104 protein-coding genes, 1 tRNA gene and 1 pseudogene (1 of these 106 cut by a window edge) are annotated in these 113434 nt (G+C 69.6%); 40 read left to right on the top strand and 66 right to left on the bottom strand.

The genetic code is table 11. The annotated features are described in order from the left end of the window. The 3 genes from treS to glgB form a co-directional block, all read left to right on the top strand. Window positions 1-1271, top strand: a 1271-nt coding sequence (treS, locus tag ACFY5C_RS29990) for a maltose alpha-D-glucosyltransferase (RefSeq protein ID WP_389449767.1), incomplete at its 5' end; no start/stop codon positions are given. Between the two features lie 86 nt (window positions 1272-1357). Then, window positions 1358-2857, top strand: coding sequence for a maltokinase (locus ACFY5C_RS29995; RefSeq protein ID WP_389449770.1), 1500 nt, complete (start codon window positions 1358-1360; stop codon window positions 2855-2857). After that, window positions 2854-5529, top strand: coding sequence for a 1,4-alpha-glucan branching enzyme (gene glgB / locus ACFY5C_RS30000; protein ID WP_389449773.1), 2676 nt, complete (start codon window positions 2854-2856; stop codon window positions 5527-5529). The genes ACFY5C_RS29995 and glgB overlap by 4 nt, the downstream gene beginning before the upstream one ends. Before the next feature lie 100 nt (window positions 5530-5629). On the opposite strand, the gene ACFY5C_RS30005 is transcribed toward glgB, so the two are convergent. From ACFY5C_RS30005 to ACFY5C_RS30020, 4 genes are all read right to left on the bottom strand, one after another. Beyond that, window positions 5630-7861 (bottom strand): HelD family protein, encoded by a 2232-nt coding sequence (locus ACFY5C_RS30005; protein WP_389449776.1) that lies wholly within the window; start codon window positions 7859-7861, stop codon window positions 5630-5632. 166 nt (window positions 7862-8027) lie between these two features. Next, window positions 8028-8369: a thioredoxin family protein gene (locus tag ACFY5C_RS30010; RefSeq protein ID WP_389449779.1), complete on the bottom strand. Its 342-nt coding sequence runs from the start codon at window positions 8367-8369 to the stop codon at window positions 8028-8030. Beyond that, a complete protein-coding gene (locus tag ACFY5C_RS30015; RefSeq protein WP_389449781.1) occupies window positions 8366-8752 on the bottom strand; it encodes a MerR family transcriptional regulator in 387 nt (128 codons plus the stop codon). The genes ACFY5C_RS30010 and ACFY5C_RS30015 overlap by 4 nt, the downstream gene beginning before the upstream one ends. 263 nt (window positions 8753-9015) lie before the next feature. Beyond that, window positions 9016-10422: a cation:dicarboxylate symporter family transporter gene (locus ACFY5C_RS30020; protein ID WP_389449784.1), complete on the bottom strand. Its 1407-nt coding sequence runs from the start codon at window positions 10420-10422 to the stop codon at window positions 9016-9018. 707 nt (window positions 10423-11129) lie between these two features. Here ACFY5C_RS30020 and ACFY5C_RS30025 point away from each other — a divergent pair. The 6 genes and pseudogenes from ACFY5C_RS30025 to ACFY5C_RS30050 form a co-directional block, all read left to right on the top strand. Continuing rightward, window positions 11130-12761: pseudogene (locus tag ACFY5C_RS30025) on the top strand (ATP-binding protein); the annotation flags it as partial. 467 nt (window positions 12762-13228) lie between these two features. After that, window positions 13229-13933 carry a response regulator gene (locus tag ACFY5C_RS30030; RefSeq protein ID WP_389449786.1) on the top strand — a complete coding sequence of 235 codons (705 nt, stop codon included), beginning with the start codon at window positions 13229-13231 and terminating at the stop codon, window positions 13931-13933. Between the two features lie 136 nt (window positions 13934-14069). Next, entirely contained in the window at window positions 14070-15488 is a 1419-nt protein-coding gene (locus ACFY5C_RS30035) for an extracellular solute-binding protein (RefSeq protein ID WP_389449789.1), read from the top strand. 10 nt (window positions 15489-15498) lie between these two features. After that, window positions 15499-16434, top strand: coding sequence for a carbohydrate ABC transporter permease (locus tag ACFY5C_RS30040; protein ID WP_389449792.1), 936 nt, complete (start codon window positions 15499-15501; stop codon window positions 16432-16434). A gap of 6 nt (window positions 16435-16440) precedes the next feature. Then, a complete protein-coding gene (locus ACFY5C_RS30045; protein WP_389449795.1) occupies window positions 16441-17280 on the top strand; it encodes a carbohydrate ABC transporter permease in 840 nt (279 codons plus the stop codon). 375 nt (window positions 17281-17655) lie between these two features. Then, complete coding sequence (locus ACFY5C_RS30050) at window positions 17656-18393, top strand: helix-turn-helix domain-containing protein (RefSeq protein ID WP_389449798.1); 738 nt, start codon at window positions 17656-17658, stop codon at window positions 18391-18393. Between the two features lie 4 nt (window positions 18394-18397). On the opposite strand, the gene ACFY5C_RS30055 is transcribed toward ACFY5C_RS30050, so the two are convergent. Both ACFY5C_RS30055 and ACFY5C_RS30060 read right to left on the bottom strand, forming a co-directional pair. Then, the gene (locus ACFY5C_RS30055; RefSeq protein WP_389449801.1) at window positions 18398-19756 is read right to left on the bottom strand and encodes a DUF3500 domain-containing protein; all 1359 of its coding nucleotides are present in this window, start codon (window positions 19754-19756) and stop codon (window positions 18398-18400) included. A 140-nt stretch (window positions 19757-19896) separates the two neighbouring features. Further along, the gene (locus ACFY5C_RS30060; protein WP_369273476.1) at window positions 19897-20922 is read right to left on the bottom strand and encodes an ATP-dependent 6-phosphofructokinase; all 1026 of its coding nucleotides are present in this window, start codon (window positions 20920-20922) and stop codon (window positions 19897-19899) included. Window positions 20923-21187: 265 nt separating this feature from the next. Here ACFY5C_RS30060 and pta point away from each other — a divergent pair, with 265 nt between their 5' ends. The 3 genes from pta to pyk all read left to right on the top strand — a co-directional run bounded on the left by pta (window position 21188) and on the right by pyk (window position 26041). After that, the gene (gene pta, locus ACFY5C_RS30065) at window positions 21188-23290 is read left to right on the top strand and encodes a phosphate acetyltransferase (protein WP_389449804.1); all 2103 of its coding nucleotides are present in this window, start codon (window positions 21188-21190) and stop codon (window positions 23288-23290) included. Next, window positions 23287-24528, top strand: a complete 1242-nt coding sequence (locus ACFY5C_RS30070; protein ID WP_389449807.1) for an acetate kinase — start codon at window positions 23287-23289, stop codon at window positions 24526-24528. Before pta ends, ACFY5C_RS30070 begins: the two co-directional genes overlap by 4 nt. Window positions 24529-24610: 82 nt before the next feature. Beyond that, a complete protein-coding gene (gene pyk, locus ACFY5C_RS30075; protein WP_389449810.1) occupies window positions 24611-26041 on the top strand; it encodes a pyruvate kinase in 1431 nt (476 codons plus the stop codon). A 243-nt stretch (window positions 26042-26284) separates the two neighbouring features. Here pyk and ACFY5C_RS30080 read toward each other — a convergent pair whose 3' ends face one another. The 4 genes from ACFY5C_RS30080 to ACFY5C_RS30095 all read right to left on the bottom strand — a co-directional run bounded on the left by ACFY5C_RS30080 (window position 26285) and on the right by ACFY5C_RS30095 (window position 30648). Then, window positions 26285-27673 (bottom strand): hypothetical protein, encoded by a 1389-nt coding sequence (locus ACFY5C_RS30080; protein ID WP_389449813.1) that lies wholly within the window; start codon window positions 27671-27673, stop codon window positions 26285-26287. Beyond that, complete coding sequence (locus tag ACFY5C_RS30085; protein ID WP_389449816.1) at window positions 27663-28232, bottom strand: DUF6114 domain-containing protein; 570 nt, start codon at window positions 28230-28232, stop codon at window positions 27663-27665. Before ACFY5C_RS30085 ends, ACFY5C_RS30080 begins: the two co-directional genes overlap by 11 nt. A gap of 141 nt (window positions 28233-28373) precedes the next feature. Beyond that, window positions 28374-29012 (bottom strand): DUF6230 family protein, encoded by a 639-nt coding sequence (locus ACFY5C_RS30090; RefSeq protein WP_389449819.1) that lies wholly within the window; start codon window positions 29010-29012, stop codon window positions 28374-28376. Between the two features lie 661 nt (window positions 29013-29673). Further along, window positions 29674-30648: a tetratricopeptide repeat protein gene (locus tag ACFY5C_RS30095; RefSeq protein ID WP_389449822.1), complete on the bottom strand. Its 975-nt coding sequence runs from the start codon at window positions 30646-30648 to the stop codon at window positions 29674-29676. Window positions 30649-30858: 210 nt separating this feature from the next. Between ACFY5C_RS30095 and ACFY5C_RS30100 the strand changes: the two genes are divergently transcribed. Beyond that, a complete protein-coding gene (locus ACFY5C_RS30100) occupies window positions 30859-31479 on the top strand; it encodes a TetR/AcrR family transcriptional regulator (RefSeq protein ID WP_389449825.1) in 621 nt (206 codons plus the stop codon). A 12-nt stretch (window positions 31480-31491) separates the two neighbouring features. Here the strand turns inward: ACFY5C_RS30100 and ACFY5C_RS30105 are convergent, their stop codons facing one another. The 5 genes from ACFY5C_RS30105 to ACFY5C_RS30125 form a co-directional block, all read right to left on the bottom strand. Next, entirely contained in the window at window positions 31492-33192 is a 1701-nt protein-coding gene (locus ACFY5C_RS30105; protein WP_389449828.1) for a methylmalonyl-CoA mutase, read from the bottom strand. A gap of 71 nt (window positions 33193-33263) precedes the next feature. Beyond that, window positions 33264-33596 carry a DUF3817 domain-containing protein gene (locus tag ACFY5C_RS30110; protein WP_328879251.1) on the bottom strand — a complete coding sequence of 111 codons (333 nt, stop codon included), beginning with the start codon at window positions 33594-33596 and terminating at the stop codon, window positions 33264-33266. A 43-nt stretch (window positions 33597-33639) separates the two neighbouring features. Continuing rightward, the gene (locus tag ACFY5C_RS30115; RefSeq protein WP_389449831.1) at window positions 33640-34149 is read right to left on the bottom strand and encodes a MarR family winged helix-turn-helix transcriptional regulator; all 510 of its coding nucleotides are present in this window, start codon (window positions 34147-34149) and stop codon (window positions 33640-33642) included. A gap of 74 nt (window positions 34150-34223) precedes the next feature. After that, entirely contained in the window at window positions 34224-34529 is a 306-nt protein-coding gene (locus ACFY5C_RS30120) for an antibiotic biosynthesis monooxygenase family protein (protein WP_389449833.1), read from the bottom strand. 10 nt (window positions 34530-34539) lie between these two features. Continuing rightward, entirely contained in the window at window positions 34540-35808 is a 1269-nt protein-coding gene (locus ACFY5C_RS30125) for a cytochrome P450 (protein WP_389449836.1), read from the bottom strand. Between the two features lie 157 nt (window positions 35809-35965). Here ACFY5C_RS30125 and ACFY5C_RS30130 point away from each other — a divergent pair, with 157 nt between their 5' ends. Further along, window positions 35966-37597: an FAD-dependent oxidoreductase gene (locus tag ACFY5C_RS30130; protein ID WP_389449839.1), complete on the top strand. Its 1632-nt coding sequence runs from the start codon at window positions 35966-35968 to the stop codon at window positions 37595-37597. Between the two features lie 41 nt (window positions 37598-37638). Continuing rightward, a complete protein-coding gene (locus ACFY5C_RS30135; protein WP_389449842.1) occupies window positions 37639-38604 on the top strand; it encodes an amidohydrolase family protein in 966 nt (321 codons plus the stop codon). A gap of 90 nt (window positions 38605-38694) precedes the next feature. On the opposite strand, the gene ACFY5C_RS30140 is transcribed toward ACFY5C_RS30135, so the two are convergent. The 9 genes from ACFY5C_RS30140 to ACFY5C_RS30180 form a co-directional block, all read right to left on the bottom strand. Next, on the bottom strand, window positions 38695-39018 hold the full coding sequence (locus ACFY5C_RS30140) for a TcmI family type II polyketide cyclase (protein ID WP_389449845.1): 324 nt from the start codon (window positions 39016-39018) through the stop codon (window positions 38695-38697). Beyond that, complete coding sequence (locus tag ACFY5C_RS30145) at window positions 39003-39458, bottom strand: SRPBCC family protein (protein ID WP_328423314.1); 456 nt, start codon at window positions 39456-39458, stop codon at window positions 39003-39005. The genes ACFY5C_RS30140 and ACFY5C_RS30145 overlap by 16 nt, the downstream gene beginning before the upstream one ends. 1 nt (window position 39459) lies before the next feature. Beyond that, window positions 39460-39726, bottom strand: coding sequence for an acyl carrier protein (locus tag ACFY5C_RS30150; RefSeq protein ID WP_389449848.1), 267 nt, complete (start codon window positions 39724-39726; stop codon window positions 39460-39462). A gap of 18 nt (window positions 39727-39744) precedes the next feature. Beyond that, complete coding sequence (locus tag ACFY5C_RS30155) at window positions 39745-40992, bottom strand: ketosynthase chain-length factor (RefSeq protein WP_389449851.1); 1248 nt, start codon at window positions 40990-40992, stop codon at window positions 39745-39747. After that, window positions 40989-42260 carry a beta-ketoacyl-[acyl-carrier-protein] synthase family protein gene (locus ACFY5C_RS30160; RefSeq protein ID WP_389449854.1) on the bottom strand — a complete coding sequence of 424 codons (1272 nt, stop codon included), beginning with the start codon at window positions 42258-42260 and terminating at the stop codon, window positions 40989-40991. Before ACFY5C_RS30160 ends, ACFY5C_RS30155 begins: the two co-directional genes overlap by 4 nt. Further along, complete coding sequence (locus tag ACFY5C_RS30165; RefSeq protein WP_389449857.1) at window positions 42257-42721, bottom strand: cupin domain-containing protein; 465 nt, start codon at window positions 42719-42721, stop codon at window positions 42257-42259. The genes ACFY5C_RS30160 and ACFY5C_RS30165 overlap by 4 nt, the downstream gene beginning before the upstream one ends. A 44-nt stretch (window positions 42722-42765) precedes the next feature. Next, complete coding sequence (locus ACFY5C_RS30170) at window positions 42766-43878, bottom strand: SchA/CurD-like domain-containing protein (RefSeq protein ID WP_389449860.1); 1113 nt, start codon at window positions 43876-43878, stop codon at window positions 42766-42768. A gap of 482 nt (window positions 43879-44360) precedes the next feature. Next, window positions 44361-44654 (bottom strand): MTH1187 family thiamine-binding protein, encoded by a 294-nt coding sequence (locus ACFY5C_RS30175; RefSeq protein ID WP_389449863.1) that lies wholly within the window; start codon window positions 44652-44654, stop codon window positions 44361-44363. Further along, window positions 44651-44995, bottom strand: a complete 345-nt coding sequence (locus ACFY5C_RS30180) for a DUF3817 domain-containing protein (RefSeq protein WP_389449866.1) — start codon at window positions 44993-44995, stop codon at window positions 44651-44653. Before ACFY5C_RS30180 ends, ACFY5C_RS30175 begins: the two co-directional genes overlap by 4 nt. Before the next feature lie 254 nt (window positions 44996-45249). On the opposite strand from ACFY5C_RS30180, the gene ACFY5C_RS30185 reads away from it, so the two are divergent. The 4 genes from ACFY5C_RS30185 (at window position 45250) to ACFY5C_RS30200 (ending at window position 47913) form a co-directional block, all read left to right on the top strand. Beyond that, on the top strand, window positions 45250-45882 hold the full coding sequence (locus tag ACFY5C_RS30185) for an AIM24 family protein (protein WP_389450252.1): 633 nt from the start codon (window positions 45250-45252) through the stop codon (window positions 45880-45882). Window position 45883: 1 nt separating this feature from the next. Beyond that, window positions 45884-46534, top strand: a complete 651-nt coding sequence (locus tag ACFY5C_RS30190; RefSeq protein WP_389450255.1) for an AIM24 family protein — start codon at window positions 45884-45886, stop codon at window positions 46532-46534. 44 nt (window positions 46535-46578) lie between these two features. Beyond that, window positions 46579-47334, top strand: coding sequence for an AIM24 family protein (locus ACFY5C_RS30195; RefSeq protein WP_389450258.1), 756 nt, complete (start codon window positions 46579-46581; stop codon window positions 47332-47334). A gap of 102 nt (window positions 47335-47436) precedes the next feature. Continuing rightward, window positions 47437-47913 carry a MarR family winged helix-turn-helix transcriptional regulator gene (locus ACFY5C_RS30200; RefSeq protein WP_389449869.1) on the top strand — a complete coding sequence of 159 codons (477 nt, stop codon included), beginning with the start codon at window positions 47437-47439 and terminating at the stop codon, window positions 47911-47913. Between the two features lie 27 nt (window positions 47914-47940). On the opposite strand, the gene ACFY5C_RS30205 is transcribed toward ACFY5C_RS30200, so the two are convergent. Both ACFY5C_RS30205 and ACFY5C_RS30210 read right to left on the bottom strand, forming a co-directional pair. Further along, entirely contained in the window at window positions 47941-49407 is a 1467-nt protein-coding gene (locus tag ACFY5C_RS30205; RefSeq protein WP_389449872.1) for an ATP-binding protein, read from the bottom strand. After that, window positions 49404-50072, bottom strand: coding sequence for a response regulator transcription factor (locus ACFY5C_RS30210; RefSeq protein WP_389449875.1), 669 nt, complete (start codon window positions 50070-50072; stop codon window positions 49404-49406). Before ACFY5C_RS30210 ends, ACFY5C_RS30205 begins: the two co-directional genes overlap by 4 nt. A 160-nt stretch (window positions 50073-50232) precedes the next feature. Here ACFY5C_RS30210 and ACFY5C_RS30215 point away from each other — a divergent pair, with 160 nt between their 5' ends. Then, the gene (locus ACFY5C_RS30215; RefSeq protein WP_389449877.1) at window positions 50233-50892 is read left to right on the top strand and encodes a PepSY domain-containing protein; all 660 of its coding nucleotides are present in this window, start codon (window positions 50233-50235) and stop codon (window positions 50890-50892) included. A gap of 18 nt (window positions 50893-50910) precedes the next feature. On the opposite strand, the gene ACFY5C_RS30220 is transcribed toward ACFY5C_RS30215, so the two are convergent. The 3 genes from ACFY5C_RS30220 to ACFY5C_RS30230 form a co-directional block, all read right to left on the bottom strand. Next, window positions 50911-52161 carry an MFS transporter gene (locus ACFY5C_RS30220; protein WP_389449880.1) on the bottom strand — a complete coding sequence of 417 codons (1251 nt, stop codon included), beginning with the start codon at window positions 52159-52161 and terminating at the stop codon, window positions 50911-50913. 202 nt (window positions 52162-52363) lie between these two features. After that, complete coding sequence (gene meaB / locus ACFY5C_RS30225; protein ID WP_363046224.1) at window positions 52364-53320, bottom strand: methylmalonyl Co-A mutase-associated GTPase MeaB; 957 nt, start codon at window positions 53318-53320, stop codon at window positions 52364-52366. A 34-nt stretch (window positions 53321-53354) separates the two neighbouring features. Then, the gene (locus ACFY5C_RS30230) at window positions 53355-54557 is read right to left on the bottom strand and encodes an acetyl-CoA C-acetyltransferase (RefSeq protein ID WP_389449882.1); all 1203 of its coding nucleotides are present in this window, start codon (window positions 54555-54557) and stop codon (window positions 53355-53357) included. Between the two features lie 147 nt (window positions 54558-54704). Between ACFY5C_RS30230 and mce the strand changes: the two genes are divergently transcribed. The 7 genes from mce to ACFY5C_RS30265 all read left to right on the top strand — a co-directional run bounded on the left by mce (window position 54705) and on the right by ACFY5C_RS30265 (window position 64508). After that, on the top strand, window positions 54705-55145 hold the full coding sequence (gene mce / locus ACFY5C_RS30235) for a methylmalonyl-CoA epimerase (protein ID WP_048582912.1): 441 nt from the start codon (window positions 54705-54707) through the stop codon (window positions 55143-55145). A gap of 233 nt (window positions 55146-55378) precedes the next feature. Continuing rightward, on the top strand, window positions 55379-59227 hold the full coding sequence (gene scy, locus ACFY5C_RS30240; protein ID WP_389449885.1) for a polarized growth protein Scy: 3849 nt from the start codon (window positions 55379-55381) through the stop codon (window positions 59225-59227). A 183-nt stretch (window positions 59228-59410) separates the two neighbouring features. Next, on the top strand, window positions 59411-60346 hold the full coding sequence (locus ACFY5C_RS30245; RefSeq protein ID WP_328423347.1) for a cellulose-binding protein: 936 nt from the start codon (window positions 59411-59413) through the stop codon (window positions 60344-60346). An 86-nt stretch (window positions 60347-60432) separates the two neighbouring features. Further along, window positions 60433-61395 carry an ATP-binding cassette domain-containing protein gene (locus ACFY5C_RS30250; RefSeq protein WP_389449888.1) on the top strand — a complete coding sequence of 321 codons (963 nt, stop codon included), beginning with the start codon at window positions 60433-60435 and terminating at the stop codon, window positions 61393-61395. A gap of 2 nt (window positions 61396-61397) precedes the next feature. Continuing rightward, a complete protein-coding gene (locus tag ACFY5C_RS30255) occupies window positions 61398-62168 on the top strand; it encodes an ABC transporter permease (protein WP_389449890.1) in 771 nt (256 codons plus the stop codon). 154 nt (window positions 62169-62322) lie between these two features. Next, window positions 62323-63642 carry an ATP-binding cassette domain-containing protein gene (locus ACFY5C_RS30260; protein WP_389449893.1) on the top strand — a complete coding sequence of 440 codons (1320 nt, stop codon included), beginning with the start codon at window positions 62323-62325 and terminating at the stop codon, window positions 63640-63642. Then, window positions 63639-64508, top strand: a complete 870-nt coding sequence (locus tag ACFY5C_RS30265; protein ID WP_389449896.1) for an ABC transporter permease subunit — start codon at window positions 63639-63641, stop codon at window positions 64506-64508. Before ACFY5C_RS30260 ends, ACFY5C_RS30265 begins: the two co-directional genes overlap by 4 nt. A 7-nt stretch (window positions 64509-64515) precedes the next feature. On the opposite strand, the gene ACFY5C_RS30270 is transcribed toward ACFY5C_RS30265, so the two are convergent. Continuing rightward, on the bottom strand, window positions 64516-64863 hold the full coding sequence (locus ACFY5C_RS30270) for an ATP/GTP-binding protein (protein WP_389449899.1): 348 nt from the start codon (window positions 64861-64863) through the stop codon (window positions 64516-64518). 222 nt (window positions 64864-65085) lie between these two features. Between ACFY5C_RS30270 and ACFY5C_RS30275 the strand changes: the two genes are divergently transcribed. Continuing rightward, window positions 65086-66117, top strand: coding sequence for an LLM class flavin-dependent oxidoreductase (locus ACFY5C_RS30275; protein WP_389449902.1), 1032 nt, complete (start codon window positions 65086-65088; stop codon window positions 66115-66117). 101 nt (window positions 66118-66218) lie between these two features. Here the strand turns inward: ACFY5C_RS30275 and ACFY5C_RS30280 are convergent, their stop codons facing one another. Next, complete coding sequence (locus tag ACFY5C_RS30280) at window positions 66219-66611, bottom strand: SCO5389 family protein (RefSeq protein WP_328879279.1); 393 nt, start codon at window positions 66609-66611, stop codon at window positions 66219-66221. 265 nt (window positions 66612-66876) lie between these two features. Here ACFY5C_RS30280 and nucS point away from each other — a divergent pair, with 265 nt between their 5' ends. Further along, window positions 66877-67548 carry an endonuclease NucS gene (gene nucS / locus ACFY5C_RS30285; RefSeq protein ID WP_389449905.1) on the top strand — a complete coding sequence of 224 codons (672 nt, stop codon included), beginning with the start codon at window positions 66877-66879 and terminating at the stop codon, window positions 67546-67548. 79 nt (window positions 67549-67627) lie between these two features. On the opposite strand, the gene ACFY5C_RS30290 is transcribed toward nucS, so the two are convergent. From ACFY5C_RS30290 to ACFY5C_RS30305, 4 genes are all read right to left on the bottom strand, one after another. Then, complete coding sequence (locus ACFY5C_RS30290) at window positions 67628-70207, bottom strand: ATP-binding protein (protein ID WP_389449907.1); 2580 nt, start codon at window positions 70205-70207, stop codon at window positions 67628-67630. 259 nt (window positions 70208-70466) lie between these two features. Then, window positions 70467-70790, bottom strand: coding sequence for an STAS domain-containing protein (locus ACFY5C_RS30295; RefSeq protein WP_389449910.1), 324 nt, complete (start codon window positions 70788-70790; stop codon window positions 70467-70469). Between the two features lie 213 nt (window positions 70791-71003). After that, window positions 71004-71852, bottom strand: a complete 849-nt coding sequence (locus tag ACFY5C_RS30300; protein ID WP_369273430.1) for a 3-hydroxyacyl-CoA dehydrogenase family protein — start codon at window positions 71850-71852, stop codon at window positions 71004-71006. Window positions 71853-71991: 139 nt separating this feature from the next. Then, on the bottom strand, window positions 71992-72630 hold the full coding sequence (locus ACFY5C_RS30305) for a TetR/AcrR family transcriptional regulator (RefSeq protein WP_389449913.1): 639 nt from the start codon (window positions 72628-72630) through the stop codon (window positions 71992-71994). Window positions 72631-72709: 79 nt separating this feature from the next. Here ACFY5C_RS30305 and ACFY5C_RS30310 point away from each other — a divergent pair, with 79 nt between their 5' ends. Genes ACFY5C_RS30310 through ACFY5C_RS30320 form a run of 3 tightly spaced genes read left to right on the top strand, consistent with a single transcriptional unit; the run spans window position 72710 to window position 74847 of the window. Further along, window positions 72710-73492 (top strand): ABC transporter ATP-binding protein, encoded by a 783-nt coding sequence (locus ACFY5C_RS30310; protein WP_389449916.1) that lies wholly within the window; start codon window positions 72710-72712, stop codon window positions 73490-73492. 19 nt (window positions 73493-73511) lie between these two features. Then, window positions 73512-74261 (top strand): ABC transporter permease, encoded by a 750-nt coding sequence (locus ACFY5C_RS30315; RefSeq protein WP_389449919.1) that lies wholly within the window; start codon window positions 73512-73514, stop codon window positions 74259-74261. A 13-nt stretch (window positions 74262-74274) separates the two neighbouring features. Then, complete coding sequence (locus ACFY5C_RS30320) at window positions 74275-74847, top strand: cob(I)yrinic acid a,c-diamide adenosyltransferase (protein WP_389449922.1); 573 nt, start codon at window positions 74275-74277, stop codon at window positions 74845-74847. Here ACFY5C_RS30320 and ACFY5C_RS30325 read toward each other — a convergent pair. Together ACFY5C_RS30325 and ACFY5C_RS30330 are read right to left on the bottom strand one after the other, a co-directional pair. After that, the gene (locus ACFY5C_RS30325) at window positions 74844-75032 is read right to left on the bottom strand and encodes a DUF5708 family protein (protein WP_389449925.1); all 189 of its coding nucleotides are present in this window, start codon (window positions 75030-75032) and stop codon (window positions 74844-74846) included. The two genes, ACFY5C_RS30320 and ACFY5C_RS30325, sit on opposite strands and share 4 nt — an antisense overlap. Next, window positions 75029-75628, bottom strand: coding sequence for a hypothetical protein (locus ACFY5C_RS30330; protein WP_389449927.1), 600 nt, complete (start codon window positions 75626-75628; stop codon window positions 75029-75031). The genes ACFY5C_RS30325 and ACFY5C_RS30330 overlap by 4 nt, the downstream gene beginning before the upstream one ends. 89 nt (window positions 75629-75717) lie before the next feature. On the opposite strand from ACFY5C_RS30330, the gene ACFY5C_RS30335 reads away from it, so the two are divergent. From ACFY5C_RS30335 to ACFY5C_RS30345, 3 genes are all read left to right on the top strand, one after another. Then, on the top strand, window positions 75718-76968 hold the full coding sequence (locus ACFY5C_RS30335; protein ID WP_389449930.1) for a sensor histidine kinase: 1251 nt from the start codon (window positions 75718-75720) through the stop codon (window positions 76966-76968). Then, the gene (locus ACFY5C_RS30340; protein ID WP_389449933.1) at window positions 76965-77606 is read left to right on the top strand and encodes a response regulator; all 642 of its coding nucleotides are present in this window, start codon (window positions 76965-76967) and stop codon (window positions 77604-77606) included. Before ACFY5C_RS30335 ends, ACFY5C_RS30340 begins: the two co-directional genes overlap by 4 nt. 124 nt (window positions 77607-77730) lie before the next feature. After that, window positions 77731-79551: a glycosyl hydrolase family 18 protein gene (locus ACFY5C_RS30345; RefSeq protein WP_389449936.1), complete on the top strand. Its 1821-nt coding sequence runs from the start codon at window positions 77731-77733 to the stop codon at window positions 79549-79551. 68 nt (window positions 79552-79619) lie between these two features. Here the strand turns inward: ACFY5C_RS30345 and ACFY5C_RS30350 are convergent, their stop codons facing one another. The 26 genes from ACFY5C_RS30350 to ACFY5C_RS30475 form a co-directional block, all read right to left on the bottom strand. Beyond that, window positions 79620-80066 (bottom strand): DUF2550 domain-containing protein, encoded by a 447-nt coding sequence (locus tag ACFY5C_RS30350; RefSeq protein WP_190069676.1) that lies wholly within the window; start codon window positions 80064-80066, stop codon window positions 79620-79622. Between the two features lie 163 nt (window positions 80067-80229). Next, entirely contained in the window at window positions 80230-80604 is a 375-nt protein-coding gene (locus ACFY5C_RS30355) for a F0F1 ATP synthase subunit epsilon (RefSeq protein ID WP_328879293.1), read from the bottom strand. 129 nt (window positions 80605-80733) lie between these two features. After that, window positions 80734-82170, bottom strand: a complete 1437-nt coding sequence (atpD, locus tag ACFY5C_RS30360) for a F0F1 ATP synthase subunit beta (protein WP_389449939.1) — start codon at window positions 82168-82170, stop codon at window positions 80734-80736. Beyond that, entirely contained in the window at window positions 82170-83087 is a 918-nt protein-coding gene (locus ACFY5C_RS30365; RefSeq protein ID WP_383414791.1) for a F0F1 ATP synthase subunit gamma, read from the bottom strand. Before ACFY5C_RS30365 ends, atpD begins: the two co-directional genes overlap by 1 nt. A gap of 21 nt (window positions 83088-83108) precedes the next feature. Beyond that, window positions 83109-84710: a F0F1 ATP synthase subunit alpha gene (atpA, locus tag ACFY5C_RS30370; protein ID WP_389449943.1), complete on the bottom strand. Its 1602-nt coding sequence runs from the start codon at window positions 84708-84710 to the stop codon at window positions 83109-83111. A 139-nt stretch (window positions 84711-84849) separates the two neighbouring features. After that, a complete protein-coding gene (locus ACFY5C_RS30375; RefSeq protein ID WP_389449946.1) occupies window positions 84850-85665 on the bottom strand; it encodes a F0F1 ATP synthase subunit delta in 816 nt (271 codons plus the stop codon). After that, the gene (locus ACFY5C_RS30380; RefSeq protein WP_328884321.1) at window positions 85662-86198 is read right to left on the bottom strand and encodes a F0F1 ATP synthase subunit B; all 537 of its coding nucleotides are present in this window, start codon (window positions 86196-86198) and stop codon (window positions 85662-85664) included. The genes ACFY5C_RS30375 and ACFY5C_RS30380 overlap by 4 nt, the downstream gene beginning before the upstream one ends. Window positions 86199-86251: 53 nt before the next feature. Next, on the bottom strand, window positions 86252-86476 hold the full coding sequence (gene atpE / locus ACFY5C_RS30385) for an ATP synthase F0 subunit C (protein WP_030860414.1): 225 nt from the start codon (window positions 86474-86476) through the stop codon (window positions 86252-86254). A gap of 79 nt (window positions 86477-86555) precedes the next feature. Continuing rightward, window positions 86556-87401, bottom strand: coding sequence for a F0F1 ATP synthase subunit A (atpB, locus tag ACFY5C_RS30390; RefSeq protein WP_389449949.1), 846 nt, complete (start codon window positions 87399-87401; stop codon window positions 86556-86558). 210 nt (window positions 87402-87611) lie between these two features. Further along, a complete protein-coding gene (locus ACFY5C_RS30395) occupies window positions 87612-88058 on the bottom strand; it encodes a hypothetical protein (RefSeq protein ID WP_389449952.1) in 447 nt (148 codons plus the stop codon). A 327-nt stretch (window positions 88059-88385) separates the two neighbouring features. Next, window positions 88386-89732: an MraY family glycosyltransferase gene (locus tag ACFY5C_RS30400; protein WP_389449955.1), complete on the bottom strand. Its 1347-nt coding sequence runs from the start codon at window positions 89730-89732 to the stop codon at window positions 88386-88388. A gap of 140 nt (window positions 89733-89872) precedes the next feature. Further along, a complete protein-coding gene (glyA, locus tag ACFY5C_RS30405; protein WP_389449958.1) occupies window positions 89873-91111 on the bottom strand; it encodes a serine hydroxymethyltransferase in 1239 nt (412 codons plus the stop codon). 74 nt (window positions 91112-91185) lie between these two features. Continuing rightward, the gene (locus tag ACFY5C_RS30410; RefSeq protein ID WP_328879302.1) at window positions 91186-91866 is read right to left on the bottom strand and encodes a protein-tyrosine-phosphatase; all 681 of its coding nucleotides are present in this window, start codon (window positions 91864-91866) and stop codon (window positions 91186-91188) included. Further along, window positions 91863-92510 (bottom strand): L-threonylcarbamoyladenylate synthase, encoded by a 648-nt coding sequence (locus ACFY5C_RS30415; protein ID WP_389449961.1) that lies wholly within the window; start codon window positions 92508-92510, stop codon window positions 91863-91865. Before ACFY5C_RS30415 ends, ACFY5C_RS30410 begins: the two co-directional genes overlap by 4 nt. A gap of 61 nt (window positions 92511-92571) precedes the next feature. Next, window positions 92572-93411, bottom strand: a complete 840-nt coding sequence (gene prmC, locus ACFY5C_RS30420) for a peptide chain release factor N(5)-glutamine methyltransferase (protein ID WP_062717692.1) — start codon at window positions 93409-93411, stop codon at window positions 92572-92574. 89 nt (window positions 93412-93500) lie between these two features. After that, entirely contained in the window at window positions 93501-94577 is a 1077-nt protein-coding gene (prfA, locus tag ACFY5C_RS30425) for a peptide chain release factor 1 (RefSeq protein WP_389449963.1), read from the bottom strand. Window positions 94578-94681: 104 nt separating this feature from the next. Then, complete coding sequence (gene rpmE / locus ACFY5C_RS30430; protein WP_362380527.1) at window positions 94682-94906, bottom strand: 50S ribosomal protein L31; 225 nt, start codon at window positions 94904-94906, stop codon at window positions 94682-94684. 163 nt (window positions 94907-95069) lie between these two features. Beyond that, window positions 95070-96203 (bottom strand): LCP family protein, encoded by a 1134-nt coding sequence (locus ACFY5C_RS30435; RefSeq protein WP_389449966.1) that lies wholly within the window; start codon window positions 96201-96203, stop codon window positions 95070-95072. Window positions 96204-96409: 206 nt separating this feature from the next. Continuing rightward, window positions 96410-98224, bottom strand: coding sequence for a trypsin-like serine protease (locus ACFY5C_RS30440; protein ID WP_389450261.1), 1815 nt, complete (start codon window positions 98222-98224; stop codon window positions 96410-96412). Between the two features lie 242 nt (window positions 98225-98466). Further along, window positions 98467-100467: a transcription termination factor Rho gene (gene rho, locus ACFY5C_RS30445; RefSeq protein WP_389449969.1), complete on the bottom strand. Its 2001-nt coding sequence runs from the start codon at window positions 100465-100467 to the stop codon at window positions 98467-98469. 408 nt (window positions 100468-100875) lie between these two features. Then, on the bottom strand, window positions 100876-101793 hold the full coding sequence (gene thrB, locus ACFY5C_RS30450) for a homoserine kinase (protein ID WP_389449971.1): 918 nt from the start codon (window positions 101791-101793) through the stop codon (window positions 100876-100878). A gap of 306 nt (window positions 101794-102099) precedes the next feature. Next, on the bottom strand, window positions 102100-103158 hold the full coding sequence (thrC, locus tag ACFY5C_RS30455) for a threonine synthase (RefSeq protein WP_389449974.1): 1059 nt from the start codon (window positions 103156-103158) through the stop codon (window positions 102100-102102). 6 nt (window positions 103159-103164) lie between these two features. After that, entirely contained in the window at window positions 103165-104454 is a 1290-nt protein-coding gene (locus tag ACFY5C_RS30460) for a homoserine dehydrogenase (protein ID WP_328430417.1), read from the bottom strand. 148 nt (window positions 104455-104602) lie between these two features. After that, entirely contained in the window at window positions 104603-105994 is a 1392-nt protein-coding gene (gene lysA, locus ACFY5C_RS30465; RefSeq protein ID WP_389449977.1) for a diaminopimelate decarboxylase, read from the bottom strand. Between the two features lie 17 nt (window positions 105995-106011). Next, on the bottom strand, window positions 106012-107052 hold the full coding sequence (nrtL, locus tag ACFY5C_RS30470; RefSeq protein WP_389449980.1) for an ArgS-related anticodon-binding protein NrtL: 1041 nt from the start codon (window positions 107050-107052) through the stop codon (window positions 106012-106014). A 266-nt stretch (window positions 107053-107318) separates the two neighbouring features. After that, the gene (locus ACFY5C_RS30475) at window positions 107319-107804 is read right to left on the bottom strand and encodes a response regulator (protein ID WP_389450264.1); all 486 of its coding nucleotides are present in this window, start codon (window positions 107802-107804) and stop codon (window positions 107319-107321) included. A gap of 195 nt (window positions 107805-107999) precedes the next feature. On the opposite strand from ACFY5C_RS30475, the gene ACFY5C_RS30480 reads away from it, so the two are divergent. Together ACFY5C_RS30480 and ACFY5C_RS30485 are read left to right on the top strand one after the other, a co-directional pair. Then, window positions 108000-108071 (top strand) — tRNA-Arg (locus ACFY5C_RS30480). Between the two features lie 197 nt (window positions 108072-108268). Beyond that, a complete protein-coding gene (locus ACFY5C_RS30485; protein WP_389449983.1) occupies window positions 108269-109126 on the top strand; it encodes a hypothetical protein in 858 nt (285 codons plus the stop codon). 412 nt (window positions 109127-109538) lie between these two features. Here ACFY5C_RS30485 and ACFY5C_RS30490 read toward each other — a convergent pair whose 3' ends face one another. Continuing rightward, window positions 109539-109706, bottom strand: coding sequence for a hypothetical protein (locus ACFY5C_RS30490; protein WP_389449986.1), 168 nt, complete (start codon window positions 109704-109706; stop codon window positions 109539-109541). Window positions 109707-109794: 88 nt separating this feature from the next. On the opposite strand from ACFY5C_RS30490, the gene ACFY5C_RS30495 reads away from it, so the two are divergent. After that, complete coding sequence (locus tag ACFY5C_RS30495; RefSeq protein WP_389449988.1) at window positions 109795-110400, top strand: dihydrofolate reductase family protein; 606 nt, start codon at window positions 109795-109797, stop codon at window positions 110398-110400. 453 nt (window positions 110401-110853) lie between these two features. Here the strand turns inward: ACFY5C_RS30495 and ACFY5C_RS30500 are convergent, their stop codons facing one another. Together ACFY5C_RS30500 and ACFY5C_RS30505 are read right to left on the bottom strand one after the other, a co-directional pair. Then, complete coding sequence (locus ACFY5C_RS30500; protein ID WP_389449991.1) at window positions 110854-111204, bottom strand: hypothetical protein; 351 nt, start codon at window positions 111202-111204, stop codon at window positions 110854-110856. A 255-nt stretch (window positions 111205-111459) separates the two neighbouring features. Continuing rightward, a complete protein-coding gene (locus tag ACFY5C_RS30505; RefSeq protein WP_389449994.1) occupies window positions 111460-112026 on the bottom strand; it encodes an ATP-binding protein in 567 nt (188 codons plus the stop codon). A gap of 197 nt (window positions 112027-112223) precedes the next feature. Here ACFY5C_RS30505 and ACFY5C_RS30510 point away from each other — a divergent pair, with 197 nt between their 5' ends. Further along, window positions 112224-112454, top strand: a complete 231-nt coding sequence (locus ACFY5C_RS30510; protein WP_389449997.1) for a DUF397 domain-containing protein — start codon at window positions 112224-112226, stop codon at window positions 112452-112454. 139 nt (window positions 112455-112593) lie between these two features. Then, window positions 112594-113434, top strand: the 5' portion of a protein-coding gene (locus tag ACFY5C_RS30515) for a helix-turn-helix domain-containing protein (protein ID WP_389450000.1). The gene runs 80 nt beyond the window's last position; 841 of the gene's 921 nt are visible here — the first part of the coding sequence; the start codon lies at window positions 112594-112596; its stop codon lies beyond the right edge, outside the window.

Raw genomic sequence — 113434 nt, forward strand, 5'->3', positions numbered from 1 at the left:
ACTACATGTGGGCCGACGACGACAAGCAGTACGCCGACGCCCGCATCATCTTCGTCGACACCGAGGCCTCCAACTGGACCTTCGACCCGGTCCGCAAGCAGTACTTCTTCCACCGCTTCTTCTCCCACCAGCCGGACCTGAACTACGAGAACCCGGCAGTGCAGGAGGAGATTCTCTCAGCGCTGAAATTCTGGCTGGACCTGGGCATCGACGGCTTCCGGCTGGACGCGGTGCCGTATCTGTACGCGCAGGAGGGCACGAACTGCGAGAACCTCCCCGCGACGCACGAGCTCCTCAAGCGGGTACGGAAGGAGATCGACGCCCACTACCCGGACACGGTGCTGCTCGCGGAGGCGAACCAGTGGCCGGAGGACGTCGTCGACTATTTCGGCGACTACGCCGGCGGTGGCGACGAGTGCCACATGGCCTTCCACTTCCCCGTCATGCCACGGATCTTCATGGCGGTGCGACGGGAGTCGAGGTACCCGGTCTCGGAAATCCTCGCCAAGACCCCCGCCATCCCCTCCGGCTGCCAGTGGGGCATCTTCCTGCGCAACCACGACGAGCTGACCCTGGAAATGGTCACCGACGAGGAACGCGACTACATGTGGGCGGAATACGCCAAGGACCCCCGCATGCGCGCCAACATCGGAATCCGACGCCGGCTGGCGCCGCTGCTGGACAACGACCGCAACCAGATCGAGCTGTTCACCGCCCTGCTGCTGTCGCTCCCCGGCTCGCCGATCCTCTATTACGGCGACGAGATCGGCATGGGCGACAACATCTGGCTCGGCGACCGCGACGCCGTACGAACTCCGATGCAGTGGACACCGGACCGCAATGCGGGATTCTCGTCGTGCGACCCGGGACGGCTGTATCTGCCGACCATCATGGATCCCGTCCACGGCTACCAGGTGACGAACGTCGAGGCGTCCATGTCCTCGCCGTCCTCTCTCCTGCACTGGACCCGCCGCATGATCGAGATCCGCAAGCAGAATCCTGCCTTCGGACTCGGCTCCTACACGGAACTCCAGTCCTCCAACCCGGCCGTGATCGCCTTCCTGCGCGAATACGAGGACGATCTCGTGCTGTGCGTGAACAACTTCTCGCGGTTCGCGCAGCCGACGGAGCTGGATCTGCGCAGGTTCAACGGACGGCATCCGGTCGAGCTGTTCGGCGGGGTGCGATTCCCGGCCATCGGTGAACTGCCGTACTTGCTGACCCTCGGAGGCCACGGCTTCTACTGGTTCCGGTTGCGCAAGGACGCCTGAGAGCCCGGGCGGGGCGGTTTCTCCCGCCCCGCCCGGGGCACGCATCAGTAACCACCCCGCCCGGCCCGGGGAAAGGACGTGACGCCATGTCGAAAGCCGTCACCCGCACCCTCACGACCTCACCAGGTCTTCTCGCCTCGCTGGACCCCCTCCTGCGGGAATGGCTGCCACGGCAGCGCTGGTTCGCGGGCAAGGGCCGCCCGGTCACCGGGTTCTCGCTGGTGGCGGCCACCGAACTGCTGCCGCCCGGCGGCAAGCTGGGCCTGTACCACCTGCTCGTGCGCGCGCATCAGGCCGTCGCGCCGGTGCCGGGCGCACCCGAGCAGCCCGCCGACTGCTACCAGCTGTTGATAGGCGAGCGCGAGGCCCTGCCGCCCCGGCTGGCGCCCGCGCTGATCGGACACGTGGCCGACGGCCCGCTCGCCGGACGCACGGTGTACGACGCCCTGTACGACACCCGTCCGACCGAACTGCTCCTCGAGGCGCTGCGCACCGGAGCCCGGATCGGCGGACTGCGTTTCGAGCGGGACGACAGCCAGGAGATCCGGTCCGGTCTGGTGCCGCGCCTGGTCACCTCCGAACAGTCGAACTCGTCGGTCGTCTACGGCGATACGTTCATCCTGAAGCTGCTGCGCCGGGTCGTGCCCGGCGTCAACCCCGACCTGGAGCTTCCTCTGGCGCTGGCCCGCGAGGGCTGTGACCGGGTGCCCGCCCCGACGGCGTGGATCCGGGCGGAGCTGGCACCCGTGGGGGCGACGGCGGACGAGGCGTATGTGCTGGGCGTGCTGCAGCCGTTCGTGCAGGGCGCCGCGGACGGCTGGGAGCTGGCGTTGCGCGAGCTGGCCAAGGGCGAGGACTTCGCGTCCGCGGCACGGGCGCTCGGGCGCGCGACCGCCGAGGTGCACACCGCGCTGGCCCGCACACTGCCGACCGTCACCCTCGGGCACACGCAGGTGCAGCAGCTGGTCGACGGCATGGTCGAGCGGCTCGACGCGGCCGCGCAGGCGGTGCCGGCGCTGCGGCCGTACGCGCCCGGCCTGCGCTCCGCCTTCGAGGCGCTGGCCGGCCTCGCCGCCGAGGGCTGCACCTGGACCGCCCAGCGCATCCACGGCGACCTGCACCTCGGGCAGTGCCTGCGCTCGCCCACCGGGCAGTGGTGGCTGATCGACTTCGAGGGTGAGCCGTCGAAGCCGCTGACCGAACGGCGGATGCCGCAGCCGCCGGTGCGCGACGTCGCGGGCATGCTGCGTTCCTTCGACTACGCGGCCCACTCGGCCGACCCGCCGGTACCGGGCTGGGCCGACACCTGCCGAGCCGCCTACTGCTCCGGATACGCACAGGTCAGCGGCGCCGATCCGCGGACCGATCCGGTGCTGCTGCGTGCGTACGAGACCGACAAGGCGATCTACGAGGTCGTCTACGAGGCCCGCCACCGCCCCGACTGGCTCCCGGTACCGCTGTCCGCCATAAGCCGGCTGGCCGCGGGCGCGGACACCTCGCCTTCCGCCATCCCCGCGGCCCCCGCCACCCCCTCCATCTCCTCCATCCCCTCTTCCCCACCTTCGCCTAGGAGGCCCCGCCCGTGACCCCCCGCACCACTCCCTCCAGCGGTTCGGATTCAAAGAAGACGGCTGAGAAGCCGGCCGTGGAGAAGGCCCAGGAGCAGGCCGCCGAGAAGACGAGCGTCGCGAAGAAGGCGACCGCGAAGACGGCCAATGCCGCCGAGAAGGCCGCGGACGCCATGAGGAAGGGGACGACGAAGAAGGCCACCGCAGCCAAGGCGGACGCCACGAAGAAGGCGACTGCCAAGAAGACGACGGCGAAGAAGACGGCCGCGAAGAAGGCCCCGGCAAAGAAGGCCACCGCGAAGAAAGCCGCGGCCAAGAAAGCCGTGGCCAAGAAGGCGGGAGCGAAGACCACCGCCGCGAAGAGCACGACCACGTCGAAGAGCACGGCGGGGAAGAAGGCCTCCGCCAAGAGGATTCCCGCGCAGAAGACGGCGCCCAAGAAGATCCCCGCCCAAAAGGCGGTCCCCGTCGAACTACCGGCCGTCCCCGCGGACGTCGCCGTGTCCCCCGCCCTCGACGCAGCCGACCGCGACCGCCTCCTCAACGGCACCCACCACGCCCCGCACGCCGTCCTCGGCGCGCATCCGGTGCCCGGCGGTGTCGCCTTCCGGGCCTTCAAGCCGTACGCCCTGTCGGTGACGGTCGTCGTGGGCAGCCTGCGCGCCGAGCTGCACGACGACGGGGAGGGGTTCTTCTCGGGGCTGCTGCCGCTGCTGGAGGTGCCCGCGGGCTACCAGTTCCTGGTGGGGTACGAGGGCTCGGTGCAGGAGACCGAGGACGCGTACCGTTTCCTGCCCGCGCTGGGCGAGCTCGACCTGCATCTGATCGGCGAGGGCCGGCACGAGGAGCTGTGGAAGGCGCTCGGCGCCGAGCCGATGACCCACCAGGGCGTCACCGGCACCCGCTTCACGGTGTGGGCGCCGAACGCGCGGGGTGTGTCGCTGGCCGGCACCTTCAACTTCTGGGACGGCACGGGATATCCCATGCGCTCGCTCGGCGGTACGGGCGTGTGGGAACTGTTCGTGCCGGGCATCGGCGAGGGCGAGCTGTACAAGTTCGAGATCACCCGGCCCGACGGCTCGAAGACGCTGCGCGCCGACCCCATGGCCCGCCGGACACAGGCCCCGCCCGACACGTCGTCCATCGTGTACGCCTCGCAGCACGAGTGGGGCGACGCTCAGTGGCTGGAGCGGCGCGGGTCGGTGCCGACGCACGAGGCGCCGTTCTCGGTCTACGAGGTCCATCTGGCGTCCTGGCGGCCGGGGCTGACCTACCGGCAACTCGCCGAGCAGCTGCCCGCGTACGTCAAGGACCTGGGCTTCACCCACGTCGAGCTGATGCCGGTCGCCGAGCACCCCTTCGGCGGCTCCTGGGGCTACCAGGTCACCGGCCTCTACGCGCCCACGGCCCGGCTCGGCACCCCCGACGACTTCAAGTATCTGGTGGACTGCCTGCACCAGGCAGGCATCGGCGTCCTGATGGACTGGGTGCCGGCGCACTTCCCGCGCGATGACTGGGCGCTCGCCGAGTTCGACGGGCGTCCGCTGTACGAGCACGAGGATCCGCTGCGCTCCGCCCACCCGGACTGGGGCACCCTTGAGTTCGACTTCGGCCGGCGCGAGGTGCGCAACTTCCTGGTCGCCAACGCCATCTACTGGTGCGAGGAGTTCCACATCGACGGGCTCCGGGTGGACGCGGTGGCGTCCATGCTCTACCTGGACTACTCGCGCGAGCCGGGCCAGTGGGTGCCCAACGAGCACGGCGGGCGGGAGAACCTGGACGCGGTGGCGTTCCTGCAGGAGATGAACGCGACGGTGTACCGGCGGGTGCCCGGGGTCGTGACGATCGCGGAGGAGTCCACGGCCTGGGACGGCGTGACGCGCCCGACGCACGTGGCGGGCCCGGGTGGGTTCGGGGGTCTCGGCTTCGGGCTGAAGTGGAACATGGGCTGGATGCACGACTCGCTGGAGTACATGACGAAGGAGCCCGTCCACCGCAAGTACCACCACAACGAGATGACGTTCTCGATGGTGTACGCCTACAGCGAGAACTACGTCCTGCCCATCTCCCACGACGAGGTCGTGCACGGCAAGCGGTCGCTGGTGTCGAAGATGCCGGGCGACTGGTGGCAGCAGCGGGCCAACCATCGCGCCTATCTGGGGTTCATGTGGGCCCACCCGGGCAAGCAACTGCTCTTCATGGGACAGGAGTTCGCCCAGGGGGCTGAGTGGTCGGAGGCGCACGGCCCGGACTGGTGGCTGCTGGATCCGGCGTACGGGGCGGAGCCGGACCACCGCGGGGTGCGGGACCTGGTCCGCGACCTGAACACGGTGTACCGGCACACGCCGGCACTGTGGCAGCGGGACACCGACCCGGCCGGGTTCCAGTGGGTGGTGGGGGACGCCGCCGACGACAACGTGCTCGCGTTCCTGCGCTACGACGCGGAGGGGGCTCCGCTGCTGGCGGTGTCGAACCTGTCGCCTGTCGTGCGGCACGAGTACAGGCTGGGGGTGCCGGACGATGTGCCTGCGTGGCACGAGGCGCTGAACACGGACGCGGCTCGATACGGCGGTGGCGATGTCATCAACCCTGATCCGGTCAAGCCCGAGCCGCAGGGCTGGCACGGGCGGTCGGCCAGCATCCGGCTGACGCTGCCGCCGCTGGCGACGGTCTGGCTGCGGCCGGCCTAGACGGCAGCGCCCCGCAGGGGCGCGGGGAACTGCGCGACCAGCCCGCGGCGGCGGTTGGTCGCGCAGTCCACCCCGGCGGCCACGGCGCGAGCGAGCGCCGTCACCCCGACGCCGACAAGCCCTCGGCCAGGCCCAGCGGCAGCGAACCCGTGTGCAGCACCCCCAACCGCTGCGTGGCCCGGGTGAGCGCCACGTACAGGTCGCTCGTGCCGTACAGCCCCGGCTCCACCACCAGTACCGAGTCGAACTCCAGGCCCTTGGACTGACGCGGGTCGAGGAGGACGACGGTCTGCGTGAGATCGGGCTCCGCGCCGGCCGTCACCCCCTCCAGGCGGGCCGCGAGTCTGCGGTGCAGATGGCTCGGGGCGATGACCGCGAGCCGGCCCTCGTCGGGGGTCAGTTCCCCGACCGCCTTCGCGACGGCGTCCGGCAGGTCGTCGGTCGCGCGCACCCAGGGCCGTACGCCTGTGGAACGGACCGAACTCGGCGGCTCGAAGCCGGGGTCCTGGGCACGGACCACGGCCGCCGCCAGGTCCATGATCTCGGCGGGCGTGCGGTAGTTGACGCCGAGGCGGGTGTGCTCCCAGCGGTCCTCGACATACGGCTGGAGGATCTTCTGCCACGAGCCGACGCCCGCCGCCTCCGCCGTCTGGGCCGGGTCGCCGACCAGGGTCATCGAGCGGGTCGGGCTGCGCCGCATCAGCAGCCGCCAGGCCATCGGCGACAGCTCCTGCGCCTCGTCGACGATGATGTGGCCGAACGCCCAGGTCCGGTCGGCCGCCGCGCGCTCGGCGGCGCTGCGGTGATCGTCCTCCTCGTGGCGCTCGGCGAACCGCTCGGCGTCGATGATGTCGTGCGCGGACAGGACCTCGGAGTCCTCTACGTCCTTGTCCTCGAACTCGTAGGTACGCGAGGCGTACGAGACGTCCAGCACGCCCTGTGCGTAGGCGACCTGCGTCTCCCGCTCCCGCTCGGCCAGCGCCCGCTTCACCCGGTCGTCCTCGCCGAGCAGTTCGGCGGCCTCGTCCAGCAGCGGCACGTCCGCCACCGTCCACGCCCGTGTCACGGGCCTGCGGATCGCGGCCACGTCGTCGTCGGGCAGGTGGCCGACAGGGTCGGCGAGGAAGTCCGCGACCACTCGCTGCGGCGTCAGCCGCGGCCACAGCTGGTCGATGGCGGCCCAGACTTCGGGGTTCTCGGCGATCTCGTCACGGATCTGTGTGATGTCGCTCGGGTCCAGCAGATTCGTGCCGTCGAAGGGGTCCGTCCCGACCCGCTCGGCATACAGCTCGGTGAGGGTGTTGAGGATGTGTCCCTCGAAATGCTCCCGCGCCGCGTTGTGCGGCAGCCGCGCCGCACGGGCCTTCTCCCGCGCCACCTTCACCAGGCCGTCGTCGAGCATCAGGATCTCGCGGTCGTGCTCGATCGCGATCACCGGGTCGGGCAGCGCCTGCCAGCCCCGTACGACCTCGGCGAGCACGTCCGCCATGCCGGCGCGTCCCTTCACCGCGGCCGCCTCCCGCGTGTCGGCCGCCGTCGCCTTCACGCCGGGGAACAGCTCACCGACGGTGGCCAGCAGGACGCCCGTCTCACCCAGCGAGGGCAGGACCTCGCCGATGTAGCCGAGGAACGCGGGGTTGGGGCCGACGATCAGCACCGCGCGCTTGGCGAGCAGCTCGCGGTGCTCGTAGAGGAGATAGGCGGCGCGGTGCAGGGCGACCGCCGTCTTGCCCGTGCCCGGACCGCCCTCCACCACCAGCACACCGCGGTGCGGCGCCCGGATGATCTCGTCCTGTTCGGCCTGGATGGTCTGCACGATGTCGTTCATGCGGCCGGTGCGCGCGGTGTTGAGCGCGGCGAGCAGGACGGCGTCGCCGGTCGGGTCCTCGTGGCCGGTCCGCTCCTGGTCCCCGAGGTCCAGGATCTCGTCGTGCAGGGCGGATACCGTACGGCCGCTGGTGGTGATGTGCCGCCGGCGCCTGAGCCCCATCGGGGTGTGGCCGGTGGCCAGGTAGAAGGGGCGGGCGACGTCGGCCCGCCAGTCGATGAGGATCGGGGTGCGCTCGGCGTCGTCGGTGCGCAGGCCGATTCGGCCGATGTGATGGGTGGTGCCCGAGGCCATGTCGATCCGGCCGAAGCAGAGCGAACCGTCCACGGCGTTCAGCGCGGCGAGCAGCCCCGAGCGCTCGGCGACGAGGATGTCCCGCTCCAGGCGGGCCTGCATCGGCGTGTTGCCCTGGCCGAGCGCGTCCGTGACGGAGCCCTCGGTGTCGCCGCGCAGCAGGTCCACGCGCGCGTACAGGCCGTCGATGAATTCCTGCTCCCGCCGCATTTCACCGTCTTGAAATTCGGTGTTTGACAATTCAGCTCCCGCCCGGATATACTGTGCTCACTGAACTTCTCCGCGACTCAATTTCACTGAAGTCGCGAACCATTGAATATACGAAAGAAATCCCCCGAGCGCAATTGCTCGGGGGATTTCTTCGTATTGCGTGAGGTCAGTCCGCGTCGAACACCTCGGACAGTTCCTCCAGCAGCCGTCGCTTGGGCCGGGCGCCCACCATCGCCTTCACGGGCTCGCCGCCCCGGAAGACCATGAAGGTCGGCATCGACAGCACCTTGTACGCGTTGGTGGTCTCGGGGTTGGTGTCCACGTCCAGCTGGACCACCTTCAGCCGGGCGCCCTCCTCGCGGGCGAGGGCCGTGAGCACCGGCCCCATCTGCCGGCACGGCGGGCACCAGTCCGCGGTGAACTCCACCAGCACCGGCAGCTCCGCCCCGATCACCTCCGCCTCGAAGTCCGCGTCCGTCACCTCGGCCACGCCCGCCGCCTTGATCACAGCTCCTGCCCTCCCAGTTCGCACAACGGTGGTTCCCCCTCGGCCATCGCCAGCCGCAGCCCGATCTTGGCCCGCACGGCCTGCAACTCGCCGATCAGCGCGTCGAGTTCGTCCAGCTTGCGCCGGTAGACCGCGAGCGAGGCGGGACACGAGTCGCCCTCCGGGTGCCCGGCCCGCAGACACTCCACGAACGGCCGCGTCTCCTCCAGGTCGAACCCGAAGTCCTGCAACGTCCTGATCTGCCGCAGCAGCTTCAGGTCGTGCTCGTCGTACGTCCGATACCCGTTGCCGCCCCGTCGCGCGGGCAGCAGCCCCCGCGACTCGTAGTAGCGCAACGTGCGCGTCGTGGTCCCGGCCCGCGCGGCCAGCTCGCCGATTCGCATGCGTACGAACGTAATCCTTGACGCCGACGTCAGGGCAACCATGGCAGGAGAGACCGGGCGGCTGAGAGACGGGGGCATCTCAGCCGCCCGGCGCACATGCCGGACGCCCGGCCCCGGTTCAGGCGGGGCCGGGCGTCCGGAGAGCGGAGGCCCTCAAGGGGCGCGGGGAACTGCGCGAGAAGCCACAGACGAGCTGCAGCCCGCGACATCAGCTCCCCCCGAGCTCGGATCGGGCTCTCCCACGGGAGCGCCCAGCGGAGCGCTTACGCCTTGGCGAGCTCCTTCTCCCCGCCCTGCCCCGGCACGGCATCGGCATCGGCGTCCGCCGACCCCTCGTGCCCGTCATCCAGGAGCGTCTTCTCGTCGAACGGGATGTGACCGGCGAGCACCTCGTCGACCCGCCCCCGGTCGATCTCCTTCGTCCACGTCCCGATCAGCACCGTCGCCACCGCGTTGCCCGCGAAGTTCGTCAGGGCGCGGGCCTCGCTCATGAAGCGGTCGATGCCGACGATGAGGCCGATGCCGTCCACCAGGGCCGGCTTGTGCGACTGGAGGCCACCGGCCAGCGTGGCCAGACCCGCACCGGTGACACCGGCGGCGCCCTTGGAGGCGACCAGCAGGAAGAGCAGCAGCGGGATCTGCTCCCCGACCGCCATCGGCGTACCCATGGCGTCGGCGATGAACAGGGACGCCATGGTCATGTAGATCATGGTGCCGTCGAGGTTGAAGGAGTAGCCGGTCGGGACGGTGATACCGACGACGGGCTTGCTGACGCCCAGGTGCTCCATCTTCGCGATGAGGCGCGGCAGCGCGGACTCGGAGGAGGAGGTGGACAGGATCAGCAGGAACTCGCGGCCGAGGTACTTGAACAGGGTGAAGATGTTCAGGCCGGAGACGATCCGCAGCAGCGCGCCGAGCACGATGAAGACGAACAGGAAGCAGGTGACGTAGAAGCCGAGCATCAGCACGGCGAGGCTCTTCAGCGCGTCCACACCGGCGGAACCGGTGACGGCGGCGATGGCGCCGAAGGCACCGATCGGCGCGGCCCACATCACCATGGCGAGGATGCGGAAGACGAGCCGCTGGATGTGCTCGATGCCCCGCAGGATCGGCGTCCCGGCCGAGCCCATGGCCTGGAGCGCGAAGCCGGCGAGCAGGGCGATGAGCAGGGTCTGCAGGACGCTCTCGCTGGTGAAGGCGGAGACGATCGTGGTCGGGATGATGCCGAGGAGGAACTCGGTGGTGCCCTTGGCCTCGGCGTCGACCTGCGCATGACCGGCGTCCTTGATGGCGTCGGTGACGGCGAGTCCGGTGCCGGGCTCGAGGATGTTGCCGACGACGAGACCGATGGCGAGGGCGACCAGCGACATCGCCAGGAAGTAGACCAGCGCGATACCGCCGACGGCGCCGACCTTGGCCGCCTTGCGTACCGAGCCGATGCCCAGGACGATCGTGCAGAAGATGATCGGCGAGATCATCATCTTGATGAGGGCGACGAAGCCCGTACCGATGGGCTTCAGTTCGACCGCGAAGTCGGGCGCGGCCAGACCCACGGCGATACCGAGGGCCACCGCGATGATCACCGCGATGTAGAGGTAGTGCGTGCGGTCCCGTTTGGTTTTGGCGACGGGTGCGGCAGGTGCCTTGTCGGGGGAACTGGCGGCGGCCACGGCTGCCCTCCTTGACGTCTTCGTCGGTATCACCGGCGTGCGGCTCACGTCCGGGGTGGGGGTTCGCTGATCGGCTGGCGAGCCCCAGGGGGACGGGGTCGTACGCAGCGATGCGGTGACTATCTCCCGTCGTGTGAGGGCGGTCACCCTTCCGTTCATTTAGTTCACCGGGACCGGTCCCGGTGACGCGCGGCCAGGTTCCGCGCGTCAGACGACAGCGGTCGGATACGGGTGGACGGAGAGACGCGATGGCCGGCATCAAGGTACGAACCGGGTCGGGACGACGTCCGGTGACAGCGCGAGCGGGCCACCGTCGAGCCCCGGCTCCTTGTAGACCCTCACCGTCCACACCTGCCACCCCGACCGTCACCGCCGTCCTGCCTGCCCTCCCCGTCGCGGCCGCAGGTCTGGCAGTCGACCGCGCGCAGCTGCTCGCGGAGAGCGTCGAAAAGGGTGGTGGCACATTCGATGATCGAGCCGCGCGAACGCGCGAGCCTCTCCGTCTGCGGGGACAGCGGAATGTCCGGCCAATGATGGTGGACGGTGCCGCTGCGAAAGGCCGGCAAGGGCGGGCGCCGACGGAGGCAGTGATCCGAGGACCGGACCATGAAGTGACGTGACTCACAGCGGGTCACGTCATACGGGCAGCAGGAACCAGTTATCCACAGGCCCGTCGGCCAAAATCGGCCATGGGGCAAACTGACGACATGCGCTTCCCCGTCCCGCGACCCCGCAGCCTGGCCGGCCAGCTCTTCGCCATGCAGGCCGTGCTGATAGCGGTGCTCGTCGCCGGGTACGCGGTGTTCACGTACGTCAGCGACCGCGGGCAGGCCGAGGACGCGGCGGGCCGGCAGGCCATGGCGGTGGCGCAGTCGATAGCCGACGCCCCGTCCGTGGGGGAGGCGATCCGCACGGCCGATCCGACGGCCGAGCTCCAGCCGTACGCGCTCCGTGTCCAGCGCGACGCCGAGGTCGACTTCGTCACGATCATGAATCCCGAGGGCATCCGCTGGACGCACCCCGACGAGAAGCAGATCGGGCAGCACTTCCGCGGCCACACGCAGCGCGCCCTGCGCGGCGAGCCGTTCACGGAGACGTACACCGGCACGCTCGGCCCGTCCGTCCGGGCGGTCGTTCCGATCTACGACGGGGGGAACCGGTCCGCACAGATCGTCGGGCTGGTGAGCGCGGGCATCCGGGTCGAGGAGATCAGCAAGCGGGTGCAGGACCAGCTGACGGCCTTGCTCGGAGTGGCCGCGGGCGCCCTCGCGCTGGGGGCGATCGGCACGTACGTCATCAACGCGCGCCTGCGCCGGCACACCCACGGCATGAACGCCGCCGAGCTGAGCCGTATGCACGACTACCACCAAGCCGCCCTGCATGCGGTGCGGGAGGGGCTGCTGATGCTGGACGGGCAGTACCGGGTGGCGCTGATCAATGACGGCGGGCGCGAGCTGCTCGGCGTGGCCGGTGATGTGGTGGGGCAGTCGGTCGCGGAGCTCGGCCTGCCGGCCCCGCTGACCGGGGCGCTGCTGGCGTCCGAGCCGCGGGTGGACGAGGTGCACCTCGCGGCGGAACGGGTGCTGGTGGTGAACACGTCACCGGTGTCCGGCGGTGAACGCCGCGGCGCGGTGGTGACCCTGCGTGATGTCACCGAACTCCAGTCCCTGATGGGAGAGTTGGACTCCGAGCGGGGTTTCACCCAGGCGCTGCGGTCACAGGCGCACGAGGCGGCGAACCGCCTGCACACGGTGGTGTCGCTGATCGAGCTCGGCCGCGCCGAGGAGGCGGTTGAGTTCGCGACGGCCGAGCTGGAGCTGGCACAGGCGCTGACGGACCAGGTCGTCGCGGCGGTCAGCGAGCCGGTGCTGGCGGCGCTCCTGCTGGGCAAGACAGCACAGGCCAACGAGCGGGGCGTCGAGCTCGTCGTCTCGCAGGACAGCCGACTGGACGACCGCCTGCTGCCGCCGTCCCTGCCGGCCCGGGATCTCGTGACGATGCTCGGCAATCTGATCGACAACGCGGTGGATGCCGCGCAGGGCAGTGTGGGGGCGCGCGTGACCGTGACGGCGTACACGCAGGGCGGGGAGCTGGTCCTGCGGGTGTCCGACACGGGGGCCGGGGTGGATCCCGCCCACGCGGAGGCGGTGTTCGAGCGCGGCTTCTCGACCAAGCCGGCGGGGCCGGGCGGACGCGGGCTGGGGCTGGCGCTGGTGCGGCAGGCGGTACACCGGCACGACGGAGACCTGTCGGTGGCGGAGGCGGCCGGGGGTGGGGCGGAGTTCGAGGCGCGGTTGCCGCTGGGCGAGGGGCACTTGCGGAAGGGGGCGCCGGGAGCAGGGGCGGAGCATCTGTCGGATGCCGAGCCGCTGCCGCGTGCTGAGCCCACGCCGGACACGGAGCCACTCCCGGACACCGAGCACCTGCCGGACGCCGAGCCACTCCCGGACACCAAGCACCTGCCGGACACCAAGCACCTGCCGGACACCGAGCCCCTGCCGGACACCGAGCCGTTCCCGGACACCAAGCACCTCCCGGACGCCAAGCCGCTGCCAGACGCCAAGCCGCTCCCGGACACCAAGCCCCTGCCAGACGCCAAGCCGCTCCCGGACACCAAGCACCTGCCGGACACCGAGCCGCTCCCGGACGCCGAGAACCGACCGGGCAGTGAGCCCCGACCGGATGCCGGACCCCAACCGAACGGCAAGCCCCGGTCAGGCGCCGAGCCCGCGCAGCTGTCCCAGCGATCTGAGCAGTCCGAGCCCGGGCCGGGTTCCGACCATGCGGTGGTTTCGAGAGGTGACGTATGACAGCGGCGGCCGAGCAGCCGATTCGCGTCCTGGTCGTGGAGGACGATCCGGTCGCGGCGGACGCACACATGATGTACGTCGGCCGGGTACCGGGCTTCGTCGCGGTCGGCAAGGCGCACACCGGTGCGGAGGCGCGGCGCGCGCTGGAGCGTACGCCGGTGGATCTGCTGCTGCTGGACCTGCATCTGCCGGATGTGCACGGGCTGCAGCTGGCGCGGTCGCTGCGCGCGGCCGGGCTCCACGCCGACGTGATCGCGGTGACGTCGGCTCGGGATCTCGCCGTGGTGCGGGAGGGCGTGTCGCTGGGAGTCGTGCAGTACGTGCTGAAGCCCTTCACGTTCGCCACGCTTCGGGACCGCCTGGTGCGCTATGCCGAGTTCCATGCGGCGGCCGGAGAGGCGAGCGGACAGGACGAGGTGGACCGGGCCCTGGCGACACTGCGGGCGCCGGGACCGGCGGCGTTGCCGAAGGGTTTGAGCGGGCCGACGTTGGAGCGGGTCACCGGGGCTGTGCGGGAGGCCGAGGAGGGGCTTACCGCGGCGGGGGTGGCCGAGGCCGTGGGGATCTCCCGGATCACGGCTCGGCGGTATCTGGAGCACCTGGTGGAGGCGGGGAGGGCTGAGCGGGCGCCGGTCTACGGGCAGGTGGGTAGGCCGGAGTTGGTCTATCGGTGGGTGCCGGGGGCGAGAGCGGGCCGGTAGCGACGCGACCGCGGCTCGGGCAGCTTTCCGAACCACCACCCAATCCCACGCACACTCATTGACCTGACTAGACCACTCCTCTTAGGTTCACCGGGCAGACAACCCCAGGCCACAACGACGTAGGCCCCAGGAGGTCATGCCCGTGCGCCCCACCGCCCGCCCCGTCCGAGCCGCCCGAACCCCCCGCCCGACTCGCCCCGCCTCCGCCGCACTCCTCGCCCTCACCCTCGCCGCCGCAGGCACGCTCACCGCCTGCGGCGGGGGATCCGGCAGCGACCCCGACACCCTCAAGGTCTCCTTCAAGCAGTCCACGGACAACTCCATCAAGGTGATGGACACCTACCTCGCGGACATCAAGAAGCAGTTCGAGAAGGCGAACCCGGGCAAGAAGGTCGAGTTCGTGCCGATCAAGGCCCCGGACTCCGAGTACTACACCAAGCTCCAGCAGATGCTCCGCTCCCCCAAGACCGCCCCGGACCTGGTCTACGAGGACACGTTCCTCATCAACTCGGACATCACCAGCGGGTACTTGAAGCCGCTCGACCCCTATCTCGCCAAGTGGAAGGACTGGGGCCAGTTCATCGACACGGCGAAGGCGGCGGCCAAGGGGGAGGACGGGAAGACGTACGGCGTCCCGGACGGGACGGACACACGGGGCCTGTGGTTCAGCAAGGACATCTTCAAGAAGGCCGGTCTGCCCGCCGACTGGCAGCCGAAGACCTGGGACGACGTCCTCGAAGCCGCCCGAGCGATCAAGAAGAAGGTCCCGGGTGTCACCCCCCTCAACGTCTACACCGGCAAGCCCGCCGGTGAGGCGGCGACCATGCAGGGCTTCGAGATGCTGCTCTACGGCACGAACGACGGCACCACGGACCCGCTCTATGACAAGGCGTCCAAGAAGTGGATCGCCGGCAGCCAGGGGTTCAAGGACGCCCTCGGGTTTGTGGAGACGGTCTACAAGGAGAAGCTGGGCCCGGACGTCTCGGACGCCCTCGACCCCAACTTCGGTACCCGTGTGCGCGGTGAACTGCTCCCCGAGGGCAAGCTCGGCATCGACCTCGACGGCTCCTGGCTCCCGCAGGACTGGCTGGAGGGCAGCGGCCACGAATGGCCCGAGTGGTCGCAGAAGCTGGGTCTCGCCCACATGCCCACCCAGAACGGCCAGGCCCCCGGCAAGGTGAGTATGTCCGGCGGCTGGACCTGGTCGATCCCGGCCAAGGCGGGCAACCCCGACCTGGCCTTCGAGTTCGTCAAGACGATGCAGACCAAGGCGAACGCCCAGAAGTGGTACATCGCCAACTCGGGCATCGCGGTGCGCAAGGACGTCGCGGCCGATCCCGCGTACATCGACGCCCAGCCCGGCATCAAGTTCTTCACCGACCTCGTCGCGTCGACGCACTACCGGCCCGCCTACCCGGCGTACCCGAAGGTGTCCACCGCGATCCAGGAGGCGATGGAGGGCGTGACGACGGGTGACGCCTCGGTCGAGGACGCGGCCAAGTCGTACGACGAGGAGCTGAAATCGGCGACGGACGGCAAGGTGATCGAGAAGTGAGTCACCCCTCATGAAGACCGCCACCGGCCCCGGCCTCGCGAGGAGGCCGGGCCGGGCCCCCGCACCGGCCACGCCGGGCGCCCGCCCTCGTCACGTCCCGTTCCTACGGGCCCTGCCCGTCACGCCCGCCGTCGTCCTCCTGGTCCTCTTCCTCGCCGGCCCCATCGCCTACTGCGCCTACATCGCCTTCACCGACCTCCAGCTCACCGGCCAGGCCGAGGACTCCTTCGTCGGTTTCGACAACTTCCGTACGGCGTTCGACGACGAGGCGTTCCGCAACGCGGTCTGGCTGACCCTCGTCTTCACCGTCATCTCCGCCCTGGTCGGCCAGAACACCCTGGGCCTGGCCCTGGCCGCGCTGATGCAGCGCGCGTCCAAGCCCGTTCGCACCCTGGTGGGTGCCATCGTCATCACGGCATGGGTCCTGCCGGAGGTCGTCGCGGGCTTTCTCCTCTACGCCTTCTTCCGCCGCGAGGGCACCCTGAACGCGATCCTGGACTGGCTCCATCTCCCCACCCAGAACTGGCTGTTCACGCTCCCGATCCTGGCGGTGTCGTTCGCGAACGTCTGGCGCGGCACCGCCTTCTCGATGCTGGTCTACTCCGCCGCGCTGAACGAGATCCCCAAGGAGATCACCGAGGCGGCCGAGGTCGACGGCGCCGGCGGCTGGCGCCGTATGTGGCACATCACCCTCCCGATGATCCGCCGCTCCATCGGCACCAACCTCATGCTGATCACCCTGCAGACCCTGTCCGTCTTCGGCCTGATCTGGGTGATGACGAGGGGCGGCCCGGGCGGCAAGAGCCAGACGCTGCCGCTGTTCATGTACGAGGAGGCGTTCCAGAAGAGCATGATCGGTTACGGCACGGCGGTCGCCCTCCTGCTCCTGGTGGTGGGCTCGTTGTTCTCCGTGGTCTACCTGCGTCTGCTGCGAACGGAGGTGTGACGCCGTATGCCTCGCACTCTCTCGTCACGGCGCACCTCTCACCGGCTGGCCGCCGACGCCGGCCTCCTGGTGGTGGCCGCGGCGTTCGTGCTCCCGCTGGCGTGGGTGATCCTCTCCTCGCTGGACACGGACGCCAACCTCCAGGTGAAGGTCCCGGACGGCGTCACGCTGGACAACTTCGATGCGGTCCTCACCCCGGAGATCACCTTCACACCGCTGCTCAACAGCCTGCTGCTGTGCGGTGGGGGCACGGCACTGACGGTCGCGTGCGCGGCGCTCGCCGCCTACCCCCTGTCACGGTTCCGGTCCCGCTTCAACCGCCCGTTCCTGCTCACGATCCTCTTCGCCACGAGCCTGCCGATCACGGCGATCATGGTGCCGGTGTACGCCCTGTTCGTGCAGGTGAACCTCATCGACACCATGGAGGGGACGATCTTCTTCTTCGCCGCCTCCCAACTGCCGTTCGCCATCTGGCTGATGAAGAACTTCATGGACGGGGTGCCGAAGGAACTGGAGGAGGCCGCCTGGACGGACGGGGCGTCGTCGCTCCAGTCGCTGGTGCGCGTCGTGCTGCCGCTGATGGGGCCCGGGGTGGCGGTGGTGACGGTGTTCTCGTTCGTGATGATGTGGGGAAACTTCTTCGTCCCCTTCATGCTGCTGCTCACGCCGGACCAGATGCCGGCCGCGGTGAGCATCAACGAGTTCTTCGGGAATCGGGGGACGGTGGTGTACGGGCAGCTGGCGGCGTTCTCGATCATCTACTCGACGCCGGTGATTCTGCTCTATGTGCTGGTGGCGAGGCGGCTGGGCGGAGGGTTCGCCTTGGGCGGGGCGGTCAAGGGGTAGGTGGGCCTCCCCCGCGTGGCGAGCGTCGGGATTGAGCCGCCTGCCGCCCCTCGCCACGCGGCCGGCCCCCGCACCGGCAGGCGTACTCACCTTCGAAGCCCGGCCGCACGGCCGACACCCACAGCAGGCCCTCCAGTCGCACCGCCACCGGGCGTGTGGAGATCGGCACCGCACGGTGCCTGCGAATATGCCCACCGAGGTTGCCATTCGTGGATTGCCACCACCCGCCCGAGCCCTCACCTGCCCGGTACCCGCCCACCCCCGGAGAGCCCGCGCCCGGCGCCGAACCCGCCAGTAGCCGTAGCTTCCTACAATCCGTAATCCTGGCCGAACAGACCGTAGTCACCCCACTCCGTCCGCCCTACGTTGTGCCCCGTGCGCCGACCCCAAGCCCAACCGAACCAGCCCCCCAACCGCTCCAGCCGCCGTACCCCGCCCACTCCCCCCTTCAACGCCCCCGCCGCCCGCAGACTGCGTGCCGCCCTGAACATGCGGCCCGAGCACGTCGCCTACGGCATGCGAACCTCGTACGGACTCCCCTACGTCACCGAGGACCTCGTCATCGCCTGGGAACGTGAGATCGCGTCCCCGGACAACAGCGAGCTGACCGCGCTGGCGGGCGTGCTGTGGTGCTCGCCCAGCGAACTGCTCGGCAAGCCCCGGACACTGCGCGAACACCGCATCGCCCGTGGCCTCGCCCCCGAGGACGTGGCCCGTACCGTCGGGCACGACCTCGGCACGTACCTGCGCATGGAGGAGAGCGACGACTGGCAGGGCACCGACCGTCAGTCCGCCGCGCTCGCCGACGTCCTCGGCCTGACGGTCCCGGACTTCATCACCGTCACCGGCCGGGACGGGAAACTCGCCGACCTGCTGCGCAGTGCCGTGACGACGCGCTGGCAGGCGTACGTACGCCCGGTCGGGAAGATGGTGCCCCTGGACCGGCGGCTCCTGGAGGACGCCCTCCAGGAGCTGCACCAGAACTACCAGGGGCAGATGACCGCCACGCTCAGCTGGGGCGGCGGCGGCAGCGACTCCAGCGCGGCCGGCCGTGAGTTCCTGGACCGGATCGTGGAGCACTTCTGGAGGACCGTCCAGGGGGATGCCCCCTGACCACTCAGTGGTCGTTCTCCAGGTGCAGCTTCAGCAGATCGATCCCGTAGTCGTTGCCGTTCGGCGTCCGGACGATGGTGTGAATGTGCTGCTGCGTCGGCGTGCCCCCAGGCCCGCCCATACCGCCTCCACCACCACCGCCACCGCCACCGCCCGCACTGCTCCCGCCGCTCGACCTGTTGCCGTACGCCAGCGGCGACTGCGCGTCGTACTCGATCAGTACGACCGGGCTGTGGACCCGGTAGTAGAAGGCCGAGGTGTCCTTCGCCTCGCCGATCCAGAAGAAGTACGTGTCGTCGAGGTGCTCCTCGACCTCCTTCATCCGCACCTCGGCATGCGCGTCGGCCATGTTCCCGACATACACCCGGACCAGCTCCAGCAGGGCCGACCGCTGCGCCTCGGTGAACCCGGAGGCGGCGAGACCCTGCGGGGCGAGCTGGAGGTTGTCCTGGCCGGCCCCGGCCTTCAGGTTGTCCCCTGCCTTCTGGTCCGCGGAGATCACCTTCTTGCGCTGGGCGTCGGTCAGTGAGCGCAGCAGCGTCAGGCCGGCCGTCGTCTCCTTCTCGAAGAGGGTGATCTTCTCGCCCTGGTAGGTCGCCGATGTCGGCTCCGAGCCCATGAACGTCGGTGTCATGACGACCTGGTCGCCCAGGACGAAGTAGTTGATCGCCAGGTGGTGGCCCTCGTACTGGAAGCCCCAGGGCGCGGTCGTCGAGGGCGTGCCCATGAAGGTGAAGTAGTAGTGGCCCTCGGTGAGGGTCTCCCGGCCACCGCCGTTGTACTCGCCCAGGTACGCGTTCAGCTTCATGATGTTGCGGGACTGGGTGAGCCCTTCGGCGGACAGGGCCGCGCCGAGCAGCGCGAAGCCGAGGTCACGCTGCTGGTCGGTGAGGTCGCCCATCCGGACGCCCTTGCGTTCGTAGCCGTCGATGTTGCTCCAGGCCAGCCATTCGTCGTCCCGCACGTCGTACTGCGCCGACCGCTTCTCGGTGCTGGAGAGGCCGTCCAGGAAGGCCTGCGCGGCCTTGACGAGCGCGTCGGTGGAGACGCCGGTGGAGTGGATGGCGTACAGGTCGTCCTGGGCCTTGCCGTTCGTCGTCACGCCCACGAAGTCGTCGTACGCGACCGCGGAGGCGCCGGGTCCCATGCCGCCGCCGGGCACTTCGGAGGGGGCGCCCGAGGGCGCGGCGCTCGACGACGTGCTCGCCGTACCGGCTGAGGAGCCGTTGGAGCACGCGGTCACGCCGCTCATGGTCGCCACCGCGGCCGCCCCGCCGAGCAGCAGCGACCTGTTCATGAACCAGCGGCGGCCGCGCTCCGCCTCGGGGGTGCGTGGTCTGTGGTGATGTCCGTGTCCGTCCATGGACACCAACGTCCCGGGCGGACCTGAAGCGCCCCTGGGCGCTGCCTGTGACTCGCGGCCGGCGGCACCTGTGACGCGTGGCAGGCGCCGACACCCCGGTGCCGGACCCCAGTGCCGGACCCCAGTGCCGGACCCCAGTGCTAGAAGACCGACTCCGCCTCGTCCATGCGGTCCTTCGGCACCGTCTTCAGCTCGGTCACGGCCTCCGCCAGCGGGACCATCACGATGTCGGTCCCGCGCAGCGCGGTCATCCTGCCGAAATGGCCCTGGTGGGCCGCCTCCACCGCGTGCCAGCCGAAGCGGGTCGCGAGGACGCGGTCGTACGCCGTGGGCACGCCGCCGCGCTGGACGTGGCCGAGGATGACCGGCTTGGCCTCCTTGCCGAGGCGGCGCTCCAGTTCGAAGGCCAGTGCCGTGCCGATGCCCTGGAAGCGCTCGTGGCCGAACTGGTCGATCTCGCCCTTGCCGTAGTCCATGCTGCCGTCGGCCGGGTGGGCACCCTCGGCGACGCAGATCACCGCGAACTTCTTGCCGCGGGCGAAGCGCTCCTCGACCATCTTGACGAGCAGGGCGGGGTCGAAGGGCCGCTCGGGCAGGCAGATGCCGTGGGCGCCGGCGGCCATGCCGGACTCCAGCGCGATCCAGCCGGCGTGGCGGCCCATGACCTCGACGACCATCACACGCTGGTGGGACTCCGCCGTGGTCTTCAGGCGGTCCATGGCTTCCGTGGCGACGCCGACGGCCGTGTCGAAGCCGAAGGTCCGGTCCGTGGACGAGATGTCGTTGTCGATGGTCTTCGGTACGCCGACCACGGGCAGGCCGGCGTCCGACAGCATGCGGGCCGCCGTCAGCGTGCCCTCGCCGCCGATCGGGATCAGCGCGTCGATGCCGAAGTCGCGGGCGATGTCGGGCGCGCTCTCGCAGGCCTCGCGCAGCCGGTCGCGCTCCAGCCGGGACGAGCCCAGGATCGTGCCGCCGCGGGCCAGGATGCCGCTGACCGCCTCCAGGTCGAGGCTGCGGTAGTGGCCGTCCAGCAGGCCCGCGTATCCGTCCTCGAAGCCGATCACCTCGTCGCCGTACTGTGCGACGGCACGGTGCACGACCGACCGGATCACGGCGTTCAGGCCGGGGCAGTCGCCGCCTGCGGTGAGAACTCCGATACGCATCGTGCTGTGTCTCCTGCTCGCTGTTGATACCGGTGAGCCAGTCCGATTGTTTCATGTCCCGAGGGGGATGTCGGGCCCACGAACCTGACGGGCGCCTTATCTATCGGCAAGGGTATTGTCAAGAGGGTTTCGCTCACCCCGGTGGGCGATTTTGTGCAGGCTCCGCCAGGCCGCCGACGGACGCTCGACACAGCTCGACACCGCTCGACAGACGCAGACGCAGACAAGCACGAAGTCGAAGACGAAGACGAAACGGAGAGCACGCGTGACGCGCAGCGTGTACGTGACCGGCATCGACCGCGGCGACGGCCGCCAGATCGTCGAACTGGGAGTGATGGAGCTCCTGACCCGGCAGGTCGACCGGGTGGGGGTGTTCCGGCCGCTGGTCCACCACGTCCCCGACCGCCTGTTCGAGTTGCTGCGCGCCCGCTACCGCCTGTCCCAGGACCCGGCGACGGTCTACGGCATGGACTACCACGAGGCCTCCGCCCTCCAGGCCGAGCGCGGCACGGACGAGCTGGTGTCCACGCTCGTCGACCGCTTCCACGCCGTCGCCCGGAACTACGACGTGGTCCTCGTCCTCGGCACCGACTACGCCGACACCCAGCTCCCGGACGAGCTCTCCCTCAACGCCAGGCTCGCCAACGAGTTCGGCGCGTCCGTGATACCCGTCGTGGGCGGGCGCAAGCAGGCCACCGAGTCGGTGCTCGCCGAGACGCGCAATGCCTTCCGGGCCTACGAGGGCCTGGGCTGTGACGTGCTCGCCATGGTCGCCAACCGGGTCACCCGGGACGACCGGGACGAGATCGCCGAGTCGCTGCGGTCGCGGCTGCCGGTGCCGTGTTACGTCGTCCCGGACGAGCCCGCCCTCGCCGCGCCGACCGTCTGGCAGATCGCCCAGTCCCTGGACGCGAAGGTCCTGCTCGGCGACGACTCCGGGCTCGCGCGCGACGCCCTTGACTTCGTGTTCGGCGGCGCGATGCTGCCGAACTTCCTCAAGGCCCTGACCCCGGGCTGCCTGGTCGTCACCCCGGGCGACCGTGCCGACCTGGTCGTCGGCTCGCTGGCCGCGCACAGCGCCGGCACCCCGCCGATCGCCGGCCTCCTGCTCACCCTGGACGAGCGCCCGAGCGACGAGATCCTCACCCTGGCCGCCCGCCTGGCCCCGGGCACCCCGGTGCTCTCGGTGCCGGGCTACAGCTTCCCCACCGCCGAGCAACTCTTCTCCCTGGAGGGGAAGTTGAACGCGGCCACGCCGCGCAAGGCGGAGACCGCGCTCGGCCTCTTCGAGCGGTACGTGGAGACCGGCGACCTGCTGAAGCGGGTCTCGGCGCCGAGCAGCGACCGGCTCACGCCGATGATGTTCGAGCACAAGCTGCTGGAGCAGGCCCGCTCGGACATGCGCCGCATCGTGCTGCCCGAGGGCACTGAGCCGCGCGTCCTGCACGCCGCCGAGGTGCTGCTGCGCCGCAACGTCTGCGACCTCACGCTCCTGGGGCCGGTCGACCGGATCCGCAAGCAGGCCGCCGACCTCGGCATCGACCTGGGCGACACCCAGCTGATCGACCCGGCGACCAGCGAGTTGCGCGACACCTTCGCCGAGAAGTACGCCGCCCTGCGGGCCCACAAGGGCGTCACGGTCGAGCTGGCCTACGACGTCGTCAGCGACATGAACTACTTCGGCACGCTGATGGTGCAGGAGGGCCTCGCGGACGGCATGGTCTCGGGGTCCGTGCACTCCACGGCGGCGACCATCCGCCCGGCCTTCGAGATCATCAAGACCAATCCCGACACCGACATCGTCTCGTCCGTCTTCTTCATGTGCCTCGCCGACCGGGTCCTCGTCTACGGCGACTGCGCGGTGAACCCCGACCCGAACGCCGAGCAGCTGGCCGACATCGCCATCCAGTCGGCGGCCACCGCCCAGCGCTTCGGCGTGGAGCCGCGGATCGCGATGCTGTCGTACTCGACGGGTACGTCCGGTTCGGGCGCCGACGTCGACAAGGTGCGCGAGGCGACGGAGCTGGTGCGCGAGCGGCGGCCGGACCTGAAGATCGAGGGGCCGATCCAGTACGACGCCGCGGTCGAGCCGTCGGTCGCGGCCACCAAGCTGCCGGGGTCCGAAGTCGCCGGTCAGGCAAGCGTGTTGATCTTCCCGGACCTCAACACCGGCAACAACACCTACAAGGCCGTGCAGCGCTCGGCCGGCGCGATCGCGGTGGGCCCGGTGCTGCAGGGTCTGCGCAAGCCGGTCAACGACCTGTCCCGGGGCGCCCTGGTCCAGGACATCGTGAACACCGTGGCGATCACCGCCATCCAGGCCCAGACCCCCGCCCTGTCCCCCAACGAGAAGGCCCCCGCCCAGTGACCGCGACCCGCGTCCTCGTCCTCAACTCCGGCTCCTCGTCGGTGAAGTACCAGCTGCTCGACATGGAGGGCAGCAGCCGGCTGGCCGTGGGCCTCGTCGAGCGCATCGGCGAGGACACCTCACGGCTCAAGCACACCCCGCTGGCGAGCGGCGGCGAGACCCGCGAGTGGACCGCGCCCATCGCCGACCACGAGGCCGCCCTGAAGGCCGTCTCGGCGGAACTAGCCAAGGACGGCCTCGGGCTCGACTCGCCCGAGCTGGCCGCGATCGGCCACCGGGTGGTGCACGGCGGCAAACGGTTCACCGAGCCGACGGTCATCGACGACGCCGTTCTCGCCGAGATCGAGCGGCTCATCCCGGTGGCCCCGCTGCACAACCCGGCCAACCTGACCGGCATCCGTACGGCCATGGGTCTGCGCCCGGACCTGCCCCAGGTCGCCGTGTTCGACACCGCGTTCCACACCACGATGCCGGAGTCGGCCGCCCGCTACGCGATCGACGTGGAGACCGCCGACCGGCACCGGATACGCCGGTACGGCTTCCACGGCACCTCGCACGCGTATGTCTCCCGTGCCACGGCGGAGCTGCTGGGCAAGGCGCCCGAGGACGTGAACGTCATCGTGCTGCACCTCGGCAACGGCGCGTCCGCGTCCGCCGTACGGGGTGGCAAGTGCGTGGACACCTCCATGGGGCTGACGCCTTTGGAGGGACTCGTGATGGGTACGCGATCCGGTGACACCGATCCCGCCGTCATCTTCCATTTGGCGCGTGTTGGCGAAATGTCCATCGCGGAAATCGACACTCTTCTCAACAAGAAGAGCGGATTGATCGGCCTGTGCGGCGACAACGACATGCGGGAGATCCGCCGGCGGGTCGACGAAGGTGACGAGCGGGCCCAATTGGCCTTCGACATCTACATTCACCGACTGAAGAAGTACATCGGTGCCTATTACGCGGTGCTCGGCAGGGTGGACGCAATCGCGTTCACGGCCGGCGTCGGCGAGAACGCGGCACCGGTGCGGGAAGCCGCCGTGGCGGGCCTGGAACAACTGGGCCTCGCGGTGGACGCAGAGCTGAACGCCGTACGCGGCGACGAGCCGCGGCTGATCTCACCCACGGGCGCGCGGGTGGCGGTCGCGGTGGTGCCGACGGATGAAGAACTGGAGATCGCGACGCAGACCTACGCACTGGTCGGCCGCGTCGATTATGCGGCTCCGCCGCGTGACACCGCCGAGTAACACGGCTGAGCAATGCGCAGCTCATTTGTATCTTCCGCCAGACGGAATATTCCGCAGCGAAACAAACCGATAGGATCGTCCCATGCGCCGTTCCAAAATCGTCTGTACTCTCGGCCCCGCGGTCGACTCCCATGAACAGCTCGTCGCGCTGATCGAGGCGGGCATGAATGTGGCCCGCTTCAACTTCAGCCACGGCACGCACGAAGACCACCAGGGGCGCTACGAACGCCTCCGGGCCGCCGCCCGGGAGACCGGGCGTGCCATCGGCGTGCTCGCCGACCTGCAGGGCCCCAAGATCCGCCTGGAGACCTTCGCCGAGGGCCCGGTCGAGCTGGAGCGCGGTGACGAGTTCGTCATCACGACCGAGGACGTCCCGGGCGACAAGTCCATCTGCGGGACCACCTACAAGGGCCTGCCGGGGGACGTCTCGCGCGGCGACCAGATCCTCATCAACGACGGCAACGTCGAGCTGAAGGTCCTGGACGTCGAGGGCCCGCAGGTGCGGACGATCGTCATCGAGGGCGGCGTCGTCTCCGACCACAAGGGCATCAACCTGCCCGGCGCGGCCGTGAACGTGCCTGCGCTGTCCGAGAAGGACGTCGAGGACCTGCGGTTCGCGCTGCGCATGGGCTGCGACATGGTCGCGCTGTCCTTCGTCCGGGACGCCAACGACGTGCAGGACGTGCACAAGGTCATGGACGAGGTCGGCCGCCGCGTCCCGGTCATCGCCAAGGTGGAGAAGCCGCAGGCGGTGGCGAACATGGAGGACGTCGTGCTGGCGTTCGACGCCGTGATGGTCGCGCGTGGCGACCTGGCCGTCGAGTACCCGCTCGAGAAGGTCCCGATGGTGCAGAAGCGGCTCATCGAGCTGTGCCGCCGCAACGCCAAGCCGGTGATCGTGGCGACCCAGATGATGGAGTCGATGATCACCAACTCCCGTCCGACCCGCGCCGAGGCCTCCGACGTGGCCAACGCGATCCTGGACGGCGCCGACGCGGTCATGCTGTCCGCCGAGTCGAGCGTGGGCGCCTACCCGATCGAGACCGTCAAGACGATGTCGAAGATCGTCACCGCGGCCGAGCAGGAGCTGCTGTCCAAGGGCCTGCAGCCGCTGGTGCCGGGCAAGAAGCCCCGTACGCAGGGTGGTTCGGTGGCCCGTGCCGCCTGCGAGATCGCCGACTTCCTCGGCGGCAAGGGCCTGGTCGCCTTCACCCAGTCCGGCGACACCGCCCGCCGCCTGTGCCGCTACCGGGCGGCCCAGCAGATCATCGCGTTCACGACGGACGAGTCCACTCGTAACCAGATGACGCTCAGCTGGGGCGTGGAACCGCACGTGGTGCCGTTCGTGAACAGCACCGACGAGATGGTCGACCTGGTCGACCAGGAGATCGTCAAGCTCGGCCTGTTCAACGAGGGCGACATCGTGGTCATCACCGCCGGCTCCCCGCCCGGCGTCCCCGGCACCACCAACATGGTCCGCGTCCACCACCTGGGCGGACGCCCGCGGGACTGACCGCACGGGCCGCCGTGAGGCCCTGGTACGGCACCGAGGGCGCCCCCTGCTCGCAGGGGGCGCCCTCGTCCATGGGTGCGCAGCGGCTTGCGCCGGTCCCGATCGCGCAGTTGGCTGAGCGTCTCGCATCCTTCGCGTGAGCCGAACACAGCCGTGGCCCGGCCCTCGCATGGAGGACCGGGCCACGGCCGGTTGTGCGGCTCCCGAACGGGTCTGTGGGGGCGTCTGCTCGAGTCGCCCGGCTCAGTCGGTCGTGAAGTTGTGCAGTCCGGGCACGTGCAGGGTGCCGCCGAACTGGCCTGCCTGGGTGACCTTCACCTTTGTGAAGTAGATCAGCGGGATGTTCAGCGGCGGCGGGTGCTCCGGGTCGAACGTGACCGGGATCAGACCGAGCAGGTTGCCGGAGATGCTCTCGGTGTACATCACCGTCTTGCCGTTGCGGATCGTGGACGTCGAGCCCTCGGCCGCCTGCACGTGGTACGTCTTGCCGGACTGCTTGTCCTTGACCGTCTGGTGCAGGTCGCCGATGTCGGTGCCGTCGGAGATGACGTACTTCAGCACCTTCTTGGTGGTGCCGTTGGCCGTCTTCACCTTGACGATGCCCTGGTAGTCGGCACCCTTCAGTAGCAGCGAGCTGGCGTTCAGGAACCACGGGTCGTCGGGCAGCGGCACGGGGTTGTCGACGCCGCCCTCCTCGTCCGTGGCGGCCGGGCAGTTCTCCGGGTCCGTGGTGGAGCTCGCGGAGGGGCTCGGCGTGGCGGTGGCCTCGTCGGCCGCCTCCTGGACCGCCTCGGTGGTGTCCTCGGCCGCCTCGGTCGCCTTGTCGGTGGCGCCCTCGACGGTGTCCTTCACCGCGTCGGTGGCCTTGTCGGCGGTCTCCTTGACGGGGTCGGACGACTCGGAGGTGTCCGTGCCGGACGTGCCGGAATCGGCGGATCCGGACGACGTCTCCTCGCTCGCGCTCGCGGAGGGCGTGGGCGTCGGGCTCGCCGACTCCTCGCCCTTCGAACCGCCCGTGAAGATGCCGGAGATGGCGTCGCCGATGTCCTCCAGCACGTTGCCGCCGCTCTCGGACGGTGCGGGGGACGCCGTGGCCGAGTCGCCGGCCTGGGCCTCGCCCTCCTTGCTCGGCGACGGGGTCGGCGTGGGCTCGGCCGCGTCGTCGGAACCTGAATCCGACGAGGAGGAGTCGCCCGCGGAGTCCGAAGAACCCGACGTGTCCGAGGAGTTGTCCGAGGAGCCGGAGGAGTCCGATGAGTCCGAGGAGTCCTGGCCGGAGGAGGCCGACGGCGTCGGCTCAGCCGGCTCGTCCTTGTCCGTGGACTCACTGGCGCTGGGGGACGCGGACGCCGAGGCGTCGTCCTCCAGTGCCGCCACGCACTCCTTGTACTCGTCCGCGGTGAGGCTGTTGGACGTCGGCTTGGTGGCGTTGTCGCTGTCGGCCTGCGCGAGCGTGGGCGTGAATCCCATGCCCATGAGGACCGCCGTCGGCATCGCCGCCAGGGCTATCGCCTTGCCGGCCGGCATCTGGAACCTGGTGAACAGCGGCTTCTTGGGCGCCGCGTGACGCGGCCCGGATCTCACACGGGACTTGTCCACCTCAGTCCCGTGGGTCACCTCGTCAGCCGGCACTGTGCCTCCCGTTCGCCCCGTTCGCCGGGCTCGTTCCTGACAGATCGTTCGGCTCGCCCACCACAGGCTTGAGGATCGTGGTGTCGGGGTCCGCGGCACCCTCGGGTGCGCTCCCCGCCCCCGTCGTGTCCGCCGCGTCCGTCTGAGCCGGCTGTGCGTCGGCGTCCCCGCCGGGCACCCATGACACGGCCATGGCCCCGCCGATGAGGGCGAAGAGGAAGCCGATCAGGAAGCCGCCGATGTTGGACAGCGGGATGGACACCAGCGCCAGCAGGATCGCCGCGACGCCCGCGAAGGTGCGGACATGCTTTTGGAACCAGAGAGTGAAGCCGAGCACGACGAGCAGCACACCGATGATCAGGGAGCTGGAGCCCCCCGCGGTCTGCATCGCCAGCGTCAGGTGGCCGATCTGAAGGTTCGCGTATGGGAAGTAGGCGATGGGGAGTCCGCCGAGCATGACGAACAGACCGGCCCAGAACGGCCGCGTACCCCGCCAGGCGCGGAACTGCGTCCTGCGGTGGGTGAACTGGCCGGATACGGCAGGAGTCTCGGCGCTCATGGAAAACAGCTCCCTGCTACGGCTTGCTGTGATGGTGGTGCGGTGGTGGTGAGTTGTGGTGCGTGTGACCGCTTGTGAAGAAAGCGGGCGGAGAGTGGACGGGCGGGGGCGCCATCGGCTCCCCCGCCCGTCAGAGAGTGCTTAGTAGCACTCCTTGACACCCGTCGACAGCGACATCTTCAGACCGCTGAGCTTGAAGGTTCCGGCGGTGGTCGCCCACGCCGTCTGCTTCACGCCGGACAGCGTGGCCTTGTCGGCCTGCTGGGCGAACCCGAAGGGGTTGGCCTGCTCGCCGCCGCCCTTCATGCCCGGACCCTTGTTGGCGTCCTTGGCAGCCACACCGATGTCGATGTTCTCGAACGTCGCGTCGGCCTCGAGGTCGGCGACGTCGATGTAGAGGTTCTTGGCCTCGACCGGCTTGTTCGGGTCCTCGCCTGCCCGCAGGATCAGGCTGACACTCCCGAGGATCGGGATGTTGGGGGTGACCACGGACTGGCACATGTTGCTGATCGTCGCGGACTTGAACCCCGAGACGGCGACGGGGTGAACCGTCTTCTTGCCGGAGAGCGTGTAACCCTCGTCAAGAGCGCCGTACTGCGAGAAGCCCGTGCCGACCAGCTTGTCGGTCGTGACCTTGAACGACTGGCCGGAGACGCTGAACGAAGCGGCGAGAGCGCCCTGCGCGAGGGCGACACCTATCGCAGCCGTGGCGGCGACGCTGGGCACCATGACCACAGCGAACCGCTTCCATCTGGTCCCGCCACGCACCTGGGACTCCATATTTCCTCCTTCTCGGACGTACATCTCCTGGCCCTGGCTGCCACTGTCGACTCGACCGCTCAGCCGGGCAGGGATGGGAGAAGTGCTACGTCCTCGGGAAGGAGAGCGCCCGCCTCGGAGGCGCGAACCGCGCACCGATCACCGGCGATCACCCCCGAGCGACAACCACTGGTCGCGCCTGACACGCATCACGCACAACCTTGCTGGACAGGCTTCGCCAGGTGGGCGAAGACCCCCCTGTCCAAGAGCCGGCGCCACTGCCGCCGACTCTGCTCGGTGGGGACCCAGGAACTCCCGTGACCCAACCGGCTGTCGGGGTGCGGGAATGGACCGAGCGTGGCCGATCGTGGTGCATTCTCGCCGCCCGCACAAGGGGCTTCGTTACTCGGTAGTAACGGGCGGATAACCGAACAACGACCTGCCGGTCTCGGACAGCGACGCAGGGTGGCGTCGGGCGACCGGACAAGTCCATTAATCACCGGACAGATTCCGACAGAACGACGGCTTTGACTTACCCGCAGTAACTGCGGCCGCGATTACCAAGATTTGGTAAAGCGCGGCCGCTCTGATGCCCTCTGGGTCAAACCCTTCACTCGGGCAACACGTGCCCTCGCGTTTAGTTACTGGTCAGAACGGGGTCACTGCCCCGCTCGAAGCCCTGTCAGAACAGGGCGCGCGCCAGCGCCCTGCGGGCCGCCGCCACGCGCGGGTCCTCGCCGCCCACGACCTCGAAGAGCTCCAGCAGTCGCATCCGTACGGTGTCCCGGTCGTCACCCACCGTGCGCTGCACGGTCTCGATGAGTCGTCCGAAAGCGTCCTCGACATGGCCACCCACCAGGTCCAGGTCCGCGGCGGCGATCTGCGCCTGCACATCGGCCGGCTTCTCGGCGGCGTCCTTGCGCACCTGCTGCGGGTCGGCCCCCTGGACGCGCTGCAGCAACTCGGCCTGCGCGAGACCCAGTTTGGCCTCCATGTTCGCCGGGTCCTCGCTCAGCACGTTCTTGTACGCCTGGACGGCACCACCGAAGTCGCCCGCGTCCAGGGCCTGTACGGCGGCCTCCAGCAACGCGTCGTAGGGACCGGCCTGCGGGGCGGGAGCGGCCTGGGCCCCGCCGGGCTCGGCGTCCGGGTCGACGGTGAGACCGGTCAGACCGAAGCGCTGCTCGGCGACGGCGACGAGCTGGTCCAGCGTCTCGCGGATCTGCGCCTCACTCGCCGCGCCCTGGAAGAGCGGCAGCGCCTGTCCGGCGACGACGGCGAACACGGCCGGAATGCCCTGCACGCCGAACTGCTGCATCAGCATCTGGTTGGCGTCGACGTCGATCTTGGCGAGCATGAACCGCCCGGCGTACTCGACGGCGAGCCGCTCCAGCAGCGGGCTGAGCTGCTTGCAGGGCTCGCACCACTCGGCCCAGAAGTCGATGACGACGGGCACCTCGGCGGACCGCTGCAGGACATCCCGCTCGAACCCCGCCTCATCCACATCGATGACGAGGTCGGCGGGCGACACTGCCCCTCCCCCGCCCTGCCGGGCGGACTCGGCACGCGCCTGCTCCGCCTTCGCCTTGGCCTCCTGGGCCGCCTTCACCGCGGCGAGGTCGACGACTCCGCTCATGGACATGTTCCGTGGCTGCATGCGTCTATCCTCCCCCGATCCGCCCGCGCATGTGAAAACGGTCCGAAAGCCGGTCCGGCCCGCTGCTGTTCGACGCCGGGTCCCCACCCGCGTCAGTGGTCATCGCTTTCGCTACGACTCGTAGCGTAATGGCAGTGCGGGGTTCCGGAACACCACCATCCCGTGATCTCCCTCACGACCACACAGGAACCCCCCGGATATGGTCATGGGATGCAGAGCCGCACCGCCGCCCCCCGTCCCGGCCGCCCGCGCAGCGCCGCCGCGGACGCCGCGATCCTGGCTGCGACGCGCGAGGCTCTGGTCGAACTGGGCTGGTCCAAGCTCACTTTGGGAGACGTGGCAACACGCGCGGGGGTTGCAAAGACGACGCTTTATCGCCGCTGGTCCGGCAAGAACGAGCTGGTGGTCGACGCGGTGGCCGAGCTCTTCGACGAGCTGGAGCTCCCCGACCGCGGCTCCCTGGCCGCCGACATCGAGGGCGTGGTCCTGCAGTTCGCGGCGATCCTGGCCCGCCCGGAGGCCAAGAGCGGGCTGATGGCGGTGGTCGCCGAGTCGACGCGCGACGACGCCCTGCGTGAGCGCATCCGCCAGTCCATCGTCGAGCGCCAGAAGGGCCTGGTCCTGCAGGGGCGCTGCCGGGCCCAGGAACGCGGCGAGCTCCCCCCGGAGACGGATGATCCGGAGGAAGCCGCACGCACCGTGGACCTGATCTTCGACGTGGTGGCGGGTGCGGTGGTGCACCGCACCCTGGTCAGCGCGGAGCCGGCCGACGAGGAGTGGGTGCACGGCTTCACGCGCGTGCTGCTCCTCGGCCTCACCGGCGCCGCGTAGAGCTGTGCGGGGTCAGAACCCCGGCGGCTCCGTGTACACCCCCCACTCGTCCCGCAGCACGCCGCAGATCTCGCCCAGCGTCGCCTCGGCCCGTACCGCGTCCAGCATCGGCTCGATCATGTTGGACCCGTTGCGGGCGGCGGCGATCATCGCGTCGAGCGCGGTGCGTACGGCCGCGTCGTCCCGGGCCTCCCGGCGGGCGCCCAGCACCCGTACCTGCTCCCGCTCCACCTCGTGGCTGACCCGCAGGATCTCCAGGTCGCCGGTGACGGAGCCGGTGTGGGCGTTGACCCCGACGACCCTCTTGTCGCCCTTCTCCAGCGACTGCTGGTACCGGAACGCCGACTCGGCGATCTCCCCGGTGAACCAGCCGTCCTCGATGCCCCGCAGGATCCCGGACGTGATCGGCCCGATCGGGTGCCTGCCGTCGGGGTGCGCCCGCAGCCCGCGCTCCCTTATCTGCTCGAAGATCTTCTCGGCGTCGGCCTCGATCCGGTCGGTCAGCTGCTCGACGTACCACGCACCGCCCAGCGGGTCGGCCACATTGGCGACCCCGGTCTCCTCCATGAGCACCTGCTGGGTGCGCAGGGCGATCTCGGCGGCCTGCTCGGAGGGCAGCGCGAGGGTCTCGTCGAGGGCGTTGGTGTGCAGCGAGTTCGTCCCGCCGAGCACGGCGGCGAGCGCCTCCACGGCCGTACGTACGACGTTGTTGTACGGCTGCTGGGCGGTCAGCGAGACACCGGCGGTCTGGGTGTGGAAGCGCAGCCACTGGGCCTTGTCGCTCTTCGCCCCGTACACGTCCCGCATCCAGCGCGCCCAGATCCGGCGGGCGGCCCGGAACTTGGCGATCTCCTCGAAGAAGTCGAGGTGCGCGTCGAAGAAGAAGGACAGCCCGGGCGCGAACACGTCGACGTCCAGCCCGCGCGAGAGCCCCAGCTCGACGTACCCGAACCCGTCCGCCAGCGTGTACGCAAGCTCCTGCGCGGCCGTCGCTCCGGCCTCGCGGATGTGGTAGCCGGAGACGGACAGCGGCTTGTAGGCGGGGATGCCGGCCGCGCAGTGCTCCATGAGGTCGCCGATGAGGCGAAGGTGCGGCTCGGGCTGGAAGAGCCACTCCTTCTGGGCGATGTACTCCTTGAAGATGTCGGTCTGCAGCGTGCCGTTGAGCACGGCCGGGTCGACGCCCTGGCGCTCGGCGGCCACCAGGTACATGCAGAAGACGGGAACGGCCGGACCGCTGATGGTCATGGAGGTCGTCACGTCGCCGAGCGGGATGTCCTTGAACAGGACCTCCATGTCGGCGGCCGAGTCGATGGCGACACCGCAGTGCCCGACCTCGCCCAGGGAACGCGGGTCGTCGGAGTCGCGGCCCATGAGCGTCGGCATGTCGAAGGCGACCGAGAGACCGCCTCCGCCGTTGCCGAGGATCATCTTGTAGCGCTCGTTGGTCTGCTCGGCGTTCCCGAACCCGGCGAACTGCCGGATCGTCCACGTCCGCCCTCGGTAGCCGGTCGGATACAGCCCGCGCGTGAAGGGGTACTCCCCGGGCCACCCGATCCGCTCGAAGCCCTCGTACCTGTCCCCGGGCCTGGGCCCGTACACCGGCTCGACCGGGTCCCCGGAGAGCGTGGTGAAGTCGGCCTCGCGCTTGCGCGAAGCGTCGTAGCGGGCCTGCCAGCGGCGGCGGCCCTCGTCGATGGCGTCAGCGTCCATGCTTCAAATTTACTAGGACGTCCAAGTAAATGTCGATGGCAGACCGCCGTACGCACGCGTACGGCGGTGTGTCAGGCCTTGGCGACAGCCGGAGCCGGGTCCCCGACCAGGGGTTCTACCTCTCGTGTGACCTTGCGCTCCACGAAGAAGGCGGCGAGGGGAATCGTCCCGGAGAGCAGCACCCACAGCAGCTTGCCGAACGACCACTTGGCCTTGGAGCCGAGGTCGAAGGCGAAGACCAGGTAGATGATGTAGAGGAAGCCGTGGACCTGGGAGACGGCAAAGGTGACGTCCTCGCCCATGTCGAAGCCGTACTTGAACACCATGCAGGTGCACAGCACGAGCAGCATCACGGCGGTGACGTAGGCCATCACCCGGTAGCGGGTCAGGACGCTCTTCTTCATGCGTAAGAGCGTAACCAGGCGTTCCGGGAGATCTTGGCGGGGGTCAGCCCTCGTCGAAGTCGTGGGCCGCCACCCGCAGCGGGCGCAGCATCGCGAAGATCTCCGCGCACTCCTCCGCGTCGTACGCCCCGAGCCCGAAGTCCATGGCCATCAGGTCGCGGGTGGCCGCCTCGACGACCTCCCGGCCCTTGTCGGTGATGGAGGCGAGGGTGCCGCGGCCGTCGTTGGGGTTGGGCCGCTTGTCGACCAGACCGGACCTGACCAGCCGGTCGACCGTGTTCGTCACGGAGGTGGGATGCACCATGAGCCGCTCACCGATCTTGGACATCGGCAGTTCCCCGGCCTTGGAGAAGTTGAGCAGCACCAGCGCCTCGTAGCGCGCGAACGTCAGCCCGTACGGCTTGACCACCGCGTCCACCTCGGCGAGCAGGATCTGCTGTGCGCGCATGATCGAGGTGATGGCGGCCATGGACGGCACGTTTCCCCAGCGCTGCTTCCAGAGTTCGTCGGCGCGGGCGATGGGGTCGAAGGGAAGACTGAGCGGCTTCGGCACGGGACCGACCTTACCGGCCGGTCACATGCTGGTCAGCCCCGTCTCGCCCTTCGGTCCCCTGCCCTGCGGCCGCCCTACTCGGCCACCAGGTCCCGGACCTGGAAGACCCCCGTCCACCGGTCGTCGTGCAGACAGGCGTTCATCGGCTCGACCAGGGTCTGGTGGTCCGGGTCGGTCCGCCACCGCCTGACGGAGTCCATGCTCTCCCACTCGCTGGTGAGCAGCCATCGAGCGGGATCGTCGAGGGAGCGGCACAACTGTTCGCCGAGGTGCCCGGGCGCACGCGCGGCACGTTCGAGCACGCCCTGATAGGAGTCCACGAAGTCCGCTTCACGGCCCTCGCGCACATGGAGCAGCCGAATGACCCGCACTCGTTGCATGGTGCTCCCGTCAGGACGGGTCGAGGACGACCGGCAGTTCCGCGAGTCCGCGGAAGGCGGGGAACGGCACGGTCATCCAGCGCGCGTCCTCCGGTGCCACGGCCAGGGCCATGTGCGGGTGCCGCCGGAACAGGGTGGCGAGGGCGAGCTGGAGCTCCAGCCGGGCCAGCGGTGCGCCGGCGCAGTAGTGCGGGCCGTAGCCGAAGGCGAGATGGGAGGCCTGGACGTTCGGGCGCTGGACGTCCATCTCGTTCGGGTCGGCGAACATCTCCGGGTCACGGTTGGCGCCGGTGATCGAGATCTGGACGAGCGCGCCCTTGGGGATGAGCTGGTCGCGGATGACGATGTCCTCCTTCGCCCAGCGGAAGGTGGAGTTCTCCACGGAGCTCTCGAACCGGAAGACCTCCTCGATCGCCGCGGCCAGGGAGGCGTCGTCCCGCAGTGCCAGCCGCTTCTGCTCCGGGCGGCTGAGCAGGTGGTAGACGGTGTTGCCGATCTGGTACGCCGTCGTCTTGTGGCCCGCGAACAGAAGCACCCATGCCGTCGACACGAGTTCGCTGTCGGTGAGCGCGCCTTCCTGGTCCTTGGCTGTCACGAGCGCGCTGAGCAGGCCCGAATCCGGCTCCTTCCGCTTCCGCGCGCACAGTTCCACCAGATACTCGCGGAGATTTCCCTCGGCGATTTCCAGTGCCTTCCTCGCCTCCGGTCCGAAACCGGTCTGCGCGACGGTCGCCGACCATTCCTGAGCCTGTTTGCGCTCGTTTTCCGGGACGCCCAGGAGTTCACAGATCACCTGCAGCGGCAGCGGGAAGCAGAACTCAGGGAGCAGATTGAACGGACCCGACGTCGGACATTGATCCAGCAGCCCGTCGGTGATCTCCTGGATCCGAGTGCGCAGCGATTCCACCCTTTTCGGAGTGAACGTGCTGCCGACGATCCTGCGCAGCCTCGTGTGCTTCGGCGGGTCCGAGAACAGCATGTTGTCGTCGAGCGCGATCGACGAGTCACCGAAAATGCGGTGGTAGGCGTCGATGGCGCCGTACATGTCCTTGCTCAGCCTGGGGTCGGCCAGCGCGGCGCGCCCGTCGTCGTACCGCGTGATGAGGTACGTCTCGACGCCGTGCGGCGGCTTCATCGGGCAGACGGGTGCCGATTCCCGCAGCGTGGCGTACACGGGATGCGGGTTGGCGCGGAACTCCCGGCTGCACGACGAGGCCGCGGCCGCGGCTTCTTCGGGCGACAGTGCCCCGGATTCCTCGGATGCGAAATCTTGCGTCATGACTGTCCCCGGGTAGGCGTGGATTCCGGCGGCCGGATTCCGTCGGTCAGTGCCACCGTTTCCCGGGCGACACCGCGCCGCAAACGGCACTGCGCCAAATGGGTCGGCTCGCCGGAGGACGTGTGGACCGGAGTCCGAACTGGTAAACATCGTCGACGTGAGCGGACACGAAGCGGAATCTGTACCAGTTCTCATCGTCGGCGGATCCCTTGTGGGTCTTTCCACTTCGGTTTTCCTGGGGCGCCTCGGAATTGAGCACATGCTCGTGGAGCGGCATGCCGGGACATCGACGCACCCGCGCGGCCGCGGCAATAATCTCCGCACCATGGAGGTTTTCCGGACCGCCGGCCTGGAGTCCCGCATTCGGAAGGCAGCCAGTGTTCTCGCCGGGAACGACGGCATCCTCCAGGTGGACAAGCTCACCGGGACGGAGCGCCGCTGGATCATCGGGGACATCTCCGGCGGCATGGACGTCTCCCGGGTGAGTTCCGCGGACTGGTGCCTGTGCAGTCAGAACGACCTCGAGCCGGTGCTGTTGAGCTACGCCCGCGAGCAGGGCTCCCACATCCGCTTCAGCTCGGAGCTGCTCTCCTTCACGGAGAACGCGGACGGAGTGCAGGCCCGGATCAGGCGCCGCGAGACCGGTGAGACCTACACCGTGAAGGCCGACTTCCTGGTGGCCGCCGACGGTCCCAGAAGCCCCATCCGCACTCACCTGGGGATCGGCCAGTCGGGGCCGGGCGAGCTGTTCCACAACGTCAGCGTCACGTTCCGCAGCAGGGCACTGAAGAAGTACGTCGGAGAGAAGCGATTCGTCGTCTGCTATGTCACCAACCCCGACGGGGAGGGTGCCCTGCTGCCGGTGGACAACGAGGAGCGCTGGGTGATCCACGTTCCCTGGTATCCCGACCGGGGTGAGGAGCTGGAGGACTTCACGGACGAGAGGCTCGCGGCCCACATCCGTGCCGCGGTCGGCGCGTCGGACATCGACGTCGAGATCACCGGCAAAGCGCCGTGGCACGCGTCGAAGCGGGTCGCGGACAGCTACGGCGAGGGCCGGGTCTTCCTGGCCGGCGACTCGGCCCACGAGATGCCGCCCACCGGGGCGTTCGGCTCCAACACCGGAATCCAGGACGCTCACAACCTCGCCTGGAAGCTGGCCTCGGTGCTGCGCGGCTGGGCCGGCCGGGGGTTGCTCGACTCCTACGAGCAGGAACGGCGGCCCGTCGCCCTCGCGACCGGCACCCGCGCATGCGTCCAGGCGGCCGACGAACAGCACCCCGGATTCAGCCCCGCCGCGGGCCGCAACAACGACCCGGCGGACCTGATGACCGTCGCGCTGTGCTACCGGTACGCGTCGAACGCCGTGGTGGGTGCCCACCCGGAGCAGCCGATCGTGCCCGACACCTTCCAGCTGGGCGGCGAACCGGGCAGCCGTGCACCGCACATGTGGGTCATGCGAGGGGCCGGCCGGGTCTCCACGCTCGATCTGTACGAGCGCTCCTTCGTGCTGCTCGCCGGCTCCGGCGGGCAGAAGTGGCGGACCGCGGTGGAGAAGGCCTCCCTGAATCTGGGTGTCCCCGTCGAGGCCTACCTCGTGGGCACGGGACCCGACCACGACCTCGTCCCCGACACGGACGCCGACTGGGCGGAACTGCACGGCACGGCCGAGGACGGCGCCGTACTCGTACGCCCGGACGGCTTCGTCGCCTGGCGGGCGGACGCCGCGATGCCGGACGCCGACCGCGTCCTGACGAACGTGCTGCAGACCCTGCTCTGCCGCGACTGAACCCCCGTCACCGCTCAACAACCCACACCGAGGACGTTGCCATGACCCTTGCCGGACGCATCGACGTCCACCACCACTTCACCGCTCCGGCCTGGCTGGACTGGGCCGAGGAACGGGGTGTCGTCAGCCGCGAGAAGCTGCCCTGGTGGACCCGCTGGGACCTGAACGCGGCGCTGGAGGTCATGGACAAGAACGGCATCGGCACCTCCGTCATGACCGTCGCGATGCTGGGCCGGTTCCGTGAGCGCGCCGAGCGCCAGGAGAGCGCGCGCGTCGCACTGCGGGCGGCGGCCGACGTCGTGGAGTCCAACCCGGCCCGCTTCGCCTTCTTCACGCCCGTCTTCCTCGACGACCTGGAGCTCTCCTCGTGGAGCGTGCGCCACGGTCTCGACGAGCTCGGTGCCATCGGGGTGAGCACCCGCACGAGCGTGAACGGCGTGTTCCTGGGCGACGAGTCGCACGACCGGCTCCTGCAGGAGCTGAACGAGCGCTCGGCGGTCATCAGCACGCACCCGATGGAGGTGCAGGCCGGCAAGGACGGGGAGGCGGGGCTGCCGGGGATGCCGCCCTTCGTGTGCGACTTCCTGCTGGACACCACCCGCGCGGCGATCAACCTGATCCGCAACGGCACCCTGGACCGCTACCCGAACCTCAGCTTCGTCCTGCCGCACGGAGGGGGCTTCCTCCCCTACATGGCCACCCGTCTCGACCTGTTCGGCGGACGCATCAATCCCCCGATCGAGGCCGGCCGGGTCCGTGACTACCTGCACCGGTTCTACTTCGACACGGCCGGCCCCATGTCGCCGTCCGCCACGCCCACCCTGCTCGCGACGGTGGACCCCGACCGCATCCTCTTCGGCACGGACTGGCCGCCCACCCCCGCGCATGTCATCACCGACAGCGTGACACCCGCGCTGGACAGCGACCCCTTCCTCTCGGAACAGCAGCTCCAGGGCATCAACCGGGAGAACGCGCTGCGGCTGATGCCGGGGCTCGCCCGTCGCTGAACGGCCGCACGACCGAGCCGCCGCCCGCGCCTGTCCGGCGCGGGCGGCGGCTTTCCCCGTTCAGGTCCGCGAGGTGCGGTCCCTCGACGTTCAGTCCTTCGACCAGTGGTAGAAGCGCTGCGCCATCGCGTCCTTCGGACTCCGCCAGGTCTGCGGGTCGTACGGGCTGACGAACGCCTCGAGCTTCCTGCTGATGTCGACGAACTCGGGGTGCCCGGCCACCTTCGCGATGGCGGGGCCCGGGTCCTCCTCGGCCTCGATGAAGTGCATGTACACATCGCCGAACTGGAACAGGGAGCGCTGGGTCACGCCGACGAGGTGCGGGAGTTCGCCGCGGTCGGAGGCCGCGAAGACGCCCGCGATGTCCGGGGCGGACTGCGGGGCCATCCTGGCGACGATCAGTGCGTGGTGCATGCGGCCTCCACACGGTCACGGATGAGGGCCATCTGGATGGGCGAGTTGCGGTTGATGATGTCCGTCATCCCGGCGTCGTCCACCGGGGCGTCGGGCTTCATGGCGAAGTCCTGCGTCCAGTGCATCCGGGTGCCGGCCGGGGTCTCCTCGTACTCCCACACGATGTTCATGTACTCGAAGGGGCCGGTCTCGACCCTGCGGGCGCGCACGACGAGCTTCTCGCGGTCGGCGACCCGCTCCGAGACCCAGCTCCACACCTTGCCGTTCTCGTCGGGATGCATGGTCAGGCGGAAGGTCACCGTGTCGCCCTCGCGGGACAGCACGTCGCAGGACGCGTACTCGCTGAACAGCTGGGGCCATCTCGCCAGGTCGTTCGTCATGTCCCAGACGAGGTCGACGGGAGCGGCGATGGTGATTTCGTTCTCGGTGTGTCCGGCCACTTCAGGCTCCTGTCGTGAGGCTGCCGTTGACGAGGTCGAGGAAGGCGCGGGGGCTCTTGCAGCGCTCCGCGTCGGTGGGCAGCGCCTGGCCGTGCCGGTTCTCCAGCTCGCCCACGATGCCGAGGAGGCCGAGCGAGTCGAGCCCGAATTCGGAGAAGGGCGTCTCAGCCCGCGCTTCGAGGTCCTGCGCGTCGACGGACACGCCGGCGGCCTGCTTCATCAGCGCGGCCAGCTCGGCGACGGTCACTTGGGTCACTCCGGTGGTCATGAGGTTCTCCTTGTCGTTCTAAACGGAGGCTTCGGGTCCCCGGCGAAGGACCAGCGCCGCGTTGGAGCCCATCAGTCCCCTGCTGAGGACCAGGGCCGTGCGGAGCTCGGCCGGGCGAGCCGTGCCGGTCACCAGATCGATGTCGTGGCAGATGTCGAAGACGCCCGGCGTCGGCGGTACCTGCCCGTGCTCCATGGCCTGCACCGCGGCCACGATGTCCAGCAGGGGCGCCCCGCAGTACGACCGCCCGATGCCGGACTTGGGGGCGGTGACCGGCACTCGGGTACCGTGCCGGCCGAGGGCGTCGGCGAGGGCGAGCGCCTCGGCACGGTCCGCGGCGGGCACGCCCATCGCGTCGGCGAAGACCACGTCGATCTCCTCCGGCGCGCAGCCGGCCTCGTCGAGGGCGCCGCGGACGGCCTGCGCGAGGCCCTCGCGCGACCGGTCCCAGCGCGAGGCACCCGTGAAGGTGGACGCGTGTCCCGCCACGGTGGCCCGGACGGCCGCCTCCCGGCGCTGTGCCCGGTCCAGGTCCTCCACGACCAGCACGGCACCGCCCTCGGCGGGCACGAACCCGCAGGCCGCCGAGGTGAAGGGACGGTAGGCGCGGGCCGGGTCCTCGACGGTGCTGAGCTCGGGGTAGCCGAGCTGGCAGACCCCCGAGTACGGGGCGAGCGGTGCCTCGGCGGCCCCGACCACGACCACGTCCGTGCCCCGCTGGACCGCCCGTGCGGCGTGCGCGACGGCGTCCAGGCCGCCCGCCTCGTCGCTGGCCACCACCCCGCAGGGGCCCTTGAAGCCCTTGCGGATGGAGATCTGGCCCGTGCTGGCCGCGTAGAACCAGGCGATGGACTGGTAGGGCCCGACGAACCGGGATCCCTTGCCCCACAGCTTCTGCAGTTCCCGCTGGCCGAACTCGCCGCCGCCGGACCCGGCCGCCGTGACCACACCGACCGAGTACGGGGAGTCGGCGGCGCTGCTGCTCAGTCCCGCGTCCTGCAGGGCGGCGTCGGCGGCGGCCAGCGCGAAGTGGGTGAACTTGTCGGTCTGGACGAGGAAGGTCTCCTCGATCAGCGCCGACGGGTCGAATCCGCGGACCTCCCCGGCGACCCGGAGCGGAAGGTGCTCGCAGCCCTCCCGGGTGACCCGGTCCAGTACGCTCGCGCCCTCCTTGACGGACTTCCAGTAGGTGTCCGCGTTCAGGCCGTTGGGCGCGACCACACCCATTCCGGTGACCGCTGTGCGCCGGGTGCGTTGACCACTCATCGTCGTCTCCTCCCAGTCGGCCCCGTCAGGAGCACCGCGGACTGGAACCCGCCGAAGCCGCTGCCCACGGAGAGCACGTTGTCGAGCCTGCGGGGGCGAGCGGTGCGCGGGACGTAGTCCAGGTCGCACTCGGGGTCCGGGGTCTCGTAGTTCGCCGTCGGCGGTACCACCTGCCGGGCCAGCGCCAGCACACAGGCGACGACCTCGATCGCGCCGATCGCGCCCAGCGAGTGGCCCACCATGGACTTGATGGAGCTCATCGGCGTGTCGTAGGCGTGGGAGCCCAACGACTTCTTGACCGCGGCGGTCTCGTGCCGGTCGTTCTGGCGGGTGCCCGAGCCGTGCGCGTTGACGTAGTCGATCTCGGTGGGGTCCACGCGCGCGTGGTCGAGCGTGTCGTCGATGGCGCGGGCCATCTCCAGGCCCTCACTGGTGAGTCCGGTCATGTGGTACGCGTTGCCGAAGGTGGCATAGCCGCCGATCTCGCAGTAGACGTGCGCGCCGCGCGCCCGGGCGTGCTCCAGCTCCTCCAGGACCAGCACCGCGGCGCCCTCGCCCATGACGAATCCGTCGCGGTGGGCGTCGAAGGGGCGGGAGGCGTGCTCGGGGTCGTCGTTGTTGGGCGACGTGGCCTTGATGGCGTCGAAGCAGGCCATGGTGATCGGGGAGATCGGCGAGTCCGACGCCCCGGCTATGCAGATGTCGGCGCGGCCCTCCTCGACGGTGTGGAAGGCGTAGCCCACCGCGTCGAGTCCGGAGGTGCAGCCGGTGGACACGGTCTGCACCGGGCCCTGGGCGCCGAACCGTTCGGCGACGTCGGCCGCGAGCGTGCTGGGCGAGAACGCCCGGTGCAGCTGCGGCTCGGCGTTGCGGTGGTCGACGTCCCAGCGCTTCCCGTGCTCGCTGACCAGGACGTAGTCGTGCTCCAGCCGGGTCGTGCCGCCCACCGCGCTGCCCAGGGACACGGCCACGCGCCAGGGGTTCTCGGCGGCGAAGTCGACACCGCTGTCGGTGACGGCCTCCTGTGCGGCGACCAGGGCGAACTGTATGTACCGGTCGGCGCGTTCGGCGATGCCGGGTTCGAGGCCGTGCGCGAGGGGCTCGAAGTCGCACTCGGCGGCTATCCGGGACCGCAGGCCCTCGGGGTCGAACAGGGTGATGCCACGGGTCGCCGTACGGCCGTTGGAGAGGAGGTCCCAGAACGCCGGGACCCCGATTCCGCCGGGGGCGACCACACCTATGCCGGTTACCGCCACGCGCCGGGTCACGAGAGCACTCCGGGTCGCTCGGGCTGCCCGCCCTCCTCCTGGACGAGCGGGTACGCCTTGATGTCGTCGCTGAGCTCCGGCGCCTCGGTGTCGACGTGGCCGAGCTTGGGGTTCGGTGCGAGCGGGCTCAGATGGAAGACCATGCGGGCCTCCTCGTCACCGACGTTGCGGAAGCGGTGCCGCATGTCGATGGGGATCATCAGGCCCTGGTCGGAGCGCAGGGAAAACGTTTCTCCATCGAGGTCGACCTCCAGCCTGCCCTCGACGACGTAGATGAACTCCTCGGAGTACGGGTGGTAGTGCTCGCTGATGCGTTCGCCGGGCCGCATGATGGCCAGGCCCATGAAGCCGCTCGTGGCACCCACCGTGACCGGGGTGAGCAGGGTGCGCAGGTCGCCGCCGCGCTTGCGGTTGGGCTCGATCTCTTTCACGTCCACGACGCGCGGGCGCATCTTGTCCATGGTCTGTCTCCAGGTCGTTCGGTGGGGTGATGGTCCCTGCGCGGTCAGGACTGCGCAGCCCTGCGGTCGGTGATGAGCGCCATGTCGGCGTGCGTCAGGAGGCGGGTCGCCTCGCGCCCGCCGGTGAACGGACCGGCCACGCCGAGCGCTTCGGTGTCGAGCAGCCGGGCCAGCACGGCGGCCTTCCTCGGGCCGTGGACGCCGAGCGCCATGACCGGGTCGGTCTCGGGATCACCCCGTACGTCGATGAGGCGGACGACGATGTCCTCGCGCTGGAAGACGGTGCTGCGGTGCACGGGGCCGGCCGGGTCGGCCGCCGCGGTCGCGTCCTGCCGCGAGAGCAGCCGGGCCAGCGCCATTCCGCAGCCCTTGCGGGCCGGGTAGTACAGGGCGTGCCGCTTGATGTCGTCCGGCTCCGGGCCGCCGCGTGCCACGTGATGGACGGGCGGCATGGCGGCGCGGATGAAGAACGTCCGGGCCGATTCGGGGTCGGACAGGTCCCGGTGCTGCTCCAGATGCGGGTTGAGGGCCTCCTCGACCGCGCGCACCTCGGGCTGGCGCGAGACGTGGCGCAGGGCCGCCATCAGGTCGCCCTCCACCTCTACGGTGCGCACGACCCGGTTGCCGTGCATGAAGAGGGTGGTGCGGCGCAGCCGCGTGGTGTCGTCCACGCGGGCCTCGGGCGGTGCGTATCCGGCGAGGATCTCCGCGACCTTGGACTCGGAGCCGGGCTTGACGGTGAAGGTCAGGGCGTGGCGGATCACGCCGTCGCCCACCCTTACGGCCGTCTGGAGTCCGCCGGCCTTTTCCGGGCGGACGCCGCCGGTCTCGCGGACGATGCCGTACCGCATCGAGCGCAGCTCGCGGACGCAGCTCTGCAGGGGCCGGACCGTCTCGAGATGCTCTTCACTGTTCACCCAGGCGAGGTACGGCGGGGCGGTGGCCCACTCGCTCGTGATGAGCCACTGGGACGGGTTCTCCAGGGACTGGCACAGCTGGTCACCGAGGTGACCGGGGACCGACGCGACTCGGTCGCGCATGTGCTCGTAGGCGTCCAGGAACTGTTGCTCGGCACCTTCGTGGAGGTCGACGAGAAGGAGGACTCGCATCCTGGAGCCGTCGAACGCCGACTGGGATGTAAAGGGCGAAGTGGTCATCCGGCAGACCCTTCCTTCGCGGGAGCAAGCGGCGGCCGTCCGTGTCCACCAGCGCGAACGCGGGTTTCGGCCCTGAGCCTTCATCGTGGGTCAGGGCTCTGGGGTCCGCGAGCCATGCGGGCCAAAGGGGGGAACTGGTTGCGCGCTTGTGCCCGCCGGCCGCCGACGCTGCGTCAGGCGGGGGCGGGTGTGGGTGCCAAGAAGGAGGTGCCGGGGGGCAGTTCGCACGGGCGCGGGCCGCCTCCGGCGGTGGGGCGGGATGCCTGCGGCGGCCTGTGGCGCCGAGTGGGGGTTCGCGTAGCGCCTGACGGTGCGTTGGGGGTCGGGGCCGCGCCGGGGGTCCGGCCTCGGTCGGGCGGTCGAGGTCGGGCAAGAGGGGCTGTGTCTTGAGGCCCGCCGCTGCGGGCGGACCCTCCGGCACGCCCCCTTCGCGCCGTACGGGGGTGCCGCGCCGCAGGGGTACGCGCACGACGTCGGGGCGGCTACTGCGCCAGGTGGCGCTCCACCGTTTCCACCTTGGAGGTGAGGCCGTCCGTCACGGTGGGCCTGATGTCGGCCTTGAGGACCAGCGATACGCGCGGGGCCCGTTCCTCCACGGCCGCCACGGCGCGTCTGACCACGTCCATGACCTCGTCCCAGTCGCCCTCGATCGAGGTGAACATCGCGTCGGTGCGGTTGGGCAGGCCGGACTCGCGGACCACGCGGACGGCGTCGGCGACGTACTCCCCCACGTCCTCGCCGACGCCGAGCGGCGTCACGGAAAACGCGACGATCATGCGCCCACGATTCCTTCCTTGCGGGCGCGAGTGGCGATCACCGCGTCCTCGGCCTCGCGCTTGAGCTTGCGCTCGGCGAAGAAGCCGCCGGTCGGCAGGACGGAGAGGACGAAGTAGAGCGCCGCGGTCTTCAGGGACCACTTGGTGCGGTTCCAGGCGTCCGCCCAGAAGATCACGTACAGGATGAAGAGCACGCCGTGGACCATGCCCATCACGGGCACCGCGTTGAAGTCGGTCGTCCGCTTCAGCACCGAGCACAGGAGCAGGAGCAGGAACGACACCGCCTCGGGGGCAGAGACGAGACGGAGGCGGCGGAGGGCGGTGGCGGTCTTGATGTCCACGGGTCACCTTCGGTGGGTTCGGAGGGAGAGACGTCGGTCGGCTCGGATCAGCTTGTGAACACAAGCACAAACGCTCACCCATTGTGGCAAACGCCGGCCACCGGGTCGGCATCGGGTGGGTGACGACGTCTGCGCGTCCGGGCGGCGGATCGGGATCGGCCGGTCCCCTGATCTCTCAGGGGACCGTCAGGGGTGAAGTCCGTCTCTGGGATCTGTTGGCGGCAGGCCCCGGCGGCTACCTTCGCTGCGTGGCGATGTTCCGACTGCAAGGCAGCAAGGTGCTCGCCGTCGACATGACCGGCGATGCCGTGAAGGCGAAGAACGGCTCGATGGTCGCGTACGACGGGCAGATGGCCTTCAAGAAGATGAGCGGCGGCGGTGAGGGCATCCGGGGCATGGTGACCCGGCGGCTCACCGGTGAGCAGATGACGGTGATGGAGGTGAAGGGGCATGGGACGTGCTGGTTCGCGGACCGTGCCTCCGAGATCAATCTCGTGAACCTCCAGGGAGACAAGCTGTACGTGGAGTCGAGCAATCTGCTCGCCACGGACGGCGGGCTGCGGACCGGTACGTCCTTCACTGGGATGCGCGGCGCCTCGCAGGGCAATGGGCTCTTCACGACGACCGTCGAAGGGCACGGGCAGGCGGCGATCATGTCGGACGGGCCGGCCGTCGTACTGCGGGTCAGCTCGCAGTATCCGCTGACCGTCGATCCCGGCGCCTATGTGGCCCACCAGGGGAACCTGCGGCAGTCCTTCCAGTCCGGTGTGACCTTCCGCACCTTCCTGGGCGAGGGCGGTGGCGAGGCCTTCCAGATCCGCTTCGAGGGGGACGGGCTGGTGTACGTACAGCCGAGCGAGCGGAACACGATCGCGGGGGATGTCTGAGATGACCTTCCGTGAGATCAACTCCAAGATGGTCGAGGCGACCGTCATGTCGGGCCAGCGGCTGTTCAGTCAGCGCGGGGCGATGCTCGCCTACCAGGGCGAGGTGTCCTTCACTCCCAACACGGCCGGCGGCCAGGGCGGGATCATGTCGATGATCGGGCGCCGGGTGGCGAACGAGGACACCCCGCTGATGACCGTCGAGGGCAACGGCACGGTGCTCTTCGGGCACGGCGGCCACCACGTCCAGGTGATCAACCTCGCCGGCGACACCCTGTGCGTCGAGGCGGACCGCCTCCTCGCCTTCGAGGGCACCCTCCAGCAGGGCACGATGTTCCTCGGCTCGCAGGGCGGGGTCATGGGCATGGTCCGCGGGCAGATCAGCGGTCAGGGGCTGTTCACGACCACCCTCAAGGGGCACGGGGCCGTCGCCGTCATGGCGCACGGCGGCGTCTTCGAGATCCCGATCACCCCGCAGCGGCCCGTCCACGTCGACCCCCAGGCCTACGTCGCCCACCACGGCGACGTACGCAACAAGCTGTCCACGGCCCTGGGCTGGCGCGACATGGTGGGCCGCGGCTCAGGCGAGGCCTTCCAGCTGGAGCTCAGCGGCAACGGTGCGGTGTACGTCCAGGCGTCGGAGGAGAAACTGTGAGCGCCCCCTACCCAGCCCCCGGCGGCCCCGCGGTCCTCGACCCGATGACGCTGCCGTCCGACGAGAACGTCAACGCCTACACCTTCTGCGTGGAGCTCAAGGGGAGCCAGTGGTTCCTGCAGAAGGGGAAGATGATCGCCTACTACGGCTCGATGGACTTCAACGGCGTCGGGCACGGCCGACTCGACCGACTTGTCCGTACGTCCTTCCATTCGCCACTGCACGCGAGCGACTGGGTCGTGGCGGAGGGCAACGGCAAGATGCTGCTGGCCGACCGGGCCTTCGACGTCAACTCGTACGACCTCGAAGACGGCAACCTGACCATTCGCTCCGGCAATCTGCTCGCTTTTCAGCCAACTCTTGCTCTCAAGCAATCGATCGTGCCGGGTTTTCTGACACTCATCGGAACCGGAAAGTTCGTGGCCGCATCTAACGGGCCGGTGGTGTTCATGGAACCCCCGATCCGGGTGGACCCACAGGCGCTCGTCGGCTGGGCCGACTGCCCCTCCCCGTGCCATCACTACGACCATGGCTACATGACCGGCGTGATGGGCGGTCTACGTGCACTGACAGGCCTCGGCGGGGCCTCCGGAGAGGAGCATCAGTTCGAGTTCGTCGGAGCCGGTACGGTCCTGCTCCAGTCGAGCGAGACCCTCATGGCCGAGCAGGCCACGGGGGCGGTTCCACCGGAGCCCGGAGTGCCCGGTTCCGGAGGGACGCACACAGGCCCTTCACAACAGGCCGGGGCACCGCGCCTTCCCGGACAGCTGGGAGACCTCCAGCGTCGCTTCGGGCTGTGAGCGGTAGTCTGCGGAGTGTGACATCGAACGTGTGCGCACACAGTCGCGTCACAGAAAACCCCTCACTAGTTCGCCTTTCAACTTTTTAGGTAGACTTCATTCATGGAGACCGAGACGGCCACCCGCTGGCTGACCGATGCGGAGCAGTGCGCCTGGCGCACCCACCTGGAGGTCAACAGGCTGTTGACGTACCAGCTCGAAAAAGACCTGCAGCCGTTCGGCCTGACAATGAACGACTACGAGATCCTGGTGAACCTCTCCGAGTCGGAGGACGTACGGATGCGGATGAGCGACCTCGCGTCGGCCACCCTCCAGTCCAAGAGCCGCCTCTCCCACCAGATCACCCGCATGGAGAACGCGAACCTGGTCCGCCGCGAGAACTGCGAGTCCGACCGCCGTGGGCTCTACGCCGTCCTCACCGATCACGGCATGGAGACCATGCAGAAGGTCGCGCCGCACCACGTGGCGTCCGTGCGCCGGCACTTCATCGACCTGCTGTCCCCCGACGCCCTGGCGGAGCTCGACAAGGGGCTGAAGCCGATCGCGGAGCACCTGCGCGGGCAGCGCGGACGTCCGTGACACCCGGGTAGGTCCCACTTGACGGACCTAGGCGAGCGGCAGGCGGAGTTCGAACAGAGCGCCGCCTGCCGGGGCGTCGCGGACCGTGAGTGTGCCGCCGTGGCGTGCGGCCACGTCGCGGGCGATGGCGAGGCCGAGCCCGGCGCCGCCGTCGTCACGGGTGCGGGCCTCGTCCAGCCGTACGAACCGCTCGAAGATCCGCTCCCGGTCGGCCTCGGCCACCCCGTCCCCGTCGTCCGCCACGGCCGCTACGGCCCAGCCCCCGTCCCGCCCGACGGACACGGTGACCGCCTCTCGGGCGTGCCGCTGGGCGTTGTCGAGCAGGTTGCCCAGGACCCGCTCCAACTGCCCTCGGGACCCGGCCACTTCGGCGACGTCCGCCTCGACCGCCACGTTCTGCCGGCCCCGTGCCTCCCGCCGCGCCACCTCACCCAGGTCGACCCGCTTGTCGCCGGGCCCCTCCCCCGCGTCCAGGCGGGCGAGCAGCAACAGGTCGGCGGCGACCCGCTGCAGTCGTACGGTGTCCTCCACCGCGCCCGGCACGTCCAGCAACTCCGGGTGGGCGACGCCCACTTCGAGCTGAGTGCGCAGGGACGCGATCGGGCTGCGCAGCTCGTGCGAGGCGTCGGCGACGAACCGGCGCTGGCGCTCCACGGAGGTCTCCAGCGCGGCCAGCGTCTCATTGGTGGTGCGGGCGAGCCTGGCGACCTCGTCGTGCGTGTCCGGCTCCGGCACGCGCCGGGCGAGATCCTCGGACGCGGTGATCGCGGCCATCTCGCTCCGGATGCCCTCGACCGGACGCAGTGCGCGCCGGGTGACCAGCCAGGTCACGGCCGCGACGACGCCGAGCAGGAGCGGGAAGCCGATCAGCATGACGGTGAGCGCGGTGTTCACGGCGCTCTGCTCGGCCTCCAGCGAGCCGCCGGCGTAGACGGTGAGCGTGCCCCGGTCGTCGGTGTCCACCGGGACGGCGGCGAAGCGGTAGTCGGCGGTGTCGCCGTCGATCGTCGCGGAGCCGTCGGTGAGCTCGCTCACATCGCCGATCTCGCCGGCGTCCTGAGCCGTGTCGTCACCCGAAGCGTCACTCTTGCCGTCGTCCGCGTCGTCGTCGGCGTCCTCGCCGCCCGAACCGGCGGTGTTGCCCGTACCCCCCGTGTCGCCCGCGTCGCCCGTGCGCGGCTGCGGCTTCACCGCGTCGGTGCCCGTGCCGCTGATCCGCTCCAGGTCCTCGGTGGCCGCGACGAGCGTGCCGTTCGCGTCGACGACCTGGACGGGGCTGTCGTCGTCGATGTCCAGCTGGTCGTACGGCTTCCCGGCGGCGAGCTGGGTGACGACGTTCTGCGCCGTGCGCTCCGCGTCGTTGCCCGCCTGGTCGATCAGGTTGGACCGCAGCGACAGCAGCACCGCCGCGCCGGCCGCGACCAGCGCGACGGCCACCACGAGGGTGGCGGCGAGTGTGGCCCGTGACCGGACCGAGCCGAAGAGCCTTCTCATCGTTCCTTCTCCAGCCGGTATCCGGCGCCGCGGACCGTCTTGATGAGCCCGGCGCGCAGCTTGCGCCGCAGGGTGCTGACGTACACCTCGACGATGTTCGGATCGCCCTCGTACGCGAAGTCCCAGACGTGCTCCAGGATCTCGGCCTTGGACACCACCTCGCCTGCCCGCAGCACGAGCTGCTCCAGGACCGAGAACTCCTTGGTGGTGAGGGACACTTCGTCGTCGCCGAGGAAGACCCGGCGGGCGGCGGTGTCGACCCTGAGGTCGCCGTGGACGTGCACGGGCGAGGCCCCGGCGCCCTGTCCCCCGCGCCGCAGCAGCGCCTTGACGCGGGCGACGAGGACGACGTACGAGAACGGCTTGGTGAGGTAGTCGTCGGCACCGGTGTCCAGCCCCTCGGCCTCGTCGTACTCGCCGTCCTTGGCGGTCAGCATCAGGATCGGCACGTCGTGGCCGGCGCCGCGCAGGGCGGCGCAGACGCGGTAGCCGTTCATGCCGGGCAACATGATGTCGAGGATCACGAGGTCGTACGACCCCTCCGAGGCCCGGAAAAGCCCCTCCCGGCCGTCGTGGACGACGTCCACGGCGTACCCCTCGGCGGTCAGGCCCTTGGCGAGCGACAGGGCCAGCCGCTTCTCGTCCTCCACGATCAACAGTCGCATGCGTACAGCCTGGCAAAACGAAGCTGAAGATCTCTTCAGGGGGCTTCAGGTTCCTCTCAGCGTCGGTTCGGCAGATTGGTTCCCGTCGAAACCAAGCGACATGAAACGACACCAAGGGTCGTGAAGCGTCGTGAAACGCAACACTCTGGGAGGGAACCCCATGAAGCGCAACATCGTCATCGCCACCGTCACCGCCGCGGCTCTGGTCGGCGGCGGCACCGTCGCGGCCTACGCGTCGGCCGACGACGGCAACGCGCCCACCCAGCGTCAGACGAACGTCCGGGTCGCCGACGACGACCGGAACGACGACGCCGACGACCGCGGCGATGCCGCGGACGACCGGAACGACGACGCCACCGAGGTCCACGCCTCCAAGATCAGCGCCGCCGACGCGATCGCCGCCGCGCTGAAGAACACGCCGGGCACGGCCGTCTCCGCCGACCGGGACGACGACGGCGCCGGCGCCTGGGACGTGAACGTCGTCAAGGGCGACGGCACCGAGTACAACGTCAAGGTCTCCCCGGACACCGCCAAGGTCGTCGGCGCCCAGCGCGACGACGACGATGACAACGACGGCCGCGAGGACCTCGCCGCGCTGAAGGGTGCGAGCGTGGACGCCCGCGAGGCCGCCGAGGCCGGCGCGGCGAAGGGCACCGTCACCGACGTCGACCTGGACGACGACGGCCCCGCGGCCTGGAGCGTGGAGACCACCAAGGGCGAGTGGAAGGTCGACCTCAAGACGGGCAAGGTCACCCAGGACCACGACGACGACACCGGCCAGGACAACGGTCAGGACGACCGAGACGGCGACGACGACTGACGTCAGGTCGTCAGCACGTCAGGTCGTCAGCACGTCGCGAGGGGTACGGGATGTCCCGTACCCCTTCTCGCGTGCCGCGCCCCGGGCCACGGCCACCGCCGTCACCAGCATCACCGCACCGGTGGCCGCGAAGCACACCCCCGCCGGAAGCCATCCGACCAGCACTCCGGCCGCCGCGGCACCGCCCGTGATGCCCGCGTTGACGGCCGTGTTGACCCAGGCCCCGGCCTGGACCCGGGCCTCGGGCGCGGCGGCCTCGTCGGCGATGAGGTACGCGGTGGTGATCAGCGGGGACACGAAGACACCGGCGACCGCGACCGCCGCGGCCAGGGTGCCGAGCCCCTGCGCCGGCCCGGCAGCGCACAGCGCCAGCCCCAGTCCGGCCGCCTGCACGGACAGCCGTGTCCCGGCGGAGGCACGCCACTGGACGGCTCCGTTGACCAGCCCGCCGACGGCGCTTCCGGCGGACAGGGCGGCGAGCACCCAGGCCGCGCTGCCGGCGCCGTGGCCGTGCCCCTGCGCGAAGGCCACGACCAGCAGGTCGACCACGCCGAGCGCCAGGCCGACCGCCGCCGCGGCGATCACCGGCCGGCCCAGTCCGCGCAACACCCGCCGCCCGGCCGGGTCTGGGCCCGGCTCGCGCTTGCCGGCCGGCACCGCACGCACCGCGGGCGACGACACGAACCCGGCCGTCCCCGCCACCATCAGCGCCGCGCCCACGACGATGCCGGCCGCCGGCGGAGCGAAACCGACGAGCAGGCCCACCAGCAACGGCCCCGAGACGAAGAGCAGTTCCTCCGCGACGGCGTCGAGACTGTACGCCCGCTGCATCAGCGCCCGGTCCGGGGCCAGCCGCCCCCACACGGCCCGCATGGTGGGGCCGAGCGGCGGAGTGCAGGAACCGGCGAGGGCGGCGACGGCAGCGAGGACGAACGGCGAGGCGGCACCGGGACGCCACAGGAGCACCGCCAGCAGCCCGAGCAGCCCGGTGTGGGCCGCGACCATCGGCACGAGCGCCCTGCGCGGCCCGTACCGGTCGATGAACGCCGCCCTCGCGGGCGACAGGAAGACGCTGGTCGCGGAGAACAGCGCCATCACCACGCCCGCCACCGCGTACGAGCCGGAAGCCCGGGTCACGGCGAGCATCACGGACAGCGGAGCGATGCCGTACGACAGCCGGCCGATCAGGGCTGCGGCGAAGGTACGGCGGGCGTGGGGGATCCGGAGAACGGCGGCATACGAAGGCCGCACGTCGTGTGTGGAAGACACGAAAGTTCCTCGACTCGAGGCGGGAAAGGGGACGCCGGAGCGCCGCGCCGGTCACGACCGAGCGGTCGTTCACCGTGCGCGGGCAGGGCGTGCCCTATGCCAAGAGGAGGTACATGCGGCTCAACCTAACAGCGGGGGACGGCAGTTGACCACGGGGAAAGCTCTCGGGGCGCTACGGAGGTCAGGCCCCCGTAAGGGGAGGTCAGGCCCCCGTAAGCCCCTCCACCAGCTCGTCCGCCGCCCGGTACGGGTCCAGCTCCCCGGCGACGATCTTCTCCGCCAGTGCCCCGAGCCTGCGGTCGCCGTGCAGGTCCGCGATGCGTTCGCGCAGGGCCGTGACGGCGATGGTCTCGACCTCGCGAGCGGCGCGAGCACGGCGGCGCTCGGTGAGGACCCCGCGCTCCTCCATCCAGGCGCGGTGCTTCTCCAGGGCCTCCACGACCTCGTCGATGCCCTCGGCGCGGGCGGCGACCGTCTTGACGATCGGCGGACGCCAGTCGCCGGGACCGCGGGACTCGCCGAGGCCGAGCATGTGGTTGAGCTCGCGGGCGGTGGCGTCGGCGCCGTCACGGTCGGCCTTGTTGACGACGTACACGTCTCCGATCTCCAGGATGCCGGCCTTGGCCGCCTGGATGCCGTCACCCATGCCCGGGGCCAGCAGGACGACGCTCGTGTCCGCCTGGGAGGCGATCTCCACCTCCGACTGGCCGACCCCGACCGTCTCGACGAGCACCACGTCGCAGCCCGCGGCGTCCAGGACGCGGATCGCCTGCGGGGCGGCCCACGCGAGGCCGCCCAGGTGGCCGCGCGTCGCCATCGAGCGGATGTAGACGCCGGGGTCGGAGGCGTGGTCCGACATCCGGACCCGGTCGCCGAGCAGCGCGCCGCCCGAGAAGGGCGAGGACGGGTCGACGGCCAGGACGCCGACCCGCTTGCCCTGCTTGCGGTACGCCGTCACGAGCGCCGACGTCGATGTCGACTTGCCGACGCCGGGCGAACCCGTGAGGCCGACGACATACGCGTTGCCCGTGAGCGGCGCCAGCGCCTCCATGACCTCCCTGAGTTGCGGGGACGCCCCCTCCACCAAGGAGATCAGCCGGGCCACGGCCCGCGGCCGGCCCTCCCTCGCCTGGGCGACGAGTGTGGAGACGTCCTGCATCACAGCTCCGTTCAGAAAGGAAACGTACGAGGTCTCAGGCCTTTGGTACCCGCACGATCAGCGCGTCACCCTGGCCGCCACCGCCGCACAGGGCGGCCGCGCCGACGCCGCCGCCCCGACGCTTCAGCTCAAGGGCCAGGTGCAGGACGAGCCGCGCACCCGACATACCGATCGGGTGACCCAGGGCGATGGCCCCGCCGTTGACGTTCACCCGTTCAGATGACACCCCGAGGTCCTTCATTGACTGCACCGCGACGGCGGCGAAGGCCTCGTTGATCTCGATCAGGTCCAGGTCGGCGACCTCCAGGCCCTCCTTCTTCAGGGCGTGCTGGATGGCGTTCGACGGCTGGGACTGGAGCGAGTTGTCCGGGCCCGCCACATTGCCGTGCGCGCCGATCTCGGCGATCCAGTCCAGGCCGAGCTCCTGCGCCTTGGCCTTGCTCATGACGACGACCGCGGCGGCGCCGTCGGAGATCTGCGAGGCCGAGCCCGCCGTGATCGTGCCGTCCTTGGAGAACGCGGGGCGCAGCTTGCCCAGGGACTCCGCCGTGGTGTCGCCGCGGATGCCCTCGTCCTTGCTGAAGAGGACCGGGTCGCCCTTGCGCTGCGGGATCTCGACCGGGGTGATCTCGGCCTCGAACAGGCCGTTCTTCTGCGCGGCGGCGGCGCGCTGGTGGGACTGGGCGGCGATCTCGTCCTGCGCGGGGCGCTGGATGCCGAGGCGGGTGTTGTGCTTCTCCGTGGACTCGCCCATGGCGATGCCCTCGAAGGAGTCGGTCAGACCGTCGTACGCCATCGCGTCGAGCATCTCGATCGCGCCGTACTTGAAGCCCTCGCGGGACTTCGGCAGCAGGTGGGGGGCGTTGGTCATGGACTCCTGACCGCCCGCGACGATCACGTCGAACTCGCCGGCGCGGATCAGCTGGTCCGCGAGCGCGATCGCGTCGAGGCCCGACAGACACACCTTGTTGATGGTGAGCGCCGGGACGCTCATCGGGATGCCGGCCTTGACCGCGGCCTGGCGCGCCGGGATCTGCCCCGCCCCGGCCTGCAGCACCTGGCCCATGATCACGTACTGCACCTGGTCGCCGCCGATCCCCGCACGGTCGAGGGCGGCCTTGATCGCGAAGCCGCCCAGGTCGGCTCCGGAGAAGGACTTCAGCGAGCCCAGCAACCGTCCCATGGGCGTACGGGCGCCCGCGACGATCACCGAGGTACTGCTGTTCGTTCCAGTCATGAGGTGCGATCCCCTTCCGGCTGCACTGCCGAGGAGTGAACGAGGGTTTACTTCGAATGTACTGATGGCACTCCGTGCCGTCACCGGGCCGTCGGTGTGATCGCTGGCACGTTGCGTAACCACCGCCGCCGCGCTGCACTGAATTCCATGCTGACGCGAATCGACCACATCGGGATCGCCTGTTTCGACCTGGACAAGACCGTGGAGTTCTACCGGGCCACCTACGGCTTCGAGGTGTTCCACTCCGAGGTCAACGAGGAGCAGGGCGTCCGCGAGGCCATGCTCAAGATCAACGACACCTCCGACGGCGGCGCCTCCTACCTGCAGCTTCTCGAACCCACCCGCCCGGACTCCACCGTCGCCAAGTGGCTCGACAAGAACGGCGAGGGCGTCCACCACATCGCTTTCGGTACGGCGGATGTCGACGGCGACGCCGCCGACATCAAGGACAAGGGCGTACGCGTTCTGTACGAAGAGCCCCGGCGCGGCTCCATGGGGTCACGAATCACCTTCCTGCACCCGAAGGATTGCCACGGCGTACTGACAGAACTGGTCACTTCGGCGCCTGTTGAGTCACCTGAGCACTGACCCTCGTACATATGGGCCGGTAGGGTTGGGGGCGGTCGCTGCTCGGTCCAGGGCGACCCGGCCCTGCCTTTTGACGGCGGGACCGAGCCGGGGTCCGGGTTTCGGGGGGCGAGGGTGGGGCAACAGCCCGTGCTCCGCCGTTGATCTGACACCATTCCCCGGGGGCCCCGTTCGGCGGATGGACGGTGCTCGTATGGACAGACTTGCGACCAGGGGACGGATGGGACCGCGCAGTGCGGGGCTACGAACGCCAGGAGCGAGAGCCGGCGGCTGACGTCGACCACCTCTCTCGGTTCGAGGCCGAGATGGATCGGCTGAAGACCGAGCGGGAAAAGGCGATCCAGCACGCCGAGGACCTCGGCTACCAGGTCGAGGTGCTGCGCGCCAAGCTGCACGAGGCGCGGCGGACCATCATGTCCCGGCCCGCCTTCGACGGCGGGGACATCGGCTATCAGGCCGAACAGCTGCTGCGCAACGCCCAGGTGCAGGCCGACCAGCTGCGCCAGGAGGCCGAGCGCGAGCTCAGCCAGGCCCGGGCGCAGACTCAGCGCATCCTCCAGGAGCACGCGGAGAACGCGGCACGGCTGCAGGCCGAGCTGCACCAGGAGGCGGTCACCCGCCGCCAGCAGCTGGACCAGGAGCTGGCCGAGCGACGGCAGACCGTCGAGTCGCACGTCAACGAGAACGTGGCGTGGGCGGAGCAGCTGCGCGCGCGCAGCGAGTCGCAGGCCCGCCGGCTCCTCGACGAGTCGCGTGCCGAGGCCGAGCAGGCCATGGCGGCGGCGCGCGCCGAGGCCGAGCGGCTCACCAGCGAGGCCCGCCAGCGCCTCACGGGCGCGGCCGAGGAGGCCCGCGCGGAGGCCGAGCAGATCCTGCTGCGGGCCCGTACGGACGCCGAGCGGCTGCTGAACGCCGCGTCCACTCAGGCCCAGGAGGCCACCGACCACGCCGAGCAGTTGCGCAGCTCCACGGCGACCGAGTCGGACAGTGCCCGCCGCCAGGCCACCGAGCTCAGCCGGGCCGCCGAGCAGCGCATGGCGGAGGCCGAGGAGGCGCTGCGCAAGGCGCAGTCCGAGGCCGAGAAGCTGGTCGCCGAGGCCACGACGGCCGCCGAGAAGGCCCTGTCGAGCGCCGAGTCGGCCAACGAGCAGCGCATGCGTACGGCCAAGGAGCAGGTCGCCCGCCTGGTCAGCGAGGCCACCAAGGAGGCCGAGAGCACCAAGGCGGACGCCGAGCAGGTCGTCGCGGACGCCCGCGCCGAGGCCGAGAAGATCGTCGCCGAGGCCGCCGAGAAGGCCCGCACGATCACCGCCGAGGAGAGCGCGACCCAGCTGTCGAAGGCGGCCAAGACCGCCGAGGACGTCCTCAACAAGGCGCAGGAGGACGCTCAGAACACCACCAAGGCCGCGGCCGAGGAGGCCGAGCGGATCCGCAGGGAGGCCGAGGCCGAGGCGGATCGGCTGCGCGCCGAGGCGCACGACATCGCCGAGCAGCTCAAGGGCTCGGCGAAGGACGACACCAAGGAGTACCGCGCCAAGACGGTCGAGCTGCAGGAGGAGGCCCGCCGGCTGCGCGGCGAGGCCGAGCAGCTGCGTTCCGAGGCGGTCGCCGAGGGCGAGAAGATCCGCGCGGAGGCCCGCAAGGAAGCCGTCCAGCAGATCGAGGAGGCGGCCAAGACCGCCGAGGAGCTGCTTTCCAAGACCCGGCAGGACGCGGACGACCTGCGCCAGAAGGCCGCGACGGACAGCGAGAAGGTCCGCACCGAGGCCATCGAGCGGGCCACCACCCTGCGCCGGCAGGCCGAGGAGACTCTCCAGCGCACCCGCCAGGAGGCCGAGCGGCACCGCGAGGAGATCGTCGAGCAGGCCGAGGGCATCAAGGCCGACGCCGAGCGCGCCGCCCGTGAGCTGCGCGAGGAGACCGAGCGCGGCGTCGAGGCCCGGCGCACCGAGGCCGCCGAGGAGCTGTCGCGCCTTCACACCGACGCCGAGCAGCGGCTCGCGGCGGCCGAGCAGGCGCTGTCCGACGCCCGCGAGGAGGCCGCCCGCATCCGGCGCGAGGCCGGCGAGGAGACCGACCGGCTGCGCACCGAGGCCGCCGAGCGGATCCGCACGCTGCAGCAGCAGGCCGAGGAGGAGGCCGACCGGCTGCGCACCGAGGCCGCGTCGGACGCGTCCGCGTCCCGTGCCGAGGGCGAGGCCATCGCCGTACGTCTGCGTTCCGAGGCCGCGGCCGAGGCCGAGCGGCTGAAGTCGGAGGCGCAGGACACCGCCGACCGGGTCCGTGCGGAGGCGCAGGCCGCCGCCGAGCGGCTGGGCACGGAGGCGTCCGAGACGCTGGCCGCCGCCCAGGAGGAGGCCGGCCGGCGCCGCCGCGAGGCCGAGGAACTCCTCGGCTCCGCCCGCCAGGAGGCCGACCAGGAGCGCGAGCGGGCCCGCGAGCAGAGCGAGGAGCTGCTGGCCTCCGCCCGCAAGCGGGTCGAGGAGGCGCAGACCGAGGCGGTGCGGCTGATCGAGGAGGCCGACCGGCGCGCCACCGAGATGGTGTCGGCGGCCGAGCAGCACGCCCAGCAGGTCCGCGACTCCGTGGCGGGGCTGCACGAGCAGGCGCAGGAGGAGATCACCGGCCTGCGCAGCGCCGCCGAGCACGCGGCGGACCGTACCCGCCGGGAGGCCCAGGAGGAGGCGGACCGGGTCCGCTCCGACGCCTACGCCGAGCGGGAGCGGGCCAGCGAGGACGCCGGCCGCATCCGGCGCGAGGCCAACGACGAGTCCGAGGCCGCCAAGTCGCTCGCCGAGCGCACCGTCGGCGAGGCGATCGCCGAGGCGGACCGGCTGCGCTCGGAGGCCACCGAGCACGCGCAGCGGATCCGTACCGAGGCCTCCGACAAGATCGCCGAGGCCGAACAGGCCGCGTCCCGCACCCGGGCGGACGCCCGCGACGACGCCAACCGGATCCGTTCGGACGCGGCGACGCAGGCCGACACCCTCATCACCGAGGCGCGTTCCGAGGCGGAGCGGCTCCAGTCGGAGACGGTCACTGAGGCCGACCGGGTGCGCACCGAGGCGCTCGCCAAGGCCGAGAAGCTGGTCGGGGACGCCACGTCGGACGCGGAGCGGCTGCGCGCCGAAGCCGCCGAGACGGTGGGGTCGGCCCAGCAGCACGCGGAGCGGACCCGCCGGGAGTCCGAGCGCGTCAAGGCCGAGGCGGCCGCGGAGGCCGAACGGCTCGTGACCGCCGCACGCGAGGAGGCCGAGCGCACCCTCGACGAGGCCCGCAAGGACGCGGGCAAGCGGCGCCAGGACGTGGCCGAGCAGGTCGACAAGCTCATCACGGAGACCACCGCCGAGGCGGACAAGCTGCTCACCGAGGCGCAGCAGCAGGCGCACAAGACGACCGCGGACGCCGAGGCGCAGGCCGACACCATGGTGGGCGCCGCCCGCAAGGAGGCCGACCGGCTGGTCTCCGAGGCGACGGTGGAGGGCAACTCGCGGGTGGAGAAGGCCCGTACGGACGCGGACGAGCTGCTCGTCGGCGCGCGCCGGGACGCCACCTCGATCAGGGAGCGCGCCGAGGAGCTGCGCGACCGCATCACGAGCGAGATCGAGGAGCTGCACAAGCGGGCCCGCCGCGAGGCCGCCGAGACGATGAAGTCGACCGGCGACCGCTGCGACGCCCTCATCAAGGCCGCGGAGGAGCAGCTGTCCAAGGCGCAGGCGAAGGCCAAGGAGCTGGTCTCGGAGGCCAACTCCGAGGCGGGCAAGGTCCGTATCGCCGCCGTGAAGAAGGCCGAGGGCCTGCTCAAGGAGGCCGAGCAGAAGCGGTCCTCGCTGATCAAGGAGGCCGAGGAGCTCAAGGCCGAGGCGATCCGCGAGGCCAAGCGCACGGTCGAGGAGGGCAAGCGCGAGCTGGAGGTCCTCGTCCGGCGCCGGGAGGACATCAACGCCGAAATCTCCCGTGTCCAGGACGTCCTGGAAGCGTTGGAGTCCTTCGAGGCACCGGGCGGCGGCAAGGACAACGGGGTCAAGGCGGGTGCGACGGTGGGCGCCCCTCGATCGGGTGGCAAGTCGTCAGAGAGCTAGCGGAGCGAGCGGCTTCCGGTGTCTCCTGGGGCCTTTGACCAAGTTTTTGGCAAGCCGTCCGACGGTTAGCCACTCAAAAGGGGTCTCATTCTCCAGATCAAACACGTATCCGCTCGATGACACACCGCTTCGGCCCCTAGGATTCCACTTATCACCTCACCGGTCTCATTCGACAGGAACCCCATGAGCGACACTTCCCCCTACGGCTTCGAGCTTGTGCGGCGTGGGTACGACCGCGCGCAGGTGGACGAACGCATCTCGAAGCTCGTCTCCGACCGCGACAGCGCTCTGGCCCGCATCACCGCTCTGGAAAAGCGCATCGAGGAGCTCCACCTCGAGACGCAGAACGCCCAGGCCCAGGTAACCGACGCCGAGCCGTCGTACGCCGGCCTCGGCGCGCGTGTCGAGAAGATCCTCCGCCTCGCCGAGGAAGAGGCCAAGGATCTGCGCGAGGAGGCGCGCCGCGCCGCCGAGCAGCACCGCGAGCTCGCCGAGTCGGCGGCCCAGCAGGTCCGCAACGACGCAGAATCGTTCGCTGCGGAGCGCAAGTCCAAGGCGGAGGACGAGGGCGTCCGCATCGTCGAGAAGGCCAAGAGTGACGCCTCGCAGCTGCGTTCCGAGGCGCAGAAGGACGCGCAGTCCAAGCGCGAGGAGGCCGACGCTCTCTTCGAGGAGACCCGCGCCAAGGCCGCGCAGGCCGCCGCCGACTTCGAGACGAACCTCGCCAAGCGCCGCGAGCAGTCCGAGCGCGACCTGGCGTCCCGTCAGCAGAAGGCGGAGAAGCGCCTCGCGGAGATCGAGCACCGCGCGGAGCAGCTGCGTCTGGAGGCCGAGAAGCTGCGCACGGACGCCGAGCGCCGGGCCCGCCAGACGGTGGAGACGGCTCAGCGTCAGGCCGAGGACATCGTGGCCGACGCCAATGCCAAGGCCGACCGGATCCGTTCGGAATCCGAGCGCGAGCTCGCGGCTCTCACCAACCGCCGCGACAGCATCAACGCTCAGCTGACGAACGTCCGCGAGATGCTGGCGACCCTCACGGGCGCCGCGGTGGCCGCCGCCGGCACCCCGGCCGAGGACGAGCCGATCTCCCGCGGTGTTCCGGCGCAGCAGACCCGGTAACCGTTCGGCGTACGTCGTCTGAACATCTGTGAAGCCCCTTGCCACTCGGGTGGCAAGGGGCTTTGCGGCGTTTTAGCGTGGTCGGCATGATCGAGCTCGAGGGGCTGACAAAGCGGTACGGCGAGAAGGTGGCGGTCAACAACCTCACCTTCACCGTCAGACCCGGCATCGTCACCGGGTTCCTCGGGCCCAACGGCGCCGGGAAGTCCACGACCATGCGGATGATCCTGGGCCTCGACTACCCCACCGCCGGCGGCGTCCGTATCGACGGCAAGCGCTACGACCAGCTCAAGGACCCGCTGACGTACATCGGGGCGCTGCTGGAGGCCAAGGCCTGGCACGGCGGGCGCAGCGCCTACAACCACCTGCTGTGCCTCGCCCAGAGCAACGGCATCCCGAGGAGCCGGGTGCGCGAGGTGCTGGACACGGTCGGGCTGACGGCGGTCGCGCGCAAGAAGACCAAGGGCTTCTCCATGGGCATGGGGCAGCGGCTCGGGATCGCGGGCGCGCTGCTCGGCGATCCGCGGATCCTGATGTTCGACGAGCCGGTCAACGGGCTCGACCCCGAGGGCATCCACTGGATCCGGAACCTGATGAAGTCCCTGGCCGCCCAGGGGCGGACGGTGTTCGTCTCCAGTCATCTGATGAGCGAGATGGCCCTGACCGCCGACCACCTCGTCGTCATCGGTCAGGGGCGGCTGCTGGCCGACACGTCCATGGCCGAATTCATCGAGCGCAATTCACGGTCGTATGTCCGCATCCGCACCCCGCAGCGGGAGCGGCTGCTCGACGTCCTGCCCACGGCCGGGATCACGGCCGTGCAGACGGGTGACGGCTCGCTCGAAGTGGACGGCAGCAAGGCCGAGCAGATCGGCGAGCTGGCGGCGCGGCACGGGATCGTGCTGCACGAGCTGAGCCCGCAGCAGGCCTCCCTGGAGGAGGCGTTCATGCAACTGACCGCGGAGTCGGTGGAGTACCACGCGCACACCGGCGCGCCGCTGCCCCCAGAGCCGAAACCGCAGTGGGGCGACGACTGGAGGAGGAGCTGAGCATGGCAGCCACACAGGTCGTCCGCTCCGAATGGACCAAGATCCGGTCCGTGGCCTCCACCGTGTGGACGCTGTCCCTCGCCGTGGTCGTCACCATCGCCCTCGGGATGCTGATCTCGGGCCTGTCGAACAGCGAGTTCGACAACATGAGCGAGCGGGACAGGCTCTCCTTCGATCCGACCTTCATCAGCTTCGCCGGGATGACACTCGGTCAGCTCGCGCTAATCGTGTTCGGCGTGCTCGTCGTTTCGAACGAGTACAGCACCGGCATGATCCGCACCTCGCTGGCCGCGGTGCCCCGGCGTGGGACATTTCTGGCCAGCAAGATCGCGGTGGCGACCGGCCTCGCGCTGGTCGTCGGCCTGGCCACCAGCTTCGTCACCTTCTTCCTGGGGCAGGCGATGCTCGGCGAGCACCGGGCGGAGATCGGCGACCCGGGCGTGCTGCGCGCGGTGATCGGCGGCGGGCTCTACATGACTCTCATCGCGATGTTCTCGATGGGCGTCGCGGCGATGCTGCGCTCGCCGATGCTGTCGCTGGGCATCCTGATGCCGTTCTTCTTCCTGGTCTCCAACATCCTCGGCAACGTCTCGGCCACCGAGAAGATCGGCCAGTACCTGCCGGACCAGGCCGGAAGCAGGATCATGCAGGTGGTCACCCCGATCGACGACGACAAGCCCTACGGCCCCTGGGGCGGGCTCGGGATCATGCTGCTGTGGGTGATCGCGGCGCTCGCGGGCGGTTACGTCGCTCTGAAGAAACGGGACGCGTAGAGGCTCCCGACGGTGACCGTTGCCCCACCCTAGGGTCACGGTTGGCTCGAGGTTTTACTTGCTCTTGAGTGGAACCGTCAGCGCGTCGGTATCCTCCTAACCCTTACGGGGGGCGTGTGCCCCGCTGTCCTGAACCTTTCGATGGGTGCGGAGCATGATCGAGGCAGTCGGCCTGACCAAGCGCTACGGCGACAAGACCGCTGTGTACAACCTGTCCTTCCAGGTGCGGCCCGGTTCCGTCACCGGCTTCCTGGGCCCCAACGGCTCGGGCAAGTCGACGACGATGCGGATGATCCTCGGCCTGGACAACCCGACGGCGGGGCACGTCACGATCGGCGGCTACCCGTACCGCAGGCTGCCCAACGCCCCGCGCCAGGTCGGCGCGCTGCTGGACGCCAAGGCGGTGCACGGCGGCCGGGCCGCCCGCAGCCATCTGCTGTCGCTCGCTCAGCTGGCCGGCATCCCGCCCCGGCGCGTGGACGAGGTACTGGGCGTGGTCGGCCTCCAGGACGTGGCCAGGCGGCGTTCCAACGGCTTCTCGCTCGGCATGGGCCAGCGCCTCGGCATCGCCGCCGCGCTGCTCGGCGACCCCCAGGTGCTGCTGTTCGACGAGCCGGTCAACGGCCTCGACCCCGAGGGCATCCACTGGGTGCGGAACCTGATGAAGTCGCTGGCCGCCGAGGGCCGGACCGTCTTCGTCTCCTCGCACCTGATGAGCGAGATGGCGCTGACCGCCGACCATCTGATCGTCATCGGGCGCGGACAGCTGATGGCCGACATGAGCGTCAAGGACTTCATCGCGGCGAACTCCGCCGGCTTCGCCCGGGTCCGTACGCCCGACACCGAGCCGCAGCTGCGCGAGAAGCTGGCCGGCGCGCTCACCGAGGCGGGCGGGCACGTGCTGCCCGAGCAGGACGGCGCGCTCAGGGTGACCGGGCTGCCGCTCCCCCGCATCAGCGACATCGCGCATGACACCGACGTACGGCTGTGGGAGCTGTCGCCGCACCAGGCCTCGCTGGAGGAGGCGTACATGCGGATGACGCAGGGCGCCGTCGACTACCGCTCGACCGTCGACCAGAAGACAGGGCTCCAGCAGCAGCTGCCGCCCGGCGCGCAGCCGCCGATGCCGGTTCCGGGCCAGGGCCAGCCCGGCTGGTACGCCCCACCGCCGCCCGAGCAGGGCGGGCAGCCGTTCACCGCGCCGCAGGGTCAGCCGATGCCGGGCGCGCCGGTACAGGCGCCCGCCGGTCCCTACGGCGCTCCCGCGGCGCCCGGGACCGCCCCGGGCGCGGGTACGGCCAACCCGTACGCCCAGCAGGCGCCCCAGACGCCCCACGGGCCGCCTCCGGCCCAGCCCGCCGCCCCGCAGGCCGCTGCCGCGCCCGCGCCCCAGCAGGCGCCCGCTCAGCCGTCCGCGCCGCCCGCGGCTCCCTCCGCCCCTGCCGCCCTGACCAAGCCCGAGGACGCCCGATGAGTACGCCCCAGCCCCCGATGCCGCAGACCGCCGCACCGAACTGGCAGGCGGCGCCCGGCTCGTCGTACCCCACCTACACCTCGCCGATCCCCGTCGTGCGCACGCACCTCGGGCACGCGCTCGCCTCCGAGTGGACGAAGATCCGCTCGGTGCGCTCCACGATGTGGACGCTCGGCGTTTTCGTGGTGCTCGTCGTCGGCATCGGCCTGGCCGCCGCCGCTCTGGTCGCCGCCAACTCCTCCGACGGCGGCGCGGGCGGGGAGAACCCGCTGGCCTTCGGCTTCTTCGGGCTGCTGCTCGGCAGTATCTGCATCATCACGCTCGGCGTGCTGACCACCGCCTCGGAGTACGGCACCGGCATGATCCGGACCACGATGACCGCCTGCCCGACCCGCGGCCGGGTGCTGCTGGCGAAGTCGATCGTGTTCTTCGCGGTCGCTTTCGTGGTGACGCTGGCGTCGGCCGTGCTCGTCGCCCTCGCCGACGTGGCCATTTTGGACGCGCGCGAGCCCAGCGCCCAGGAGTGGCTGAAGGGCACGCTCGGTATCTCGCTCTACATCGCGCTGCTCGGCCTGCTCTCGCTGGTCGTCGGCTCGATCATCCGGCACTCCGCGGGCGCGATCACGATCATGATCGGCGTCGTGCTGGCGCCGCTGGTCCTCGCGCTGTTCATGTTCTCGGAGTCCCTCCAGGACCTTCAGCAGGCCCTGTTCGAGTACTCCATCCCGAACCAGCTCAGCGTCTTCTACGCGCAGTCCCTCACCGACACCGGCCCGTCCGGCTGGGACCCGCTGTGGATCATGCTCGGCGTGACGGCGGCCGCGTTCGCCGGCGCCTACGCGCTGCTGGAGAAGCGGGACGTGTAGTTCCGGCTCAGAACTTCGGCGCGTTACGGGACCGCTGCACCCGCGTGGTGCGGCGGTCCTTCGCGTTCCAGCACGCCTTGTGCCAGTGCCGGCGGTCGTTGACGCCGACGTGGTCCGGCCAGGCGACGACATGCGGGACGCCGTCGGGGATCAGCTGGTCGCATCCCGGGCAGCGGTATGCCTTGCCCTGCGCGCTCGCGCCCGCCACATGCCGCACGTTCCACTCCTCGCCCTGCCAGCTCTCCGTGGACTGCCAGCCGCCGTAACGACCCGAACGGTCGTCCTCGGCACTGCTCGCGGAGGCGCTGCTTGCGGACGAGCCGACTCCCTTGGGTCGATTGCGACGCGGGGACACGGAACACCTCACGGGGCTATACAGGCTGCGGGGGTCACGTCCAGCCTACGCGGCACGGTCAGGGGTAGTCGTACGGCACCAACCCCCACAAGTCCCCGCTCCGACGAACCATTCTGCAGACAATCCGCAAATCTCTTCGTCAAGCCGTGTCCTCGGCACGTGTCAGACGGTTATGCCGGGTGGGGGAGCTCCGCGTCGGAGCCAAGGAAGCAGGAAAAGGCAATGCACGTAGGTAGTTTCGTGTTGGCGGCCCGGTTCCCGGGACAGGGCGACGGGGAGGCGCTGCACCGCGCGGTCCGCTCCGCCGAGGTCGCCGAGGAAGCGGGGCTCGACACGGTCTGGCTGGCCGAGCACCACTTCGTGCCGTACGGCACCTGTCCGTCCGCGATCACGCTGGCCGCGTTACTGCTCGGCCGCACCCAGCGGTTGCGGGTCGGCACGGCGGTCAGCGTACTGCCCACCGCGCACCCGGTGGCCCTCGGCGAACAGGCCGCGCTGCTGCACATCGCGTCCGGCGGGCGGTTCTCGCTGGGCGTGGGGCGCGGCGGCCCCTGGGTCGACCTGGAGGTGTTCGGCTCGGGTCTGCGGGCGTACGAGGAGGGGTTCCCCGAATCACTCGATCTGCTGCTGCGCTGGCTGCGCGATCCGTCGGTCGCTGCCGCCGGCGAGCAGTTCAGCTTCCGCGAGGTCCCGGTCGTGCCCAGGCCGTCGGAGTGCCTCACGGAGGCCGCCGCGGGTCCCGAGGTCGTCGTCGCGTGTACGTCGCCGCACAGTGTGCGTCTCGCGGCCGAGCGCGGACTGCCGATGCTGCTCGGGATGCATGTGGGCGACGAGGAGAAGGCCGAGATGGTCGCCCTGTGGCGGGAGTATGCGCGCGCGGCCGGGCGGCCCGCCGACGAGATCCGCGGCGCGGCCCATGTGTCGGCCGGCGTCTGCCAGATCGCGGACCGGCGCACGGACGCGGTCGAGACGCTGACGAAGGCGATGCCGGGCTGGCTGCGGCAGGGCCTGGAGGCCCATGTGACGGTGGACGGCCGTCATCGCGCGATGCGCGACCCGCTGGCGTACACCGAACTGCTGTGCGGACTGCACCCGGTGGGCACCCCGCGCCTGTGCGCCGACCGCCTGGCAGCGACCAGCGAACGGACCGGGATCTCCCGTTTCGCCCTGCTCGTCGAGGGCTCGGGCGACCTGGCGGCGACCGAGGAGAACGTACGGCGACTGGGCGCCGAAGTCCTCCCCCACCTCGGCTGAATCGCCCGGTCGCGACCAACGGCCCGGTCCGTCAGGGGGCTTGCCGCCCCAGTACTGATTGCACCTCCCGCGTACGGAGCGGCAAGCAAGCGGCTACTGCGTCAGCAGTCCCTGAATTCCGGCGACTGGTTCATCACCTGACTGCGGACCGAGGTGAAGCGGGTCAGCGTCTCGTCGACCGAGGAGTCAAGCGGGAACACCGCCACCCGGTGGCAGTTCTGGAAGGCCAGTCGCACCCCGAAGTGCCGCTGCAGCGCGCCGCGTATCGCGTCACTCGCAAGCGCACGCAGCAGCTGGCCACGTGCCTGCTCGTCCGGCGGGGGCGTCTGGTTGTCGGCGAACGAGCCGCCGTCGACCTTCAGCTGGGCCACCAGGGAGCTGATCATCTCCCACGCATAAGGCAGGGAGGTCCGGACGCAGTCGACGAAGGCGGCTTCGTCGACCTCGCCTCGCTCGGCCTGTTCGAGTAGGGCCGGTGAGACGTCGAGCGACATGGGTTCTCCTCTCGCACCCCCGCAGCAGCGGGGGTTGCCGGACAGATAGGGGAGTTCGCGATATCGAACACTCTGCGTACACGCCTCGCGACCTCCCGTTTAATACGGTAGGCAACGGACGGTGACGGCACCAGGAGAATGCGTACATGGGCGGTCCTCGTTAGGCGCACAATCGGCCAGAAATGAACAGGGGCAGTCCGGGGTCTTACGGACTCCCCCAGGGCGAATCGCGTCGACACCAGCCCGTCGAGTAGCGTTGCGGACCATGCGTCTCGTCATTGCCCGATGCTCCGTCGACTACGCGGGCCGGCTCACCGCCCACCTGCCCTCGGCGCCCCGTCTGATCCTGGTCAAGGCGGACGGCAGCGTCTCGATCCACGCGGACGACCGGGCCTACAAGCCCCTGAACTGGATGTCGCCGCCCTGCACCCTGAAGGAGGGTGACGGCGAGCAGAAGGACGTCTGGACGGTCATCAACAAAGCGGGCGAGAAGCTGATCATCACGATGGAGGAAGTCCTCCACGACTCCTCGCACGAACTGGGCGTGGATCCAGGCCTGATCAAGGACGGCGTGGAAGCGCACCTCCAGGAGCTCCTCGCCGACCGCATCGAGACCCTCGGCGAGGGCTACACGCTCATCCGCCGCGAGTACATGACCGCCATCGGTCCGGTCGACATCCTGTGCCGGGACGCCGAGGGCCAGACGGTCGCGGTGGAGATCAAGAGGCGCGGCGAGATCGACGGCGTGGAGCAACTCACGCGCTATCTGGAGCTGTTGAACCGCGATCCCCATCTCGCGCCGGTCCGCGGCATCTTCGCGGCCCAGGAGATCAAGCCGCAGGCCCGGGTGCTGGCGACGGACCGCGGCATCGGCTGCCAGGTGCTGGACTACGACGCGATGCGGGGCATCGAGGACGACAAGCTGCGGTTGTTCTGACGCGCCGTTCTTGGCAGTTGTACGACGAAGAGGGCCGGGTCCTGAGGATGGACCCGGCCCTCTTGTCCTGAAGCGGGCGTCAGATCATGGAGTCGGAGCCGCTGGGCGAGCCCTCGTCCGTGCTCTGCGGAGCGGATGCCGAGCTGCTGGTCTCCGCCGGGCTGGAGGACGCCGGACCGCTGGCGGACGTCGAGCTGGTCGGAGTGTCCGTCGGCGAGGTCGGCGGGTCCGTCGGCGTCTCGGTCGGCGGGTCGGTGGGCTCCTCGGTCGGCGGGTCCGTCGGGTCCTCGGTCTCCGTCTCGGTAGGCGGCTTGGGCGAGGTCGGCGGCTTCGACGTCGACGACGGCGGCTTGGTCGGCGAGTCCGACGGACCGCCGCCCGGCCCCTGTGTCCCGCTCGGGTCGTCCGACGGGTCCGTCTCGCCGTCGGTCGGCGTCGGGTCGTCCGAGGTGCCGTACGTCCCGTCGGGGCCCGGGTCCGTCGGGCGGCTGGTGGACGTGCCCGTGTCGCCGGAACCCTCCCCGTCGTCGCCCTCCGCCTTGTCGGCACCGAGGCTGTCGTCGCCGACGCCCTGGCTGGCGGACGGGTTGGGGCCGACCTGGGTGGACGGGCCGTCGGGGTCGTTGTCGGAGGTGGCACCGAGCGTCACCACCGTGCCGAGCACGGCCACCAGCAGCGCGCCCGCGCCGGCCGCGACGAGGTTGCGTCGCGCAAAGCCCCGGACGCCTCCGCGGCCCTTGTGCGAGGCCGGGGACGACGGGGACACCGCCGAGGCCCGGTGCGTGACCAGCGTCGTGGAGTCACCGGCGGGCAGGAACGCGGCCGGTACGCCTCCCGGTGGCGACTGCGACTCCTCGTACCGTGCGTCCGGGACCTCCTCCCCGGCCGTCGCACCGAACGCGGCCACTCCCGGCGTCGTACCGGAGCGGTCCGAGACCAGTGCCAGGGCGCGACGGCCCGCGACCGTGCCGCGCTTGTCGGCGAGGGCGCCGCGCAGACCGATGGAGGTCTCCAGCTCGGCGCGGGCCCGGTCCAGCCGGCCACCGCAGAGCGCGAGGATGCCCAGCTCGTGGTGGAAATAGGCCTGTTCGATGACGTCACCGGCCAGGCGTGCGGCCTCGGCGCCGGCCCGCAGGGCCCGCTCCCAGGCGCTCCAGTACAGCCCCGCCGCGAACGCGGGCGCCGCCGTGCGGGCCAGCTGCACGGTCGGGCTCTCCTCGCCCTCGGCGGGCGGTGTGGTGCCCGGTACGAGGACTGCGAGGGCGGCGAGCACGGCGTCCGCCTCGGCGGCGACCCGCTCCGGTGTGACCGAGGGGTGCCCGGCCCACCAGGCGTAGTGCCGCGCGGCGGCGAGGGCGCCTTCCCGGACGTCCTCGGTGTATCCGGCGGCCTCCAGTTGGGCCTGTACGCCGGCGGCGAGGCGGTAGCGGGAGCCGACCGGCGTGACCAGCCCGCAGTCGGCCAGCTCGCCGAGGGCGGCGTCCGCGTGGGTGTCGCCGACCAGGGCCGGCAGATGGGCCTGGTGCGGCACCTCGCCGCCGAGCGCGACGGCGAACTTCAGGGTGGCGCGGGCCGAGGCACTGAGCCGCGAGGCGAGCAGCGGAGCAGGCCCTGCCGCCTCACCGAGCGACGGCAGGGGTGTCTCCACGCCGCCGCTCTCGGTACCGAACGGCCCGTCGACGGGCGCGTCGAACGGGGCGTCGACCGGCGGTGCGTCCTCGAACACGCCGTACTCGTCGACGGCGTCCGCGCCGGCCCGCAGCCGGTCCCGCTGCCGCAGCAGGGCTCCGGCCTGGACGAACCGCAGCGGCAGGCCCTCCGACTCGAACCACAGGTCGCCCGCCCAGTTCGCCTCGTCCTCGGTGAGGACCCGGCCGACCTGGCGCTCCAGCAGCTCCACGCTGTCGGCACGCTCGAGACCGCCGAGGGCGACCTCCTCGATGCCGGACTCGGTGGACGGCGCGGGAACGTCGGGCGTGGCGCCGATCAGGAACGCGCACTCGGGGGTCGCGTCCAGCAGCTCGTCGAGCGCGGCGCCGCCGAACTCGATGTCGTCCAGGACGACGACCGCGCCGATCTCGCGCACGAAGCCGAGCAGTTCGTCCTGATCCGGACGGTGCAAAGGTGCGCCGTAGACGGAGTAGAAGAGCTCGTACAGCAGATCGGCGGGCGTGCGGCGGTAGCCGGTGAGGCGGACCACGCCGTCGGGGGCGAGGTCCACGCAGTCCTCGGCGACGAGGTCGAGGAGGCTGGTGCGGCCGGCGCCCGGCGAGCCGACCAGACGTACGGAGCGGCCGCGGGCGAGCATCCGTACCAGCTGTTCGCGCTCGTCCTGGCGGGCCAGGAGCGGCTGGGCGGGACGGGTCGGGCCGGGCGGGACGGGCGGTCTGGCGGCGCGGTCGACCTCGGCGCGTTCGGCCGGGGTCAGCTTCTCGGGCCGCGAGGGCCGCTCCGCCGGCGGGCAGACCTCGATCTCGCTGCCGTCGACGGGGTTGACGGTGAGCAGGAAGTCGCCCGAGACCAGTTGCACCGTGCGGGCCAGTGCGGGCGAGTGCTGTCCGAAGTCGGGTGTGAGGGGATCCCTGGGCGGGCGCTGGCGGGACGACTGGCCGTCGCCGTCATGGCCGTACTCCTCGGGTCCCCGGGTGTTCGGGTCCATCGGTTCAAGCCCCCCAAAAGCGTCTCGTGTGCGTTGGCGGCCCCTCCCGGCCTTTGCACACCGCGCTGTCGCTTCTGGTCCGGGCCCGCTCGAAGGGGTTTGTCTAGGCAGCGGGCAGCCGAACCCTAAACCTTCGCACAGTATCTACGACAGCTCGGGGTACCGCGCCGCCCGAGACATCACAGTCTCGTGAGAATTGTGCGCGACGTACGGTTCGCAACCGGAACGTCCGACTGTCCCGCCCCACCCGTGCCGGGTGTCACACGCGAGGCAGGGACTCCACCCCGATGCCGCCCTCGATCGCCAGGATCCGGTGCAGCCGGGTGGCCACCAGCAGGCGCTGCATCTGCGGCGGTACGGCGCGCAGCACCAGGCGCCGGCCGCAGCGGCCGGCCCGCCGGTGGGCCCCCATGATCACCCCGAGTCCGGTGGCGTCCCAGGAGTCCAGCTCGGACAGGTCGAGCACCAGATCGCCGACTCCGTCGTCGACGGCCGAGTGCAGGACCGTACGGGCGTCCGCCGCGCTGCGGACGTCGAGGACGCCCCCGACGACCAGTTCGGCGTGGTCGCCCCTGATGTGCATATGCGCTCCCCAAGCGTGCGTCGTGCTCCGCGATGCGTTGCCTGTTGACTGTGCGTGTAGCTGTGCCGGTGTTTGTTGTGAGTCTTCGCTGTGGCCGGTGATGCAACCTCTGACTGCGTTGAGCGGCCAGAGGTTGCCGTCTGTAAGCGAACCGATACCGAATTCACCCCATCGCGTGATGGGCGCAGGGGCTGTGCGGTGCTTTACGAAAGCTCAGTAGCTGTAGAAGCCTTGCCCGCTCTTACGTCCGATGTCACCCGCGTCCACCATCCGGCGCATCAGCTCCGGCGGGGCGAACTTCTCGTCCTGGGACTCGGTGTAGATGTTGCTTGTGGCGTGCAACAGGATGTCGACGCCGGTGAGGTCGGCCGTGGCGAGGGGACCCATGGCGTGACCGAAGCCCAGCTTGCAGGCGAGGTCGATGTCCTCGGCGGTGGCGACACCCGACTCGTAGAGCTTGGCGGCCTCGACGACGAGCGCCGAGATGAGGCGGGTTGTCACAAACCCGGCGACATCCCGGTTGACGACGATGCAGGTCTTGCCGACGGACTCGGCGAACTCGCGTGCGGTGGCGAGGGTTTCGTCACTCGTCTTGTAACCGCGGACCAGCTCGCACAGCTGCATCATCGGGACCGGCGAGAAGAAGTGCACACCGACGACCCGCTCGGGGCGCTCGGTGGCGGCCGCGATCTTGGTGATCGGAATGGCGGAGGTGTTGGAGGCGAGCACGGTGTCCTCGCGCACGATCTTGTCGAGGGCGCGGAAGATCTCGTGCTTGACTTCGAGCTTCTCGAAGACGGCCTCGACGACAACGTCCGCGTCCGCGGCGGCGTCCAGGTCGGTGGTCGCGGTGATACGGGCCAGGGCGGCGTCGGCGTCGTGCGCCTCCAGCTTGCCCTTGCTGACGAACTTGTCGTACGACGCCTTGATGCCGTCGGTGCCGCGCTTCAACGCCTCGTCGGTGACGTCACGCAGGACCACGTCCCAGCCCGCCTGAGCGGAGACCTGAGCGATCCCGGAACCCATCAAGCCGGCGCCGATGACGGCAAGCTTCCGTGCCACTGTTGCGACTCCCCTTTGAAACGCCTTACACCCTGTTTGGGTTGCTCTTCGGCGGACCTTAGCGCTCGTGAGGGACTGTGTGACCGGTTAGTAACGCGAGTCACGTCTCACTCGACGGACATCACACCGGCACGGGCCATTACGCGCCACGGACGGCGTAGTTGAGCACCTTCTCGCTCAACAGCTCCTCGATGTCGTCGAGAAGGACCAGCATCTCTCGTGACACTTCGTCCGGATTGCGCCCCTTGAGCATCTCGCGGCCGACGGCGACGAAGACGGTGCCGTGGATCCAGGAGATCTGACCTGCGATCAGCCCGGGGAGCGGGTCGCCGTCAGTCGCGCCGGCCTCCTCGCGCAGGGTGGCTTCGAGGTGGTCGAGGATCTCCTGCTGGAGGCTCCACAGCCGGGAGCGCAGCGGCGGCGCCTCGTGGATGACGCGCATGAAGCGGTCGTAGCCCTCCAGGAGGCCGATCCGCGGCGAGACCGCCTCGACCTCGGCCCGCATCTCACGCAGCACGGCCCGGGCGGCCGACTCCCCATCGCCTCGGCCGCGCACCCAGCGCGAGAGCTGTTCGACGACGCCGGCGGAGCGGTCGAAGAAGAGGTCCTCCTTCGCCGGGAAGTAGTTGTAGACGGTGTTGACGGAGACGTCGGCGGCCTCCGCCACCTCCGCGATGGTCACCGTCACGAAGCCGTGCTCCAGGAACAGCCCGGTGGCGATGTCCGAGATCCGCTGTCTCGTCTCGCGCTTCTTTCGCTCCCTGAGCCCTTCAGCCATGACTCCATCCTAGCTTCGCTGGGCTTTCTGAAACTTTGGGGCCATTGCAAAATTTAAGAGACTCTGTTTTTCTGGGGCCATGCCCATCATCAGTACGGCCGGACTGGCCCGTACCTTCCAGACCAAGCTCGGCCCGGTAGCGGCCGTGCGCGGCATCGACCTGACCGTCCGCGAGGGCGAGATCCTCGGCTTCCTGGGGCCGAACGGGGCCGGCAAGACGACGACCCTGCGGATGCTGACGACCCTGCTTGCGCCCACCGGGGGCGCGGCCACCGTGGCGGGCTGCGATCTCGCCGACGACCCCGCCGGGGTGCGGCGGGCGTGCGGGTACGTGGCCCAGTCGGGCGGCGTCGACCCGCAGATCAGCGTGCGGGAGGAGCTGGTCACCCAGGGCCGGCTGTACCGCCTGACGAAGCCGCAGGCGGCCGAGCGCGCCGAGGAGTTGGCCCGCGACCTGGACCTGACCGATCTCCTGGACCGCAAGGCCGGCGCTCTCTCCGGCGGCCAGCGCCGACGCCTCGACATCGCGATGGCGCTCACGCACCGCCCGAAGGTCCTGTTCCTCGACGAGCCGACGACCGGGCTCGACCCCGGCAGCCGCGCCGACCTGTGGGACCTGATCCGGCGTCTGCGGGACGAGCACGGCACGACGGTGTTCCTGACCACCCACTACCTCGACGAGGCCGACGCCCTCTCCGACCGCCTGGTCGTCGTCGACCGGGGCGTGGTCGTGGCCGAGGGCACGCCGACCGCGCTGAAGCTTCAGTACGGCGGCTCGATCGACGCAAGCCTCCAGGACACGTTCCTCGCCATCACCGGCCGCGGACCCTCCCCGGCCGACGCCGCCCCCGTAGCCGTATAGGACCCTTAGGACCCCTCTGATGCTGCTCCACGACACGGCCCTCATCTACGGCCGCTACCTCCGCCAGTCCCTGCGCTCCCGCTTCGCCCTGCTCTTCGGCGTGCTGATGCCACTGCTGTACCTGCTGTTCTTCGGCCCGCTACTGACGGATCTGCCGCTGGGCGGGGAGGGCAGTTCGTGGCAGGTCCTCGTCCCGGGGCTGCTGCTTCAACTCGGTCTGTTCGGGGCATCGTTCGCCGGATTCTCGGTCATCATCGAGAAGGGCCAGGGAGTGGTGGAGCGCATGCGGGTGACGCCCGTCAGCCGACTCGCGCTGCTGCTGGGCCGGGTGCTGCGCGATGCCACGGTGTTCGTCTTCCAGGCGGTGCTGCTGGTGCTCGCGGCGCTGGTGATGGGCCTGAGGGCGCCCGTGCCCGGCGTGCTGATCGGCTTCGCGTTCGTCGGGCTGCTGACGGTATCGCTCGCCTCGCTGTCGTACGCGCTCGCCATGAAGGTCCGCACCCCGCAGGAGTTCGGACCGGCGGTCAACGCCATGACGATGCCGATGATGCTGCTGTCGGGCCTGATGCTGCCGATGACGCTGGGGCCGACGTGGCTGGACGTGCTGTCGCACTTCGTGCCGTTCCGCTATCTGGTGGACGCCGTGCGCGACGCGTACGTCGGCTCGTACGCGACGACGCACATGCTGTACGGCGTCCTGGTCGCCGTCGCCTTCGCCGCGCTGGCCGTGACGGTCGGCACACGCGTGTTCCGAACCGCCGGAGCGTAACTACGCTGGCCACATGGTCAATCTGACGCGCATCTACACCAGGACCGGCGACCAGGGCACCACCGCCCTCGGGGACATGAGCCGGGTCGCCAAGACCGATCTGCGGATCTCGGCGTACGCCGACGCCAACGAGGCCAATGCGGTGCTGGGCACCGCCATCGCGCTGGGCGGGCTCGACGAGGAGGTCGTCAAGGTCCTCACCCGCGTGCAGAACGACCTGTTCGACGTCGGCGCGGACCTGTCGACGCCGGTGGTCGAGAACCCGGAGTTCCCGCCCCTGCGGGTCGAGCAGTTCTACATCGACAAGCTGGAAGCCGACTGCGACCGCTTCAACGAGCAGTTGGAGAAGCTGCGGTCGTTCATCCTGCCGGGCGGCACACCGGGCGCGGCCCTGCTGCACCAGGCCTGCACGGTCGTACGCCGGGCCGAGCGCTCGACGTGGGCGGCGCTGGAGGTCCACGGCGAGGTGATGAACCCGCTGACGGCGACTTACCTCAACCGCCTGTCCGACCTCCTGTTCATCCTGGCGAGGATCGCGAACAAGGAGGTCGGGGACGTGCTGTGGGTACCGGGCGGGGAGCGCTAGGCGTTCTCGCGCGCCCGCTGGAACAGGCCCAGTGCGACCAGGGCACCGCCGACGCACATCATCACCAGGCCGACCTTCGTCAAGGTGACCACCGGGACGTCCACATCCTCGGTGAACAGCCACAGCAGCAGGCCGACCAGGAAGGTGGCGGCGCCCTCCAGCAGGTTTTTCGACGCCTGGCTCATGGGCCCACCCGCTCCTTCTCCGTCTCCGTCTTCGTCATCAGCTGATCCCGCTCCTCCTCGCCGTCCGGCGCCTTGCGCGGCCAGACCGTGTACGACAGGGCGATCAGGCCGTAGATGCCGACCGTGCGGATCGCCACCCACTGGAAGCTGCGCAGGGAGCTGACGTCGCCCTCGTCGCCGACGTACCAGACGGCGAGCTGGAGCAGGCCCAGCGCCACCGCGCCCCCGTACACGGCCCGCAGCCACAGCTTGGCCTCGTGGCGGGCGCGGGCGCGGCCGTAGCGCGGGGGCTTGCGCGGCGGCGGGGCGCCGCCCAGACGGTGGGCGGCGTGGCCGTCGAGCCAGCGGATCGTGTAGTGGCCGAAGGCCACCGTGTAGCCGATGTAGAGCGCCGCGAGGCCATGCTCCCAGCCCGGCTCGGCACCGTTCTTCAGGTCGATCGCGGTGGCGACGAACAGGACCAGCTCCAGCACCGGCTCGCACAAAAGCAGCACCACGCTCGTACGGCGCCACTTCAGCAGGTAGCGGACGGCGAGGCCCAGGGCCAGCAGCACCCAGAAGCCGACCTCGCAGGCGATGATGAGGGCGACGATCACAACTTGCTCCCTTCGGTCACCCTTCAAGGCTCCCGTCGGGACAGGGCGCTTTCGTCGTCGCCACTGACGAACTCGCGGTACATCGAAAGATGCAGTCCAGGACCCTTCCCGGGAACCAGGCGCGGACCGCGCACACCGTGTTGGATGGAGCCATGCTCCTCCCCCGCCCGCGCCGTTTCGACGTGTACATCGCTGTCGGCGGGATGCTCGGCGGCCTGCTGCTGGTGGGCATCGGCCTGGGCACCCGGCCCGCCGACGACCCGATCACGCTCTTCGACGGCCCCTGGCCCATCCTGGTGCCGCTCGGCGTCATGGCATGCTGCGAGCTGCTGCGCCGGGCGGCCCCGCGCACAGCCCTGCTGACCGGCTCGGTCGCGATCTGCGCGGACGTCGTGACCCAGGGCAATCTGGCCACGGTCCTGATGTTCACCGACATCGTCTACGCGGCCGTGCTGTACGGCCCGCTCGCCTCGGCCCGCCGCATCCAGTGGATCACCGGCCTGCTCACGGTGGCCGCGACACTGGTGCCGTTCGCGCTCTGGCGCAAACCGGAGGCGCTGCTGATCGGCGTGGTCGTCGGGGTCGTGGCTTACGGGCCCGCCGCCACGGGCTGGATCGTGCGCAACCACCGTGACGCCGCCGAGGCCGCCCGGCTGCGCGCCGAACAGACCGCGCTGCTCGCCGAGATGGACCGCGCGCAGGCCGTGACGTCGGAACGCTCGCGCATGGCACGCGAGTTGCACGACATGGTCGCCAACCACCTCTCCGCCATCGCCATCCACTCCACGGCCGCGCTCTCCCTCGACGACCCGAAGACCTCCCGGGACGCCCTGACGGTCATCCGCGAGAACAGCGTCGAGGGCCTCGCCGAGATGCGCCGGCTCATCGGCATCCTGCGCGACTCCAGTGGCGACACCGAGCCGGTGGCCGCCCCCACGCTCGACGGCCTGGACGCGCTGGTCGAGGGCGCCCGCACCAACGGCCTCGACGTCCACCTCGACGCGGACCCCGGCACCGTCCCCACCCCCGTCGAACTCGCCGCCTACCGCATCGTGCAGGAGTCGCTGACCAACGCCCTCAAGCACGCCGGACCGGGCCGGGTCACCGTGTCGCTCGCCCGGCGGAACGGCTCACTCACCGTCATGGTCACCAGCCCGTACGGCGACCGTGACGGCCCGCGTGCCCCCGGCTCCGGCGCCGGCCTGGTCGGCATGCGCGAACGCGTCGCGCTGCTGGACGGCACCTTCGAGGCCGGCCCGGACGACTCGCCCGACGGCAAGGTCTGGGCCGTACGCGCCGCCCTCCCCGTCACCGACCCGGTCGAAGGAGACCCCGCATGATCCGCGTGCTCGTCGCCGAGGACCAGTCCGCCGTCCGCGCCGGGCTGGTCCTCATCCTGCGCAGCGCGCCCGACATCGAGGTGGTCGGCGAGGCCGCGGACGGCGAGCAGGCGGTGGCTCTGGCCCGCCAACTGCGGCCCGACCTGGTGCTGATGGACGTACAGATGCCACGCCTGGACGGGGTGTCGGCGACCCGGCAGGTCGTCGCCGAGCGGCTGGCCGACGTACTCGTGCTGACCACCTTCGACCTCGACGAGTACGTGTTCGGGGCGCTGCGGGCGGGCGCCTCCGGGTTCCTGCTCAAGAACACCGACGCCAAGGACCTGCTGGAGGCGGTGCGCACGGTGGCGCGCGGCGAGGGCCTCATCGCCCCGGCCGTCACCCGGCGCCTGATCGCAGAGTTCGCCGCGAAGCCCGTGCGCGAGCCGACGGCCGACCTGTCCGTCCTGGACAGCCTCACCCGGCGCGAGCGCGAGGTGCTGTCCTGCCTGGGCGAGGGCCTGTCCAACGCCGACATCGCGTCCCGGCTCGACATGGCCGAGGCGACCGTTAAGACACATGTCAGCCGATTGCTGGGGAAACTGGAGCTGCGCAGCCGGGTCCAAGCAGCCGTATTGGCGCAGGAGTTGGGCATCTGAGGTTTATGCCTCAGAACTGGTCCAGACCTATTGACCGGTGGTCCAGACCTTTCTATTCTCACCGCACCATGAGAGGGCGTGAGGCTCAGTCGCGCCCCGTGACTCCCCACCAAGGAGGCGCAGCATGCGCTTCAGACACAGAGCTGTGGCAGGGTTCGCGACCCTGCTGCTCCCGCTGGCCGGTCTGGTCGGCCTCGCGAGCCCGGCCGCAGCCGCCACGTCCGCCACCGCCACCTACGCCAAGACCCAGGACTGGGGCTCCGGCTTCGAGGGCAAGTGGACGGTGAAGAACACCGGCACGACCGCCCTCAGCTCCTGGACCGTCGAGTGGGACTTCCCCTCCGGCACGTCCGTCACCTCCGCCTGGGACGCCGACGTCACCTCCTCCGGCACCCACTGGACCGCCAAGAACAAGTCCTGGAACGGCTCCCTCGCCCCCGGCGCCTCCGTCACCTTCGGCTTCAACGGCACCGGCACCGGCTCCCCCGCCAACTGCAAGCTCAACGGCGGCAGCTGCGACGGCGGCAGCGTCCCCGGCGACAACGCGCCGTCCGCCCCCGGCACGCCCAGCGCCTCCGACATCACCAACACCTCGGTGAAGCTTTCCTGGTCGGCCGCCACCGATGACAAGGGCATCAAGAACTACGACGTCCTGCGCGACGGCACCAAGGTCGCGACGGTGACGGCCACGTCGTACACCGACAGCGGCCTGACCGCCGGCACCGACTACTCCTACACCGTCCAGGCCCGTGACACCGCCGACCAGACCGGTCCGGCGAGCGGCGCCCGCGCGGTGCGCACCACCGGCGGCGGCACCGACCCGAACCCCGGCGCGAAGATCAACCTCGGGTACTTCACCGAGTGGGGCGTCTACGGCCGCAACTACCACGTCAAGAACCTGGTGACCTCGGGCTCCGCCTCGAAGATCACCCACATCAACTACGCGTTCGGCAACGTCAAGAACGGTCAGTGCACCGTCGACGACACCTACGCCGCCTACGACAAGGCCTACACCGCCGACCAGTCCGTCAGCGGCACCGCCGACACCTGGGACCAGCCGCTGCGCGGCAACTTCAACCAGCTGCGCCAGCTGAAGGCCAAGTACCCGCACATCAAGGTGCTGTACTCGTTCGGCGGCTGGACCTACTCCGGCGGCTTCGGCCAGGCGGCGGCCAACGCGGCGGCGTTCGCCAAGTCCTGCAAGGCCGTCGTGGAGGACCCGCGCTGGGCCGACGTCTTCGACGGCATCGACATCGACTGGGAGTACCCGAACGCCTGCGGCCTGACCTGCGACACCTCAGGACCTGCCGCGTTCAAGAACCTGATGTCCGCGCTGCGCACCGAGTTCGGCTCGAACTACCTGGTCACCGCGGCCATCACCGCCGACGGCTCCAACGGCGGCAAGATCGACGCCGCCGACTACGGCGGCGCCTCCCAGTACCTCGACTGGTACAACGTGATGACGTACGACTACTTCGGCGCCTTCGACGCGGACGGTCCGACCGCCCCGCACTCGCCGCTGACCTCGTACGCCGGCATCCCGCAGGCGGGCTTCAACTCCGCCGACGCGATCGCCAAGCTGAAGTCGAAGGGCGTCCCGTCCGCCAAGCTGCTGCTCGGCATCGGGTTCTACGGCCGCGGCTGGACCGGCGTCACCCAGTCCGCCCCCGGCGGCTCGGCGACCGGCGCGGCCCCCGGCACCTACGAGGCGGGCATCGAGGACTACAAGGTCCTCAAGAACTCCTGCCCGTCGAACGGCACCATCGCCGGCACGGCCTACGCGCACTGCGGCAACAACTGGTGGTCCTACGACACCCCGTCGACCATCGCCGGAAAGATGACCTGGGCCAAGAACCAGGGCCTCGGCGGCGCGTTCTTCTGGGAGTTCAGCGGTGACACCAGCAACGGCGAGCTGGTGACCGCCATCAACAGCGGGCTGAAGTAATCCCGTTAAGCAACATCGGCGCTCCCCCGGACTTCGTCCGGGGGACCCCACCCAGCGAGTGAATGTGGCTACGCCACATTCACTCGCTGTCCGGGCGGGGCTGCTTCCAGCCACGCGAGAAATCCGGTCAGCGCGTCCTCGCTCATGGCCAGTTCGAGGCGCGTGCCCCGATGGAGGCAGGTGAGGATCACCGCGTCGGAGAGCAGCGCCAGTTCCTCCTCGCCGTCGGGCACCCGGCGGCCGGCCACCTCGATGGCGGAGCGCTCCAGGATGCGGCGCGGGCGATAGGCGTAGGAGAAGACGCGGTACCACTCGATACGGTCGCCGTTGTAACGGGCGACGCCGTAGCTCCAGCCCTTGCCGCTGGTGTCGGATTTCTCCGGCACGTCCCAGCGCAGGGAACAGTCGAAAGTGCCGCCCGAGCGCTGGATGAGCCTTCGGCGCAGGCCGAAGACGAACAACCCCAGCACCACGAGGGCGACGACGATTCCGCACACAGTCAGAGCGAGGACCATCGACACCGACCTCCTCGTCTCCTAGGTAACGGAACGGAAAAAACTTCCATATCTGCCTCAGCCGCGACCGGCACCGGATTTCTCCGGTCCCAGCCGCGGCTGAGTGACGTCATCGCGTGCGCTCCCTCCAGAGCCTAAAGGGCCCAAGAGGTACCTCCAGGGGTCAGCGCGCCGTCGCCGCCCGCAGACGGACCTCCGCGCGGCGCTCGGCGGAGGCGTCGTCGTCGGACTGCGCGCGCTCCAGCGCCCGCTCCGCGCGCTGGACATCGATCTCGTCCGACAGCTCGGCGATCTCGGCCAGCAGCGACAGCTTGTCGTCGGCGAAGGAGATGAAACCGCCGTGCACCGCGGCGATGACGGTTCCACCTTCACTCGTACGGATGGTCACCGGGCCCGACTCCAGCACACCGAGCAGCGGCTGGTGACCGGGCATGACGCCGATGTCGCCGGACGTGGTGCGCGCGACGACCAGGGTGGCCTGGCCCGACCAGACCTCACGGTCGGCGGCGACCAGCGCGACGTGCAGCTCAGCAGCCAAGGTGGCTCCTCGGGTCACCACCCGGCGGGTTCTGCCGGGTGTTGGTTACAAGTCTAGTAGGCATGGAAGAGGGGGCGGGACGTGCCCCGCCCCCTCGTCTTGAGCACAAGGCTCACAAGCACCGGCGCGTCAGGAGACGCCCAGTTCCTTCGCGTTCTTCTTCAGGTCCTCGATACCACCGCAGAGGAAGAAGGCCTGCTCCGGGAAGTGGTCGAAGTCACCGTCGATGATCGCGTTGAACGCGGTGATCGACTCGTCCAGCGGCACGTCCGAACCGTCCACGCCGGTGAACTGCTTGGCGACGTGGGTGTTCTGGGACAGGAAGCGCTCGACACGGCGGGCACGCTGGACGACCAGCTTGTCCTCCTCGCCGAGCTCGTCGATGCCGAGGATCGCGATGATGTCCTGGAGGTCCTTGTACTTCTGCAGGATGCCCTTGACACGCATGGCGGTGTTGTAGTGGTCCGCCGCGATGTAGCGCGGGTCCAGGATGCGGGACGTGGAGTCCAGCGGGTCCACGGCCGGGTAGATGCCCTTCTCGGAGATCGGACGGGACAGAACCGTCGTCGCGTCGAGGTGGGCGAAGGTGGTGGCCGGGGCCGGGTCGGTCAGGTCGTCCGCGGGGACGTAGATCGCCTGCATCGAGGTGATCGAGTGACCACGGGTCGAGGTGATGCGCTCCTGGAGGAGACCCATCTCGTCGGCCAGGTTCGGCTGGTAGCCCACCGCGGAGGGCATACGGCCGAGCAGGGTCGAGACCTCGGAACCGGCCTGCGTGAAGCGGAAGATGTTGTCGATGAAGAACAGCACGTCCTGCTTCTGGACGTCACGGAAGTACTCGGCCATGGTGAGGCCGGCCAGCGCGACGCGCAGACGGGTGCCCGGGGGCTCGTCCATCTGACCGAAGACCAGGGCGGTCTTGTCGATGACGCCCGACTCGGCCATCTCCTCGATGAGGTCGTTGCCCTCACGGGTGCGCTCACCGACACCGGCGAACACGGAGACACCGTCGTGGTTGTTGGCGACGCGGTAGATCATCTCCTGGATGAGCACCGTCTTGCCGACGCCGGCACCGCCGAACAGACCGATCTTTCCACCCTTGACGTACGGGGTGAGAAGGTCGATGACCTTGACGCCGGTCTCGAACATCTCGGTCTTCGACTCGAGCTCGTCGAAGTTCGGCGCCTTGCGGTGGATGCCCCAGCGCTCGCCGTCGTAGCTCTCGTCGACGTTCAGCACCTCACCGAGGGTGTTGAACACCTTGCCCTTGGTGAAGTCGCCGACGGGCACCGTGATGGAGGCACCGGTGTCGGTGACCGGGGCCTGGCGGACCAGGCCGTCGGTGGGCTGCATCGAGATCGTGCGGACCAGGCCGTCACCCAGGTGCTGGGCGACCTCCAGGGTCAGCGTCTTCTTCTCGCCGTCCTTGGCCGGGTCGGCCACCTCGACGTGAAGGGCGTTGTAGATCTCCGGCATGGCGTCGACGGGGAATTCCACGTCGACGACCGGGCCGATGACCCGGGCGACGCGGCCCGTGGCAACGGCCGTCTCAACTGTCGTCGTCATTACCTGTCACTCCCCGCGGTCGCGTCGGCCAGGGCTGCGGAGCCACCGACGATCTCGCTGATTTCCTGGGTGATTTCGGCCTGGCGGGCCGCGTTGGCAAGCCGCGAGAGCGTCTCGATGAGCTCTCCCGCGTTGTCGGTGGCCGACTTCATCGCCCGCCGCGTGGCGGCGTGCTTGGAGGCGGCCGACTGGAGCAGCGCGTTGTAGATACGGCTCTCCACGTAGCGCGGCAGCAGGGCGTCGAGGACGTCCTCCGCCGAGGGCTCGAAGTCGAACAGCGGGAGGATCTCGCCCTTGGGCGCGGCCTCCTTGGCGACCTCTTCGAGGCTGAGCGGCAGCAGACGGTCGTCAAGAGCCGTCTGCGTCATCATCGAGACGAACTCGGTGAAGACGATGTGGAGTTCGTCCACGCCACCCTCGGCCGTGTCCTTCTCGATCGCCTCGATCAGCGGCGCCGCGACCTTCTTGGCGTCCGCGTACGACGGCTCGTCGGTGAAGCCGCTCCACGACTCCGCGATCTTGCGCTCACGGAAGTTGTAGTGGGCGACACCACGGCGGCCGACGATGTAGATCTCGACCTCCTGGCCCTCGCGCTCCAGACGCGCGGTCAGCTGCTCCGCGATCTTGATGGCGTTCGAGTTGAAGGCGCCGGCGAGACCCCGGTCGCTCGTCAGGAGCAGCACCGCGGACCGCGTGACCGTCTCGGCCTGCGTGGTCAGCGGGTGCTTGGTGTTCGAGCCGGTACCGACCGCCGTGACCGCGCGGGTGAGCTCGGTCGCGTACGGCGTGGAGGCCGCCACCTTGCGCTGCGCCTTGACGACGCGCGAGGCGGCGATCATCTCCATCGCCTTGGTGATCTTCTTGGTCGCGGTGACGGATCGGATGCGACGCTTGTAGACCCGGAGCTGGGCTCCCATGAGTCAGGTCCCTTCCTTACGTCACTTGGAGGCGCTGGTCGCCTTCGGACCGGCCTCTTCGCCGAGCAGCTTGCCGTCCGAGGTCTCGAACTGCTTCTTGAAGTCGGCGATCGCGTCGGCAACAGCCGTCAGGGTGTCGTCCGACATCTTGGCGCCCTCCTTGATGGAGGTCATGAGGCCCTGCTCCTTGCGGTGCAGGTACTCGAGAAGCTCCTTCTCGAAGCGGCGGATGTCGCCCACCGGAACGTCGTCCATCTTGCCGGTGGTGGCACCCCAGACCGAGACGACCTGGTCCTCGATGGCCATCGGCTGGTACTGAGCCTGCTTGAGCAGCTCGACCAGACGCGAGCCACGCTCCAGCTGCGACTTCGACGCGGCGTCCAGGTCGGAACCGAAGGCGGCGAAGGCCTCCAGCTCGCGGTACTGGGCCAGGTCCAGACGGAGACGACCGGAGACCTGCCTCATCGCCTTGTGCTGCGCGGAACCACCGACTCGGGAGACGGAGATACCGACGTTCAGCGCGGGGCGCTGACCGGCGTTGAACAGGTCCGACTCCAGGAAGCACTGGCCGTCGGTGATGGAGATGACGTTGGTCGGGATGAACGCCGAGACGTCGTTGGCCTTGGTCTCGACGATCGGCAGACCCGTCATCGAACCGGCGCCCATGTCGTCGGAGAGCTTCGCGCAGCGCTCCAGCAGACGGGAGTGCAGGTAGAAGACGTCACCCGGGTAGGCCTCACGGCCCGGCGGGCGGCGCAGCAGCAGGGACACGGCGCGGTAGGCGTCGGCCTGCTTCGAGAGGTCGTCGAAGATGATGAGGACGTGCTTGCCCTCGTACATCCACTGCTGGCCGATGGCCGAGCCGGTGTACGGCGCCAGGTACTTGAAGCCGGCCGGGTCGGACGCCGGGGCGGCGACGATGGTCGTGTACTCCAGCGCGCCGTTCTCCTCCAGCGCGCGGCGGACCGACGCGATGGTCGAGCCCTTCTGGCCGATGGCGACGTAGATGCAGCGGACCTGCTTGTTCACGTCGCCCGAGCGCCAGTTGTCGCGCTGGTTGATGATCGTGTCGACGGCCAGGGCGGTCTTGCCGGTCTGGCGGTCACCGATGATCAGCTGACGCTGACCACGGCCGATCGGGGTCATCGCGTCGACGGCCTTGTAGCCGGTCTCCATCGGCTCGTGCACCGACTTACGGGCCATGACGCCCGGAGCCTGAAGCTCGAGGGCGCGGCGGCCGGACGTCTCGATCTCGCCGAGGCCGTCGATCGGGTTGCCGAGCGGGTCGACGACGCGGCCGAGGTAGCCCTCGCCGACCGCCACGGAGAGGACCTCACCGGTACGGGAGACCGGCTGACCCTCCTCGATGCCGCTGAACTCACCGAGGATGACGGCGCCGATCTCGCGCTCTTCCAGGTTGAGCGCGAGGCCGAGGGTGCCGTCCTCGAACTTCAGCAGTTCGTTGGCCATGGCCGAGGGCAGGCCCTCGACCTTCGCGATGCCGTCGCCGGCAAGGGTGACCGTACCGACCTCCTCGCGCGAGGCCGCGTCCGGCTTGTACGACTGGACGAAGTTCTCCAGCGCGTCCCGGATCTCCTCCGGCCGGATCGTGAGCTCCGCCATCTGGGTTCCCTGCTCTCCTTGTTGGGCCCGAAGTTTCACTTTGGGGGGATGGGGACTCCCCCCGTAAATGAGGTGAATCCTCTGCACGGCCCAACATGGGCCGTCGTAAGTACGTACTGCTCTTGCTATGAAGTTGCTGCTAGCTCGCCATTCGGCGGCCGGCGTCCTCGATGCGGTCCGCGAGGGAGCCGTTGATGACCTCGTCACCGACCTGCACCCGGATTCCGCCGACGACCTCGGGGTCCACGTCCAGGTTGAGGTGCATCTGGCGGCCGTAGAGCTTCGCGAGGGCGGCGCCCAGGCGCTGCTTCTGCGGGTCGCTCAGCGGCACCGCCGAGGTGACGATGGCCACCATGCGGTCCCGACGCTCGGCGGCGAGCTTGGACAGGGACTCCAGTCCCGACTCCAGGCTACGTCCACGCGGCGCGGTCACAAGACGCGTCACCAGACGCTCGGTGGTCGCCTTGGCCCGGCCGCCGAGCAGGCTGCGCAGCAGCTCGCCCTTGGCCGCGCTCGTTGCGGCGCGGTTGGTCAGCGCGGCGCGCAGCTCGGTGCTCGAGAAGACGATCCGGCCGAACCGGAACAGCTCGTCCTCGACGTCGTCGAGCTTGCCCGTGCGCTGTGCGGCGGTGAGGTCGGCGGTGTCCGCCAGCTCCTCCAGCGCGTCCACCAGGTCGCGGGACTGCGACCAGCGGGAACGCACCATGCCGGCCAGCAGGTCAGCGGTCTCGCCGCCGACCTGGCCGCCGAGCAGGCGCTGAGCCAGCTCGGCCTTGGCCTCGCCGGCCTGCGCCGGGTCGGTGAGGACCCGACGCAGCGACACCTCGCGGTCGAGCAGCGCGGTGACGGCGGCCAGCTCGTCGGCGAGCTTGGCCGCGTCGACGGACGTGTTGTCCGTCAGCGCGTCGAGACGCTCACGTGCGGCTGCCAGGGCCTCGCGGCTCGCTCCGTTCATCGCGCGGCCTCGGCCTTCTCCTCAAGGTCCTCGAGGAAGCGGTCGATGACACGGCTCTGCCGGGCGTGGTCCTCGAGGGACTCGCCGACGAGCTTGCCGGCCAGTTCGGTGGCGAGCTTGCCGACGTCCTGGCGCAGCGCGGACGCGGCGGCCTTGCGGTCGGCCTCGACCTGGGCGTGACCGGCGGCGACGATCTCCTCGCGCTGCCGCTGGCCTTCCGCGCGCATCTCGGCGATGAGCGTGGCGCCCTGCTCCTGCGCCTCCTGACGCAGACGCGCGGCCTCGTGCCGTGCCTCAGCGAGCTGGGCCTTGTACTGCTCGAGGACGCTCTGGGCCTCGGTCTGAGCTGCCTCGGCCTTCTCGATACCGCCCTCGATGGCCTCGCGACGCTCTTCCAGAACCTTGTTGATGTTCGGGAGGAGCTTCTTGGCGAGGAAGCCGAAGACGATGACGAAGGCGATCAGGCCGATGACAACTTCCGGCCACGGCGGAATGAGGGGGTTCTCCTTGTGCCCCTCTTGCGCCAGGATCATGGCGACGTTCACGTCAGTGCCTTTCGTCGAAAAAGTCGGTCGTCAGGCTCGTCTTAGTAGACGAACGGCATGACCAGACCGATGAGGGCGAGCGCCTCACAGAAGGCGAAGCCGAGGATCTGGTTGGCACGGATCAGACCGGCAGCCTCGGGCTGACGGGCCAGCGCCTGGGTGCCGTTACCGAAGATGATGCCGACGCCGACGCCCGGGCCGATCGCGGCGAGGCCGTAACCGATGGAGCCGAGGTTGCCGTCGACCGCAGCGAGCATCTGGGACATGGCAGTTCTTCCTTCTCTTTACGTGACCGGTGGGGGTTGGCCACCGGATGTCTCTAGGGGGTGTGGCTGGGGCGGGTGCTCAGTGGTGCTCGGCGAGCGCGCCCTGGATGAAGGTGCAGGTCAGCAGGACGAAGACATACGCCTGGACAGCCTGGATGAAGAGCTCGAACGCGGTCATGATGATGACCATCACGAACGAGACGGCCGAGTACGCGATACCGATGCCGTTCAGCATGTACCAGCTGGCGATGGTGAACAGCAGCAGCAGGGTGTGACCGGCGAACATGTTCGCGAAGAGTCGCACCGCGTGCGTGAACGGACGGACCAGCAGGTTCGAGGCGAGCTCGATCGTCATGGACAGCGGGAGCACCGCGCCCAGCGACTTGTCGTAGCCGCTGAAGTTCTTGAAGGCGCCGACGAATCCGTGCCGCTTGAAGGTCAGCGAGACCCACAGGATGTAGACGATCAGGGCCAGGACCAACGGGTAGGCGATGATCGACGTCACCGGGAAGGCGGCGACAGGGACGATCGACCAGACGTTCATCATCCAGATGAAGAAGAACAGCGAGACGGCGAGCGGAACGTACTTCTCGCCCTCCTTCTTGCCGATCGTCTCGTAGACGATGCCGCGGCGGACGAAGTCGTAGCCGGCCTCGACGACCATCTGGAGCTTGCCCGGGACGACCGTCGGCTTGCGGAACGCGGCCCAGAAGACGCCCACCACGATGATCGAACCGAGCAGCGCGAGCAGCATCGGCTTGTTGAAGTAGAAGGCGTTGCCGTCCGCGTCGCCCATGAGCGGCTCGAACATGAACGAGTGCAGGCCCGGGGCGACAGTGTCGAAGCCACATCCGTCAAAGAGGTGGCAGTTCGTGTCGAAGGCGAGCACCTGCGTCGGGTCAGCACTCACCGCGGGCTCCTTCATCGTGGCGCATAGGTACGGCAACCTCGTTGTGTCGGCGCGGCGCGCAGCCGCAGTTCGGCACGGGACTGGTGTTACGGATTTGGGGGCGGCTGTGGGGCATCTCGCCTCGCGATTGAGCAGGCGTCAGCTCAGATGCCCGCGCCCGCGATGCCGCAGTTGGCACCGGACGATAGCAGGACTTCTCAAGCGGCTTTATCCCGGCCCTACCCCTCACGACGAGGGCCCCGTCTTTTCGGGCTTGTCACCCTTCGAGGAGGTGCCCGAATCAGGTTCGACGTAGAGGATCTTGGCCTTCATGTGGGCGCGCGTCTGCGCGGCGATCCACACGAGGGTGCCGACCACGAGCGTGATCGCGAAGGCCCGGGGGTTGAACAGCGTCGTGTTCTTGAAAATGGAGAGGAAGACGAACAGCAGCAGGATCTGGGCCGCGTAGAGCATCAGGCCCATCGCCTGAAACAGGTGCGGAAGCGATTTGGCAGTGCGCTGCAGAACGTAGAGACCGATCCCCATGAACAGGATCACGACCAGTGTCGCGACAACCGCCCCCACAGCCCCGTCGCCACCGGCAACCACCCCACTGACCACGGCTGCGACAGCTCCGGCGGCGGCTGTGGGCACAGCAGCCTGGAGCAGGATCCGGGCGTCATTGGACGGCATGGCGGCAACTCCGCTTTCACGGTGGGGGCAGGGTGTCGTCATGGACGAGCGTAGTCCCGGGCTGAGAGAGAACCTCACACCAATGGGCCGTCGCACTGCGGCCCTTCGGCTCTATCCGGGGGGTTCTCGTGAACCGTATCACAAACTATTTGATGAGGTCTTTACCTGGAGGCGTGCTCAGTGTCACACATGAGAGTGACGGTGCGCGTCTGTGCGGGACCTCGGTCGACTTGTCTGGTATTGGGGCGCTTCGCTCCCCCATGACTTGGCAATGCTCTAGTCAGATTCTTACCTTGACCCCGCGCCCTCGCCTTGACGGTCGAACCGTCAGCGTGACGTCCCGGCCTTCCGCCGGTCCAGGGGCCGCGAGCGGGCGCCGATCGCGGTTGCACCGTTGACGCGTGAGACGCCGGCGGCGACCGGAGTGCGCGGCTCCTCCTCGGAATCCGCCGATTCGCCCGCACCGCCGGACTGCGGCGTGGTGGCCGCCGGCTCCGCGACGGCGCCACCGCGGCGGTAGCGCGGCGGCACGAAGGCCTCGGCCCAGCGGGGCGTACGCGGTGTGAAGCGCGGGAGCAGCAGCAGGACCAGGCCGATGGCGCTGAGGAACACCACTCCGAGCACGATCCACATCGACGCCGAGTTCACGGAGTAGGCGAGGGCGCCGAAGGCGATCAGGGCCGACCAGAAGTACATGATCAGCACCGCCCGGCTGTGCGAGTGGCCGATCTCCAGCAGGCGGTGGTGCAGGTGGCCGCGGTCGGCGGCGAACGGCGACTGGCCCTTCCAGGTGCGGCGGACGATCGCCAGCACCAGGTCGGCGGCCGGGATCGCGATGATCGTCAGGGGCAGCAGCAGCGGGATGTAGACCGGCACCGTCTGGTGCACGGCCGCCTTCTCGGAGCCGGCGAACAGCTTCAGCGCGTCCGGGTCGACCTGGCCGGTGATGGAGATCGCACCGGCGGCGAGGACGAGGCCGATCAGCATCGAGCCGGAGTCGCCCATGAAGATGCGCGCCGGGTGCATGTTGTGCGGCAGGAAGCCCAGGCACATGCCCATCAGGATCGCCGAGAACAAGGTGGCCGGGGCCGCGGCCTCGATGCCGTACGACACCCAGACGCGGTAGGCGTAGAGGAAGAACGCGGCCGACGCGATGCAGACCATGCCTGCCGCCAGGCCGTCCAGGCCGTCGACGAAGTTGACCGCGTTGATGGTGATGACGACCAGGGCGACGGTGAGCAGGGTGCCCTGCCACTGGGTCAGCGCGACATTGCCGACGGTCGGGATCGGCAGCCACAGGATCGTCAGGCCCTGCATGACCATGACGCCGGCGGCGATCATCTGGCCGCCCAGCTTGATCAGGGCGTCGATCTCGAACTTGTCGTCCAGGACGCCGATCAGCCAGATGAGCGCCGCTCCGGAGAGCAGCGCCCGCGGTTCGTTGGACTTCTCGAAGACCGCACTGAGGTTGGTCAGGTGGTCCGCGACCAGCAGGCCTGCGCACAGGCCGAAGAACATGGCGATACCGCCGAGCCGCGGAGTGGGTTCCCGGTGCACGTCGCGTGCCCGGATCTGCGGCATCGCTCCGGCCACGATCGCGAACTTACGCACCGGCCCTGTCAGCAGATACGTCACCGCGGCCGTGATGCAGAGCGTCAGCAGGTATTCACGCACGGGCTTCCCCACAAGTCTCGCTGGCCATCTCAGCCCCACACCCTAGCGACGTACAGATACGCGACGCATATGTGTGGGGACTTCCGGGTAGCGACGATGGTTGCACGTGTGGCTGTGTGCGCAGGTGCGTCTACCCCGTCTCAGCCTGGATACGGCAGAAATCTACCGGCCAGCTCCCGCACTTCTTCACGTGCCTTCTGACTTTCGGTCTCCCCTCGCAGCACGCTCGCCAGCAGTGCGGAGAGCCACACCATCTCCTGCTCCCCCATCCCCTGCGTGGTCACGGCCGCCGTGCCGAGGCGCAGGCCGCGGGCGTCGCCGTGCGGCAGGGCGCAGCAGTCCAGGACGATCCCGGCCGCCGCAAGCCGTCCGCGCGCTTCCCGGCCGTCGACGCCGAGGGGGGCCGGGTCGGCGGTGATGAGGTGCGTGTCGGTGCCGCCCGTGGTGACGACCAGCCCCTCCGCAGCCAGTCCGGCGGCCAGCGTCCTGGCATTGGCGACCACCTGATGGGCGTACACCGCGAACGCCGGGGTTGCCGCCTCGCCGAACGCGACGGCCTTGGCGGCGATGGTGTGCATCTGGGCGCCGCCCTGTGTGAAGGGAAACACAGCGCGGTCGATCCGCTCGGCGAGGTCCGAGCCGCACAGGATCATGCCGCCGCGGGGGCCGCGCAGCACCTTGTGGGTGGTGGCGCACACCACGTCGGCGTACGGCACCGGGTTCGGTGCCGCTCCCCCGGCGACGAGCCCCATCGGGTGGGCGGCGTCGGCGATGAGATAGGCGCCCACCTCGTCCGCGATGTCACGGAAGAGGGCGTAGTCGATGTGGCGCGGGTAGGCGATGGACCCGCAGACGACGGCCTTGGGCCGGTGGTTGCGGGCGAGCGTGCGCACCTGGTCGTAGTCGATGATCCCGGTTTCGGCGTCCACCCCGTAGCCGACGAAGTCGAACCAGCGGCCGGAGAAATTGGCGGGTGAGCCGTGCGTGAGGTGTCCGCCGTACGGCAGCCCGAGGGCGAGGACGGTGTCGCCGGGGCGCAGCAGGGCGGCGTACGCGGCGAGGACGGCCGAAGACCCCGAGTGCGACTGGACGTTGGCGTGCTCGGCCCCGAACAGCGCCTTGGCCCGCTCGACGGCGAGGCGCTCGGCGACGTCGGCCATCTCGCACCCGCCGTGGTAGCGGGCGCCCGGATAGCCCTCCGCGTACTTGTTGGCGAGCGGCGACCCGAGCGCCGCCAGCACGGCCGGTGAGGTGAAGTTCTCGGCGGCGATGAGCTGAAGCGTCGTCGACTGGCGCTCGAGCTCCCCGAGCAGGATGTCGGCGAGCTGCGGGTCCTGCCGGCGCAGGACATCGGCCTCGAGGGTGTGGGTGACCGACATGATGGGCTCCGGGCGTGCGTCGACGGTGACGTACGACCAATGTAGGCCCGGCACGTCACCGGCGCCCGGTGTTGTCACGCCCGGGCACGAACCCCCGTCAACGCCGTCACCACCGGATCCAGCGCCTCATGTATCTCGTCCCCCACCGACCGGAAGAACGTCAACGGCGCCCCGTACGGGTCGTACACCTCGTCCGCCTCCGCCGTCGGCGCCAGCAGCCACCCGCGTAGAGCCGCCGCCGCACGCACCAGGGCACGCGCACGGAAGACCACACCTTCCTCCAGGGGAGGGAGCGTCGCCGGGTCTATTGCCTTCACCAGGCGGGTGAACTCCTTGAGGGTGAAGGTGCGCAGGCCCGCCGAATGGCCCATCGAGATGACCTGGGCGCGGTGGTCACGGGTGGCCGTCAGGACCAGGTCGGCGCGGATGACGTGCTCGTCGAGGAGCTCGCGGCCGACGAAGCCGGAGGCGTCCGCGCCGAAGTCGGCGAGGACGGTCTCCGCGTTGGACTCCATGGGCGCGCCCTCGTGGCCCCAGGTGCCCGCGCTCTCCACGATCAGCCCGCCGCCGAGCACACCGAGCCGCTGCGCCACGAAATGACGGGTCAGCCGCTCGGTGATCGGCGAGCGGCACACATTTCCGGTGCTGACGTGGAGGATGCGGAAGCTGTCACGCGGGAGGCCGACGAATGTCGTCGTGATCTCCGCCGCGCTTTCCCCGTTGCCTATGCCACGCCCCGCTTCAGGGGCTGTCAATTGGCCACCTCGAGGTCGGGTACGACCTTCCGCAGCTCGTCCGCGGAGATCGCGCCCGCGCGCAGGAGGAGGGGCACTTCACGCGTCACGTCCACGATCGACGACGGGACGTTGCCGGGGGTCGGGCCGCCGTCCAGGTACACGGACACCGAGTCGCCGAGCATCTCCTGCGCCGCGTCGCAGTCCTCGGGGGCGGGGTGGCCCGTCAGGTTCGCCGAGGACACCGCCATCGGGCCGACCTCGGTCAGCAGCTCGATGGCGATCGGGTGCAGTGGCATGCGCACGGCAACCGTGCCCCGGGTGTCGCCCAGGTCCCACTGCAGCGACGGCTGGTGCTTGGCGACCAGCGTCAGCGCGCCCGGCCAGAAGGCGTCGACCAGCTCCCAGGCCAGCTCGGAGAAGTCCGTGACGAGACCATGGAGCGTGTTCGGGGAGCCGATCAGGACGGGGGTGGGCATGTTGCGGCCCCGGCCCTTGGCATCCAGCAGATCGCCGACGGCCTCCTTGGCGAACGCGTCGGCGCCGATGCCGTACACCGTGTCGGTCGGGAGGACCACGAGCTCGCCACGGCGGACGGCGGACGCGGCTTCACGCAGACCGGTCGTGCGGTCGGTCGCGTCGTTGGTGTCGTATCGCCGTGCCATATCTAGCGGGCCTCCTCGTACACGAAGTACACGTACTGCGGGGAAAGAGTCTCGGGGGCGGTCACGGCAGCGCCTTGCGGGCGGTCGCGAACCTCGGGCGGTTGTTGAGGTCGGGGTGGTCGGCCGCGTCGGCCCAGCCCCGCTCCTCGGTGAAGATCCACGGCACCTGGCCGCCCTGGGTGTCGGCGTGTTCGATGACGACGACACCGCCGGGACGCAGGAGACGGTGGGCGGTGCGCTCCAGGCCGCGGATGAGATCGAGGCCGTCCTCCCCTGAGAACAGGGCGAGTTCGGGATCGTAGTCCCGCGCCTCGGGAGCGACGTACTCCCATTCGGTGAGCGGGATGTAGGGCGGGTTGGAGATGACCAGGTCGACCTGGCCGTCGAGGTCGCGGAAGGCGTCCAGGGCGTTGCCCTGACGCAGGTCGACCCTGGACCCCTCGACGTTCTTGCGCGTCCAGCGCAGGGCGTCCTCGGACAGCTCCACGGCGTGCACGCGCGAGCGCGGGACCTCCTGGGCCAGGGCGAGCGCGATGGCACCGGAGCCGGTGCACAGGTCGACGATGCAGGGCTCGACGACGTCCATCGCGCGCACCGCGTCTATGGCCCAGCCGACCACCGACTCGGTCTCGGGGCGGGGCACGAACACCCCGGGCCCGACTTGGAGTTCGAGATACCGGAAGTAGGCCCGCCCGGTGATGTGCTGGAGCGGCTCGCGCTGCTCACGGCGGGCGATGACCTCCCAGTAGCGGGCGTCGAAGTCCGAGTCCTTCACGGAGTGCAGCTCGCCCCGCTTCACGCCGTGCACGAACGCGGCGAGCTCCTCCGCGTCGTTGCGCGGCGAGGGCACGCCGGCGTCGGCCAGCCGCTGGGTGGCCTGTGCCACCTCCGCGAGCAGCACGCTGCGGGGGCTTGAGGGTCGCCCCCCAATGAATTGCTGCACGCAAGTCCTCCGTGTCGTACTCGTACGTGCGTACGTCCTCTACGTCCTTACGCAGCTGCCAGCTTCGCTGCCGAGTCCGCGTCGACGCAGGCCTGGATCACCGCGTCGAGGTCGCCGTCCAGGACCTGGTCCAGGTTGTACGCCTTGAAGCCGACGCGGTGGTCCGAGATGCGATTCTCCGGGAAGTTGTAGGTGCGGATCTTCTCGGAGCGGTCGACGGTGCGGACCTGGCTGCGGCGGGCGTCGGCTGCTTCCTTCTCCGCTTCCTCCTGCGCCGCTGCGAGCAGCCTGGAGCGCAGGATACGCAGTGCCTGCTCCTTGTTCTGCAGCTGGCTCTTCTCGTTCTGGCAGGAGGCGACGACTCCGGTGGGAACGTGCGTGATGCGCACGGCGGAGTCGGTGGTGTTGACGGACTGGCCACCGGGTCCGGAAGACCGGTAGACGTCGATGCGGAGGTCGTTGGGGTTGATCTCGACGTCGACCTCCTCGGCCTCGGGAGTCACGAGCACACCGGCCGCGGACGTGTGGATACGGCCCTGCGACTCGGTCGCCGGCACCCGCTGCACGCGGTGCACGCCGCCCTCGTACTTCATCCGGGCCCAGACACCCTGGCCGGGCTCGGTGGCGCCGTTGCCGCCCTTGGTCTTCACAGCGACCTGGACGTCCTTGTAGCCGCCCAGCTCGGACTCGGTCGAGTCGATGATCTCGGTCTTCCAGCCGACGCGCTCGGCGTACCGGAGGTACATGCGCAGCAGGTCGCCCGCGAACAGCGCGGACTCGTCCCCGCCCGCGCCGGCCTTGATCTCCAGAATGACGTCCTTGTCGTCACTCGGGTCACGCGGGACGAGCAGCAGGCGCAGCTTCTCGGTCAGCTCCTCGCGCTGCTTGTCCAGCTCCTTGACCTCGGCCACGAAGTCCGGGTCGTCGGCGGCGAATTCCTTCGCCGTCTCGATGTCGTCGCCGGTCTGCTTCCAGGAGCGGTACGTGGCGACGATCGGGGTGAGCTCGGCGTAGCGCTTGTTCAGCTTGCGCGCGTTCGCCTGGTCCGCGTGGACCGACGGATCCGCGAGCTTCGTCTCCAGGTCGGCGTGCTCTGTGACGAGCTCCTCGACGGCCTCGAACATCTTTGGCTCCTGTGTAGGTACGTCTGTGAAGGGCGGGCGACCAAAAACGCCGGTCCCGGCGCGCCTGAGTAGGGCGCGGCCGTGGACCGGCGAATGGGAGCTCGCTACTTCTTGGAGCCGGCAGGAGCCTTGCCGAAGCGGGCCTCGAAGCGGGCCACACGGCCACCGGTGTCGAGGATCTTCTGCTTACCCGTGTAGAACGGGTGGCACTCGGAGCAGACCTCGGCGCGGATGGCGCCGCTGGAGATCGTGCTACGGGTGGTGAACGACGCGCCACAGGTGCAGCTGACCTGCGTCTCGACGTATTCGGGGTGAATGTCGCGCTTCAAGGGTGTCTCCTAGTTTCGGGAGGGCGCCGGGTCGCTGCCGCGGGATACGAGAGCGTGAACCGGAGCCGACGTACCAGTCTGCCAGGACTGGGGCCATCCCCCAAAACCGGGGGGCGGTGCGATCTATTCCCTGAACGTGCGGTGCGGGGTTCCGCGGGACCCCTCAGGGCGTCACCACACTGTTGGCGTCGCCCTTCGCCGTGCCCTTCGTGGCCGACTTCGGGATCGGTTTGTCGTTCTTCAGAGCCGTCCACACCTGCTTGGCCTGCGACTCCGCCACGATCACACGGTTCGGGTCCGCCGGGTCGTACTGGACCGGCATCGTGACCATGGTCATGTTCTTGGAGTCGATGCCCTTGAGGCCATTGGCGAACGACATCAGGGAATTGACCGAGCCGAGGTCTGAGTCGGTGGTCACCGTCTTGGTGGCGGCGCTGGCCAGGTCGTAGAGCTTCTTCGGGTTGCCGAAGAGGTTGATGTCCTTGACCTGGTTGATCAGTGCCTTGACGAAGGCCTGCTGGAGCTGGATCCGGCCGAGGTCGGAGCCGTCGCCCACGCCGTGCCGGGTGCGGACCAGGCCGAGGGCCTGCTTGCCGGTGAGCTGGTGGGTGCCGGCCGCGAGGTTGAGGTGGCTGTCGGGGTCGTTGATGGCCTTGGTGGTGGTCACCTCGACACCGCCGAGCTTGTCGACCAGCTTCTGGAAGCCGGAGAAGTCGACCTCCAGGTAGTGGTCCATGCGGATACCGGAGACGGACTCGACCGTCTTCACCGCACAGGCCGCACCGCCCGTCGTGTACGCCGAGTTGAACATCACGTCGGAGTCGGCCGGGTACGTCTTGCCGTCGGTGTCGGTGCAGTCGGGCCGGTCGATGAGCGTGTCGCGCGGGATGGAGACGACGCTCGCCTTCTTGTGGCCCTTGTAGACGTGCAGGATCATCGCCGTGTCCGAGCGAGCGCTGCCGTCGTCGGCGCCGCCGCCGAGCTTCTTGTTGCTGCCGGAGCGGGTGTCCGAGCCGAGGACGAGGATGTTCTCCGAGCCGTTGTCGAGCTTCTCCGGCCGGTCGGTGCCGAGGGCCTGGTCGATGTCGACGCTCTTGAGGTTGCCGTTGAGCTTGAAGTACAGGTACCCCGCACCGGTGCCGCCCAGGACCACGATGCCGGCGGCCGTCCAGGCCATGATCAGCAGGCCCTTGCGCTTGTCGCGCGGCTTGCGTCGGCGGCCCTTGGCACGGCCGCGCGGCCCCTTGGTGCCGTTTTCGCCTGGTATGGCAGGCTCCGGCGTGCTCTCGGCAGACACTGTGCTCCTCGGTTCTCGTCCGGTCGGTTACCCCCTGCTTTCAGGGTCAGGCGTGGCCATTTGGCCCGTACCACACCATCGTCACCCCGTCCGGTCAGACGGGGAAACTCGGAGAAGGGTTGCACAACGGACCGTGCCCACCGCTCGCGGGCGATGGGCACGGTCCGTAGTCGGCGAGGCCGGGCGAACCGACCTCACCTGCGATGTCAGCCGAAGATGTCGTACTGCTTGAAGTCCGTCCCGACCGAGATCCTTGTGGCAAAGATCTCGCTGGTGGCCTTGCCGGTGCCCTTGTACAGGTAGAGCGTGCCGCCGGGGGTGCGGGCCAGGAAGTCGGCCTTGCCGTCACCGCTGATGTCGCCGACCGAGTCGAAGGCGTTGTAGCCGGTCCAGGCGCTGCGCACCTTGATCCGGGAGGAGAAGGCCTCGGAGCCGGTCTTGCCGGTGCCCTTGTACAGGTACAGGTCGCTGCTTCCGGCCTGGCGGGCGAGCAGGTCGGCCTTGCCGTCGCCGGTGAGGTCGCCGTGGCCGCGCACGGAGTTGTACTGGTCCCAGCCGGTACGGACCGAGAAGCGGGTGCCGAAGGTGCCGTTGCCCTTGCCCGGGTAGACCCACAGATAACCGCCGGAGTCCACCGACAGCAGGTCGGGCAGGTAGTCGCCGGTGACATCGCCCGGCGTGATGATCCGGGTGCGGGTCTTCCAGTTGTCGGCCAGCTGCTTGGTGGCCCAACTGCCGCTGGACACCACGTAGTGCGACCAGAACAGGTCGCCGTCGGAGCTGCGCCGGTAGACCAGGTCCTGGTAGCCGTCCCGGTCGAGGTCGGTCTGCAGGACGACGTTGACGCCGTCCCAGTTGCCCCAGGACTCGCGGGCGGCGAAGGAGCTGCCGTTTGAGTCCTTCGAGTAACCGGTCTTCGTGGACGCGTTGCGCACCCACAGGTCGGCCTTGTGGTCACCGCTGATGTTGGTGTCCTCGACCCGCGGGTAGGTGGCACCGACATAGTTCGTCACCTTGGCGAACACGCTGTACGCGCCCGTGGCGACACAGTCCCGCACACCCCACGAGACGACACCGACGATCCGTCCGTTCACGACGAGCGGCCCGCCGGAGTCCCCGTTGCAGGCGGAGGTGGTGCCGCTGTCGCTGCCGCTCGCGGGCTTGCCCGCGCAGACCATGTGGCCCTTGACGAAGTCGCCGCCGTAGTAGCCGGCGCAGGTGCTGTCGGACTGGACGGGCAGCGTGGCCGTCTTCAGCGTCTGGGAGATGTCCGAACTGCTCGAGCTGGTACGGCCCCAGCCGTAGACCTTGGCGCTGGTCCCGGCGGCGTACGAGGCGGTGTCACCGGACGTCGTCATGCGGATCGGCGTCGCCTTGACCGCATTGGCCAGCGTGATGACGGCCATGTCGTTGTCGATCGTCGTCGAGTTGTACGACGGGTGGTACCACTGCCGGTGCGGCAGCGTGACGGTGCCGCCGTGCAGGTCGCTGTTGCCTGCGTCGTCGGTGGTCGGCAGCTGGGCGGTACCGGTGATGACGGCGCCGTAGTTGTGCCAGTCGTAGCCCTTGACGCAGTGCGCGGCGGTGAGGATCTTCGTCGGCGCGACGACGGCGCCCCCGCAGAAGAACCCGAGGTCGTCGGCCTCGTCGGCGGTGCCCTGGTCGTCGTAGTACCAGAGCTGCGCCATCCACGGCGCCGAGGTGATGCCGGTCGTCGTGCCGCCGATGACCATGGGACTCACGGTGGAGTCGTCGGAGGAACTGCCGGTGCTCGCGCCGAACGACGACTTCCCGGTCGTCTCCCCCGCGTTGTCGTCACCGACGACGGCACCCGCTACCCGCCGCTCCAGCTCGGCGAGCGAGGCGGAACTGGTGGCGGGCTTCACGGTGGGCCTGGGCAGCGCGGTCGCGGCCCCGGCGGACGAGGTGAGCAGCGCTGCGGCAACGGCCGCGGCGACACCGGCGGCGGCGACGGGCAGCCCGAAACGTACCCGGCGTCTGTGACGACCACTGCCGGACATGGTGGTGCTCAAGAAGGTCCCCCCAGAGACACAAGAGTAGGAAGGGGCGTACTGACACGCCCGTCCCTATCAGCGCCAAAAGGCCGCCCCACGTCACTGAATGACGTGGGGCGGCCTCGACGCGCCCCAAAGGGGCGCGGGGGTGTATTGAATTTGCGGCTCCGCCGCGCGGGCGCGATCAGCCACAAGACGGCCCGCGGCCGAAGTACCACGGGGGTCCTTCGGCTCTCGCAGCGGAGCGCCTAGTCGCCGTTGCCGGGGGTCGGCGTCGTCTTCTGAATCTGCATCAGGAACTCGGCGTTCGACTTCGTCTGCTTCATCTTGTCGAGGAGCAGCTCGACCGCCTGCTGCTGGTCGAGGGCGTGCAGCACCCGGCGCAGCTTCCAGACGATGGCAAGCTCGTCGGGGGCGAGCAGGATCTCTTCCTTACGGGTACCGGACGCGTCGACGTCCACCGCCGGGAAGATGCGCTTGTCGGCGAGCTTCCGGTCGAGCTTGAGCTCGGCGTTGCCGGTGCCCTTGAACTCCTCGAAGATCACCTCGTCCATGCGGGACCCGGTGTCCACCAGCGCGGTGGCGAGGATGGTCAGCGAGCCGCCGTCCTCGATGTTGCGGGCCGCGCCGAAGAAGCGCTTCGGGGGGTACAGGGCGGTCGAGTCGACACCACCGGACAGGATGCGGCCGGAGGCGGGCGCGGCGAGGTTGTACGCACGGCCCAGACGCGTGATGGAGTCGAGCAGCACGACGACGTCGTGACCCAGCTCCACCAGTCGCTTCGCACGCTCGATGGCGAGCTCGGCGACCGTCGTGTGGTCCTCGGCGGGACGGTCGAAGGTCGAGGAGATGACCTCGCCCTTCACCGACCGCTGCATGTCGGTGACCTCTTCCGGACGCTCGTCGACGAGGACGACCATCAGGTGGCACTCGGGGTTGTTGTGCGTGATCGCGTTGGCGATCGCCTGCATGATCATGGTCTTGCCGGTCTTCGGCGGGGCCACGATCAGACCACGCTGGCCCTTACCGATCGGCGACACGAGGTCGATGATGCGGGTGGTCAGCACGCCCGGGTCGGTCTCCAGACGGAGCCGGTCCTGCGGGTACAGCGGGGTGAGCTTGTTGAACTCCGGGCGGCCGCGGCCGTGTTCGGGCGCCATGCCGTTGACGGAGTCGAGGCGGACCAGCGCGTTGAACTTCTCGCGCCGCTCGCCTTCCTTGGGCTGACGGACCGCACCGGTGATGTGGTCGCCCTTGCGCAGGCCGTTCTTGCGGACCTGGGCGAGGGAGACGTACACGTCGTTGGGGCCCGGCAGGTAGCCCGACGTACGGATGAAGGCGTAGTTGTCGAGGATGTCCAGGATGCCCGCGACCGGGATCAGGACGTCGTCCTCGTTGATCTGCGGCTCCGAGGCCATGTCGTCACGGCCGCGACGGCCCCGACGGTCGCGGTAACGCCCGCGACGGCCACGACGGCCACCCTCGAAGTCGTCGTCGTCCTGCTGCTGGCCACGGTCCTGACGGCCGCCGCCCTGCTGCTGGCTCTGCTGCTGGCCACGGTCCTGGCGGCCGCCGCCCTGCTGGTCGTCGCCCTTGCGGCGGTCACCGCGGTCGCCACGGTCACCGCGCTCGCCACGGTCGCGGCCGCGCTCGCGGCGGTCACGACGACGGCCCTCGCCGCCGTCACCGGCCTCGCCCTTGGCGTCGCCCTGCGACTGCGCGGGCGTCTCGGTCTTCGGCTCGCTCTTCGCCTCGGCGGCGACCGTCTCGGGGGCGGCCGCGGGGGCGCCGGCATCGGCGGTGGCCCGGCGACGGCGGCGCTCGGCCGGGGCGTCGTCGCTGGCCGGCTGGCCGGGAATCTCGATCTGCTGCTGGGCCACGGCCTTCTCGGCGGGGGCCTCAGCCGCCTTCTCCGCCTTCTTCTCGGCGTCTTCGCCGGTACGAGCCTTGGAGGTGGCGCGGCGCTTGGGCTTGGTCTCGGTCGCGGCCTCCGTCTTGGGAGCCGCGGCACCTCCTCCGGCCTGCGCCTCCTTGATGACCTCGATCAGCTGGCTCTTGCGCATGCGCGCGGTGCCCCTGATGCCGAGGCCGGATGCGACCTGCTGCAGCTCGGCCAGCACCATGCCCTCGAGGCCGGTACCGCGGCGCCGCCGGGAGCCGGCACCGCTGGCAGGCGCGGAGGCGTCCGTGGCGGGCGCGGCAGCGGTCTCCTCGACACGTGCGCCCATCAGATCGGTGGTGTCGCTCACGAAGGGTCCTTCCCTGGAGCGGACGTCGGCCTGTCTGGCTCGGCGACCGGTTGTGCTGTCCGGCTTCGGTCCCTGGTGTGTGGACCGTGCCGGGGCGGTGGTCCGCCAAAGCGGCGGAGGAAATATCTGGTGATGACGGTTCCCAGAGCCGTGGCACGGAGTGTCTGTGTCACTCGGCTCGGTCGCGCCGGTTCCGGAGCGTGCCCGGCAAGTCGCTCAGCGCCCGCGTACGAGGTACTGCTCACGTACGTCGTACGGAACACAGTGCGGCTTGGGAGGCTCCCGGAAGAATGTCTGTCCCTGACGGGGACAACAAGCACCTCGCCATGGTGGGGTCGGGTGCAGACTTGAGATTAACACTACCGGATCCAACAAACATTCCCCCTCTCGAAATCCGGCAACCGAGTGTCAGGTCGCAAGCGGCAGCACGCTCGCTCCCTGGGCATCCAGCTCGAGCCGGTTCGCGGCCCAGCCGTCGCCTGCCAGATGGGCCACCTTGTCGGCACTGTCGTGATCTGCCAGCGCCAGGACGGTGGGACCCGCGCCGGAGATGACCGCCGGCACTCCGTCGGCCCGCAGTCGCTCCACCAGCGCCGCGCTCTCCGGCATGGCGGGCGCGCGGTACTCCTGGTGGAGACGGTCCTCGGTGGCCGGCAGCAGCAGCTCGGGGCGCCTGGTCAGGGCCTCTACGAGCAGGGCGGCACGGCCCGCGTTGGTGGCGGCGTCGACATGCGGCACGGTGCGCGGGAGCAGGCCGCGCGCGGTCTCGGTGAGTACCGGCTTCCCGGGCACGAAAACCACCGGAACGATGGAATCGGCGGGCTCCATCCTGATCGCCCGCGCAGCACCCGCCTCCATCCAGGAGAGGGTGAACCCGCCGAGCAGACACGCCGCCACGTTGTCGGGGTGGCCCTCGATCTCGGTGGCGAGCTCCAGCAGGGCCGTGTCGTCGAGCTTGGTCTCGCCGCCTATGGTCACGGCGCGCGCGGCGACGATGCCGGCGCAGATGGCGGCCGACGAGGAACCGAGGCCCCGGCCGTGCGGAATGCGGTTGGCGCAGACGATCTCGAGTCCGCGCGGCTGGCCGCCGAGCAGATCGAAGGCGGTGCGCAGGGAGCGTACGAGAAGGTGGCTTTCGTCACGCGGCAGCGTCTCGCTGCCCTCACCCGCGATGTCGATGTGCAGTCCGGTGTCGGCCACCCGGACGACGACGTCGTCGTAGAGCCCCAGCGAGAGGCCGAGGGCGTCGAAGCCCGGGCCGAGGTTGGCGCTGGTGGCGGGGACGCGCACCCGGACGGCAGCGGCGCGGAACGCTGGACCGGCCATCGCTCGATGACTCTCCTTGAGCTGCGTGATTGTCGAAGACATTCGATGACGTACGAACACCCCTGGGGCCGCTTCCGGGCCGCGGAGACGGCGCGGCACCGCACCCCATGCGGAGGCATATGCGGCGGGCGGGTTCGGTACAGCCTATCGAAGGTAGGTTCTGTGGCGACATAGGGCGCACAGGAGGCGCACGATGCGTGTCGTATGCCCCCTGTGCACCCCCGTAGGGAAGGTCCCCAGGTAAGCGCCCTCGTACCCGCGGACGCGAGCCCCGTACGACGGGGTGTGGCCCGCTTGCGCCAGTGCTTACGCCAGTCCGAGCCGCTCGGCCGCCGTGGCCGCGTCGACCGGGACGGTGACGGGCTGCGGGGCGCCGGCGACGGCCCAGTCGGGGTCCTTGAGGCCGTTGCCGGTGACGGTGCAGACGATGCGCTGGCCCGGGTCGACCTTGCCCTGCTCGGCGGCCTTCAGCAGACCGGCGACGGACGCGGCGGACGCGGGCTCGACGAAGACACCCTCCTGCGCGGCCAACAGCCGGTAGGCGCGCAGGATTTCACGGTCCGTCACCTCGTCGATGAACCCGCCGGACTCGTCCCGTGCGGCGAGCGCGTACTGCCAGGACGCCGGGTTGCCGATGCGGATCGCGGTGGCGATGGTCGACGGATCCTTGACGACCTCGCCCCGCACGATGGGTGCCGAGCCGGACGCCTGGAAGCCCCACATCCGCGGGGTCCGCGTCGCGACACCGTCGGCGGCGTACTCCTTGTACCCCTTCCAGTACGCGGTGATGTTGCCCGCGTTGCCCACCGGAAGGACGTGGATGTCGGGGGCGTCGCCCAGCATGTCCACGATCTCGAAGGCGGCCGTCTTCTGCCCCTCGATACGGACCGGGTTGACCGAATTGACCAGCGCCACGGGGTAGTTGTCGCTCAGGTCGCGGGCGAGCGCGAGGCAGTCGTCGAAGTTGCCGTCGACCTGGAGGATCTTCGCGCCGTGCACGAGGGCCTGGCCCATCTTGCCGAGCGCGATCTTGCCCTGCGGGACGAGAACGGCCGAAACCATGCCCGCGCGGACGGCGTAGGCCGCGGCGGAGGCGGAGGTGTTGCCGGTGGAGGCACAGATGACGGCCTTCGCGCCCTCCTCCTTGGCCCGCGTGATGGCCATGGTCATGCCGCGGTCCTTGAAGGACCCGGTCGGGTTCGCGCCCTCCACCTTGAGGTGGACCTCGCAGCCCGTGCGCTCGGAGAGCACCTGCGCGGGCACGAGGGGCGTGCCGCCCTCACGGAGCGTCACGACCGGCGTGGTGTCGGAGACGGGCAGCCGGTCCCGGTACTCCTCGATGATTCCGCGCCACTGGTGGGTCATTGCTGGTTACTCTCCTTCAACCCGCATGATGCTGGCGACACCCCGCACGGTGTCGAGCTTGCGCAACGCCTCGACGGTCCCGACGAGGGCCGCGTCGGACGCACGGTGGGTGACGACGACGAGGGAGGCCTCGCCGTCCTTGCCCTGCTGGCGAACCGTATCGATCGAGACACCGTGCTCTGCGAACACGGTCGCCACCTGGGCGAGAACACCCGGTTTGTCCGCCACGTCGAGGCTGATGTGGTAGCGGGTGACAACCTCACCCATCCCCGACACGGGCAGGGCGGCGTACGCCGACTCGCCGGGCCCCGTTGCCCCGCTGAGCCGGTTGCGGCAGACGGCGACGAGGTCGCCGAGCACGGCCGAAGCGGTCGGGGAACCCCCCGCGCCGGGGCCGTAGAACATGAGCTGGCCGGAGGCGTCGGACTCGACGAACACGGCGTTGTAGGCGCCGCGCACGGAGGCCAGCGGGTGGCTCAGCGGGATCATCGCGGGGTGCACGCGCGCGGTGACGGACGCACCGTCCCCGGCCCGCTCGCAGATGGCGAGCAGCTTGATGGTGCAGCCCATCTCCCTGGCGGAGGCGAAGTCGGCCGCGGTCACCTCGGTCATGCCCTCGCGGTAGACATCGTCGAGGCGCACGCGCGTGTGGAAGGCGATACCCGCGAGGATCGCGGCCTTGGCGGCGGCGTCGAACCCTTCGACGTCGGCGGTGGGGTCGGCCTCCGCGTACCCCAGGGCGGTGGCCTCGTCGAGGGCCTCCTGATACCCGGCCCCGGTCGAGTCCATCTTGTCGAGGATGAAGTTGGTGGTCCCGTTGACGATGCCGAGCACCCGGTTGACCTTGTCACCGGCGAGGGACTCGCGCAGCGGGCGGATCAGCGGGATGGCTCCGGCGACGGCGGCCTCGTAGTAGAGGTCCTTGCTGTTCGCCTCCGCCGCCGCGTGGAGGGCCGCCCCGTCCTGGGCGAGCAGCGCCTTGTTCGCGGAGACGACCGACGCGCCGTGCTCGAAGGCGGTGGTGATGAGGGTGCGGGCGGGCTCGATGCCACCGATGACCTCGACCACCACGTCGATGTCGCCGCGTTTGACGAGGGCGGTGGCGTCGGTGGTGATGAGCGCGGGGTCGATGCCCTCACGCACCTTGGAGGGCCGCCGTACGGCCACGCCCGCGAGCTCCACGGGCGCCCCGATCCGGGCGGCGAGGTCGTCGGCGTGCGTCGTCATGATGCGCGCCACCTCTGAGCCGACCACTCCACAGCCCAGCAGCGCCACCTTCAGCGGACGCGTACGCATCATCCGACCTCGTTTCCTCTTACCGTCTACGGTTGCACCAGTCTCACTCACCGGACGGGACTTTCTGCCCTTCGTCCGGATCGTGAGATATCTATTTCATTTCTACCGGGTGGCAGACAGGAGATCTTCCACCTCGCGTTCGTGCGGCTCAGCCGACGTCGAGACGAAGGAGGTCCTCCTCCGTCTCCCGGCGGACGATCACCCGGGACTCGCCGTCGTTCACGGCGACGACGGGCGGCCGCAGGACATGGTTGTAGTTGCTGGCCATGGACCGGCAGTACGCACCCGTCGCCGGTACGGCGATGAGGTCACCCGGCGCCAGGTCGGCCGGCAGGAACGCGTCCTTGACCACGATGTCCCCGCTCTCACAGTGCTTGCCGACGACACGGGCGAGCATCGGCTCGGCGTCGCTCGTCCGGGACACGAGGGCGACGCTGTACTCGGCGTCGTACAGCGCCGTACGGATGTTGTCCGACATGCCGCCGTCGACGGAGACGTACGTCCGCAGCCCCTCGAGCGGCTTGATGGTGCCGACCTCGTAGAGCGTGAAGGCGGTCGGCCCGACGATGGCGCGCCCCGGCTCGACGGAGATACGAGGCGTCTGCAGACGGGCGGCCTCGCACTCACGGGTGACGATCTCGGTCAGCGCCTTGGCGATCTCGTGCGGCTCACGGGGGTCGTCGTCACTCGTGTAGGCGATCCCGAGCCCGCCCCCGAGGTCGATCTCGGGCAGCTCGACGCCGTGCTCGTCACGGATGTCCTTGAGGAGCGAGACCACCCGGTGGGCGGCGACCTCGAAGCCCGACATGTCGAAGATCTGCGACCCGATGTGGGAGTGGATCCCGATGACTTCCAGCCCTTCGAGCTGGAGCGCCCGCCGCACGGCCTCGGCGGCCTGCCCGCCGGCCAGCGGGATCCCGAACTTCTGGTCCTCGTGGGCGGTCGCGATGAACTCGTGGGTGTGTGCTTCCACGCCCACGGTGATACGGATCTGGACGCGCTGCCGCTTGCCGAGCTCCTGCGCGATGTGCGCGACGCGGACGATCTCCTGGAAGGAGTCGAGGACGATACGTCCGACGCCTTCGGTGATCGCGCGGCGGATCTCCTGCGCGGACTTGTTGTTGCCGTGGAAGGCGATGCGGTCGGCGGGCATGCCGGCGGAGAGGGCGGTCGCGAGCTCGCCCCCGGAGCACACATCCAGGTTGAGCCCTTCCTCGTGCAGCCATCGCACGACGGCGCGGGACAGGAACGCCTTGCCGGCGTAGAAGACGTCGGCGTCGGTCCCGAAGGCGCTGCGCCAGGCGCGGGCCCGGGACCGGAAGTCGGCCTCGTCCATGAAGTAGGCCGGGGTGCCGTGCTGTTCGGCGAGGGACTTCACGTCGATACCGCCGACGGTGACGACGCCGTCGGCATTGCGGGTGACGGTCTGGGACCACACCTTCGGGTCGAGGGTGTTGAGGTCGGCGGGCGGCGCGGAGTAGTGGCCCTCGGGAAAAACGTCGGCGTGGCGGGGCCCGGCGGGGTGTGCGGAACGGCTCATGACTTTCGTGGGCTCTCTCAGATGTGGTCGGGTGCGTCGATGCCGAGCAGGGACAGGCCACCGGCCAGCACCGTCCCGGCGGCTTCGGCGAGCGCGAGCCGGGCGCGGTGGGTGGCCGAGGGTTTCTCCGCACCGCGGGGAAGGACGGCGGGCAGCAGGGGCAGGACGGCATCGGCGACGGTGACGAGGTGCCGGGCGAGACGGTCGGGGGCACGGTGGGCTGCCGCCTGGGCCAGGACGCGGGGGTGATCCGCGAGCAGGGCGGCGACTTCGTGCCGTACTTCCCCGGGTTCGGCGTCGAACCCCAGGTCGGCGGCGTTACGGCTGAGAGCCCGGGTGCGGGCGTGGGCGTACCGGACGCGGAAGAGAGGGTTGCTCTCACGCTGGACGAGGTGCTCGTCGGTGATACGGGGCCGGTCGTGACCGGCGGGGTGAAGCAGGGCCCAGCGGGCGGCGTCACGGCCGAGCGGGACGGGGTCGACGGGGGCGGGCACCGGACGCACGTCGCAGTAGGGCAGCGCGGGCGAGTCCTGCATACGACGCCTGTCGACCCGTACGCCCAGGATGTCGACCCAGCGCGGATCGAGGGGCGCCTCGCATCCGGTGCGGACGGCGGCGCCCTGGGACTGCAGAATCCGAGCGAGGGCGTCCATCACGACGACGGCCCGCACCTCGTGGGGGCAGTACAGCGGGATGAAGTCCGCCGAGGGGCCGTTGGCGTACCCGTACCGCGTGCCGCGCCGCAGGATCTCCGCCACGAGGGCGGCTGAGGCGGTGTCGCCGAGGCTGATGTTCAGAAACCCGGGCCCGGTGACTACGACGTCGGTGATGCCGTCGGTGCTGAGCAGGTGGGCCTGCAGGATCGCGGCGACGTCCCTCGCCTGCTGTCCGGCCGGGCGCGCCAGCTGGAGCGCGACGTTGGTGGCGTAGTCCCCACAGCCCCCGGGCCCGGGAGCACTGACCACGACCCGCTCGGGCACGGCGACCTGCAGCTCCCCGTCATCGACAGCACGACGCACCGCGCGCAGCACGGTACGGGAGAGCTCGACGGGGGTCACGGGACAAGCGTATGGGAGGAGGGGGGTGGGTATGCGAACGGGTTTGGGGAGGGTCCGGGATGTGGACGGGCGGGCGGCCGGGCGGTGGGGCGGGCGGTGTGTGGGTGCCGGGGCTACCTGGGGGCTGGGGGCGCTGGGGTGCGCCTGGGCGCGCGGGGTGCCCTGGATGCGCCTGGGTGCGCTGGGGTGCGTCTGGGGGGCTTCTGGTTGGCAGGGGTGCCGGGTCGCTGACGCGCTCTTGTGCCGATCCGGAAACGCCCGGCGTCTCAGCTTCCGGTGCGCCCCGCGGCCTCGCCGGCTGCCCCCAGGATGCCTCCGAACACGGCGGTGTCCGCGGCCCTGTCCGCGCTCCCGGCGTCGCCTTCCCCGACCCGTTCCCGGGCCCGTTCCCCAGCTCGCCTCACCTCGATCAACCTCCCTACGAGGCTGACTAGTTCGGCGGGCTCGAAGGGCTTGGCGAGGAAGGCGTCGACGCCGACGTCGAGGCCGGTGTCGACCTCGTACTGCGTGCAGGCACTGATGATGGCGAGGGGGAGATCACGGGTACGGGGATCGGCACGCAGCCGAGCGGCGGTGCGCAGTCCGTCGAGCCGCGGCATGACGACATCCAGGGTGACCACATCGGGCCGCACCTGATGAATGACTTCCAGACACTCGGCACCATCGGCCGCGGTCACCACCTCAAGCCCCTCCAGCTCGAGATTGACCCTGATCAGCTGCCGGATGACCTTGTTGTCGTCCACAACAAGCACCCGGCCCGACGCGCCTGGCACAACTCGAGAGTAGGTCCGGACCGGCCACGGCGTCCGGGTTTTCCCCACTTCCACCCCCTGCGAGCAAGCCACCCCAGGTCACACCCCGTGCCGCGACCCCGCAAACCCGTTCATGAACACCCCACCGAAGCTGGTAGGGTTCTACCCGTCGCCGCCAAGCAAGGCGCCCGACACGCCCCCGTAGCTCAGGGGATAGAGCAACGGCCTCCGGAGCCGTGTGCGCAGGTTCGAATCCTGCCGGGGGCACTTCGCCTCAACCAGCACGATGATGTGGTTGACCAGCGCAGGTGCCATGCATGAAGAGCGGGAACCAGTCTCACTGGGTCCCGCTCTTTGTCATTGCTGGGCGCTGATCTCGTGTGAGCGGCGTGTGGGGACGACGAGCCTTGTGCTGCTCGGTCTCGCGGTCAGGCCACGCGCCTGTGTTGCGGCACGATGACGCCATGGATCTTGAGGTGATAGCCGCGCTTTCCGCTGCCGGAGTGGCGTTGATCGGAATACCCGCCACGGTGCTCATCGGCCGATGGCAGATGAAGGCCGCCATGCGCACTGCGGAGGCCACTCTTGAGGCGGGCTTGGCACAAGCCGATTCTTCCTACCGTGCAGCATTGGACGCTGTCCGTGCCGAGACGTATGCCGCTCATTTGCAGTGGCGTCGTGGCATCCAGCGGGAGGCGTACGCCTCCTTCCTACTTGCAGCTCACCGCGTAGTTGAGGTGGGTGAGCGATTTGTCGAGGACAACGCGCAAGAACTGCCACGGGAGAGCATCAGAGCAGGGAGAATCGCTATTGACGATGCTCTCGCGACGCTCAAGGCGACTCAAACGATCATCGAGCTAGAAGGCCCGGATGACGTAGCTGCGCCTGCCGCAGGGATGACCAACGCTGCTAAGTCGATGGCGATCTACCTCGGCCACCAAGCCACGTTCGAGAGGGCCCAGGGTAAGATCCATAGACTGTTGGATCATCAGCCACAGCCCGTCAGTGCCGCCGCTGAGCGGCTCATACAGGCGCTTTCTCGTCTACGCCGTCTCCAATCGACGGCTTCTTCCGATTCATCAGACTGGGACGAGCACGAGACTCAGGAAACCCGAGCAGCGGAGCGGTCCTGCCGCGAAGCCGGGAACGCCCTGCCCACCAACGCCCTCGACTACGAAGAGTTCGAGGCACTCGTCGAGGGGCACTTGCGCCGCCCTCCCATGCTAAGCAGCAGGTACCTCGATGCTGCTCGGCAATTCGACGACGAGGAAGTAGCTTTCGTTCGCGCCGCAAAAATAGAGCTGCACAGTCGGGTTTCCTGAGGTGCCTCGGCAGCGGCGCATTTAACGGTCAAGCACTGTACGCGAGTTGGCGCGGAAAACTGAACGAGCGCCGAGGAGACCGCTCAGCTTTTCTCGCCATCTCTAGGCAGCTAGTCATCGAGGCCTGCCCGACCCATAGCCCTCTCACCTTCTGGTTGTTCTCCGCCTCGCTGTCGTCGATGCAGCCTGCATAACGACGATGGATGACCTCCGGGGAGACGCCAGCACGCCTGGCCACTTCGGCTACAGGCAGGCCGGCGCGGAGCCAGTTCGTGATGCACGTGGCCCGGAGGTGGTACGGCTTCCGAGCCAAGGGCGAGTCCGCCTTATCCGGCAGGAGCGCAAGAGGTCTGGCTTCCTGCCACACGCGCCACTAGCTGGACGTACCGAGCAGGTCGTGACCTCGAAGTCGTCAAAACCAGGAGGCCGCTGTGGACTTCCAGACTTGTCCGCTGACTCCGATCGCGGACAGATGGCCCCCGCAGACGCCGGCGAAGACCAGCGCGATCGGTTCGCCGTCGATCGGAGCGGGGCCGTACTCACGGAAGTGCTCCACCGACCTGATCGGCTGCAGCGTCATGGGTTTTCTCGGTACTCCACAGCGCGGCCGATGAGTTTGTGGCTCCCTGCCGGTCCAAGCTCGTGACACCCTAGGAAAGGACACCGCCATGTCGGAGCTTCTCGTCGACTTCATCACCTCCCTCGACGGCTACGCATCGGGAGAGGGATGGCCCGGGTTCTGGGGCCTTGAGGGCCCGGAGTACCTCGCTTGGCTCGGCGAGCAGCCCGAGGCCACCTACCTGATGGGGGCGAACACCTACCGTCTGATGTCGGGTTTCGCCGCAGGCGAGGTCCCGACTGGCCAGGACGAGTTCAGGCCCGAAGAAGAGGCGTCCGTCGACGAGCTCACGCAAGCGTCCAAAGTGGTGTTCTCCTCCTCACTCGAGGAGCCACTGACCTGGGCCAACTCCACGCTCGTCCGTGACGACGCCGTCGAGGCGGTCCGCGCCATGAAGTCGAGTGGCTCGGGGCTCCTCAGCACGATCGGCAGCCTCAGCCTGTGCCGGTCCCTGCTACGAGCCGGACTCGTCGACCGCTTCCGGGTCGTGATGTTCCCGGTGATCACCGGGGCCACGGGCGAAGAACGCATCTACGACGGCTATCCGGACGTTGCCCTCGAGATGATCGAGCACCGCACCTTCGACGGCCGCATCCAGCTGGTCGAGTACAAGCCCCGCGTGCTCGAGCACCCGCCGCTCGGCGACCCTGCGTGACGTCGCCCCGTCCGCCGGTCCGGACGGCCGCCAAGCCGGCGCCAGCGGGCGCGGAGCAAGACCTAATAGGGGGCGAACAGCCAACGTCAGGACACTGCCGCCGCGACGCGGAGAAACAGCGCAACCAGGAACGCGACGAACTGCGGGCCGGGCGACTCGGCGAACAGCAGCCCCGAGTCGCGTCCGGCGGCCGTGCCTCGGGGCGGGCCTGCCGCCACCGCTCAGCCGAAGTGAGGGTGACGTTGGTGTCCCGTCGGCTGGTCCCGGTGAGGAGCTTCCGGGGTGGTCAGGAGTTCTGCTGCCTGGTGCTCGGTGTGTGCGGCTGCTATTTGCGCTTCCGTCACGACGTCTCCGCGTTCGCGCACCAGGTCTTCATAGATCGGCAGGTGATCGCTTCCGGTGGGAGTGTGGGGAGTGGGTGCCATAAAGCTGGTCCTTCGCTGGGTAATGCCGTCAGGCCCTGTTGAGTCGGGCGGCAATTCCGTGCCCGAGGAGCAGATAGAGGACGGCGGGGAGGCCGTAATTGAGGAGGACGCGCAGCCCCTCTGTGTCCATCGTGAAAATGTCCTGTGCCCATCCGGACAGCCAGTCCGCCGATCCGTGCACGAATTCCACGAACGCGTTGCCCTGGTTCGCGTCGAGCAGGTACAGCACGATCCACAGGCCTAGAAGACCTGCGGCGACGTCGGCAATCGTACAGATTGCCAGGGCCGCTCTGCGTCCGGTGTCCTGGTTGCGCTGGGAGGGGTCGGGGGGTGCCGGCTGGCCGTAGGGCTGGTAGCCGGGAATCGGGTCGGTGTTCACGAGGAATCCGTTCTGACGCGTTGCCGGGCGGAGAGGTGTAAGCCATCCCGCGAAACCGGAATCGGACGTCGCGGATGACCTGCTTCTGCCTGGTTCTGCGTCATGCGGGCGCGACCGCGTTACACCACTGCCCTGATCGTCCCCAAACGGCGGCAATATGGCGGCCTATTCGGGTACTTGCCTCAATAGGCGCGTGCGGCCGTACATTTGCGGCACATTTGCGGATGCACCGACGGCTGGGTCCCGGAGGGCGGGTCAGGCCTGCGTGGCCGTCGGCAGCATCGCCCAGACCGTCTTGCCCGCCGGCTGGCGTCGGGTCCAGCCCCAGTGTTCGGACAGGGCGTCGATGATGCGCAGCCCCCGGCCGTGCTCGTCGAAGGGGTCGCCGGCGTGCGGGTAGACAGGCGGGTGGTCGCTCGGGTCGGCGACAGCGCAGACGAGGTGGGCCGGGCGCCGGAGGCTGAGCCTCAGCCAGATCTCGCCCTCGGGGCGCGAAAGGGTCGCCTCGGCAGAGGGGGGCGTTACGGCGTGCAGTACGGCGTTGGCCAGCAGTTCGGTGACCACCGTGAGGGCGTCGGCGCTGCAGTGGTCCAGTGCCCAGTCGTCGAGCGTGCGACGGACGAAGTCGCGGGCTCGGCCGCAGCCCTGTTCGGCACCGACCAGGAGCAGGGCGGCGGAACGAGGCGAGGTGCGCGGGACTTCGGGGCCGGTGAGCCTACGGGGGCCCAAGGGGGCGCGGTGCGCTTCCGGCGTCACCGTCAGCCCCGCACGGGGCGCAGCGCTGCCGGGCAGTTGGAGCCCTTCGTACGCAGGTAAGGACACAACGTCTCCCTGATACACGGTCAGGACGTGGCGCCCGCGCGGCCGTTGACGCCACGGACTATTATCCACGTCGACGGCGCCTCCGTGCAATTTCACGGGAAATTGCGCAAGGGTGTCGGCGCAGAACACGTGATGCGGTCCGGGCCCGGCGGGGCGACGGAGCGCACGCGTGGCCGAACGTGAGCAAGGAGAGTGCAGTGCCAACAGCACAGAACGGCGTACGGGCAAGCTCGTTGGGCGTCCGCTGGATCAAGAGCCGGCACAGCAATGCCGAGGGCAACTGCGTCGAGGTGGCCAGCCTGGTCGACGGCAGCATCGCGATGCGCAACTCCCGTGACCCCGACGGACCGGCCCTGGTGTACACGCCGGCCGAGATCACCGCGTTCCTGGCGGGTGCCAAGGAGGGAGAGTTCGACCACCTCGCATGACCGCGACACAGGACCGGAAAGGAAGCGAAACACCGCTGGGAAGCGGAAGTTGAGCCTTTCAATTGCCGCGGTTTTGGCGGCAGGAGGCGGCGGGATGCGATAATGCGGTCTGTCGTATGCCGGTCTACGGGGAGTCAGGATGTCCGCCGAGTCACCTCGCATCTCCCGCCTCGAGCCCTATCTGAGCCGGACCGAACCCGCGCCGACCCTGCTGAAGATGCTGGTCGGCGTCCAGCTGGCGGGTATCCGCGAGGACGCGGGCCTCTCCCAGGACCAGGCGGCGCGTGCCGTGGGTTTCAGTCCGGCGAAGCTGTCGCGCATCGAGGCGGGCAAGGGGCGTCGGCCCCCGACGGAGGCCGATGTCCGCCTGCTGCTGAACGAGTACCGGACCGAGGAGTACGAGGCCTCGGTGCTGCTGCAGTTGCTGAAGCGTGCCGGTGAGCCGGGGTGGTGGCAGCGCTATGACAAGCGGCTGATGCCCGAGTGGTTCGACCGGCTGGTCGGGCTGCAGGAGGCCGCGACGGCCATCCGTACCTTCGAGATCCAGTACGTGCCCGGCCTGTTGCAGACCGAGGCATACGCGCGCGCCGTGGTGGAGCGCGGGCTGCCGTCGGCGCCCGGCCGCGAGGTGGAGCGGCGTGTGGAGCTGCGGATGCGGCGGCGGGAACTGGTGCGCCGCGCGGACCCGCCTCAGTTGTGGGCGATCGTCGATGAGTCGGTGCTGCTGCGGATGCTGGGCAGCCGCGAGGTGATGCGCGAACAGCTCGAGTACCTGGAGGAGATGGCTCGGCTCCCCCATGTGACCCTGCAGATCGTGCCCCTGGACGTGACCAACGCGTCCGCGCCGGCCATTCCCGTCACCTATCTGCGTTTCGGCGGCGTCGATCTGGCCGACATCGTCTATCTGGAGCACATCAAGAGCGCCGCCTTCCTGGAGGACCAGGACGAGACGGAGGAGTACCGGATCGCCCTGGACCGTC

The sequence above is a fragment of the Streptomyces sp. NPDC012935 genome, assembly GCF_042900345.1.
Classification (GTDB): Bacteria; Actinomycetota; Actinomycetes; order Streptomycetales; family Streptomycetaceae; genus Streptomyces.

What these genes read in the sequence shown, in the direction of transcription:
- ACFY5C_RS29995 (WP_389449770.1), top strand. Translation starts at nt 1,358, where the DNA reads ATGTCGAAAGCCGTCACCCGCACCCTCACGACCTCACCAGGTCTTCTC.
- ACFY5C_RS30005 (WP_389449776.1), bottom strand. Translation starts at nt 7,861, where the DNA reads ATGCGGCGGGAGCAGGAATTCATCGACGGCCTGTACGCGCGCGTGGAC.
- ACFY5C_RS30015 (WP_389449781.1), bottom strand. Translation starts at nt 8,752, where the DNA reads ATGCGAATCGGCGAGCTGGCCGCGCGGGCCGGGACCACGACGCGCACG.
- ACFY5C_RS30030 (WP_389449786.1), top strand. Translation starts at nt 13,229, where the DNA reads ATGACAGCGGCGGCCGAGCAGCCGATTCGCGTCCTGGTCGTGGAGGAC.
- ACFY5C_RS30035 (WP_389449789.1), top strand. Translation starts at nt 14,070, where the DNA reads ATGCCCGTGCGCCCCACCGCCCGCCCCGTCCGAGCCGCCCGAACCCCC.
- ACFY5C_RS30040 (WP_389449792.1), top strand. Translation starts at nt 15,499, where the DNA reads ATGAAGACCGCCACCGGCCCCGGCCTCGCGAGGAGGCCGGGCCGGGCC.
- ACFY5C_RS30045 (WP_389449795.1), top strand. Translation starts at nt 16,441, where the DNA reads ATGCCTCGCACTCTCTCGTCACGGCGCACCTCTCACCGGCTGGCCGCC.
- ACFY5C_RS30055 (WP_389449801.1), bottom strand. Translation starts at nt 19,756, where the DNA reads ATGGACGGACACGGACATCACCACAGACCACGCACCCCCGAGGCGGAG.
- ACFY5C_RS30060 (WP_369273476.1), bottom strand. Translation starts at nt 20,922, where the DNA reads ATGCGTATCGGAGTTCTCACCGCAGGCGGCGACTGCCCCGGCCTGAAC.
- pyk (WP_389449810.1), top strand. Translation starts at nt 24,611, where the DNA reads ATGCGCCGTTCCAAAATCGTCTGTACTCTCGGCCCCGCGGTCGACTCC.
- ACFY5C_RS30085 (WP_389449816.1), bottom strand. Translation starts at nt 28,232, where the DNA reads ATGAGCGCCGAGACTCCTGCCGTATCCGGCCAGTTCACCCACCGCAGG.
- ACFY5C_RS30090 (WP_389449819.1), bottom strand. Translation starts at nt 29,012, where the DNA reads ATGGAGTCCCAGGTGCGTGGCGGGACCAGATGGAAGCGGTTCGCTGTG.
- ACFY5C_RS30095 (WP_389449822.1), bottom strand. Translation starts at nt 30,648, where the DNA reads ATGCAGCCACGGAACATGTCCATGAGCGGAGTCGTCGACCTCGCCGCG.
- ACFY5C_RS30100 (WP_389449825.1), top strand. Translation starts at nt 30,859, where the DNA reads ATGCAGAGCCGCACCGCCGCCCCCCGTCCCGGCCGCCCGCGCAGCGCC.
- ACFY5C_RS30105 (WP_389449828.1), bottom strand. Translation starts at nt 33,192, where the DNA reads ATGGACGCTGACGCCATCGACGAGGGCCGCCGCCGCTGGCAGGCCCGC.
- ACFY5C_RS30110 (WP_328879251.1), bottom strand. Translation starts at nt 33,596, where the DNA reads ATGAAGAAGAGCGTCCTGACCCGCTACCGGGTGATGGCCTACGTCACC.
- ACFY5C_RS30120 (WP_389449833.1), bottom strand. Translation starts at nt 34,529, where the DNA reads ATGCAACGAGTGCGGGTCATTCGGCTGCTCCATGTGCGCGAGGGCCGT.
- ACFY5C_RS30125 (WP_389449836.1), bottom strand. Translation starts at nt 35,808, where the DNA reads ATGACGCAAGATTTCGCATCCGAGGAATCCGGGGCACTGTCGCCCGAA.
- ACFY5C_RS30135 (WP_389449842.1), top strand. Translation starts at nt 37,639, where the DNA reads ATGACCCTTGCCGGACGCATCGACGTCCACCACCACTTCACCGCTCCG.
- ACFY5C_RS30140 (WP_389449845.1), bottom strand. Translation starts at nt 39,018, where the DNA reads ATGCACCACGCACTGATCGTCGCCAGGATGGCCCCGCAGTCCGCCCCG.
- ACFY5C_RS30150 (WP_389449848.1), bottom strand. Translation starts at nt 39,726, where the DNA reads ATGACCACCGGAGTGACCCAAGTGACCGTCGCCGAGCTGGCCGCGCTG.
- ACFY5C_RS30155 (WP_389449851.1), bottom strand. Translation starts at nt 40,992, where the DNA reads ATGAGTGGTCAACGCACCCGGCGCACAGCGGTCACCGGAATGGGTGTG.
- ACFY5C_RS30165 (WP_389449857.1), bottom strand. Translation starts at nt 42,721, where the DNA reads ATGGACAAGATGCGCCCGCGCGTCGTGGACGTGAAAGAGATCGAGCCC.
- ACFY5C_RS30170 (WP_389449860.1), bottom strand. Translation starts at nt 43,878, where the DNA reads ATGACCACTTCGCCCTTTACATCCCAGTCGGCGTTCGACGGCTCCAGG.
- ACFY5C_RS30175 (WP_389449863.1), bottom strand. Translation starts at nt 44,654, where the DNA reads ATGATCGTCGCGTTTTCCGTGACGCCGCTCGGCGTCGGCGAGGACGTG.
- ACFY5C_RS30185 (WP_389450252.1), top strand. Translation starts at nt 45,250, where the DNA reads ATGTTCCGACTGCAAGGCAGCAAGGTGCTCGCCGTCGACATGACCGGC.
- ACFY5C_RS30190 (WP_389450255.1), top strand. Translation starts at nt 45,884, where the DNA reads ATGACCTTCCGTGAGATCAACTCCAAGATGGTCGAGGCGACCGTCATG.
- ACFY5C_RS30195 (WP_389450258.1), top strand. Translation starts at nt 46,579, where the DNA reads ATGACGCTGCCGTCCGACGAGAACGTCAACGCCTACACCTTCTGCGTG.
- ACFY5C_RS30200 (WP_389449869.1), top strand. Translation starts at nt 47,437, where the DNA reads ATGGAGACCGAGACGGCCACCCGCTGGCTGACCGATGCGGAGCAGTGC.
- ACFY5C_RS30205 (WP_389449872.1), bottom strand. Translation starts at nt 49,407, where the DNA reads ATGAGAAGGCTCTTCGGCTCGGTCCGGTCACGGGCCACACTCGCCGCC.
- ACFY5C_RS30210 (WP_389449875.1), bottom strand. Translation starts at nt 50,072, where the DNA reads ATGCGACTGTTGATCGTGGAGGACGAGAAGCGGCTGGCCCTGTCGCTC.
- ACFY5C_RS30215 (WP_389449877.1), top strand. Translation starts at nt 50,233, where the DNA reads ATGAAGCGCAACATCGTCATCGCCACCGTCACCGCCGCGGCTCTGGTC.
- meaB (WP_363046224.1), bottom strand. Translation starts at nt 53,320, where the DNA reads ATGCAGGACGTCTCCACACTCGTCGCCCAGGCGAGGGAGGGCCGGCCG.
- ACFY5C_RS30230 (WP_389449882.1), bottom strand. Translation starts at nt 54,557, where the DNA reads ATGACTGGAACGAACAGCAGTACCTCGGTGATCGTCGCGGGCGCCCGT.
- mce (WP_048582912.1), top strand. Translation starts at nt 54,705, where the DNA reads ATGCTGACGCGAATCGACCACATCGGGATCGCCTGTTTCGACCTGGAC.
- ACFY5C_RS30245 (WP_328423347.1), top strand. Translation starts at nt 59,411, where the DNA reads ATGAGCGACACTTCCCCCTACGGCTTCGAGCTTGTGCGGCGTGGGTAC.
- ACFY5C_RS30250 (WP_389449888.1), top strand. Translation starts at nt 60,433, where the DNA reads ATGATCGAGCTCGAGGGGCTGACAAAGCGGTACGGCGAGAAGGTGGCG.
- ACFY5C_RS30255 (WP_389449890.1), top strand. Translation starts at nt 61,398, where the DNA reads ATGGCAGCCACACAGGTCGTCCGCTCCGAATGGACCAAGATCCGGTCC.
- ACFY5C_RS30260 (WP_389449893.1), top strand. Translation starts at nt 62,323, where the DNA reads ATGATCGAGGCAGTCGGCCTGACCAAGCGCTACGGCGACAAGACCGCT.
- ACFY5C_RS30265 (WP_389449896.1), top strand. Translation starts at nt 63,639, where the DNA reads ATGAGTACGCCCCAGCCCCCGATGCCGCAGACCGCCGCACCGAACTGG.
- ACFY5C_RS30275 (WP_389449902.1), top strand. Translation starts at nt 65,086, where the DNA reads ATGCACGTAGGTAGTTTCGTGTTGGCGGCCCGGTTCCCGGGACAGGGC.
- ACFY5C_RS30280 (WP_328879279.1), bottom strand. Translation starts at nt 66,611, where the DNA reads ATGTCGCTCGACGTCTCACCGGCCCTACTCGAACAGGCCGAGCGAGGC.
- nucS (WP_389449905.1), top strand. Translation starts at nt 66,877, where the DNA reads ATGCGTCTCGTCATTGCCCGATGCTCCGTCGACTACGCGGGCCGGCTC.
- ACFY5C_RS30290 (WP_389449907.1), bottom strand. Translation starts at nt 70,207, where the DNA reads ATGGACCCGAACACCCGGGGACCCGAGGAGTACGGCCATGACGGCGAC.
- ACFY5C_RS30295 (WP_389449910.1), bottom strand. Translation starts at nt 70,790, where the DNA reads ATGCACATCAGGGGCGACCACGCCGAACTGGTCGTCGGGGGCGTCCTC.
- ACFY5C_RS30305 (WP_389449913.1), bottom strand. Translation starts at nt 72,630, where the DNA reads ATGGCTGAAGGGCTCAGGGAGCGAAAGAAGCGCGAGACGAGACAGCGG.
- ACFY5C_RS30310 (WP_389449916.1), top strand. Translation starts at nt 72,710, where the DNA reads ATGCCCATCATCAGTACGGCCGGACTGGCCCGTACCTTCCAGACCAAG.
- ACFY5C_RS30315 (WP_389449919.1), top strand. Translation starts at nt 73,512, where the DNA reads ATGCTGCTCCACGACACGGCCCTCATCTACGGCCGCTACCTCCGCCAG.
- ACFY5C_RS30320 (WP_389449922.1), top strand. Translation starts at nt 74,275, where the DNA reads ATGGTCAATCTGACGCGCATCTACACCAGGACCGGCGACCAGGGCACC.
- ACFY5C_RS30325 (WP_389449925.1), bottom strand. Translation starts at nt 75,032, where the DNA reads ATGAGCCAGGCGTCGAAAAACCTGCTGGAGGGCGCCGCCACCTTCCTG.
- ACFY5C_RS30335 (WP_389449930.1), top strand. Translation starts at nt 75,718, where the DNA reads ATGCAGTCCAGGACCCTTCCCGGGAACCAGGCGCGGACCGCGCACACC.
- ACFY5C_RS30340 (WP_389449933.1), top strand. Translation starts at nt 76,965, where the DNA reads ATGATCCGCGTGCTCGTCGCCGAGGACCAGTCCGCCGTCCGCGCCGGG.
- ACFY5C_RS30345 (WP_389449936.1), top strand. Translation starts at nt 77,731, where the DNA reads ATGCGCTTCAGACACAGAGCTGTGGCAGGGTTCGCGACCCTGCTGCTC.
- ACFY5C_RS30350 (WP_190069676.1), bottom strand. Translation starts at nt 80,066, where the DNA reads ATGGTCCTCGCTCTGACTGTGTGCGGAATCGTCGTCGCCCTCGTGGTG.
- atpD (WP_389449939.1), bottom strand. Translation starts at nt 82,170, where the DNA reads ATGACGACGACAGTTGAGACGGCCGTTGCCACGGGCCGCGTCGCCCGG.
- ACFY5C_RS30365 (WP_383414791.1), bottom strand. Translation starts at nt 83,087, where the DNA reads ATGGGAGCCCAGCTCCGGGTCTACAAGCGTCGCATCCGATCCGTCACC.
- atpA (WP_389449943.1), bottom strand. Translation starts at nt 84,710, where the DNA reads ATGGCGGAGCTCACGATCCGGCCGGAGGAGATCCGGGACGCGCTGGAG.
- ACFY5C_RS30375 (WP_389449946.1), bottom strand. Translation starts at nt 85,665, where the DNA reads ATGAACGGAGCGAGCCGCGAGGCCCTGGCAGCCGCACGTGAGCGTCTC.
- ACFY5C_RS30380 (WP_328884321.1), bottom strand. Translation starts at nt 86,198, where the DNA reads ATGATCCTGGCGCAAGAGGGGCACAAGGAGAACCCCCTCATTCCGCCG.
- atpE (WP_030860414.1), bottom strand. Translation starts at nt 86,476, where the DNA reads ATGTCCCAGATGCTCGCTGCGGTCGACGGCAACCTCGGCTCCATCGGT.
- atpB (WP_389449949.1), bottom strand. Translation starts at nt 87,401, where the DNA reads ATGAAGGAGCCCGCGGTGAGTGCTGACCCGACGCAGGTGCTCGCCTTC.
- ACFY5C_RS30395 (WP_389449952.1), bottom strand. Translation starts at nt 88,058, where the DNA reads ATGCCGTCCAATGACGCCCGGATCCTGCTCCAGGCTGCTGTGCCCACA.
- glyA (WP_389449958.1), bottom strand. Translation starts at nt 91,111, where the DNA reads ATGTCGGTCACCCACACCCTCGAGGCCGATGTCCTGCGCCGGCAGGAC.
- ACFY5C_RS30415 (WP_389449961.1), bottom strand. Translation starts at nt 92,510, where the DNA reads ATGGCACGGCGATACGACACCAACGACGCGACCGACCGCACGACCGGT.
- prfA (WP_389449963.1), bottom strand. Translation starts at nt 94,577, where the DNA reads ATGTTCGAGGCCGTCGAGGAGCTCGTCACAGAGCACGCCGACCTGGAG.
- ACFY5C_RS30440 (WP_389450261.1), bottom strand. Translation starts at nt 98,224, where the DNA reads ATGTCCGGCAGTGGTCGTCACAGACGCCGGGTACGTTTCGGGCTGCCC.
- thrB (WP_389449971.1), bottom strand. Translation starts at nt 101,793, where the DNA reads ATGGCCGGTCCAGCGTTCCGCGCCGCTGCCGTCCGGGTGCGCGTCCCC.
- thrC (WP_389449974.1), bottom strand. Translation starts at nt 103,158, where the DNA reads ATGACCCACCAGTGGCGCGGAATCATCGAGGAGTACCGGGACCGGCTG.
- ACFY5C_RS30460 (WP_328430417.1), bottom strand. Translation starts at nt 104,454, where the DNA reads ATGCGTACGCGTCCGCTGAAGGTGGCGCTGCTGGGCTGTGGAGTGGTC.
- lysA (WP_389449977.1), bottom strand. Translation starts at nt 105,994, where the DNA reads ATGAGCCGTTCCGCACACCCCGCCGGGCCCCGCCACGCCGACGTTTTT.
- ACFY5C_RS30485 (WP_389449983.1), top strand. Translation starts at nt 108,269, where the DNA reads ATGGATCTTGAGGTGATAGCCGCGCTTTCCGCTGCCGGAGTGGCGTTG.
- ACFY5C_RS30490 (WP_389449986.1), bottom strand. Translation starts at nt 109,706, where the DNA reads ATGACGCTGCAGCCGATCAGGTCGGTGGAGCACTTCCGTGAGTACGGC.
- ACFY5C_RS30495 (WP_389449988.1), top strand. Translation starts at nt 109,795, where the DNA reads ATGTCGGAGCTTCTCGTCGACTTCATCACCTCCCTCGACGGCTACGCA.